This is a genomic window from Sphingopyxis sp. JAI108 (assembly GCF_013410105.1).
GTDB lineage: Bacteria > Pseudomonadota > Alphaproteobacteria > Sphingomonadales > Sphingomonadaceae > Sphingopyxis > Sphingopyxis chilensis.
In genome coordinates, this window is the sequence record NZ_JACCCJ010000001.1 from 450994 (window position 1) to 565398 (window position 114405).

The 114405-nt window shown below is 66.2% G+C and carries 103 protein-coding genes (2 of these 103 cut by a window edge); 54 read left to right on the forward strand and 49 right to left on the reverse strand.

Annotation, left to right across the window (positions count from 1 at the left end; translation table 11 throughout):
- Nucleotides 1-32: the end of a M2 family metallopeptidase gene (locus tag HDC29_RS02130; protein ID WP_179493917.1), read on the forward strand. It extends 1810 nt beyond the left edge of the window; the window shows 32 of its 1842 coding nt (coding positions 1811-1842); its start codon lies off the left edge, out of view; it ends in the stop codon at nt 30-32.
- A 55-nt stretch (nt 33-87) separates the two neighbouring features.
- Here HDC29_RS02130 and HDC29_RS02135 read toward each other — a convergent pair whose 3' ends face one another.
- Nucleotides 88-414: a helix-turn-helix transcriptional regulator gene (locus tag HDC29_RS02135; RefSeq protein WP_179493919.1), complete on the reverse strand. Its 327-nt coding sequence runs from the start codon at nt 412-414 to the stop codon at nt 88-90.
- Nucleotides 415-462: 48 nt separating this feature from the next.
- Here HDC29_RS02135 and HDC29_RS02140 point away from each other — a divergent pair, with 48 nt between their 5' ends.
- The gene (locus HDC29_RS02140; protein WP_179493921.1) at nt 463-945 is read left to right on the forward strand and encodes an SRPBCC family protein; all 483 of its coding nucleotides are present in this window, start codon (nt 463-465) and stop codon (nt 943-945) included.
- On the opposite strand, the gene HDC29_RS02145 is transcribed toward HDC29_RS02140, so the two are convergent.
- Nucleotides 946-1383, reverse strand: a complete 438-nt coding sequence (locus HDC29_RS02145) for a helix-turn-helix domain-containing protein (protein WP_218844282.1) — start codon at nt 1381-1383, stop codon at nt 946-948.
- A 73-nt stretch (nt 1384-1456) separates the two neighbouring features.
- On the opposite strand from HDC29_RS02145, the gene HDC29_RS02150 reads away from it, so the two are divergent.
- A complete protein-coding gene (locus tag HDC29_RS02150) occupies nt 1457-2260 on the forward strand; it encodes an SDR family oxidoreductase (RefSeq protein WP_179493925.1) in 804 nt (267 codons plus the stop codon).
- Nucleotides 2261-2383: 123 nt separating this feature from the next.
- Here the strand turns inward: HDC29_RS02150 and HDC29_RS02155 are convergent, their stop codons facing one another.
- The 3 genes from HDC29_RS02155 to HDC29_RS02165 form a co-directional block, all read right to left on the reverse strand.
- Nucleotides 2384-3157, reverse strand: a complete 774-nt coding sequence (locus HDC29_RS02155; protein WP_179493927.1) for an SDR family NAD(P)-dependent oxidoreductase — start codon at nt 3155-3157, stop codon at nt 2384-2386.
- A complete protein-coding gene (locus HDC29_RS02160; RefSeq protein ID WP_179493930.1) occupies nt 3154-4635 on the reverse strand; it encodes an AMP nucleosidase in 1482 nt (493 codons plus the stop codon). Before HDC29_RS02160 ends, HDC29_RS02155 begins: the two co-directional genes overlap by 4 nt.
- 185 nt (nt 4636-4820) lie before the next feature.
- Nucleotides 4821-5303 (reverse strand): peroxiredoxin, encoded by a 483-nt coding sequence (locus HDC29_RS02165; protein WP_179493932.1) that lies wholly within the window; start codon nt 5301-5303, stop codon nt 4821-4823.
- Nucleotides 5304-5437: 134 nt separating this feature from the next.
- Here HDC29_RS02165 and HDC29_RS02170 point away from each other — a divergent pair, with 134 nt between their 5' ends.
- Nucleotides 5438-6001 carry a YqgE/AlgH family protein gene (locus tag HDC29_RS02170; RefSeq protein ID WP_179493934.1) on the forward strand — a complete coding sequence of 188 codons (564 nt, stop codon included), beginning with the start codon at nt 5438-5440 and terminating at the stop codon, nt 5999-6001.
- Here the strand turns inward: HDC29_RS02170 and HDC29_RS02175 are convergent.
- Nucleotides 5998-6396, reverse strand: a complete 399-nt coding sequence (locus tag HDC29_RS02175) for a hypothetical protein (RefSeq protein ID WP_179493936.1) — start codon at nt 6394-6396, stop codon at nt 5998-6000. The two genes, HDC29_RS02170 and HDC29_RS02175, sit on opposite strands and share 4 nt — an antisense overlap.
- Nucleotides 6397-6789: 393 nt before the next feature.
- Between HDC29_RS02175 and ahcY the strand changes: the two genes are divergently transcribed.
- The 8 genes from ahcY to trxA all read left to right on the forward strand — a co-directional run bounded on the left by ahcY (nt 6790) and on the right by trxA (nt 19883).
- On the forward strand, nt 6790-8205 hold the full coding sequence (ahcY, locus tag HDC29_RS02180; protein ID WP_179493938.1) for an adenosylhomocysteinase: 1416 nt from the start codon (nt 6790-6792) through the stop codon (nt 8203-8205).
- Between the two features lie 204 nt (nt 8206-8409).
- Nucleotides 8410-10773, forward strand: coding sequence for a PAS domain-containing sensor histidine kinase (locus HDC29_RS02185; protein WP_179493940.1), 2364 nt, complete (start codon nt 8410-8412; stop codon nt 10771-10773).
- Nucleotides 10770-11222, forward strand: a complete 453-nt coding sequence (gene tsaE / locus HDC29_RS02190; RefSeq protein ID WP_179493942.1) for a tRNA (adenosine(37)-N6)-threonylcarbamoyltransferase complex ATPase subunit type 1 TsaE — start codon at nt 10770-10772, stop codon at nt 11220-11222. Before HDC29_RS02185 ends, tsaE begins: the two co-directional genes overlap by 4 nt.
- Entirely contained in the window at nt 11219-12202 is a 984-nt protein-coding gene (locus HDC29_RS02195; RefSeq protein WP_179493944.1) for an aminoglycoside phosphotransferase family protein, read from the forward strand. The genes tsaE and HDC29_RS02195 overlap by 4 nt, the downstream gene beginning before the upstream one ends.
- The gene (locus tag HDC29_RS02200) at nt 12181-12918 is read left to right on the forward strand and encodes a nucleotidyltransferase family protein (RefSeq protein WP_179493946.1); all 738 of its coding nucleotides are present in this window, start codon (nt 12181-12183) and stop codon (nt 12916-12918) included. Before HDC29_RS02195 ends, HDC29_RS02200 begins: the two co-directional genes overlap by 22 nt.
- Before the next feature lie 54 nt (nt 12919-12972).
- Nucleotides 12973-15993 carry a double-strand break repair protein AddB gene (addB, locus tag HDC29_RS02205; RefSeq protein WP_179493948.1) on the forward strand — a complete coding sequence of 1007 codons (3021 nt, stop codon included), beginning with the start codon at nt 12973-12975 and terminating at the stop codon, nt 15991-15993.
- The gene (gene addA, locus HDC29_RS02210; RefSeq protein ID WP_179493950.1) at nt 15990-19529 is read left to right on the forward strand and encodes a double-strand break repair helicase AddA; all 3540 of its coding nucleotides are present in this window, start codon (nt 15990-15992) and stop codon (nt 19527-19529) included. Before addB ends, addA begins: the two co-directional genes overlap by 4 nt.
- A gap of 33 nt (nt 19530-19562) precedes the next feature.
- Nucleotides 19563-19883, forward strand: a complete 321-nt coding sequence (gene trxA / locus HDC29_RS02215) for a thioredoxin TrxA (protein WP_179493952.1) — start codon at nt 19563-19565, stop codon at nt 19881-19883.
- A gap of 70 nt (nt 19884-19953) precedes the next feature.
- On the opposite strand, the gene HDC29_RS02220 is transcribed toward trxA, so the two are convergent.
- From HDC29_RS02220 to HDC29_RS02255, 8 genes are read right to left on the reverse strand one after another with little or no spacing between them, the layout of a single operon-like run.
- A complete protein-coding gene (locus HDC29_RS02220; RefSeq protein ID WP_179493954.1) occupies nt 19954-21627 on the reverse strand; it encodes a GMC family oxidoreductase in 1674 nt (557 codons plus the stop codon).
- A 20-nt stretch (nt 21628-21647) separates the two neighbouring features.
- Nucleotides 21648-22487 (reverse strand): sugar phosphate isomerase/epimerase, encoded by an 840-nt coding sequence (locus HDC29_RS02225; RefSeq protein WP_179493956.1) that lies wholly within the window; start codon nt 22485-22487, stop codon nt 21648-21650.
- Nucleotides 22484-23044: a gluconate 2-dehydrogenase subunit 3 family protein gene (locus HDC29_RS02230; protein ID WP_179493958.1), complete on the reverse strand. Its 561-nt coding sequence runs from the start codon at nt 23042-23044 to the stop codon at nt 22484-22486. Before HDC29_RS02230 ends, HDC29_RS02225 begins: the two co-directional genes overlap by 4 nt.
- Nucleotides 23041-23868: a DUF1080 domain-containing protein gene (locus HDC29_RS02235; protein ID WP_326913770.1), complete on the reverse strand. Its 828-nt coding sequence runs from the start codon at nt 23866-23868 to the stop codon at nt 23041-23043. Before HDC29_RS02235 ends, HDC29_RS02230 begins: the two co-directional genes overlap by 4 nt.
- A gap of 11 nt (nt 23869-23879) precedes the next feature.
- Nucleotides 23880-24791 (reverse strand): hydroxypyruvate isomerase family protein, encoded by a 912-nt coding sequence (locus HDC29_RS02240; RefSeq protein WP_179493962.1) that lies wholly within the window; start codon nt 24789-24791, stop codon nt 23880-23882.
- Nucleotides 24788-26086 (reverse strand): sugar MFS transporter, encoded by a 1299-nt coding sequence (locus HDC29_RS02245; protein WP_179493964.1) that lies wholly within the window; start codon nt 26084-26086, stop codon nt 24788-24790. The genes HDC29_RS02240 and HDC29_RS02245 overlap by 4 nt, the downstream gene beginning before the upstream one ends.
- A gap of 43 nt (nt 26087-26129) precedes the next feature.
- Nucleotides 26130-27173 (reverse strand): sugar phosphate isomerase/epimerase, encoded by a 1044-nt coding sequence (locus tag HDC29_RS02250; RefSeq protein WP_179493966.1) that lies wholly within the window; start codon nt 27171-27173, stop codon nt 26130-26132.
- A 27-nt stretch (nt 27174-27200) separates the two neighbouring features.
- The gene (locus HDC29_RS02255; RefSeq protein ID WP_179493968.1) at nt 27201-27593 is read right to left on the reverse strand and encodes a cytochrome c family protein; all 393 of its coding nucleotides are present in this window, start codon (nt 27591-27593) and stop codon (nt 27201-27203) included.
- Between the two features lie 95 nt (nt 27594-27688).
- Here HDC29_RS02255 and HDC29_RS02260 point away from each other — a divergent pair, with 95 nt between their 5' ends.
- Entirely contained in the window at nt 27689-28852 is a 1164-nt protein-coding gene (locus HDC29_RS02260; protein WP_179493970.1) for a Gfo/Idh/MocA family protein, read from the forward strand.
- 12 nt (nt 28853-28864) lie between these two features.
- Here HDC29_RS02260 and argJ read toward each other — a convergent pair whose 3' ends face one another.
- The 6 genes from argJ to HDC29_RS02290 all read right to left on the reverse strand — a co-directional run bounded on the left by argJ (nt 28865) and on the right by HDC29_RS02290 (nt 35938).
- Complete coding sequence (gene argJ / locus HDC29_RS02265; protein WP_179493972.1) at nt 28865-30091, reverse strand: bifunctional glutamate N-acetyltransferase/amino-acid acetyltransferase ArgJ; 1227 nt, start codon at nt 30089-30091, stop codon at nt 28865-28867.
- 196 nt (nt 30092-30287) lie between these two features.
- Nucleotides 30288-31721 (reverse strand): aldehyde dehydrogenase family protein, encoded by a 1434-nt coding sequence (locus tag HDC29_RS02270; RefSeq protein ID WP_179493974.1) that lies wholly within the window; start codon nt 31719-31721, stop codon nt 30288-30290.
- A 95-nt stretch (nt 31722-31816) separates the two neighbouring features.
- Entirely contained in the window at nt 31817-33118 is a 1302-nt protein-coding gene (locus tag HDC29_RS02275; protein ID WP_179497151.1) for a M20/M25/M40 family metallo-hydrolase, read from the reverse strand.
- Nucleotides 33119-33184: 66 nt separating this feature from the next.
- A complete protein-coding gene (locus HDC29_RS02280; protein WP_179493976.1) occupies nt 33185-33796 on the reverse strand; it encodes a flavodoxin family protein in 612 nt (203 codons plus the stop codon).
- A gap of 52 nt (nt 33797-33848) precedes the next feature.
- Nucleotides 33849-35324, reverse strand: coding sequence for a sorbosone dehydrogenase family protein (locus tag HDC29_RS02285; RefSeq protein ID WP_179493978.1), 1476 nt, complete (start codon nt 35322-35324; stop codon nt 33849-33851).
- A gap of 95 nt (nt 35325-35419) precedes the next feature.
- Nucleotides 35420-35938: an SRPBCC family protein gene (locus HDC29_RS02290; RefSeq protein ID WP_179493980.1), complete on the reverse strand. Its 519-nt coding sequence runs from the start codon at nt 35936-35938 to the stop codon at nt 35420-35422.
- A gap of 138 nt (nt 35939-36076) precedes the next feature.
- Between HDC29_RS02290 and HDC29_RS02295 the strand changes: the two genes are divergently transcribed.
- Complete coding sequence (locus HDC29_RS02295) at nt 36077-36283, forward strand: helix-turn-helix transcriptional regulator (protein ID WP_179493982.1); 207 nt, start codon at nt 36077-36079, stop codon at nt 36281-36283.
- A gap of 1 nt (nt 36284) precedes the next feature.
- Nucleotides 36285-36938, forward strand: a complete 654-nt coding sequence (locus HDC29_RS02300; protein ID WP_179493984.1) for a hypothetical protein — start codon at nt 36285-36287, stop codon at nt 36936-36938.
- 85 nt (nt 36939-37023) lie between these two features.
- On the opposite strand, the gene glnA is transcribed toward HDC29_RS02300, so the two are convergent.
- From glnA to HDC29_RS02335, 7 genes are all read right to left on the reverse strand, one after another.
- Nucleotides 37024-38436, reverse strand: a complete 1413-nt coding sequence (gene glnA, locus HDC29_RS02305; protein ID WP_179493986.1) for a type I glutamate--ammonia ligase — start codon at nt 38434-38436, stop codon at nt 37024-37026.
- A gap of 71 nt (nt 38437-38507) precedes the next feature.
- On the reverse strand, nt 38508-38846 hold the full coding sequence (locus HDC29_RS02310; RefSeq protein WP_011540464.1) for a P-II family nitrogen regulator: 339 nt from the start codon (nt 38844-38846) through the stop codon (nt 38508-38510).
- A gap of 280 nt (nt 38847-39126) precedes the next feature.
- Complete coding sequence (locus tag HDC29_RS02315; protein WP_179493988.1) at nt 39127-41313, reverse strand: PQQ-dependent dehydrogenase, methanol/ethanol family; 2187 nt, start codon at nt 41311-41313, stop codon at nt 39127-39129.
- Nucleotides 41314-41521: 208 nt separating this feature from the next.
- Nucleotides 41522-42361 (reverse strand): type I methionyl aminopeptidase, encoded by an 840-nt coding sequence (gene map / locus HDC29_RS02320; protein WP_179493990.1) that lies wholly within the window; start codon nt 42359-42361, stop codon nt 41522-41524.
- A gap of 76 nt (nt 42362-42437) precedes the next feature.
- Nucleotides 42438-44777 (reverse strand): ATP-dependent Clp protease ATP-binding subunit ClpA, encoded by a 2340-nt coding sequence (gene clpA, locus HDC29_RS02325; RefSeq protein ID WP_179493992.1) that lies wholly within the window; start codon nt 44775-44777, stop codon nt 42438-42440.
- 383 nt (nt 44778-45160) lie between these two features.
- Nucleotides 45161-45370 carry a hypothetical protein gene (locus HDC29_RS02330; protein ID WP_179493994.1) on the reverse strand — a complete coding sequence of 70 codons (210 nt, stop codon included), beginning with the start codon at nt 45368-45370 and terminating at the stop codon, nt 45161-45163.
- A 78-nt stretch (nt 45371-45448) separates the two neighbouring features.
- A complete protein-coding gene (locus HDC29_RS02335) occupies nt 45449-45703 on the reverse strand; it encodes a hypothetical protein (protein WP_179493996.1) in 255 nt (84 codons plus the stop codon).
- 109 nt (nt 45704-45812) lie between these two features.
- Between HDC29_RS02335 and HDC29_RS02340 the strand changes: the two genes are divergently transcribed.
- A complete protein-coding gene (locus HDC29_RS02340) occupies nt 45813-47285 on the forward strand; it encodes a helicase HerA domain-containing protein (protein ID WP_179493998.1) in 1473 nt (490 codons plus the stop codon).
- A 48-nt stretch (nt 47286-47333) separates the two neighbouring features.
- On the opposite strand, the gene HDC29_RS02345 is transcribed toward HDC29_RS02340, so the two are convergent.
- Nucleotides 47334-47531: a DUF1192 domain-containing protein gene (locus HDC29_RS02345; RefSeq protein WP_179494000.1), complete on the reverse strand. Its 198-nt coding sequence runs from the start codon at nt 47529-47531 to the stop codon at nt 47334-47336.
- A 91-nt stretch (nt 47532-47622) separates the two neighbouring features.
- Here HDC29_RS02345 and HDC29_RS02350 point away from each other — a divergent pair, with 91 nt between their 5' ends.
- Both HDC29_RS02350 and HDC29_RS02355 read left to right on the forward strand, forming a co-directional pair.
- Nucleotides 47623-48648 carry an NAD(P)H-quinone oxidoreductase gene (locus tag HDC29_RS02350; RefSeq protein WP_179494002.1) on the forward strand — a complete coding sequence of 342 codons (1026 nt, stop codon included), beginning with the start codon at nt 47623-47625 and terminating at the stop codon, nt 48646-48648.
- A 71-nt stretch (nt 48649-48719) separates the two neighbouring features.
- Nucleotides 48720-49286, forward strand: a complete 567-nt coding sequence (locus tag HDC29_RS02355) for a hypothetical protein (RefSeq protein ID WP_179494004.1) — start codon at nt 48720-48722, stop codon at nt 49284-49286.
- 13 nt (nt 49287-49299) lie between these two features.
- Here HDC29_RS02355 and HDC29_RS02360 read toward each other — a convergent pair whose 3' ends face one another.
- Nucleotides 49300-50031 carry an FMN-dependent NADH-azoreductase gene (locus HDC29_RS02360; protein WP_179494007.1) on the reverse strand — a complete coding sequence of 244 codons (732 nt, stop codon included), beginning with the start codon at nt 50029-50031 and terminating at the stop codon, nt 49300-49302.
- A 105-nt stretch (nt 50032-50136) separates the two neighbouring features.
- Here HDC29_RS02360 and HDC29_RS02365 point away from each other — a divergent pair, with 105 nt between their 5' ends.
- The 4 genes from HDC29_RS02365 to HDC29_RS02380 all read left to right on the forward strand — a co-directional run bounded on the left by HDC29_RS02365 (nt 50137) and on the right by HDC29_RS02380 (nt 53836).
- Nucleotides 50137-51057 (forward strand): LysR substrate-binding domain-containing protein, encoded by a 921-nt coding sequence (locus tag HDC29_RS02365; protein ID WP_257018004.1) that lies wholly within the window; start codon nt 50137-50139, stop codon nt 51055-51057.
- Nucleotides 51058-51161: 104 nt separating this feature from the next.
- Nucleotides 51162-51800 carry a DUF1013 domain-containing protein gene (locus tag HDC29_RS02370; protein WP_179497153.1) on the forward strand — a complete coding sequence of 213 codons (639 nt, stop codon included), beginning with the start codon at nt 51162-51164 and terminating at the stop codon, nt 51798-51800.
- 3 nt (nt 51801-51803) lie between these two features.
- Nucleotides 51804-52928 carry an MBL fold metallo-hydrolase gene (locus tag HDC29_RS02375; RefSeq protein WP_179494010.1) on the forward strand — a complete coding sequence of 375 codons (1125 nt, stop codon included), beginning with the start codon at nt 51804-51806 and terminating at the stop codon, nt 52926-52928.
- A gap of 146 nt (nt 52929-53074) precedes the next feature.
- Nucleotides 53075-53836, forward strand: a complete 762-nt coding sequence (locus tag HDC29_RS02380; protein WP_179494012.1) for a hypothetical protein — start codon at nt 53075-53077, stop codon at nt 53834-53836.
- 23 nt (nt 53837-53859) lie between these two features.
- Here HDC29_RS02380 and HDC29_RS02385 read toward each other — a convergent pair whose 3' ends face one another.
- Nucleotides 53860-54135: a hypothetical protein gene (locus HDC29_RS02385; protein WP_179494014.1), complete on the reverse strand. Its 276-nt coding sequence runs from the start codon at nt 54133-54135 to the stop codon at nt 53860-53862.
- A gap of 133 nt (nt 54136-54268) precedes the next feature.
- Here HDC29_RS02385 and HDC29_RS02390 point away from each other — a divergent pair, with 133 nt between their 5' ends.
- Nucleotides 54269-55462: a DUF481 domain-containing protein gene (locus HDC29_RS02390; RefSeq protein WP_326913754.1), complete on the forward strand. Its 1194-nt coding sequence runs from the start codon at nt 54269-54271 to the stop codon at nt 55460-55462.
- Here the strand turns inward: HDC29_RS02390 and HDC29_RS02395 are convergent.
- The 7 genes from HDC29_RS02395 to HDC29_RS02425 all read right to left on the reverse strand — a co-directional run bounded on the left by HDC29_RS02395 (nt 55459) and on the right by HDC29_RS02425 (nt 62841).
- A complete protein-coding gene (locus HDC29_RS02395; protein WP_179494016.1) occupies nt 55459-55914 on the reverse strand; it encodes a VOC family protein in 456 nt (151 codons plus the stop codon). The two genes, HDC29_RS02390 and HDC29_RS02395, sit on opposite strands and share 4 nt — an antisense overlap.
- A gap of 10 nt (nt 55915-55924) precedes the next feature.
- Complete coding sequence (locus HDC29_RS02400) at nt 55925-57460, reverse strand: M20/M25/M40 family metallo-hydrolase (RefSeq protein ID WP_179494018.1); 1536 nt, start codon at nt 57458-57460, stop codon at nt 55925-55927.
- Between the two features lie 116 nt (nt 57461-57576).
- Nucleotides 57577-59100 (reverse strand): fumarate hydratase, encoded by a 1524-nt coding sequence (locus tag HDC29_RS02405; protein WP_179494020.1) that lies wholly within the window; start codon nt 59098-59100, stop codon nt 57577-57579.
- Nucleotides 59101-59170: 70 nt separating this feature from the next.
- Nucleotides 59171-60007 carry a hypothetical protein gene (locus HDC29_RS02410; RefSeq protein ID WP_179494022.1) on the reverse strand — a complete coding sequence of 279 codons (837 nt, stop codon included), beginning with the start codon at nt 60005-60007 and terminating at the stop codon, nt 59171-59173.
- A gap of 34 nt (nt 60008-60041) precedes the next feature.
- Entirely contained in the window at nt 60042-60506 is a 465-nt protein-coding gene (locus HDC29_RS02415) for a Fur family transcriptional regulator (RefSeq protein ID WP_179494024.1), read from the reverse strand.
- 100 nt (nt 60507-60606) lie between these two features.
- Nucleotides 60607-61041 (reverse strand): MerC domain-containing protein, encoded by a 435-nt coding sequence (locus HDC29_RS02420; protein WP_179494026.1) that lies wholly within the window; start codon nt 61039-61041, stop codon nt 60607-60609.
- Between the two features lie 129 nt (nt 61042-61170).
- Complete coding sequence (locus tag HDC29_RS02425) at nt 61171-62841, reverse strand: AMP-binding protein (protein WP_179494028.1); 1671 nt, start codon at nt 62839-62841, stop codon at nt 61171-61173.
- Nucleotides 62842-62978: 137 nt separating this feature from the next.
- On the opposite strand from HDC29_RS02425, the gene HDC29_RS02430 reads away from it, so the two are divergent.
- From HDC29_RS02430 to HDC29_RS02455, 6 genes are all read left to right on the forward strand, one after another.
- Entirely contained in the window at nt 62979-63515 is a 537-nt protein-coding gene (locus tag HDC29_RS02430; RefSeq protein WP_179494030.1) for a hypothetical protein, read from the forward strand.
- Between the two features lie 47 nt (nt 63516-63562).
- A complete protein-coding gene (gene pabB / locus HDC29_RS02435) occupies nt 63563-65395 on the forward strand; it encodes an aminodeoxychorismate synthase component I (protein ID WP_179494032.1) in 1833 nt (610 codons plus the stop codon).
- A 128-nt stretch (nt 65396-65523) separates the two neighbouring features.
- Nucleotides 65524-66735, forward strand: coding sequence for a pyridoxal phosphate-dependent aminotransferase (locus tag HDC29_RS02440; RefSeq protein ID WP_179494034.1), 1212 nt, complete (start codon nt 65524-65526; stop codon nt 66733-66735).
- Between the two features lie 328 nt (nt 66736-67063).
- The gene (gene msrA / locus HDC29_RS02445) at nt 67064-67753 is read left to right on the forward strand and encodes a peptide-methionine (S)-S-oxide reductase MsrA (RefSeq protein WP_179494036.1); all 690 of its coding nucleotides are present in this window, start codon (nt 67064-67066) and stop codon (nt 67751-67753) included.
- A gap of 152 nt (nt 67754-67905) precedes the next feature.
- Nucleotides 67906-69069, forward strand: a complete 1164-nt coding sequence (bla, locus tag HDC29_RS02450) for a class A beta-lactamase (RefSeq protein WP_179494038.1) — start codon at nt 67906-67908, stop codon at nt 69067-69069.
- A 6-nt stretch (nt 69070-69075) separates the two neighbouring features.
- Nucleotides 69076-69381, forward strand: a complete 306-nt coding sequence (locus HDC29_RS02455) for a hypothetical protein (protein WP_179494040.1) — start codon at nt 69076-69078, stop codon at nt 69379-69381.
- Between the two features lie 3 nt (nt 69382-69384).
- Here HDC29_RS02455 and HDC29_RS19380 read toward each other — a convergent pair whose 3' ends face one another.
- The gene (locus HDC29_RS19380) at nt 69385-70506 is read right to left on the reverse strand and encodes a M23 family metallopeptidase (RefSeq protein ID WP_179494042.1); all 1122 of its coding nucleotides are present in this window, start codon (nt 70504-70506) and stop codon (nt 69385-69387) included.
- Nucleotides 70507-70696: 190 nt separating this feature from the next.
- On the opposite strand from HDC29_RS19380, the gene sucC reads away from it, so the two are divergent.
- From sucC to HDC29_RS02505, 9 genes are all read left to right on the forward strand, one after another.
- The gene (sucC, locus tag HDC29_RS02465) at nt 70697-71905 is read left to right on the forward strand and encodes an ADP-forming succinate--CoA ligase subunit beta (RefSeq protein ID WP_179494044.1); all 1209 of its coding nucleotides are present in this window, start codon (nt 70697-70699) and stop codon (nt 71903-71905) included.
- 232 nt (nt 71906-72137) lie between these two features.
- Nucleotides 72138-72887: an electron transfer flavoprotein subunit beta/FixA family protein gene (locus tag HDC29_RS02470; protein ID WP_179494046.1), complete on the forward strand. Its 750-nt coding sequence runs from the start codon at nt 72138-72140 to the stop codon at nt 72885-72887.
- The gene (locus HDC29_RS02475) at nt 72884-73813 is read left to right on the forward strand and encodes an electron transfer flavoprotein subunit alpha/FixB family protein (RefSeq protein ID WP_179494048.1); all 930 of its coding nucleotides are present in this window, start codon (nt 72884-72886) and stop codon (nt 73811-73813) included. Before HDC29_RS02470 ends, HDC29_RS02475 begins: the two co-directional genes overlap by 4 nt.
- A gap of 33 nt (nt 73814-73846) precedes the next feature.
- The gene (locus HDC29_RS02480; RefSeq protein ID WP_373562744.1) at nt 73847-75202 is read left to right on the forward strand and encodes a DUF389 domain-containing protein; all 1356 of its coding nucleotides are present in this window, start codon (nt 73847-73849) and stop codon (nt 75200-75202) included.
- A 93-nt stretch (nt 75203-75295) separates the two neighbouring features.
- Entirely contained in the window at nt 75296-76576 is a 1281-nt protein-coding gene (locus HDC29_RS02485) for a serine hydrolase (RefSeq protein ID WP_179494052.1), read from the forward strand.
- 53 nt (nt 76577-76629) lie between these two features.
- On the forward strand, nt 76630-77622 hold the full coding sequence (locus tag HDC29_RS02490) for a cupin-like domain-containing protein (RefSeq protein WP_179494054.1): 993 nt from the start codon (nt 76630-76632) through the stop codon (nt 77620-77622).
- 71 nt (nt 77623-77693) lie between these two features.
- On the forward strand, nt 77694-78566 hold the full coding sequence (locus HDC29_RS02495; protein ID WP_179494056.1) for an energy transducer TonB: 873 nt from the start codon (nt 77694-77696) through the stop codon (nt 78564-78566).
- A 68-nt stretch (nt 78567-78634) separates the two neighbouring features.
- A complete protein-coding gene (locus HDC29_RS02500) occupies nt 78635-79966 on the forward strand; it encodes a phosphotransferase family protein (RefSeq protein WP_179494058.1) in 1332 nt (443 codons plus the stop codon).
- A gap of 20 nt (nt 79967-79986) precedes the next feature.
- The gene (locus tag HDC29_RS02505) at nt 79987-81276 is read left to right on the forward strand and encodes an acyl-CoA dehydrogenase family protein (RefSeq protein ID WP_179494060.1); all 1290 of its coding nucleotides are present in this window, start codon (nt 79987-79989) and stop codon (nt 81274-81276) included.
- A 114-nt stretch (nt 81277-81390) separates the two neighbouring features.
- On the opposite strand, the gene HDC29_RS02510 is transcribed toward HDC29_RS02505, so the two are convergent.
- A complete protein-coding gene (locus HDC29_RS02510) occupies nt 81391-81702 on the reverse strand; it encodes an alkylphosphonate utilization protein (RefSeq protein ID WP_179497157.1) in 312 nt (103 codons plus the stop codon).
- A 4-nt stretch (nt 81703-81706) separates the two neighbouring features.
- On the reverse strand, nt 81707-82456 hold the full coding sequence (locus HDC29_RS02515; protein ID WP_179494061.1) for a class I SAM-dependent methyltransferase: 750 nt from the start codon (nt 82454-82456) through the stop codon (nt 81707-81709).
- A gap of 123 nt (nt 82457-82579) precedes the next feature.
- Between HDC29_RS02515 and HDC29_RS02520 the strand changes: the two genes are divergently transcribed.
- On the forward strand, nt 82580-84319 hold the full coding sequence (locus HDC29_RS02520) for an amidohydrolase family protein (protein WP_179494063.1): 1740 nt from the start codon (nt 82580-82582) through the stop codon (nt 84317-84319).
- A complete protein-coding gene (locus HDC29_RS02525; RefSeq protein WP_179497159.1) occupies nt 84319-85326 on the forward strand; it encodes an NAD(P)-dependent alcohol dehydrogenase in 1008 nt (335 codons plus the stop codon). Before HDC29_RS02520 ends, HDC29_RS02525 begins: the two co-directional genes overlap by 1 nt.
- Before the next feature lie 9 nt (nt 85327-85335).
- On the opposite strand, the gene HDC29_RS02530 is transcribed toward HDC29_RS02525, so the two are convergent.
- Nucleotides 85336-86688, reverse strand: a complete 1353-nt coding sequence (locus tag HDC29_RS02530) for a hypothetical protein (protein ID WP_179494065.1) — start codon at nt 86686-86688, stop codon at nt 85336-85338.
- 8 nt (nt 86689-86696) lie between these two features.
- The gene (gene nhaA / locus HDC29_RS02535) at nt 86697-87971 is read right to left on the reverse strand and encodes a Na+/H+ antiporter NhaA (RefSeq protein WP_179494067.1); all 1275 of its coding nucleotides are present in this window, start codon (nt 87969-87971) and stop codon (nt 86697-86699) included.
- 137 nt (nt 87972-88108) lie between these two features.
- Between nhaA and HDC29_RS02540 the strand changes: the two genes are divergently transcribed.
- The 5 genes from HDC29_RS02540 to HDC29_RS02560 all read left to right on the forward strand — a co-directional run bounded on the left by HDC29_RS02540 (nt 88109) and on the right by HDC29_RS02560 (nt 94264).
- Nucleotides 88109-89533 carry a glycosyl transferase family protein gene (locus HDC29_RS02540; protein WP_179494069.1) on the forward strand — a complete coding sequence of 475 codons (1425 nt, stop codon included), beginning with the start codon at nt 88109-88111 and terminating at the stop codon, nt 89531-89533.
- Complete coding sequence (locus HDC29_RS02545; RefSeq protein WP_179494071.1) at nt 89530-90669, forward strand: hypothetical protein; 1140 nt, start codon at nt 89530-89532, stop codon at nt 90667-90669. Before HDC29_RS02540 ends, HDC29_RS02545 begins: the two co-directional genes overlap by 4 nt.
- A gap of 106 nt (nt 90670-90775) precedes the next feature.
- A complete protein-coding gene (locus tag HDC29_RS02550; protein WP_179494073.1) occupies nt 90776-91684 on the forward strand; it encodes a sulfite exporter TauE/SafE family protein in 909 nt (302 codons plus the stop codon).
- Nucleotides 91681-92454, forward strand: coding sequence for a TIGR02186 family protein (locus tag HDC29_RS02555; protein WP_179494075.1), 774 nt, complete (start codon nt 91681-91683; stop codon nt 92452-92454). The genes HDC29_RS02550 and HDC29_RS02555 overlap by 4 nt, the downstream gene beginning before the upstream one ends.
- A 220-nt stretch (nt 92455-92674) precedes the next feature.
- A complete protein-coding gene (locus HDC29_RS02560) occupies nt 92675-94264 on the forward strand; it encodes an ATP-binding protein (protein ID WP_257018183.1) in 1590 nt (529 codons plus the stop codon).
- A 38-nt stretch (nt 94265-94302) separates the two neighbouring features.
- Here HDC29_RS02560 and HDC29_RS02565 read toward each other — a convergent pair whose 3' ends face one another.
- The 4 genes from HDC29_RS02565 to purD all read right to left on the reverse strand — a co-directional run bounded on the left by HDC29_RS02565 (nt 94303) and on the right by purD (nt 98253).
- Nucleotides 94303-94689 carry a VOC family protein gene (locus HDC29_RS02565; RefSeq protein WP_179494079.1) on the reverse strand — a complete coding sequence of 129 codons (387 nt, stop codon included), beginning with the start codon at nt 94687-94689 and terminating at the stop codon, nt 94303-94305.
- A 42-nt stretch (nt 94690-94731) separates the two neighbouring features.
- Entirely contained in the window at nt 94732-95853 is a 1122-nt protein-coding gene (locus HDC29_RS02570) for a cell wall hydrolase (protein WP_179494081.1), read from the reverse strand.
- Nucleotides 95854-96105: 252 nt separating this feature from the next.
- Nucleotides 96106-96879, reverse strand: a complete 774-nt coding sequence (locus HDC29_RS02575; protein WP_179494083.1) for a hypothetical protein — start codon at nt 96877-96879, stop codon at nt 96106-96108.
- Nucleotides 96880-96975: 96 nt separating this feature from the next.
- A complete protein-coding gene (gene purD, locus HDC29_RS02580; protein ID WP_179494085.1) occupies nt 96976-98253 on the reverse strand; it encodes a phosphoribosylamine--glycine ligase in 1278 nt (425 codons plus the stop codon).
- Between purD and xseA the strand changes: the two genes are divergently transcribed.
- From xseA to HDC29_RS02600, 4 genes are all read left to right on the forward strand, one after another.
- Entirely contained in the window at nt 98252-99682 is a 1431-nt protein-coding gene (xseA, locus tag HDC29_RS02585; RefSeq protein ID WP_179494087.1) for an exodeoxyribonuclease VII large subunit, read from the forward strand. The two genes, purD and xseA, sit on opposite strands and share 2 nt — an antisense overlap.
- Nucleotides 99683-99767: 85 nt before the next feature.
- On the forward strand, nt 99768-99980 hold the full coding sequence (locus HDC29_RS02590) for a DUF2093 domain-containing protein (protein WP_179494089.1): 213 nt from the start codon (nt 99768-99770) through the stop codon (nt 99978-99980).
- Between the two features lie 47 nt (nt 99981-100027).
- Entirely contained in the window at nt 100028-100912 is an 885-nt protein-coding gene (locus tag HDC29_RS02595) for a M23 family metallopeptidase (protein WP_179494091.1), read from the forward strand.
- A 279-nt stretch (nt 100913-101191) separates the two neighbouring features.
- Nucleotides 101192-104278, forward strand: a complete 3087-nt coding sequence (locus HDC29_RS02600; RefSeq protein WP_373562745.1) for a TonB-dependent receptor domain-containing protein — start codon at nt 101192-101194, stop codon at nt 104276-104278.
- 242 nt (nt 104279-104520) lie between these two features.
- Here HDC29_RS02600 and HDC29_RS02605 read toward each other — a convergent pair whose 3' ends face one another.
- Nucleotides 104521-105546 carry a hypothetical protein gene (locus tag HDC29_RS02605; RefSeq protein ID WP_179494093.1) on the reverse strand — a complete coding sequence of 342 codons (1026 nt, stop codon included), beginning with the start codon at nt 105544-105546 and terminating at the stop codon, nt 104521-104523.
- A gap of 43 nt (nt 105547-105589) precedes the next feature.
- On the opposite strand from HDC29_RS02605, the gene HDC29_RS02610 reads away from it, so the two are divergent.
- The 4 genes from HDC29_RS02610 (at nt 105590) to HDC29_RS02625 (ending at nt 107924) form a co-directional block, all read left to right on the forward strand.
- Nucleotides 105590-106774: an aspartyl/asparaginyl beta-hydroxylase domain-containing protein gene (locus tag HDC29_RS02610; RefSeq protein WP_257018005.1), complete on the forward strand. Its 1185-nt coding sequence runs from the start codon at nt 105590-105592 to the stop codon at nt 106772-106774.
- A 107-nt stretch (nt 106775-106881) separates the two neighbouring features.
- Complete coding sequence (locus HDC29_RS02615) at nt 106882-107214, forward strand: hypothetical protein (RefSeq protein ID WP_179494097.1); 333 nt, start codon at nt 106882-106884, stop codon at nt 107212-107214.
- Nucleotides 107215-107269: 55 nt separating this feature from the next.
- Nucleotides 107270-107593, forward strand: a complete 324-nt coding sequence (locus HDC29_RS02620) for a hypothetical protein (protein WP_179494099.1) — start codon at nt 107270-107272, stop codon at nt 107591-107593.
- 19 nt (nt 107594-107612) lie between these two features.
- Nucleotides 107613-107924, forward strand: coding sequence for a hypothetical protein (locus HDC29_RS02625; protein WP_179494101.1), 312 nt, complete (start codon nt 107613-107615; stop codon nt 107922-107924).
- 32 nt (nt 107925-107956) lie between these two features.
- On the opposite strand, the gene clpB is transcribed toward HDC29_RS02625, so the two are convergent.
- The gene (clpB, locus tag HDC29_RS02630) at nt 107957-110536 is read right to left on the reverse strand and encodes an ATP-dependent chaperone ClpB (protein ID WP_179494103.1); all 2580 of its coding nucleotides are present in this window, start codon (nt 110534-110536) and stop codon (nt 107957-107959) included.
- A gap of 80 nt (nt 110537-110616) precedes the next feature.
- Nucleotides 110617-112191, reverse strand: coding sequence for a leucyl aminopeptidase (locus tag HDC29_RS02635; RefSeq protein ID WP_257018006.1), 1575 nt, complete (start codon nt 112189-112191; stop codon nt 110617-110619).
- Nucleotides 112192-112341: 150 nt separating this feature from the next.
- Here HDC29_RS02635 and HDC29_RS02640 point away from each other — a divergent pair, with 150 nt between their 5' ends.
- Nucleotides 112342-114405, forward strand: partial view of an acylase gene (locus tag HDC29_RS02640; protein ID WP_179494107.1) — the 5' portion only. The gene runs 93 nt beyond the window's last position; 2064 of the gene's 2157 nt are visible here — the first part of the coding sequence; it begins with the start codon at nt 112342-112344; its stop codon lies off the right edge, out of view.

Genomic DNA, 114405 nt, shown 5'->3' on the forward strand with positions numbered 1-114405 from the left:
CGCAGAACAAGGGCAAGCCGCAGGGCTGGTAAGCCGGGCGTAGCAGCAGAAAGCAGAAAGACCGGGGTGGCGACGCCCCGGTCTTTTTCATTGTGCCTCGACCGACTGTTTGAAGCGCGCGAGTCGCGCCGTCGCCGCCGCGGCGTGCGGGCCGATCCAGCGGTCGTGGATGTCCTGGATCGGCATCGCGTTGAGATGGTTCCAGCGCTCGCGGCCGCGGCGTTCGGCGATGACGAGGCCGGCCTCCTCCAGCACTTTCAGATGCTGCATCACCGTGCAGCGGTCGATGTCGGCGAAATGGCGGCACAGCGCACCCGTGGTCAGCGGCTGGTCCTTCAGATCGTCGAGAATCTGACGCCGGACGGGCGAGGCGAGCGCCTTGAAGGTTGTGTCGAACTGGTCGTGAATTGACATGTTATAGAAATATAACATAATGAAAGGCGACTCAAGTGGAGAGTGGATATGGAACTGAAATTCAGGGTCGCGGCGCGGATCGCGAAGCCGGTGCATGAGGTTTTCGAGGCGGTCGCCGACCCCGCGAAACTGTCGAATTACTTCACGACGGGTGGCGCCAAGGGGCGGCTCGAGACTGGCGCAACGGTCGAGTGGGATTTCCACGATTTCCCAGGCGCCTTCCCCGTCTATGTGATCGAGGTCGTCGCGGACGAGAAGATCGTGCTCGAATGGCAGGCAAGCGAGGGTGAGGCACATAATGTCGAGGGCAGCGAGCCGAAGGATGCCGACTATCGCACGCGCGTGACGATGACTTTCAAGGGATTGGACGACGGTCGCACGCTGATCGAGATCGCCGAGGAAGGCTGGCGCGAGAATCAGGGCGCGCTCAGTGCCTCCTACGGCAATTGCCAGGGCTGGTCGCAGATGCTCTGCGCGCTGAAGGCGTGGACCGAGTATGGGATCAACCTGCGCGAGGGCATGTACAAGTAGCTACTCCGGCAGTTCGAAACGCAGCGGGCGCGAACCGATCGGGGCGCCGGTGTTGGCATCGACCACCACCGGCCGAACCACCTTGCCCGTCGCGGCGTCGAGGTGGCGGCTGAGCGCGCCCGCGCCATTATATTTGCGCCCCCATGCGCCGATCGCCAGCAGGATCGGCAGGAAATCGCGCCCCGCGTCGGTGAGCAGATATTCGTCGCGCGGCGGGCGCTGGCTGTAGCGGCTTTTCTCGATCAGGCCCGCATCGGTGAGCGCGGCTAGGCGCCGCGACAATATATTCGGCGCGATGCTCAGGCTGGTGCGGAGCTGCTCGTAACGCGTCAGTCCGCGCTCGATATCGCGCAAAATCAGCATGCTCCAGCGGTCGCCGACGCGCATCAGCCCGCGGTCGATGGGGCAGGTGCCCAAAATTTCTTTTTCGTCGGTCATTGAAGTCATATGAGGTAGTAACTATCATTTTGCAAGTGACCCGTTCCCGGGCCGCCTGCAAGGAGCATGTAAGATGACTATCCCCACTGGAACGGCCCTCATCACGGGCGCTTCGACCGGCCTTGGCGCCGTCTATGCCGACCGCCTCGCCAAGCGCGGCCACGACCTGATCCTCGTCGCACGCAACGGTGCGCAGATGGAGGAACTCGCCGCGAAGCTGCGCGCCGATGCCGGCGTGACGGTCGATGTGATCGCCGCCGATCTGACCAACAGCGACGACGTTAGCCGCATCGAACAGCGGTTGGCGGACGACGCGAGCATCACATTGTTCGTCAATAATGCCGGCATGTCGCTGAACGGCGGCACGCTGGAGAATAGCGCCGCCGACATCGAGCGCATCATCGCGCTCAACATCACCGCCGCGGCGCGGCTCGCGATCGCCGCGGGCAAGGCGTTCGGCGCGCGCGGCAAGGGCGCGATCGTCAATATCGCCTCGGTTCTCGCGCTTGCTCCCGAGATGTACGAGGGCGTGTACAGCGGATCGAAGGCATTCCTGCTGAACCTCAGCCTCGCGATCGCTAACAGCGTCCGCGAACAGGGCGTTGTCGTACAGGCGGTGCTGCCCGGCGCGACGCGTACCGAAATCTGGGAACGTTCGGGCAAGGACATCGACGCCTTCCCCGCCGAGATGGTGATGGACGCTAGCGATCTGGTCGATGCGGCCCTGCTCGGGCTCGATCGCGGCGAGGAGGTGACGATCCCACCGCTCGCCGACGAAAGCCAGTGGAGGGATTATCAGGCGGCGCGGCTCGCGATGGGACCGGGGTTGTCGCGGCGCGATGTGGCCGGTCGTTATCGGGCCAGCGAAGCCGTTTGACCGTCATGTGCCCCGGCGAAAGGCGGGGGCCAGAAAGCTTACGCTAACCTGGCATATTTCCGCACTGGGCCCCGGCTTTCGCCGGGGTGCACGACCGGCAGCTCACCACCTCAAGCCCGCCATTCACGCATTCCGCGCCATCAGCCCGCCATCGACCGGGATCACGGCTCCGGTGATATAGCTCGCCGCCGGCAACACGAGACTCAGCGTCACATGCGCGACTTCCTCGGGCTCGCCATAGCGACGGAGTGCGGTGCGGCGCCGCGCGAAGACGGCTTTGTCTTCATCGGGCACCTTGTCGGTCATGCCGGTGCGGATCGGGCCGGGGCAGATGCAGTTGACCGTGATCCCCGCTTTGCCGAGATCGACCGCGAGGCCGCGCGTCAGTCCGACCACGCCCGACTTGGCGGCGACATAAGGCGTATCGCCCGGCGTCGCCCCAAGGCCTTCGGTCGAGGCGATGTTGACGATGCGCGCGGCGTCGCTCTGGCGAAGCCAGGGCAGCGCGGCGCGGACCATGCGCTGATGCGCGGTCAGCATCACGGCGATCGCGCGGTGCCAGATCGCTTCATATTCGTCCTCGGCATCGAGCGGGCAAAAGCTCGAGACTCCGGCATTGTTGATCAGGATGTCGATGCCGCCGAAGCTTGCCGCGATATCGGCGACGACGCGCTTGATCGCGTCGCCGTCGGTGACGTCGAGCGCGAAGGCCTGGGCGCCCGCGCCGGCTTCGGCCACAACCGCTTCGCAGGCGGCGAGGTCGAGATCGGTGACCGCGACCTTCGCGCCTTCGCTCGCAAGGAGCAGCGCGGTCGCGCGGCCCATGCCGCTCGCTGCGCCGGTGACGATCGCGACGCGGCCGGCGACCGAGCGCGAGCGATCGGGCGCGCGTGTCACCTGAACGGCGGTTCGTTGAACGCGCGCAATTTGCGGCTGTGGAGCTTGGCGCCTTCGTCGCGCATCGTCTCGCACGCGCGAATGCCGATCTGGAGATGCGCGGCGATCGCTTCTTCATAGAAGCGGTTCGCCTGTCCGGGCAGCTTGAGTTCGCCGTGGAGCGGCTTGTCGCTGACGCAGAGCAGGGTGCCATAGGGGACGCGGAAGCGATAACCCTGCGCGGCGATCGTCGCCGATTCCATATCGATGCCGATCGCGCGCGATTGCGAGAAGCGCAGCGCGCTGTCGGTGTAGCGCAGTTCCCAATTTCGGTCGTCGGTGGTGACGACGGTGCCGGTACGCATGCGCTTCTTGAGGTCGGCGCCGCTGGTGCCCGAAACCGATTCGGCGGCGGTCGCCAGCGCGACCTGCACTTCGGCGATCGGCGGGATCGGAATTTCAACCGGCAGGACCGCGTCGAGGATATGGTCGTCGCGGAGATATGCGTGCGCGAGCACATAGTCGCCGATGCGCTGGCTCGGGCGCAACCCGCCGCAGTGGCCGATCATCAGCCAGGCCTCGGGCCGCAGCACCGCCAGATGGTCGCAGATCGTCTTGGCGTTCGACGGGCCGACGCCGATGTTGACGAGCGTGATGCCGCCGCCGCCCTCCGCGATCAAATGATAGGCGGGCATCTGGTGCCGCCGCCACGCGCTGTCGGCGACAAGCGCGCTGGCGTTGACGCCCGGCTGGTCGACATAAAGGCCCGCCGCGCCCGCGAGCGCGGTGTAGCGGCCCTGCCCAACCTGCGATCCCGCCCAAGCGACGAATTCGTCGACATAACGGTGATAGTTGGTGAACAGGATATAGCGCTGAAAATGCTCGGGCGCGGTGCCGGTGTAGTGGCGGAGGCGCGCGAGGCTGAAATCGGTGCGGAGCGCATCGAACAGCGCGAGCGGCTGCGACGCCGTGGGGTCGGCGCCGAACAGGCCGTCGGCGAGTTCGTCGCCGATGTCGGCGAGCTCGGTGGTCGGGAAATGGCGCGCGAGTTCGAGCGGGGTGACCCCGCCCATGTCCGAGCCGTCGCTGGCGTCGAGCACATAGGGGAAGGGGATCTGCTGTCCCGTGCGCGTCACCTCGAGCGTGATGTCGTAGTGGCGCGCGAGGAGCATGAGCTGGTCGCGCAGATAGTCGGCGAAAAGGTCGGGGCGCGTGACCGTGGTTTCGAAGACGCCCGCGCGTTCGAAGCGGCCGAAGGAGAGATTATGGCCCTTCTGCCCTTCGCGCTGTTCGCCGGTGGTAGTCAGGCGGATCGCCGGATAGTCGAACAGGCCCTTCGCCGCGGCGTTGGCCGGCGGCAGCGTGCGGTCGCGGACATAGGCGGCGATGGCGGATTTGAGATTGGAAACCGAGGTGCGGAACTTGTCCTGAAGCTCGGCGATGATCCCTTCGACGAGGGCGGTGGGATCGGTGGTTTCTTGCGATGAGCTGGATGTCATCGCGTCGCTGTTGCACGAAATTGTGACAAAAGGGAAGGGGGTGGACGCCGTCGCGGCCTCTCCCGCTCGTCATCCCGGACTTGATCCGGGATCTATCGATCGAGGCTGGCTGAACGGGCCCCGGACCAAGTCGCGGGGACGAAGAGTGGAGGGGCAGCGCGCCATCGCGCCACCCCTCCCGATCTTCAGAGCTGCTCCAGCATATGGTCGGCGCTCGACACCTTGAATTCGCCGGGGGCTTCGACGTTGAGCTGTTCGACGACGCCGTCGTTGACGATCATCGAGAAGCGCTGACCGCGCTGGCCCATGCCGAACGCCTTGCCGTCCATGGTCAGGCCCACGGCTTCGGCGAAATCGCCATTACCGTCGGCGAGCATCGTGACGCTGTTGCCGGCATCGGCGCTCTTGCTCCACGCGCCCATGACAAAGGCGTCGTTGACCGCTGTGCAGACGATTTCGTCGACGCCTTTCGCTTTCAATTCATCGGCCTTGTCGACGAAGCCGGGCAGGTGCTTGGCCGAGCAGGTGGGCGTGAAAGCGCCGGGCACCGAGAAGAGCGCGACCTTGCGGCCCTTGAAATAATCGGCGGTGTTGACCTGTTCGGGGCCGTTTTCGGTGACCTTTACGAAGGTCGCGTCGGGGAGCTTGTCTCCGGTCTGGATCGTCATGGTCGGCATCCTTTCGCTTTGACGGGGAGTTTTGGTGGCGGTGACATCGGGTGCGCCCGTCACCAAGTCAAGCGCGGCCGGCGATTTGATCGAAAAGCTGGACCGCATCGCCGCAAGGGAGCATGGTAACGCCCATGGACACAGACCCCACCTGGTTCACCGGCCAGCTGTTGCTGGCGCTGCCGGGGATCGGCGATCCCCGTTTCGAGCATTCGGTGATCGCGATGATCAGCCATGACGAGGACGGCGCGATGGGGATCGGCGTCGGCGAGCCGATCAACGGCATGACCGTCGGCGCGGTGCTCGACCAGCTCGAGATCGACCATGAAGAGCCGCTCGACCAGCCGGTCTTCCTCGGCGGGCCCGTCGAACCGTCGCGCGGCTTCGTCCTTCACAGCCGCGACTGGGGCGGGCAGGAGGCGGTGCAGGTCGGCGATCGCTGGATGGTATCGAGTTCGCACGACATATTGCGTGCGATCGGTGAAGGGCGTGGCCCGTCGCGCTGGCTGGTGGCGCTCGGCTATGCGGGATGGTCGCCGGGGCAGCTCGAGGGCGAGCTGGTGCGCCATGGTTGGCACGTCACCCCCGGCAGCGACGGCCTGTTGTTCGAAACGCCGCCCGCCGAACGATGGCAGGCGGCGTTTGCCGAAGCGGGAGTGGACGCCCGCCTGTTGACGACCGAAGGCGGGGAAGCCTAGCGCGCGAGCGCGAGAAGCGGCTTGCCCTGATTGAGGTTTGCGAGCGCGGTGCGCGCGGCCCAGCGCGAGTCCATATAGCGACCGCTGGCGAGCTCGAGATCGTAGCGGATCGGGCTGGCGATCGCGGCATCGTAGGCCGCCGCGGCGTCGGTGGTGCGGCCCAGACGAGCATAAGCGGTGCCGAGATTGATCAGTCGCGACGGGTCGCGGGCGTCGAGCGTCGTTTCGCCGGTCAGCTTGTCGACCGCGGCCTCATTCTCGCCGGCCTTGAGCTCGGCGAAGGCAACCGGCAGTACATCCGAATCGGCCTGGGGCGCGGTGACGACGACGATCGATTGCGCCGCAGCGGGGCTCGCGAAGGCGAGGGCAACGAGCGGCAGCAGAAATTTTTTCATCCTTGTATCTCCCCGAAAACTTGAAGTGATTTTCTCGCGCATCCGGAAAATTGTCAATATTTTCGGGACTTTGTAACACTGGTGTCACAAAGTCGAATTATGCTTGTCGTAAGCCGCATTATAAGTCCGGTTTTTCAGAATCTTGGCTTTTGCGACTCCGTGTCACAATTGGGTCCGCCCGATTGTCACAATTGACGCACGCAAAATTTATTTTTGCGGCCGGTGCGTTTTTGCGCCGCCGATTCGCATGTTCGCGCAAGCCGATGAGGCGTGCTGCGGATGTGATATAAAGAAAAGTTTATATTTGATCGGGCGCGCCGTTTCGGCTAGGGCGCGCAAGAAAATTTCGTGGCCGCTCGCCTGCGGTCGATATGCCAATATGGAGAATTCGCCGTGGCCACTCTCGCCGCCGACACCCGCGATTATGTCGTTGCCGACATCGGTCTCGCCGATTTCGGGCGCAAGGAAATCAACATCGCCGAGACCGAAATGCCGGGCCTGATGGCGCTGCGCGCCGAATATGGTGCCGCGCAGCCGCTGAAGGGCGCGCGCATCACCGGCTCGCTGCACATGACGATCCAGACCGCGGTGCTGATCGAGACGCTGACCGCGCTTGGCGCCGAAGTGCGCTGGGCGACGTGCAACATCTTCTCGACGCAGGACCATGCCGCCGCCGCGATCGCCGCGACGGGCGTGCCGGTGTTCGCGGTGAAGGGCGAGAGCCTGGCCGATTATTGGGACTATGTCGGCCGCATTTTCGACTGGGGTGTGGAAGATGGCACGACGTGCAACCTGATCCTCGACGATGGCGGCGACGCGACGATGTTCGCGCTGTGGGGCGCGAAGCTCGAAGCCGGCGAGACGATGCCCGCGCCGGAGAATGAGGAAGAGATCGAGATGCAGCGCGCGCTGAAGGCGTTCGTTGAGGCCAACCCCGGCTACCTGACCAAGACGGTCAAGGCGATCAAGGGCGTGTCGGAAGAAACGACGACCGGCGTCCACCGCCTGTACCACATCGCGAAGAAGGGCGAGCTGCCCTTCCCCGCGATCAACGTCAACGACAGCGTCACCAAGTCGAAGTTCGACAATCTTTATGGCTGCAAGGAATCGCTGGTCGACGCGATCCGTCGCGGCACCGACGTGATGCTCGCGGGCAAGGTCGCGACCGTCGCCGGCTTCGGCGATGTCGGCAAGGGCTCGGCGCAGTCGCTCCGCAACGGCGGCGCGCGCGTTCTCGTCACCGAAATCGACCCGATCTGTGCATTGCAGGCAGCGATGGAGGGCTTCGAGGTCGTTACGATGGACGAGGCCGTCAAGCGTTCGGACATCTTCGTCACCGCGACCGGCAACGCCGACGTCATCACCGCCGAACATATGGCGGCGATGAAGAATATGGCGATCGTCTGCAACATCGGCCACTTCGACAGCGAGATCCAGATCGCGGCACTCGCCAATTACAAGTGGACCGAAGTCAAGCCGCAGGTCGACCTGGTCGAATTCCCCGACGGCAAGCAGATCATCATCCTGTCGAAGGGCCGCCTGGTAAACCTCGGCAACGCCACGGGCCACCCGTCGTTCGTGATGTCGGCGAGCTTCACCAACCAGACGCTGGCGCAGATCGAGCTGTGGACGCGCAGCGAGCAGTATCAGAACGACGTTTACGTCCTGCCCAAGCATCTCGACGAAAAGGTCGCGGCGCTGCACCTCGAAAAGCTCGGCGTGAAGCTGAGCCAGCTCAGCCAGAAGCAGGCGGATTATATCGGCGTGCCGGTCGAGGGACCGTTCAAGCCCGACCATTATCGCTATTGATCCCATTCCGACATCCCGGCCTTTGCCGGGATGTCGATGGTGGACGGGGACTTCGGTCTTCGAACGAAAACTGTGGACGGCGCGCCCATCGGATGATGCGGCGCGCCGATCCGCGCTGACATGCGATTGAAACATGACTCCATCGCCTTTAGGGCAGGCGATCATGCGCGCGGGACATCCGGACAAACGAGGACTTGAGGCGGGATGAGCGGCACGCTTTCCCCGACCTTGCTGTTCGCGCTCGGCCTGTTCGCGGCGCTGTGGTTGCTCGCCGGATTGTGGGCGACGCTGCGCGGCATCGCGATGCAGCGGCGATCGGCGTTCGTCGCCGGGCAGGCCGAACGACTCGCGAGCCTCGTCGACGCGTCGCCGCAGCTTCCCGTGATCGTCCGCGCCGACTGGCGGATCGAGGCGAGCGAGCGGCTCGGCCGCTGGCTGGGCCTCGAACGCGGGCCACGCAATTTCGACGAATTGCGCGGGCTCGGCAGCGGGCTCGACGCGCAGGCGCACGACGCGCTGCGCCAGGCGATCATCGGCGCGCAGCGCGGCGCGAAACCCTTTGTGTTGAGCCTGAAGCCCGACGGCAGCCAGCGCACGATCATCGTCCATGGCGCCGCCGCGCCGCAGGCGGTCGGCGGGGCGGGCAGCGTGCTGCTGTGGCTGAGCGACGCGACCGACGGGCAGCAGGCGCTCGCCCACGCGCGGCAAGAGCGCGACGAGGCGATGGCGGCGTTCGAGGCGCTGTCGGGGCTGATCGAGGCCGCGCCCTTCCCGATGTGGTTCCGCGACACCGACCTGTCGCTTGCACTCGTCAACGGCGCTTATGTGCGCGCGGTCGAGGCCAAGGGCGCCGCGGCAGTGATCGACGGCGGCATCGAGCTGTGCGAAACCGTCGCGGGGGTGAGCGCCGCCGACGCCGCCGACGCCGCGCGCGCCGCCGGGTCCGCGCAGATGCGGACGATCCCGGTGACGATCGAGGGCGAGCGGCGGATCATGCGCGTCGTCGACGTGCCGCTGGCGCCCGAGGGTGGGCGGGTGATCGGCGTTGCGGGCTATGCGATCGACATCCAGGAACTCGAAACCGAGCGCGGCGCGCACCGCCGCTTCGTCGATACACAGCGCGAGCTGCTCGACCGGTTGTCGGCCGCGGTCGCGCAATTCGGACCCGACCAGGGCCTCAATTTTGCCAACCTGCCGTTCCGCCGCCTGTTCGGGATCGAGGCCGACGACGTCGCCGAGGCGCTGCCCTTCGCGCGCCTGCTCGACGCCTGGCGCGAACTGGGGCGGACGCCCGAGGTGCGCAACTATCCCGAATGGCGGCAGGCGCATGTCGACTGGTTCGCGCAGCCCGAGGCGAGCGAGGAGGACTGGCTGCTGCGCGACGGCACGCATCTTCACGTCGTTGCCCAGCCGACCCCCGACGGCGGGCTGCTGCTGATCGCCGAGGACAAGACCGAGCAGGTGCAGCTGGCGGGTGCGCGCGACACGTTGCTGCGCGTGCGCACCGCGACCTTCGACAATCTGTTCGAGGCGGTCGCGGTCTTCGCGCCCGACGGGCGGCTGCATTTGTGGAACCAGCGTTTCCGCCGCCTATGGGGAATCGACGAGCCGACGCTCGCGGCACATCCGCGCGTCGACGCGCTGATGAGCGGGCTTGCCGACCGGCTCGCGAAACCGAACCAGATCAGCATCGTGCAGGAGGTTATCCGCGCGGCAACATTGGAGCGGCAACAGCGCGTCGGCGAGGTCCGCTTCGCCGACGGGCGTCATTTCGACTTCGCGTCGATCCCCTTGCCCGACGGCAATGCGCTGCTCATCATGCTCGACATCACCGCGAGCCGGAAGATGGAAGGCGCGCTGCGCGAACGCAACGAAGCGCTCGAGGCGGCCGACAAGGCCAAGACCGCCTTCCTGTCGCGCATGAGCTATGAACTGCGCACGCCGCTCACCTCGATCGGCGGCTTCGGTGAGATGCTCCAGGCGGGCTATGCCGGCAAGCTCGGCGACCAGCAGCGTGCCTATATCGATGCGATCATGGATTCGGTCGGTGTGCTCGGCCGCCAGATCGACAATGTGCTCGACCTCGCGCAGGGCGAGGCGGGGACGCTCGCGATCGAGCGCGCGCCGGTCGATATCCGCGTGCTGCTTGAGGACGCGCTCGCCGACGCGAAGGGCTTTGCCGATAGCGAGAAGGTCGAGCTGGTCGGCAATATCTCGGCGGACCTTGGCACGATCGAAGGCGACGCGCCGCGGCTGTCGCGGCTCGTCGCGGGGCTGCTCGACAATGCGGTGCGCTTTACCGCGCCGTCGCGCAAATCGGGCGCGCGCGTGCTGCTCCACGCCGACGGCGACGCGCGCGGCGTCGACATCATCGTGTCCGACAATGGTCCGGGGATGCCCGAAGCCGCGGCGGCGGTCGCCAAGGGGCAGCGCGCGGGCACCGCGACTGGCGGCATCGGCCTGGCGCTTGCGCGCCAGCTCGTCGCGGCGCACGGCGGGACGATGGAAGTGGTGAGCGAAGAGGGGCAGGGCACGCTCGTGCGGATCAGCCTGCCGCGCGGCGCATGACAGGGTTTTCCTTGCGCTACGACCTCGACGAAGCCGAGCGCATCGGCGCCACGATCGGGGCGGCGCTGACGGCGGGCGACGTCGTGCTGCTGTCGGGGGACCTTGGCGCGGGCAAGACGACGCTGGCGCGCGCGATGCTGAAGGCGCGCGGGCTGGCGGGCGAGGCGCCGAGCCCGACCTTTGCGATCGTCCAGCCCTATGCACCGCCCGAAGTGGACTTGCCCATCGCGCATGTCGACCTGTACCGGATCGAGGGCGCGGACGAGCTGATCGAACTGGGGCTCGACGACTATCTCTACGACGGGGCGTTGCTGATCGAATGGCCCGAGCGGCTGGGGAGCGAAAGCTGGCCGGGGGCGCTGAACCTCCGGATTTCGGGCGAGGGCGACGCGCGCGTCTTGACAGCCGATGTGCCGGCGGCTTGGGGAGCAAGATGGCCGCTCCGATGATTCCGCCCGCTCATGCGCCCGCCTTTCTCGCCGCGCATGGCTGGGGCGATGCCCAGATATTGCCGCTCGCGGGGGACGCCTCCTTCCGCCGCTATTTCCGGGTCGTCGATCAGGGCCGGCAGGCGGTGCTGATGGACGCGCCGCCGCCGCACGAAGACCCGCGCCCCTTCATCGCGGTTGCGGAATTCCTCTGCGAACAGGGGCTCAACGCGCCGACGATCCTCGCGCGCGATCTGGAGCGGGGCCTGCTGCTGATCGAGGATTTCGGCGACGTGCGTCTGCGCGAAACGGTCGACGAACAGCTCAACAAGGAGGCCGGATATTATGCGGGGGTGACCGACCTGCTCGTCCACCTTCACGCGCGGCCGCCGATGGAGGGGTTGCCCGTACACGGGATCGAGCAGTGGCTCGACGAGGTCATGCTGTTCACCGACTGGTATTGCCCGGCGTTCGATATTCCGGCCGACCGCGATGCGTTTCGCGCGGCGTGGGCCGAGGTGCTGACGCCGGTCGAGCAGGACGGCCTGCCGCGCGTCACCGTGCTGCGCGATTTTCATGCCGAGAATATCATGCTGGTCGAGGGACAGCAGGGGATCGCGCATTACGGCTTGCTCGATTTCCAGGACGCGCTCGTCGGCCACCCGGCCTATGATCTCGCTTCGGTGCTCGAAGATGCGCGGCGCGATGTAAGCCCGCCGGTCGAGGCGGCGATGCTCGCGCGCTACCAGGCGGTGACGGGGCGCGACATCGAGCGCGCCTATTGGGCGCTCGCCGCGCAGCGCAACACGCGCATCCTGGGCGTTTTCGTCCGGCTGTGGAAACGCGACGACAAGCCGCATTACAAGAGTTTCCAGCCGCGCATGTGGGGGTTGCTCGAACGCGATCTCGCGCATCCGGCGCTTGTCCCGGTTCGGCAATGGTTCGACGCCAATGTTCCCGCTTCGAAACGCGCGGCGATATGGAAGGCGATGGCGACGTGACGGTGAAGATCGAAAGCGCGATGGTGATGGCCGCGGGGCTCGGCAAGCGGATGCGCCCGCTGACCGCGACGCGCCCCAAGCCGCTCGTCCGCGTCGCGGGCAAGGCGCTGATCGACCATAGCCTCGACCGGATCGAGGCGGCGGGCGTCGAGCATGTCGTCGTCAACGTCCATTATCTCGCCGACGCGCTCGAAGCGCATCTGGCGGCGCAGAAGCGCAGCTTCAGCATCGCCATTTCGGACGAGCGCGACCTGCTTCTCGAAACCGGTGGCGGCATGGTCAAGGCGCTGCCGCAGCTTACCGGCGACCCGATCCTGATCGTCAACAGCGACAATATCTGGACCGACGGGCCGCAGGACAGCATCCGTCACCTCGCGCGCCACTGGGACGGCGAGCGGATGGACGCGTTGCTGCTCGTGATCCGGCAGGCGAGTGCGACGGGGCATGGCGGACGCGGTGATTTCCATATGGACGGCGACGGCAAGCTGTCGCGCCGCAAACCGGGGCGGATCGCGCCCTTTGTCTACACCGGCATCCAGCTCATCTCGCCGCGCCTGCTCGCCGACGCGCCCGATGGGGCGTTTTCGACGAATATATTATGGGACCGCGCAATCGCGGCGGGGCGACTTTATGGGTTGTCGCATATGGGGCAGTGGTTCGACGTCGGCAGCCCGGCGAGCATCGCGCCGACCGAAGCGGCGTTGAGTGAGGTTTGACCGCCTTATTTCGTCATTGCTTCGCTGCGCTCGCAATGACGCAGTTTGAATCCGATGGCTGACGCCAAACCCACCGTCTTTTCCATCCCCGTCCAGCGGGCCTTTGCCGATGCGCTCGCGGCGGGGCTGATCGACCGCTATGCCGACGGCGCGCTGGGGCTTGCGCAAGGCTTGATCGTGCTGCCGAGCAACCGTGCGCGGAGTGCGGTACAGGCGGCGTTTGTGCGCGCGGGCGGCACGGGGCTGTTGATGCCGCGGCTCGTCGTGATCGGCGACGCCGACCTCGACGAAAGCGTCGCGCTCGCGCTCGACCCGATCGACGAGAGCGATGCGATTCCGCCCGCGATCGATGCGCTGAGGCGCCGGCTGATGCTGGCGGCGCTGATCGAGAGATATAATCCCGCGGGCGAGGAGCCGATCACCGGCGCCGCGGCGTTCCAGCTCGCTGAGGGGCTGGGGCGGGTGATCGACCAGCTGCATTATGAGGAGGTCGCTCCCGCGCGGCTCGCCGATATCGAAAACGCGCTCGGCGATCTCGCGGGGCATTGGCAGGCGTCGTGGCGGCGGCTGTCGCTGCTCGTCGACCAATGGCCGGCGATGCTCGCGGCGACGGGGCATATCGACCGCGCCGACCGCCGCAACCGGCTGCTCGATCGGGTGAGCAAAGGGTGGCGGGTGGCGCCGCCCGCGCGTTTCGTCGTCGCGGCGGGTGTGACCACCGCCGCGCCCGCGATCGCGCGGCTGCTGCGCACCGTCGCCGACCTGACGGGCGGCATGGTGGTGCTGCCGGGGCTTGACCTTGGCATGGCTGGCGAAGAGTGGGAGGCATTGGGGCCGGTGAAAGCCGACCCCGATAAACCCGGAGAGCGCCCGCTCGAAACGCATCCGCAATATCATCTGAAATTGCTGCTCGGCCGCATGGGCGTGTCGCGCGACGAGGTGCAATCATGGGACGCCGCGTCGCCGTTCGACGGCCCCGACGCGCGCTCGCCCTTCACCTCGCTGCTCTTCGCGCCCTCCGCCTTCACGGCGCGCTGGCAGCAAGCCGGCGACCTGAGCCCCGGCATCGCCGGGGTCAGAGCGGCGGTGTTCGCCGACGACGGGCAGGAGGCGCAGGGGATCGCGCTGATGATGCGCCATGCGCTCGAAACGCCGACGCGCACCGCGGGGCTGGTCACCCCCGACCGCGCGCTCGCGACCCGCGTCGCGGCGGCGCTTGCGCGCTGGGACATTTCGGTCGACGACAGCGCGGGGCAGCCGCTGGGCCAGGCGCCGCCGGGTGCGCTGCTGCTCGCGCTGACGGAATTCGCGGCGGCGTTCGATCCGGTGCGATTGATCGCGCTTCTCGGGCATCCGCTGGTGCGCGCGGGCGAAGCGCGGCTCGGTTGGCTCGACCAGGTGCGGCGGCTCGACCTCGTGCTGCGCGGGCCCGGTCTGGTTCCGGGCTGGGGCGGCGTGACGGCGCGGATTGCCGAGCGTGCCGCCGATCCCAAAGCGCGCGGCTATGCTGAGGCGCAAGCCATCGCCGATTGGTGGGCGGATGTTGCGACGGGACTCAGCGCGGCGCTCGCGCCCTTCACAGCCGGCGTTCCCGCACCGCCCACGGTGCTGCTCGATGCGTTGCAGGCGGCGCTTGGCTGGTTGACCGGTGACGCCGTGTGGACCGGCCATGCCGGGCGCGCGCTGTCCGAATTGTTCGACCGCTGGACGCTGGCGAGGGGCGCCGGCCCGGCGCTCGTCGCGCCTGCCGACTTCCCCGCGATGCTCGCCGACCTGCTGTCGGGCGAGAGTGTCCGGCCACCCTATGGCGGCCACCCCCGCCTGTTCATCTGGGGCCTGCTCGAAGCGCGGTTGCAGCGCGCCGATGTGATGATCCTCGGCGGGCTCGACGAAGGGCGCTGGCCGCAGCAGCAAAGCCCCGATCCATGGCTCGCGCCCGGCATCCGCCGGATGCTCGGGCTGGCGGCGCCCGAGCGCCAGCAGGGCGCGGCGGCGCATGATTTCGCGGGCGCCTTCGCGGCGCGCGAAGTGGTGGTGACGCGCGCAATGCGCAGCGGCGGCGACCCCGCGGTGGCGTCGCGCTTCTGGCTGCGGCTCGCCGCGCTCGCGGGGGAATTGCCCGAGGCACGGCTGGACGGCACGAGCGTCACCGCGCTCGCAGCCGCGCTCGACGTGCCGCCGGGCGCAAGCGAACCGGCCGACAGGCCGCGCCCGGCGCCGCCGCTCGCCGCGCGGCCGACCCGGATCAGCGTCACCGGGGTCGATCAGCTCGCGCGCGATCCCTTTGCCTTTTATGCGGCCAAGATTTTGCGGCTGAGCGAACTCGATCCGTTGAGCAGCGGTCCCGATGCGAAATGGTTCGGTATCCGCGTCCATAAATTCCTGCAGGACTGGCAGACGGCGGGGCTGACCGAAGCCGCGTTCGACGCCGAGCTGGCGGCGCTGCGATCCGACCCGGCGCTCGATTCGCTTGCGCGTGCTTTTTGGTTGCCGAGGATCGAGCCGTCGCTGCGCTGGGCGGCGGAGCGCGTCTGGGCAGAGAGGGTGGAGGGGCGTGAGCCGATTGCTACCGAGGCGACCGGGGTGCACGAGATGGAGGGTATCCGCCTGACCGGAAAGGCGGACCGCATTGATAGATTGAAGGACGGCAGCCTCGCGGTCGTCGATTACAAGACCGGGGCGGCTCCGAGCGGCAGCGCAGCGTTCGACGGGCTCGATAACCAGCTTGGCCTGCTCGGCTTGCTCGCCGAAATGGGGGAGGTCGAGGGCGTTTCTGCGGGGTCGATCAATTCCCTCGAATATTGGAGCCTTAAGGCGGACCGCGCCAAGGGCACCAACGGCAGTGTTGCGCCAACGCACGGGGGGCGTCGCAAACTCAAAACAGCCGAGGATGCAGTCGCCCGCGCCTATGACGCCTTCGCCGAACTCACCGCCGCTTATTTGCTAGGTGACGGGTTTTTCGCACCCGGGGACAGCGCCAAGCGTTATGCCGATTTCGACCAGTTGATGCGTCGCGACGAATGGTTCGGGCGCGGTGACGCCGACGATCGCGCGGACGAGGAGCGGCCGATATGATCGACCCCGACAAGCTTCTGAAAATGCTCGATCCGGGACAGCGCGCGGCGGCGCGGCCGGGCGACCATGTCTGGCTGGGCGCGTCGGCGGGAACGGGCAAGACGCAGGTGCTGTCGGCCCGCGTGCTGCGCCTGATGCTGGAGGGCGTGTCGCCCGAGGCGATCCTGTGCATCACCTTTACCAAGGCGGGCGCTGCCGAAATGGCGCACCGCATTCACGAGCGGCTGGCGATGTGGGTGCGGATGGACGATGGCGACCTGCGCGCCGAGCTTCAGGCATTGGGGCTCGACCTCGACCTGATCGGCTATGATCGCGGCGTCCCGACGCTGATGCAGCGCGCGCGATCCCTGTTCGCGACGGTGATCGACAGCCCCGGGGGCGCCGTTCGCGTCCAGACGATCCACAGCTTTTGCCAGACCCTGCTCGCGAGTTTCCCGCTCGAGGCCCGGATACTGCCGGGGTTTCGCGCGCTCGAGGATGGCGAGGCGGGGGCGTTGCAGCGCGAAGTTCTGGGCAAGTTGCTGGCGCAGCCGGGCGCCGACGGCGATCTGATGCGCGGCATCGCCGCGATGCTGTCGCGGCGGCTGGGTCAGGATGCCGCTATCGCCTTCCTCGCCCGCTGCGCGAGCTGTTTCACCGCGGCGAATAGCCCGCGCCTGGCGCCCAAGGCGCACGATTTGCGGACCGAGCTTGGCCTGCCGCATGGCGATCCGGTGAAATGGCAGGCGGCGGCGCTGGCGGGCGGCGCGATCGCCGATGGTGACATTGCCGCGGTCGCCCTCAGCGGGCGCGATTGGGGGACGAAAACGGGCGAGGCGCGCGCGGCGATCATGGACGACTGGTCGCGCGCCGATGCGGGCGGCCGCGCCGCGATGCTGGCCGCTTTGCGCGGCTGCTTCCTGACCGGGACCGGCGATATGCGCGCCGATTATGTGAAGGACAAGGGCGGCATGCGCGGTTGCCTGAGCGCCGCCGAACGCATCGTTGCCGCGACGGGCGAGTTGCTGGCGACCGCCACCGCGATGCAGGTTGCCGACGATCTGGCGGCGGCTTGGGATCTGGGCAGCCGCTTCGCCGAAGCCTATGCGCTCGCCAAGCGCGAGAAAGGCTATGCCGATTTCGACGATCTGATCAGCATCGCCGGCCACCTGCTCGCCATCGGCGATTTCGGCGAGTGGGTGCGCTTCAAGCTCGACCAGCGCACCGACCATATATTGGTCGACGAGGCGCAGGACACCAATGCCCGGCAGTGGGCGATCATCCTGTCGCTGGCGGCGGAATTTTTCGCGGGGCTCGGCGCCAAGGACGATCGGGTGCGTACGATGTTTTCCGTCGGCGACCGCAAGCAGGCGATCTTCGGCTTTCAGGGCACCGAACCCGCGGCGTTCGAGGCGGCGCGGTTCCGCTTTGGCGAGCGGGCCATCGCGGGCGGCAGGCCGTTCGAGGATGTCGACCTCGACACCAATTACCGATCGAGCCCCGCGGTCCTCGACGTCGTCGATGCATGGATCGCGGCGGGTGCGCCCGAATTGATGGGGCTGGCGAGCGACGAGCCCCCGCACATTCCCGCCGACTTCAACCAGGATCGCGCGGGCCGCGTCGAATTGTGGGAGCCATTGCCGGTCGGCAAGGCGATCGATGCCGGTGCGGACGATGGCGAGAGTGACGGCGAGGGCGACGAAGGCGAAGACGGCGCAGGACCCGGCGACTCTTCGGTGGCGGCGAGCGATCCCGCCAGCCTGCGCCTGTCGCGCGCGATCGCCGACGAGGTCCAGGACTGGATCGAACATGGCAAGGACGGCCGGAGCGTCGCGCCGGGCGATATATTGATCCTTGTCCGCCGCCGCCGTGATCTTGCGGCGCGGATCGTCGCGCGCCTGCAATCGCGGCACGTGCCGGTCGCGGGGGTCGACCGCTTTTCGCTGACCCAATCGCTCGCGGTGCAGGACCTGCTCGCGGCGATGCGCTTTGCAGTCCAGCCGCTCGACGACCTTAACCTTGCGAACTTGCTAGTCTCGCCGCTGCTCGGCTGGACGCAGGACGATCTGTTCCTTTTCGCCCATCGCCGGAAGGGCCGCGCCCTGTGGGAAGAATTGCGCGCCCGCGAAGGCGAAGCCCCGCCCGAAACGATGGCAGCGCTGCGCGGATGGCTCGGCATGGCCGACTTCACTACGCCCTTTCGCTTCCTCGACGCCTTGCTGTCGGGGCCGCTCGACGGGCGCCGCAAGCTCTATCGCCGGCTGGGGCGCGAGGCACGCGATCCGATCGATGAACTGCTCGGACAGGCGCTCGCCTTCGAACGGCAGGAGGCGCCCTCGCTGCTCGGCTTCCTGGCGCACATCGCCGCCAGCACGGCCGATATCAAGCGCCAGAGCGAAGCGCGCAGCGATGTCGTGCGGGTGATGACCGTGCACGGGTCGAAGGGGCTGCAGGCGCCGATCGTCATCCTCGCCGACGCCACCGACGATCCGCGGCCACGGCGGCTGAGCTTCGACCTGTCGATGGGGGAGTGGGAGAAATTGCCGGTGTTCGCGCTCGGCAAGGAGGAACGCCACGGCGCTATCGCCAAGGCCTATGACGACAAGGACGCGGCCGAGCGGCAGGAGCATTGGCGACTGCTCTATGTCGCGATGACGCGCGCCGAGGAATTGCTGGTCGTGACGGGTATCACCAAGACCGCCGATCGCAGCCTGCCCGAGCATAATTGGCACAGCGCGGTCGAAGCGGTGATGGCCGATATGGGCGCCGACTGGCAGGATGCGGGGCCGCGCTGGGGCCGCAAGCGCGTCCACGCGGTGCAGCCGAAGAAATGGGCGCGTCTGTCGAAGGACAAGGCACGGCAGGCACCGGCACCGGTCGCGGTGCCGCACTGGGCGACGAAACCCGCCCCCGAGGAAGCGCGCCCGCCGCGCCCGCTCGCGCCGTCGGCGCTGGGCGAAGACGATGTCGCCTCGCCGCCGCAGGGGGGCGATCGCGCGGCGGCGGTCGAGCGCGGGCTGTTACTCCATGCGCTGTTCGAACGGCTGCCGCCGGTGGCGTCCGCGCGGAGGCGTATCGCGGCCGGGCATTGGCTGAAAGGGCAGGCGGCGGCGCTCGACGATGCCGCGCGCGCGGCGGCGGTCGACGAGGTGCTTGCGGTGCTCGACGATCCGGCGCACGCGGCGCTGTTCGGACCGGGGAGCCTTGCCGAAGTGCCGCTATCGGCCGTCGTCGATGGCGTCGTCGTCGCGGGGATCGTCGATAGGCTGCTCGTCACCGATGACGCGGTGACGGTGGTCGATTACAAGACCGGGCGCCATGTGCCGGCCAGCGCTGCCGACGTCGCGCCTGCCTATCTGCGGCAGATGGCCGCCTATCGCGATGCGCTGGCGGCGATATTTCCGCGGCGCCGCATCGAGGCGGCCTTGCTTTATACCGCGGCGCCGCAGCTGATCCGCCTTTCCGACGCCTTGCTCGACGCGCACAAGCCGGGCTTGCGCGCAACCAAGGCGAATTTGCCGGGTTCAGCCCTTGAGCCCGACGCGCCGACGCCTTAGCTTGAGGACAACAGAGTTTCAGGAGTTCTGACTATGGGTACCAAAGCGATTACCGACGCGAGCTTTCAGGCCGACGTCATCGACAGCGACACCCCCGTGCTCGTTGATTTCTGGGCCGAATGGTGTGGCCCGTGCAAGATGATCGGCCCGGCACTCGAGGAAATTTCGGACGAACTGGCCGGCAAGGTGGTGATCGCCAAGCTCAACATCGACGACCATCCCGACGCGCCGAGCAAATATGGCGTGCGCGGTATCCCGACGATGATCCTGTTCAAAAACGGCGAGATCGCCGACACCAAGGTCGGCGCGGCGCCGAAGAGCGCACTCAAGGGCTGGCTCGAAGGCGCGCTTTAAGGGCCGATCCTTCTTTCCTGAATCGTCATCGCGGCCTGCGCCGGGATGACGATCGGGACAGGAAGGATTGCTAGATCGCGCCCGCCTCGAGCTGCTTCACGGCGTAATCGGCGGCGCGCGCGGTCAGCGCCATGAAGGTGAGCGACGGGTTTACGCACGAGATCGAGGCCATCTGCGCGCCGTCGGTGACGAACAGATTGGCGGCATCATGCGCCTGGCCCCATTTGTTGAGGACCGACCGGCGCGGGTCGGCCGCCATGCGCGCGCCGCCCATTTCATGGATGGCGTCGCCGGGCACATGCTCGCTGCGTCCGCTGGTGACGTTGGTGAGGCCGGCCCGGCGCAGCATCGCCTCGCCTTCGCTGCGCGCGTCGTCCATCATGCGGATCTCATTCTCGCGGAAGGTGACGTCGAAGCGCATCAGCGGGATGCCGAAGCGATCGACCTTGTCGGCGTGCAGGCTGACGCGATTATCCTCGTAGGGCAGGCATTCGCCGAACGCGCCCATGCCGAATTTCCAGGGGCCATAACCGCGCATGCCGTGCTTCATCGACGCGCCGAAGCCCTTGGGCGGCAACGGATCGCGCCGCGCGCTGCCCTGATAGCCATAGCCGCGCTTGAAGCCGATCCCTTCCTCGCCGCCGACGTTGCGGAAGCGCGGGACATAGACGCCGCCGGGGCGGCGGCCATATTCGATATAATCGGTCATGCCCGGAATGTCGCCCGAGATGCCGACGCGAAAGATATGGTCCATCACATAGCGGCCCAAAGTCCCGCTCGCGTCGAAATGGCTCTTGGCCGTTCCCGGAATGCGCGAGTTCATCAAGATCTGGGTCGAAGCCATCGCCGAGGCGCAGAGGAAGACGAGGCGCGCCGGTATCACTTCCGCCTGCCTGGTCTTCGCATCGACCACGCGCACCCCGGTGACTTTCTTCGTCTTCGGATCATATTCGAGGTTGGAGACGACGGCGTCGGAGCGCAGCGTCAGCCGCCCGGTCGCGCGCGCTGCGGGCAGGGTGACCGCCTGCGTCGAGAAATAGGCGCCGAAGGAGCAGCCGCGCCCGCACTGGTTGCGGAACTGGCATTTGCTGCGCCCCTGGTCCTCCTTGTCCTCGGTCATGTTCGACAGGCGGGTGTTGATCAGCTTGCGCCCCGGCGACGTCGCCTCGAGCCGTTCCTTCACCCATTTTTCGGCGACGTTCATCTGGATCGGCGGTTGAAAGGCGCTGTCGGGTAGCTGCGGCAGATTTTCGCGCGATCCCGACACGCCGATATAATTTTCGACATAATCGTACCAGGGCGCGAGGTCGTCATAGCGGATCGGCCAGTCGATCCCGACATCCTCGCGCTTGTTCGCCTCGAAATCCTCAGGGCTCCAGCGGAAGCTCCAGCGCCCCCAGATCAGCGACTTGCCGCCGACCGCGCCGGGCCGGATCCAGTAGAATTTCTCGCCCTCGCCATAGGCATAGGGATTGACCCGGTCGTTGTTGTAGAATTTCCGGTTCGACGGAGAGACATAGCCATGCTTGGCGATAAAATAGTCGCTGTCCATCAGCGCCTTGGGCATCATGTCGCGCGCCGGGACCTCATAGGCCGGCTTACCGTCATAATCATAATCGCCATGCTCGACCATCACCCCGCGGTCGAGCATCAGCACCTTCAGGCCCTTCTCGGTCAATTCCTTCGCGGCCCATCCGCCGCTCACTCCGGAACCGATGACGATTGCATCGAACTGGTCGGTCATATCTTATCCTCGAATATCGGTTATGCGCGGAGGCGGCTGAGCGTGGTGAAGCTGGTCCGGATGTCGGGCAGATAGGGCGCCGGCGACTGATCATTCTCGACATAGAAATGCCGGACGCCGGCGACGGCATTGAGCGTGAAGATGTCGGCGAAATCGATCACGCCCTTGCCCACGCTGGTCATCTTGCCGTCGATGGTGCGATCCTTGACGTGATAGGCGTAGATGCGGCCGGGCAGACGCCGGATGATCGCCTTCGGATCCTCGCCCGCGGCGATGGCCCAGAACAGGTCGAGCTCGAGCCCGACGAGCGCCGGGTCGGCATCGGCGATCAGCGTGTCGAACAGGCTGACGCCGTCCGGCTTCACGGTGAACTCGAAATCATGATTGTGATAGGCGAAGCCCAGCCCGACCTTCTTGAGCCGCTCGGCATAGCGGTTGAAATCGGCGACGGCGGCCTTCCAGCCCTCTGCATTGCGGTGCGTGTCGGCCATATAAGGGACGATCAGCGTGTCGGCGCCCAACGCCTTGGTCATCGCGACCGCGCCGTCGAAATCGCTCGCGAGCGCTTCATACCCGACATGGATCGAGGGCGAGGTCAGCCCAAGCCGGTCCATCGTCTTGCGGAGCGCGGCATGGTCCATCTTGTCGTAACCGCCGCCGCCATATTCCACCTCGCGATAACCGATAGCCGCCACTTTCTCGAGCGTCCCCATCGGGTCGTTCGCGAAGAGTTCGCGCACCGTATAGAGCTGGATGCCGATGGGTTTTGCCTTGAGGCCCTTCGCCATCAGCGGTCCCGCTGCGAACGTCGTTGCCAAGGCCGCGCCGCCCGCCATCCATTGCCGCCTGCCGATCATCATGACGAAAACACCTTCTTGATCTCGGAATAGGGATAGGCACCGTCGTAGCGCCCGGGGACGGGCAGATATTCACGCTCCTGCGTGATGCCGACCTCCGACGTGAAATAGCCGGTGAGCACGAGCTGGCGGAACTTGTCGAAAAAGTCGGCGCCGCCGGCGATCTTGTCTTCCATCGCCAGCGTAAGCAGCGCGTCCTGCTGCGCCGGCATCGCCTTGTCGGCCGCGACCTTGTATTCGGTGCGGCTCTGCACCTCGATCGCGTCGAGCCCGGCGAGGATCGGTTTGCGCTCGTCGGGGCTGGCCCAGTCGGCGAGCAGCTTTTCGATAAATTCGGGAACGCCGGCCGCGATCGCGCCGGGCGTGTCGGTGGTCGGCATCACCCGCTCGCTGAGCGCGGTCATCAGTGCGCGCTGCTGTGCGCTGAACACGGGCGACGAGGGCGGACCGCTACTGATCGGCGTCACCTGCACGGCGGCCGCGCGCGCGATCGGTGCGAACAGGCTGGCGCCGAACATCGCGACCATGCCGGCGAGCGCGTCTCTGCGATCGATGATCATTTCACCTCGCCTTCGAAGTCATAGCTCGCCGCGGCTTCGGGAAGCGGGCGCACCCAGATGTTGCGGAAAGAGACCGGGGAATGATGGTCCTGGAGCTGGATCGGCGCGGCGTTGCCGTGCGCCTCATATTCGGCAACCTTGCGCCAGACCGTGCTGCCGAGCCACGGCTGGCGGTTCTGCACGAGCACGCCGTTGAGGAAGGCGGTGACATAGGCCGGGCGCAGCAATTTGCCGTCGGGCCCGAAGCGCGGGCGCTCGAAGACGATGTCATAGCTCTGCCACTCACCCGGCGGCCGCGAGGGGTTCACCAGTGGCGGCTTCCACGCATAGATCGCGCCGACGGTGCCGTCGGCGTAGGTCGGGTTCTGGTATCCGTCGAGGATCTGGAGTTCGTAGCGCTGCATGAACCAGATGCCGCTGTTGCCGCGATCCTGCGATGTCTTGGCGGGCGGATTGGGTGAGGCGAATTCGAGGTGGAGCTGGACGTCGCCAAAGCTTTGCTTGCTGACCAGCGCATTCTCGCCGCCGCCGTCGGCGCGCGGCACCGACGTCGCCGCGCCGTTCCTGACGATCCACGGCGTCGCCTGCGCCTGCCACGCATCGAGCGATTGGCCGTCGAACAATATGATGGCGTCCGAGGGCGGGGCGCCCGGAACATCGCCCGGCGTCACCACCGTCGGATGCGGACGGTCGGAATCGTGCACGCGCCATTCCCCGCCGGGCAGCATCGGCGTGTCCTTGAACCCCGGCTTCTCCTGCGCGGTGGCGGGATTGCCCGCCGCCACGGCGGCCGCGATGGCCGCGCCCCATGCGAAACGCTTCACTTGCTTCTCCCTCATGCCGCGTCGATCGCGCGATAGGCGGCGATCAGCCGCTCTTCGCCCGCGCGACCTTCGACCGAATTGCCATGTTCCATGCCGATCACGCCCGCGAAATTCTTCGCGCGGAGCCAGCGGACGATATTGCGATAATTGATCTCGCCGCTTCCGGGCTCGTTGCGCCCCGGATTGTCGCCAAACTGGATATAGCCGATCTCGTCCCAGCAGGTGTCGAGCGTGTTGATCAGATTCCCGGCCTGGATCTGCTCGTGATAGAGGTCCGCGAGTATCTTGATCGCCGGGCTGTCGACGGCGCGTGCGACGGCATAGCCCTGCGGCACCGTCGACATGAAGACGCCGGGATGATTCACCAGCGTATTGAGCGGCTCCATCACCATGACAAGGCCATGCGGTTCATAGATTTCGGCCGCGCGGCGCAGCACGTCGATCACGCGCGCGGTCTGGATGTCGACCGGCAGCTTGCGGTCCATGAAGCCGGTGACGATCGTCATATGCCGGGCATTCAGCCGCTTTGCGACATCGACCGAAGCCCGGATATCGGCGAGGAAGCGTGTGCGGTCGCCATCGTCGTTGCCGCCCAATAGCGGTCGGAAATCGCCCCAACGCGGCATGCTGGCGACGAACACGCCCATCGTCATGCCACGCTGATCGAGCGCGCGCGCCATCGCACTCTGGTCGGCGATGGAACGCGTGGCGGCTTCATTATCTTCCCACGCGGTGAAGCCCTGATCGGCAGCAAAAGCGATCTGTTCGAGGCGGTTGCCCCTGCTCTTGAAGCTGCCTTCGTGCGGGGCGTATTTCAGCGAAAATCGGGACGCACCGGATGACGTCGCGCCGTTCGCGGCCGTCGCGGCGCCGACCGCCGCGACGGCCGCGCCCGCGAGCACGGTCCGGCGCGACAGGTTCATGCCGCCTCGCCCGCGAGCGCCGCGCGCGACTTGCCGCGTTCGCGCAGCCAGATGAAGCCGAACACGGCGAGGAGGATGAGCGGAAGGATCGCGAGCCGCTGGAAGGACAGCGACGCCGCCGCGTCCTCGACCGCCAGCTTGGCGGCACCGGTCAACCGCGCGAAGGCCTCGGGACCTCCGGCGAACTCGACCTTCGCCCGGTCGAACATCGCGCCGAGTTGCGGCAGCACGAAGAAGCTGGCGAGCGCGCCCGCCGATCCGACGAGCCCCATCGCCCACGAACCGCCGCGCGGATAGCGTTCGGCGACCGAGGCGAGCATCGTCGGCCACATCACGCAGACGCCGAGGCCCCAGACGGTCGAGGCGAGGATCGCCGCGACCGGTGACTGCGCCTGGCTCAGCATGAACAGGCCGATCGCCGCGAGCAGGCTCGACACCCAGAGCAGCCCCGGATTCGAGATTTTATTGGCGAGGCGCCCCGCGAAATGGCGGAAGACGAACATCAGCGCGTTGACATAGACGAGCAGGAGGATGCCGCGCATGCCGACGCGGTTCGACAGGGCGACGTCGATCCACTGCCCCGGCGCCAGCTCGGATGCCGCGGTCAGGAACATTGCGCCGAACCAGATAAAGAAGCTCGGGCGGCGAAACACCTCGCCCATCATCTCGCCGAAGCTGACGCCGCTTTGCTCACGCAGCGGCGGCGGGAAGGTCGTCGTCGCGGCGATGATCACGGTCACGGCGGCGGGGATCATCACCAGCGCCATGATCCCCTGCCACGGCAGCGCCGCCGACAGGAAGAAGCCGGCGAGGCCGCCGACGATGATGCCACCGGGAAACCAGGCATGCAGCACGTTGAGCCGGTGGGTCGTATCGTCGGGATAGAGCTGCGCGGTCAACGGATTGATCGCGGCCTCGGTCAACCCCCAGCCGATACCGCTGAGCAGCATGCCCGTCCATACGAGCCAGTAGATCGTCATGCCGGTCGCGACATGGCCCGCGGTGACGATCATCAAAGGGCCGAGGATGAAGCATAGCCCGGCGCCGGCGAGACACCGCTTCATCCCGATCTGGTCGAGCAGCGCGCTCGCGACGAACAGCGTGATCGCAAAGCTGAGGAAGGCGGCGCCGAGCGCGGCGGCGACCAGTTCGCCGGCCTGTAGCGGCGCGATCGGGTCGATCCATTCGGTCTTGAGCCCGCTGGCGATCGCGCCGCGGATCGCGAGGCTCGCCGCGGCGGTGAACAGCGCGAGCACGCCCAGCCAGAACAATCGTCCCTTGTGCAATGTCGTCATCCTGCGTCCCCTTTTATTATCGTTTATTTTTGTTTTTGCTTCGTCAGGTGAGCCCCAGCATCGTTCGGTTGAGCGCCGGATCGCTGCCGCCCGCGAAATCGTCGAACGCCTTGTCGGCCTTGCGGATCATGTGCGCGGCGATGAAGGGCGCGCCTTCGCGCGCGCCGTCTTCGGGATGTTTCAGGCAGCATTCCCATTCGAGCACCGCCCAGCCGGCGTAGCCGTACTGCGTCAGCTTGGAGAAAATGCCGCCGAAATCGACCTGGCCGTCGCCCAGCGAACGGAAGCGGCCAGGGCGATCGACCCAGTCCTGAAAGCCGCCATAGACGCCCGAGCGGCCGGTCGGGTTGAGTTCCGCATCCTTGACGTGGAACATGCGGATCCGCTCGTGATAAATGTCGATGAACTGGAGATAATCGAGCGCCTGCAGCACATAATGGCTGGGATCGTAGAGGATGTTGGCGCGCGGATGATTGTCGACGCCCGCGAGGAAGCGTTCGAAGGTGATGCCGTCGTGCAGATCCTCGCCGGGATGGATTTCATAGGCGAGGTCGATGCCCTGATCGTCGAAGGCGTCGAGGATCGGCCGCCAACGCTTCGCGAGTTCGCCGAACGCCTCCTCGACCAGCCCGGCAGGACGCTGGGGCCAGGGGTAGAGATAGGGCCAAGCAAGCGCGCCCGAAAAGGTCGCATGGGCATCGAGGCCCAGCCGCCGGCTTGCCTTGGCGGCAAGGCGAAGCTGCTCGACCGCCCATTTCTGCCGCTCGGTGGGTTTGCCCTTTACCGCATCGGGCGCGAAGGCGTCGAATTGGGCGTCATAGGCGGGGTGCACCGCGACCAGTTGGCCCTGCAGGTGGGTTGACAGCTCGGTGATCTCGACCCCCGCTTCGCGGCAGGTTCCAGCAAGCTCGTCGCAATAATCCTGGCTTTCGGCCGCCGTGGCGAGATCGATGCAGCGACTGTCCCAGGTCGGGATCTGGACGCCGACATAGCCCGCGTCCGCCATCCAGCGCGCCGCCGAGGGCAAGCTGTCGAACGGCGCGGCGTCGCCCATGAACTGCGCGAGGAAAACAGCCGGACCCTTCATGCGATAGCCTTTCGCGTCACGTGCCGGTCACTTGGCGGTTGCGGTCTTGAGATAGGCGATCAACGCCGCGCGGCGCGCCGGATCGGCCACTTTGACGACCATGCGCGTGCCGGGCACCTTCTTGGTCGGCGCGGCGAGATATTCGTCGAGCGACTTTTCATCCCAGCGAATCTTAGAGGCCTTGAGCGCCGGGCTATAGTTGAACCCGGCGACCGAGCCGGCCTGCCGGCCCATCAGGCCATGCAGATTGGGCCCCATCACGCTCTTGCCACCCGCCTCGAGCGTGTGGCAGGCCTTGCACGCGGCGAAAGCCTGCGCGCCCGCCCCTTGGGCCGGCCCGGCATACGCTATGGGCGATGGCATGATCATTGCGGCAGCCAATATTGCACCCGCCAGTGGCAGGGCGAACAGAAATTTCATTATCCTCTCCCGTCTGGAAACAGCCGGTGCGATGATGTAACCGTTTGAAAGCGAATAAGGCAAACAATTTTACGAATTCTGGCAGAGGGAATGCGATGAACGGTCGGTCGAAAATTCGCTATGGCATGGTGGGTGGCGGCGAGGGTGCTTTCATCGGTGCGGTGCACCGTATGGCCGCCGCGCTCGATAGCGAATATGAATTGGTATGCGGTGCGCTCAGCACCGACGCCGACCGCAACCGGCGGAGCGCCGAAACGCTGGGACTCGATCCGGGCCGCGCCTATGCGACCTTCGACACATTGCTCGCCGCGGAAGCAAGGTTTCCCTTGGGCGAGCGGATGGAAGCGCTGGCGATCGTCACGCCGAACCATCTCCACGCCCCGATGGCGATCGCCGCGCTCGACGCGGGTTTCCACGTCCTGTCCGAAAAGCCGATGGCGCTGGATCTTGCGGAGGCGAAGGCGATCGGCGCGGCCGTCGCGCGCAGCGGCAAGCTCTATGGCCTCGCCTTCACCTATAGCGGCTATCCACTGATCGAAGAGGCGCGGGCGCGCGTCGCACGCGGCGATTTCGGTGCGATCCGGCTGGTGCAGGTCGAATATTCGCAAGGCTGGCTCAGCCGGCCGATCGACGCGGATGGCAACAAGCAGGCCGAATGGCGCACCGATCCGGCGCGCGCGGGCCTCGGCGGCTGCCTCGGCGACATCGGGACGCACGCTTTCCAACTCGCCGAGCATGTCTCGGGTCTTGCGGTCGAGTCGCTGAGCGCCGAGCTGACGACGCAGGTTCCGGGTCGCCGCCTCGACGACGATGTGGCGGCGCTGTTGCGCTTTGAAGGCGGCGCGCGCGGGGTGCTGAAGGCCAGCCAGGTCGCCGCGGGCGACGAAAACGGCTTGCGGCTGCGTATTCATGGCGAGGAAGGCGGCCTCGAATGGTCGCAAATGGAACCGAACAGCCTGACGTTGCGCTGGCTCGACCGGCCGACCGAGGTGATCCGCGCCGGCGGGCCGGGTCTCGGTCCCTCGGCAATGGCGCGGCTGCGCATCCCGGCGGGGCACCCCGAGGGCTATATCGAGGCGTTCGCCAACCTCTATCGCAGCTTCGGCCGCACCCTGCGCGCTGGCGCCGCGACGCCGCCGCCGCGCGGCGCCGCCGACTGGTTTCCCGGAATCGCCGACGGCCTGCGGACGATGGCCTTCGTCGAAGCGGTGGTCGAGAATGCGTCGGGTGAGGCGAAGTGGACTTCACTCGCCGGCTGACGGAGAAGGACGTCAGCTCCGGTAGTCGGCGTTGATGCTGATATAGCCGTGCGTCAGGTCGCAGGTCCAGACGGTCGCGCGGCCTTCGCCGAGACCAAGGTCGGCACCGACACGGATATCCTGACCTTTCAGATGCGCCGCGACGGGCGCTTCGTCGTAACCGTCGATGGGCAGGCCGTCCTTGGCGACCCAATGATCGCCGAAGCGGATGGCGAGCCGGTCGCGGTCGGCGGGTTCGCCCGCCTTGCCCACCGCCATCACGACGCGGCCCCAGTTGGCATCCTCGCCCGCGATCGCGGTTTTCACGAGCGGTGAATTGGCGATGGCGAGCGCGACGCGCTTCGCACTCTCGTCACTGACCGCGCCGGTCACCTGCACCTCGATGAATTTCGACGCACCCTCGCCGTCGCGCACGACCTGATGCGCGAGGTCGAGCGCGACGTCGCGGATCGCCGCATAAAGCGCGTCGGCGCCCGGGTCATCGCGGGTGGTGAGTGTGGAATTGCCCGCCTGTCCGGTGGCGAAGAGCAGCACAGTGTCGCTGGTCGAGGTGTCGCTGTCGACGGTGATGCTGTTGAAGCTGCCCCCCGTCGCCTCGCTGAGCATGTCCTGCAGCAGCGCGGGCGCGACCGCGGCGTCGGTGAAGATATAGCCGAGCATGGTCGCCATGTCGGGCGCGATCATCCCCGATCCCTTGACGATGCCTGCGACGTGGATGGTCCGGTCGCCGATTATCGCGCTCGCCGCCGAGCCTTTCGCGAAGGTGTCGGTAGTGCAAATGGTTTCGGCGGCGGCTTCCCAAGAGCAGGGCTCGGCAGTCAGCGCGGCCTCGACGCCCGCGCGCGCCTTGTCCTTCGGCAGCGGGACGCCGATGACGCCGGTCGAACTGACGAAGACTTCACGCGCGTCGCAGCCGAGATGCCCGGCGACCTGTTCCATGATCTGCTCGACCGCTTCGCGGCCGCGATAGCCGGTGAAGGCATTGCTGTTGCCCGCGTTGACGATCAGCGCGCGGCCGTTGCCGCCCTTCACCTGTTCGCGGCCAAGCTCGACTTCGGACGAGCAGCAGACATTGCGCGTGAACACGCCCGCGACGGTCGTGCCGGGCACGAGCTCGACATAGGTGAGGTCGCAGCGGTCCCAATTCTTGTAGCGCGCGCGCGCGACGCGGCGCGTGACCCCGGCGATGTCGGGCAAGTCGGGGAAAGCGGCGGGAGCGAGCGGGGAGCGGGTGGTCATGGGGCGCGTGTAGCTTTCCCGAGGACAAAGAAAAACCCCTCCGCGCGAGGGAGGGGTCTTATCCTCCCTGTCGCGAAGCGATGGGGAGGTGGCGGTCGCGAAGCGACTGACGGAGGGGCATTGGCGCAGCCCCTCCACCACTCGCTTCGCGAGCGGTCCCCCTCCCCACGGCTTCGCCGCAGGGAGGATTTATGATTTACCCCGGAATGCCGCTGATCGACTTCACTTCCATGAAGTCCTTCAGCCCGAACACCCCGCCTTCGCGGCCGTTGCCCGACGCCTTGTAGCCGCCGAACGCCGCGCCCGGGCCCGGGCCCCACGCATTGACCGCGACCATGCCCGCGCGCAGCTTCGGCGCCACATCGGCCGCCTTGGCGGGATCGCCCGAGATTACCGCCGACAGGCCATATTCGGTGTCGTTGGCGATATCGACGGCTTCGTCGAGGTCGCCGTAAGCCATGATCGTCGCGACGGGGCCGAAGATTTCCTCATTGGCGATGCGCATGTCGCGGGTGACGCCCGAGAAGACCGTCGGCTTGATATAATAGCCGCGGTTGACATTCGACGGCAGGCCGGTGCCGCCCGTCTCGAGCGTCGCGCCTTCGTCGATTGCCGACTGAATCAGACCCTGGATCTTGTCGAACTGCGCTTTGTTGACGACGGGGCCGATATGGCCGCCTTCGCTCATCGGGTCGCCAACCTGGGTGCCGTCGAACATCGCCTTGATGACGCCGACCGCTTCGGCTTCGCGCTCTTTTTGAACGAGGATGCGCGTCGGCGCGATGCAACTCTGGCCGGTGTTGACCAGCACGCCCTGCACCGTCGGCGGCAGCACGGCGGCGAAATCGGCGTCGGGCAGGACGATGTTCGGCGATTTGCCGCCGAGCTCCTGATGAACTCGCTTGACTGTGTCGGCCGCCGCCTTGGCGACGAGGATGCCGGCGCGGGTCGAGCCGGTGAAGCTCACCATCTCGATGCCGGGGTGCGCGCTGATCGCGTTGCCGACGGTCGGGCCGTCGCCCTGGACGAGGTTGAAGACGCCCGCGGGAACGCCTGCGGCCTCAAGGATTTCAGCGAAGATCACCGCGTTGCCGGGGCATTCTTCGGAAGGCTTGAGGATCATCGTGTTGCCTGCGGCTAGTGCCGGGGCGACCTTGAGCGCGATCTGGTTGAGCGGCCAGTTCCACGGCGTGATCATGCCGACGACGCCGATCGGTTCATAGGCGATCATACCCGCAGCATATTTTTCGGTGAAGCTGAAATCCTTGAGCGCGGCGATCGTGCCCAGGAAGCCGCCGATGCCGGCGCCGACCTGCGCCGTGCCCGCGAAGCTGACCGGGGCGCCCATTTCGCTCGCCATCGATTTGGCCAGGTCGGGTGCGCGCTTTTTATATTCCTCGACGATGCGGTTTAAAAGATCGAGCCGCTCCTCGCGCGTCGTCTGCGAAAAGCTCTTGAAGGCTTCTTTCGCGGCAGCGACGGCGTCGTCGACGTCGGCCGCAGTACCGAGCACGACGGTCGAAGCCGCTTCCTCGGTTGCGGGGTTGATCACGTCGTGGAGCTTGCCGCCCTTCGAATCGACCCATTGGCCGCCGATGTAATTCTGCTTGAGGTGCGTTTCGGTGCTCATGTGCTGTCTCCCATCGGCGGTGAATCCGTCTCGGATTGCTACCTAATCACTGTGGCGGATGAATCAAGCAAAGGCCAACTGCCAATTGCGACAGCTCAGCGCTTTTCAGCGGAAAGTCGTGACATCAATATGGCGGCGCGCGTCGCCTGGCGCGCGATGCTGGGAATATCGACCGTCTCCTCGGGCCCGTGGTCGCCGGTGGAATAGGCGCCGAGTCCTGCGAGGCTGTCGACGTGCGGCGCGACGAAGCTGATGTCGGCGGCGCCGCGCTTGAGCGGATCGAGCGCCGCCATTTCGGCGAGGCCGAGGTCGCGGTTGACGGCGTTGAGTCGCGTCAGCAGCGCGCGATTGCCGTCGGTCGGCGCCATCGCCGGATAGCCGCCGGGGTCGAAGGCGAGGGTCGCGCCGGCGCCCGGAGCATGATCGGCGACGATCGCCGCCATCTTCGCCTTCACGCGCGCCGCCTGTTCGGCCGAAAGCGTGCGCAGGTCGCCGCGCGCGATCGCGGTCGCGGCGATGATGTTGGTCTTGCCGTTGGCGCTCGCGCGGATCTTGCCTTCGTCGAGCGACACCTGCTCGCCCCCCGCGACCAGCCCGACATTGAAGGTCAGGTTGGGCTCGGGCAGCTCGGTGCGAAAGCGGTGGATGATGCGCGCGAGTTCATAGATCGCCCCGTCGCCGGCATCGGCGCTGAAAATCCCGGAGCTGTGTCCCGTCTTGCCCGTCGCGGTGACCTGCCAGCTTTCGGACGACCGGCGCGCGATCGAACTCATGTCCGCGCCGTTATCGCGGACGAGGCCTTCAAATCCGAGCGCGACATCGACGCGCTTGCCGGCCGCGATCAGGTCGGCGCGCGCCGCATCGAGCGGATCGCCGGTGTCCTCCTCGTCGCCCGTCATGTGGAATTCGATGTTCGCGTCCTTCAGCGTGCCCGCCTTGTGCATCGCGCGCAGCGCCGCGACGACGACGACCATTCCGCCCTTGTCGTCGCCGACACCCGGACCCTTGGCCTTGTCGCCCATGCGCTCGAAGCGCTGGAAGGGCGAGTCGGGTTCGAACACCGTGTCGAGGTGCGCGATCAGCAGCAGGCGCTTGGTATCGGGCTTGCCGACATGCGTCGCGATCAGGTGGCCGGCGCGGCCGGTATCGCGCATCGGTTTCCATTCGACCTTGAAACCCAGCGGTTCGAGTTCGGCGCGCATCATCGCCCCGACCTTCTCGACCCCCTCGAGGTTGAGCGAGCCGCTGTTCTGGTTGACCAGTTTTTCGAGCAGCGCGAGGCTGCGATCGCCTTCGGCCTCGACCGTTTTTGCCATACCGCTTTCGGTTTGACTGAGCTTCGCATGTGCGGCGGGCGCGAGCGCGAGTTGAAGGGCGATGAGCGCGGCAAGCGGCATTGATTTCATGGAAGACTCCTCCTGATGCCTCCCTTCTGCCGCCTCCGACCACCCGCCGCAACCTCGTCAGCCGGGATAGGGCGACTGCTTCAGCAATCGCGCGAGATGCGCGGCGTTGGCGGCGACCATCTTCGCGGTTTCGGTGACTTTGCGCGGCCGGTGTTCGAGGTCCTTGAAATCGGTTGATCCCATCGCCTCGCCGACCCAATAGCAGGCCGCGACCGCAGGGATCGTCCAGCCGACATCGTTCAGCGCCTGGAATATCTGCGACGAGACATGGTGCGCGCCATCCTCGTTGCCGACGATCGCGGCAACCGCGACCTTGGAGTAACTTGGCATCCGCGCCTTGTCGTCGGTTTCGGACAGGAAGGCGTCCATTCGCTCCATGACCAGCTTGGCTACGCTCGACGGCTGGCCCATCCAGATCGGCGTGCCAAAGATCAATATGTCGGCGGCGAGGATGCGCTCGCGGATCTGCGGCCAGTCGTCGTCCGGACCCTCGTTCGACCTTACGCCCCATCTGACGCGGTGCGCGGCGATCCGGATCGGGTCGGCGACCGTCACGCCTTGCGCTTCGAAATGTTCGGCGAGCACCGCGATCATCGCGTCGGTCGAGCTTTTGCGCCCGCCGGACGAGAGCGAGCAATTGATGGCGGTGGCGGTAAGGGGGGCGGCCATGATGGCTCCTTCGCGGGTTACGTCCCCCGCAAAGGAAGCCGCGGCGGCGCGCTCAGGTTCCTTGCTGCACCATGAAAATATCGCCGCCGAGGCTGACGAGGAACAGATTGCCCGCGCTGTCCTCGCCAAAGGAGGCAATCGAGTTCAGCGTCCCCGCATCAGGCGCGAAATCCTCGTTCCGCCGCGCGAAACGCGACGACGCGAGCGTCTGCCCGGGGACGAGGCCGGAGAAGGGTACCGTCCAGATATTGTCCGAGACGAAGTCGGCGAAGACATATTGACCCTGCAGCGAGGCTACCGGGCCGCGATAGACATAACCGCCGGTAACCGAGTTGCCCTGCCGCGGGCCGTCGCCGTGACCATATTCGGCGACCGGATCGGTCAGGCCGCCGGGGATGGTACCGGTATAGGGCTGGGATCCTTCCTTGAAACGCCAGCCGAAATTGAGCCCGGGTTGGCTGGTCGTCACCATATCGATTTCTTCGACCGCACCCTGTCCGACGTCACCGATGATCAGTGTCGATCCGGAGAAGGAAAAACGGAACGGATTGCGCAGGCCGAGCGCGAAGACATAAGGATCGCCGCCGCCCGCCAGATAGGGATTGCCCGGGGCAGGCGTGAAAAAGGTCGGCGAAGCGCCGGCATAGGGGTCGGCGACCACCCTGATCCGCAATATCTTGCCGAGCCGCGAATTGGGGTTCTGGGCGTTGTTGCCGGGATCGCCTGCGCCGCCGCCGTCGCCTACTCCGACGTAGAGAAAGCCGTCGGGGCCAAAGGCCATCGCGCCGCCATTATGGTTGTTCGCCCCGGGATGCGGAATCGAAAGCGTGGCCAGCAGCCGCGGCGTGGCGCCAAAACCATATTCGCGAATCTCGATGTCGCCGGCCGCATTGGTGCAATAGATCATGAAGCGATCGGAATTCGCGGGATCGGGCAATAGCGCCATGCCGAGCAGGCCGCGCTCGCCATCGGTCGACAGATTGCCGATCGTGAAGAGCAGCGTCTTCGCTCCGGTCGAGGGGGTCAGGCGATAGACGGCCCCGGCCTTTTCCAGCACATAGACGTCGCTGCTGCCCGGGATGCCGAGGAGGAAGGTCGGCTGATCAAAGCCGGTGCCGACGCGCTGGACCGATATGCCCTCCTTCGAATTGGTCACCGAGACATTGACCGTCTGGGTGATACTCGCTCGGCCGTCGCTGACGCCGATCCGCACCGAATAGACATTGTCGCCGTCGGCATCGCCCGGAAGGTCATAGTCGGGGGCGGGGTCGAAGCGCAGCGCACCGGCGGCGGTGATCGAAAAGCGCGCCGCGTCGGCGCCGCCGTCGATAGCGAAGGTCAGCGCGTCGCCGTCGGGATCGGTGGCCGCTGCCTGATAGGCGGCAATGCTGTTTTCGGCGATGCTCGCGGTCTGGAGTGACGTGAATTCCGGCGGGGCATTCGGCCCGGGAGGCGTTCCGCCATCGCTCCCTCCGCCACCGCAGCCGGTCAGGAGCAGCGGGGCAAGGAAAAAGACGCATATCCGCATGATCCAGAACCCCTTTTTGCGATTTTGGTCGCGGCAAGGTGGCATGTGCGAACGGTCGGCGCAACCGCGCTGTCCGGAATTATCGGGAAAGCGCGTCAGGCCGCCTCGTCGACCTCTTCGAAATCGTCGAGCTTGCCCAGCGCGTCGCGGGCGATCCGCTTGAGCGCGGATCGATTGACCTGAAGCCCTTTCGCACCGTCGCCCGTCAGCTCGTCGATGGCGAACGCCACCCGGGTCCGGTCGGGCGCCAGCTCCTCGAAAGTGAATTTGAGGCCGGTGCTGAGCGCACCATCGTCGACGCTGTAGATCAAATGCGCCTCGCGCGGGATTTCCATCGCGACGGCGATCTTAACCTTGTACGCATCAGGCCTTTCGTCGGGGACCAGCTTTTCGAACCCGGGTTCGCCCTTTTCGGCGACGAGTTCGTAGAGCCGCGTCGATCCGCCGTTGGTGACGAGCGGCAGCCCCGCGAAGGCGCCATCGTCGCCGAACATTTTGGCGAACACTTCTTCGCGCGGCGCGGCGACGGTGCGCGTCTGGTTCACCAGTTCGATCATCTTGCCGCAGCCGGTGGCAAGCAAGGTCGCGGCAGCCAGAATCATGATACGCATCATCGAACATCCCCCTCGATCTCGTCCAGCTTTTAGCCGCGACCGCTTACCAAAGCGTAATCGCGGGGCGTGGGTGTAAAGAGTGTTTGACACCCTGAGGTGCTGGCTGTAAAGAATGTTTGACAGGCGAAAGGGCGTGCGTTGGAAAATCGGGTTCGCGAACATCGCGAGGGTGCGGGGTGGAGCCAGGGCGAACTGGCCCGTCGGCTCAGCGTGTCGCGCCAGACGATCAACGCGGTCGAAACCGACAAATATGACCCGAGCCTGCCGCTGGCCTTGCGGATGGCCGCCTTGTTCAAGGTGGACGTGCGTAAGCTGTTCATCGATCATTGGACTCCGGAGAGCTGATATGACGACGCAGGTTCCCGCCATTTCATGGCGCAAGATGGGGCTGCAGGCCTTGGCCGGCGCGGTCGCGGGCGCAGTCGCTATGATCGGGGCGATGCGGCTGCTGGAGGGGGAGGCGCTCGCCTGGCAGCCGTCGCAGATCATATTGGCGGGGATCGGGATGATCTATCTGCTGATGGGATTGTTCGTCGGAGTGGGAATCGCCGTTCCGGCTCGGGTCGGACAGCGGCTGCTCAACGTGGCCGATGCGGAAGAGCTCGTCGAGGAACGCGCGAGCATGAGCGGCAGCGCGCTGACCTGCATCGCGATTGGCGCGATCCTGACGCTCCTTGCCTATAGCACGGTCGAGGGCGCGACCACGCCGGTGACGGCGACGACGGCGTTCTGGATCATGCTGGCGTTGCTGGTGGCGGGCACGCTGGTCTCGATCGCGATGTGGCGCCGGTTCGACGAATTGTGGCGGCAACTGACGATCGACGCATCGGCGATCACGGGCAATATGTTGCTCGGCGTCTGCGTGATTTGGGGCGGAGCTGCCGCGGCAGGGCTGGCCCCCGCGCCGCATCCGCTCGACCTGATCTCGCTGGCCTTCGGATCCTTTCTGCTCGCCACCTTCATCGCGGCGGGACGCCGGGGCATGATGACGCCGCAATAGACGGTCCGCAAAAGGAGCGGGAAAGGAAAGGGCGCCCGGTTCCCCCGAACCGGGCGCCCTCCTTGGCGTCGCTGATCGCGTGCGATCAGGCGCTGTAGTACATGTCGAACTCGACCGGGCTCGGCGTCTGTTCGAAGTTGTAAACTTCGGCCCACTTGAGCTCGACATAGGCTTCGATCTGGTCCTTGCTGAACACGTCGCCCTTCAGCAGGAAGTCGTGGTCGGCCATCAGGCTGTCGAGCGCTTCGCGAAGCGAGCCGCAGACGGTCGGGACTTCGGCCAGTTCCTCGGGCGGCAGGTCGTACAGATTCTTGTCCATCGCGTCGCCGGGGTGGATCTTGTTCTGAATGCCGTCGAGGCCCGCCATCAGCAGCGCCGAATAGCAGAGATAGGGGTTCGCCATCGCGTCGGGGAAGCGGAATTCGACGCGCTTCGCCTTGGCGCCGGCGCCATAGGGGATGCGGCACGAGGCCGAACGGTTGCGGCTCGAATAGGCGAGCAGCACCGGCGCTTCGAAGCCGGGGACGAGGCGCTTGTAGCTGTTCGTCGTCGGGTTGGTGAAGGCGTTCAGCGCCTTGGCGTGCTTGATGACACCGCCGATGAAATAGAGGCACATGTCCGAAAGGCCGGCATAGCCGTTGCCCGCGAAGAGCGGCTTGCCCTTTTCCCAGATCGAGATGTGGGTGTGCATGCCGCTGCCGTTATCGTCCTTGATCGGCTTCGGCATGAAGGTCGCGGTCTTGCCATAAGCATGCGCGACCTGGTGGACGACATATTTGTAGATCTGCATGCGGTCGGCGGTCTGCGTCAGCGTGCCGAAGGTCAGGCCGAGCTCGTGCTGCGCGGCGGCGACTTCATGGTGGTGCTTGTCGCAGGGCAGGCCCATTTCGAGCATGGTCGAGACCATCTCGGCGCGGATGTCGACGGCGCTGTCGACCGGCGCGACGGGGAAGTAACCGCCCTTCGCGCGCGGGCGGTGGCCGAGGTTGCCGCCTTCATAGCTGCGACCGGTGTTGGTCGGCAGTTCGATATCGTCGATCTCGAAGCCCGACTTGTTATAGCCGGTTTCGAAACGGACGTCGTCGAACATGAAGAATTCGGCTTCGGGGCCGACATAGACGGTGTCGCCGACGCCGGTCGAGGCGACATAGGCCTCGGCGCGCTTCGCCGTCGTGCGCGGGTCGCGGGCATAGCCTTCGCCGGTCGACGGTTCGACGATGTCGCAGAAGATGACCAGCATCGGGGTGGCCGAGAAGGGATCGTCATACACGGCGTCGAGATCGGGCATCAGGATCATGTCCGACTCGTTGATCGCCTTCCAGCCTTCGATCGACGAACCGTCGAACATCAGGCCATCTTCGAGCGCGTCCTCGTCGATCACGCCGGCGCACATCGTCAGGTGCTGCCACTTGCCCTTCGGATCGGTGAAGCGCAGATCGACCCACTCAATGTCGTTTTCCTTGATCCGGGCAATGATATCCTTGGGCTTCGTAGCCATGGTCTGAACTTCCTTCTTGCGATGATGACCGGCTCTGCCGGTTTAGTTGAACAGGTTGGGGAGCGGCGGGTTTAGAGCGCGTCCTCATTGCGTTCGCCGGTGCGGATGCGCAGCGCGGTCTCGACCGGAATGACGAAGATCTTGCCGTCGCCGATGCGGCCGGTCTGCGCGGCGGCGGCGATCGCTTCGACGACGCGTTCGGCCATACCGTCCTCGACGATGACCTCCAGCTTCACCTTGGGCAGGAAGTCGACGACATATTCGGCGCCGCGATAAAGTTCGGTGTGGCCCTTCTGCCGGCCGAAGCCCTTGGCCTCGGTAACGGTGATGCCGCTGACACCGACTTCGTGCAGCGCTTCCTTTACCTCGTCGAGCTTGAACGGCTTGATGATCGCCTCAATCTTCTTCACGCTTTTCTTCCCCCATTGGGTAATTCGCATCGCCCGCAATCAAAGCCGGATCAGGCCCGCCTGGTCCGGTTCGCGACCCGTGAGTCGCTGCGAGGCCCCGTCATGTTGCACCAATCAAGAGCCGTGCCAATTGGCGAATCGCAAGCTTTCGGTAAGATTTGTGACAGGAAATTGCGCCATTGCCCAAGTGGTGAGCAATTGGCGGATCGGGGTGCCCAAAAAAGTGGCAGATCGCCTTTTGATCCTCCCCATCGCTTCGCGACAGGGAGGATTTGGAAGTTCACCGCCCCATCGGCGCCGAGGCGTCGGGCAGGTTCGCTTTCGTCCAGTTCGACCGGTCGATGACATAGGCGCGAAGCGCCTCGGCATCGGCGGGCGTCAGCACCTTGGCGAAACTCACCATGCCGCGATCCTTGAGCGCGCCGTCGATGATCACCGACTTCCACGCATCGGCGTTGGCGAGCGTGCCCGAGACGCGGAGGTCGGGGGTGAAGCCATTGCCGATCGCGCTGTCGCCATGGCAGACGATGCAATAGCGTCCGAAATGCGCCTTGCCTGCCGCGATTTGCGCCGGCGTGCCGAACTGCGGGGGCGGATTCCACGCGAGCGTCGTCGTTGCCGGCGGAGCGGGGAGCTTCACCGTGCCGCCGATCTTCATCACGACGAGGCGCGGGATGTTGGGAACCTTGCGCGTCACGCCGCCCGCGACCCCGGCGACGAGCGGGAAGGCACCGCCCTTGCTCGTCTGGAAGGCGACATATTGGACGCCGCCGGCGCGGTAGGTCGATGGCGCGCTGACGATTCCCGACTGCATGTCGAGGTCGAGCAGCTGCTTGCCGGTGTCGGCGGCATAGGCGCGGAAACGCCCGGTGCTCGTGCCCTGGAAGACGAGGTTGCCTGCGGTCGTCATGGTGCCGCCGTTCCACGCCGCGGGATGATCGACGGCCCAGGCGACCTTGCCGGTGCGCGGATCGAAGGCGACGAGGCGCCCGGTGGTCGCGGCGACCGCGGCGCGATATGCGGCCTTGTCGTCGGGCATCATCGTGCCCGTCAGCGAGGTGCCGATATTGAACCCCACGACCTTGCGCCGGTCGAGCTCGTTCATGTCAGCCAGATAGCCCTGCGGAATCTGCTGCGCCGGAATGTAGACGAGCCCTGTCGCCGGGTTGAAGCTCATCGGGTGCCAGTTGTGCGCGCCGAGTGCGCCGGGGATCGCGATGAAAGGCTTGCCCGTCTTGTAGAAGCGCGCCTCGGGATTTTCGATCGGCCGGCCTGTCGTCAGGTCATATCCGCTCGCCCAGTTGATCCCGTCGACGAAGGGCTTGGCGTCGATCAACGTGCCGGTGGCGCGGTCGATCGTGAAGAAGAAGCCGTTCTTCGGCGCGTGGTACAGCACCTTGACCGGCTTCCCGTTCACCGCCTGCTCCGCGAGGATGATCGGCTGGGTCGCGGTATAGTCCCACGTCTCGCCGGGCGTTTCCTGATAATGCCATTTATACGCGCCGGTGCTGGCATCGACCGCGACGATTGACGACAGGAACCAGTTGTCGCCCTCGCCGTTCGATCGCGTCCCATGGTTCCACGGATTGCCGTTGCCGACCCCCAGATAGACCTGGTCGAGATCCTTGTCGTAAACGATCGCGTCCCACACGGTGCCGCCGCCGCCCGAGGTCTGCCACTCGCCCGTGTCGGACCAAGTGGCGTTGCCCTTGGTGGCGAAAATGTCGTCGGAGGCGGCGCCGTCCTTCGCCTTCGTCGGGTTGGGTGCGGTGTAGAAGCGCCACCGCTCCTTGCCGGTGTCCGCGTCATAGGCGGTGACATAGCCGCGCACGCCGAATTCGGCGCCGCCGTTGCCGATCAGCACCATGTCCTTCACGACGCGCGGCGCGCCGGTGATGGTGTAAGGTTTCGACGTATCGAAGGTCTGCGTCGACCAGAGCTCCTTGCCGGTCTTCTTGTCGAGCGCGATCAGCCGCCCGTCGAGCGCGCCGACGAAGAGCTTGTCGCCCCAGACGGCAACGCCGCGGTTGACGACGTCGCAGCACGCCGAAACCGCGCGCTCGCCGGGGACTTTGGGGTCGAATTTCCATAGCGGTTTGCCTGTCGCGGCGTCCCAGGCGCTGACTTTCGACCAGGCGTGGGTTACATACATCACGCCGTCGACGACCACGGGCGTCGCTTCCTGCCCGCGCGCATCGTCGAGGTCGGCGGTCCACGCGATGCCGAGGGTGCCGACATTCTGGTCGTTGATATCGGTCAGTGGGCTGAAGCGCTGCTCGTCGTAGCTGTAACCGATAGCGCCCCAATCGTCGCCGTTGCCGCCGGTCTTGAGCAGGGTCTCGCTGGCCCTTTCGGCTTCGTCGAGCGCGCCTCCGCCCGAGGCGCTCTCATTCTTGGACGCGTTGCATGAAGCCAATGCCAGTGCCGCGCAGCCCAGCAGCGCGGTCGTCCAGACCCGTTTCGCCATCTCGCTCTCCCTGTACGCCTATCGTTGACGTTAACGTCAAGACTGCGCCGGAAGGGGCGTGGGTGCAAGGGGAATATGAGGGGCGCGGATGGGGCTCTCCCATCGTCACCCCGGACTTGATCCGGGGTCCACGCGGGCCGGTACCGCGCTGGAAGTCATGGATCCCGGATCAAGTCCGGGATGGCGAAATGGGAATCACTAATACCGATCAGGCCCAAGGCGGGGCGTTCAGACCCGTCGGGCTCGCCGTGAAAATCTCGCAGCCGTCCTCGGTGATCCCGATGCTGTGCTCGAACTGCGCCGATAGCGAGCGATCGCGCGTCACCGCAGTCCAGCCGTCATTGAGCATCTTCACGGCATATTTGCCGGTGTTGATCATCGGCTCGATCGTGAAGAACATGCCGGGGCGAAGCTCGGGCCCGGTGCCGGGGCGGCCGGCGTGGACGACTTCGGGGGCGTCGTGGAACATCTGCCCCAGCCCGTGACCGCAGAAATCGCGGACGACCGAATAGCGGTGGCGCTCGGCATGGGTCTGGATCGCATGCGCGACGTCGCCCATGCGGTTGCCGGGCTTCGCCTGCTCGATCCCGAGCATCAGGCATTCGTAAGTCACTTCGACGAGCCGCTTCGCCTTGATCGGGACATCGCCGACCAGATACATGCGGCTGGTGTCGCCGTGCCAGCCGTCGACGATGCTGGTCACGTCGATGTTGACGATATCGCCCTCGCGCAGCGGCTTGTCGTCGGGGATGCCGTGGCAGACGACATGGTTGATGCTGGTGCAGCAGCTGTGCGTGAAGCCGCGATAGCCCAAAGTCGCGGGGATGCCGCCGCCGTCGAGCATCATCGTGCGGACGAGGTCGTCGATCGCGGCGGTGGTCACGCCCGGCTGGACGAAGGGGACGAGCGCGTCGAGGATTTCGGCCGACAGCCGCCCCGCCTTGCGCATACCGTCAAAGCCCGCCGCGTCGTGGAGCTTGATCGTGCCATCGCGCACGGGGGTGGGCGAGTCGGCGTCGGCGGTGGTTACGGAGACATAGTCGTACATGGGGATGATATAGGCGATGTGGCGCCGGATTGCGAGGGGAGTAAGCCCCTCCCGCAAGCGGGAGGGGCCGCAGGTGTTACTCCGCCGCCTTCTTCGCCTTGTCGGCCTTCGGTTTGCCCTTGCCGGCCTTGGGCGCGGCGGGGGTGATTTCGAAGGCGAGCGGATTGCCGACATGGGCGTCTTCGCCGGTCTTCATCTTCACCTTGACCTCGCCGCCATGGACGAGCTTGCCGAAGAGCAGTTCCTCGGCGAGCGGCTGCTTGATCTTTTCCTGGATCAAACGGCCCATCGGGCGCGCGCCATACAGCTTGTCATAGCCCTTGCCGGTCAGCCATTCGCGCGCCGCATCGTCGAGCTGGATATGGACGTTGCGGTCGGCAAGCTGCAGCTCGAGTTCGAGGATGAACTTGTCGACGACGCGCGCGACCACTTCGGGCGGCAGGTAGCCGAACGGGACGATCGCATCGAGGCGGTTGCGGAATTCGGGGGTGAACATGCGCTTCACCGCCTCTTCCTGCACATCCTCGCGCGTCGACTGGCCGAAGCCGATCGATTCGCGCGCCATGTCGCTGGCGCCCGCATTGGTCGTCATGATCAGGATGACGTTGCGGAAGTCGACCGTCTTGCCGTGATGATCGGTCAGGCGGCCGTTGTCCATCACCTGCAAGAGGATGTTGAACAGGTCGGGATGCGCCTTTTCGATCTCGTCGAGCAGCAGCACGCAATGCGGGTTCTGGTCGATCGCATCGGTGAGCAGGCCGCCCTGATCATAACCGACATAGCCCGGCGGCGCACCGATCAGGCGGCTGACCGAGTGGCGTTCCATATATTCGCTCATGTCGAAACGCTGGAGCGGGATGCCCATGATCGACGCGAGCTGCTTCGCAACCTCGGTCTTGCCGACGCCGGTCGGGCCGCTGAACAGATAGTTGCCGATCGGCTTTTCGGGATCGCGCAGGCCCGCGCGGCTCAGCTTGATCGCCGACGACAGCACCTCGATCGCGGTGTTCTGGCCAAAGACGACGCGCTTCAGGTCGGTTTCGAGGCTGGCGAGCGTCGCCTTGTCGTCGGTCGACACCGACTTGGGCGGGATGCGCGCCATCGTCGCGATCACGGCCTCGATCTCCTTGGCGGTGATCGTCTTCTTGCGCTTCGACGGGGCAACAAGCATCTGCATCGCGCCGACCTCGTCGATCACGTCGATCGCCTTGTCGGGCAATTTGCGATCATTGATATAGCGCGCCGACAGGTCGACCGCGGCATTGATCGCGTCGGGGGTGTAGCGCACCTGGTGATGCGCCTCGAACGCGCTGCGCAGCCCGGCGAGGATTTTCTTGGTGTCCTCCAGCGTCGGTTCGACCACGTCGATCTTCTGGAAGCGGCGCAGCAGCGCGCGGTCCTTTTCGAAATGGTTGCGGAACTCCTTGTACGTCGTCGAGCCGATGCAGCGGATCACCCCGCCCGACAGCGCGGGCTTGAGCAGGTTCGATGCGTCCATCGCACCGCCGCTCGTCGCGCCCGCACCGATGACGGTGTGGATTTCGTCGATGAACAGGATCGCGTGCGGCAGCCCTTCGAGCTCGGTCACGACCTGTTTCAGCCGTTCCTCGAAGTCGCCGCGATAGCGCGTTCCCGCGAGCAGCGCGCCCATGTCGAGCGAATAGATGACCGCAGGCAGCAGCACCTCGGGCACGTCGCCCTCGATGATCTTGCGCGCGAGGCCCTCGGCTATCGCGGTCTTGCCGACGCCGGGATCGCCGACATAGAGCGGGTTGTTCTTCGACCGGCGGCAGAGGATCTGGATCGTGCGATCGACCTCGGCATTGCGGCCGATCAGCGGGTCGACCTTGCCGATCTTCGCCTTTTCGTTGAGGTTGACGGTGAACTGATCGAGCGCGGTTTCCTTCTTGGATTTGCCGCCCTCCTTTTCCTTTGCCTCTTCCTTTTCCTCGGGCTCGGCCTGCGGCGAGGGCTTGCCGCCCTTGCCGACGCCGTGGCTGAGATAGGAAACCGCGTCGAGGCGCGTCAGATCCTGCTGCTGCAGGAAATAGACGGCATAGCTTTCGCGTTCGGAGAAGAGCGCGACGAGGACGTTGGCGCCCGTCACTTCATCCTTGCCCGACGACTGGACGTGCAGGATCGCGCGCTGGACGACGCGCTGGAAGCCCGACGTGGGCGACGGATCGCTGTGCCCCTCGACCTTCAGGCTGTCGAGTTCGGTGTCGAGATAATGGACGACCGCCGATTGCAGGTCGTCGAGCGCAACGCCGCAGGCGCGCATCACTTCGGCGGCATGATCGTCGTCGATCAGCGCGAAGAGCAGATGCTCGAGCGTCGCATATTCGTGATGGCGCTCGGAAGCGGCCTTCAACGCATTGTGTAGAGTCTTTTCGAGGCTTTCCGAAAAGGACGGCATGGTCTTCATCTCCTTGCGGGGACCAGGCCGGGGAGAGCGGCCCCCTTAGAAATGCAACGTGGCGATGCCGCCGCCCCACCGCAAGGGAAAAGCGGATGGCTTTGTGAAATTACGATGACGGAGTTGTGATGTGGTTAACGGGGCGTTGGCGAACGGGATCGCGCTCGCGCAATTTTATTCCGAAGTTGTCAAAGTTCATATTCCCCTCCGGTAAAATGATACCCGTGGCGGGTTCCGGCAAGGCGAGGTTGCATTTCGGAAAAGGATGGACGCCGGCATGATGGCAGCGAGGTTATGCTGGCAGGATAATGTAGGACAGCGATTTTTTGCCCGCGCTGAACAGCGGCTATGGGGTGGAGAGTGGACATAAGCCCCAGATACAATCAGCGACCCTTCGCATCGTCGAAGTTAACTGAAGGGCCGAGGGTCTTTTCACGGTGCTTAAGCAGCGCGCCAATTCCCCAGCAACTGATCATTGTGCCCGTCACCCAGAAAGCTGCCTGATCCAAATCATTTACAACTTCAAAATGAACCAAGCCCAGCGACAAGAACATTCCTGCCAGAAATAATTCCGCTCGCTCGAGAAAATTCATCTGCGACGCTCCACCAATGTTTCGCGAAGTATGTCAGATCGCGCATACGGCCGCAATTGGTCGAAAGCCGTCGTCATCTTACCCCGCTCGGTCGACCATATCCATGAAGTCGCGCGCTGTGTTTCGCTCCTCTTCATCCTTGAACGCGATATCGAGGTCGGGCGCGACGCCGAGCATGTACATCAGCGCCCACAGCGCGAAGCGGCGGCCGGGGTTGGTTTCGAGGCCGAAATCGACGCGCATGCGTTCGGTGCCCGCAGCATGCGCTTGGGGGTGGATCGCCGCGATGTCGGCGGTGCCGAAGTAGCGGCGGAGCAGGTCGTCGAAATCCATGCCACGCTTTCGGCCGGTTCGTGCCGCTTGGCAAGGTCGCGCGACAGAATCCGCCGACCCGAAACCCGCCCGGTTGTCTTTGCCCGAGCGCCCCGATAGGGCGGCGTCCGTGAAGACCAGCATCGACATCGGGACCGACACTGCGGGGCAGGGCGTGCGCATCGACGTGCAGGAACTGCTCGCGACGCGGCTGCTTGTCCAGGGCAATTCGGGGTCGGGCAAGTCGCATCTCCTCCGCCGTATCCTCGAGGAAAGCGCCGCGCTGGTGCAGCAGATCGTGATCGATCCCGAGGGCGATTTCGTCACCCTTGCCGATGCCTATACCCATGTCGTGATCAACGGCGGCGACTATAACGAGCGCGAGATCGCGGCGATGGGCGCGCGCATCCGCGAACATCGTGCGTCGATCATTCTCAGTCTGGAGTCGCTCGACATCGAGGCGCAGATGACCTGCGCCGCGGCGTTCCTCAATGCGCTGTTCGATGCGCCGCGCGAGCATTGGTTTCCCGCGCTGGTCGTGGTCGACGAGGCGCAGATGTTCGCGCCGAGCGTCGCGGGCGATGTGTCCGATACCGTGCGCCGCGCGAGCCTTGGCGCGATGACCAATTTGATGTGCCGGGGGCGTAAACGTGGTTTGGCCGGGGCGATCGCGACGCAGCGGTTGGCGAAGCTCGCCAAGAATGTCGCCGCCGAGGCGAGCAATTTCCTGATGGGGCGCACCTTCCTCGACATCGACATGGCGCGCGCCGCCGACCTGCTCGGCATGGAGCGGCGGCAGGCCGAGGCGATCCGCGACCTCGAACGCGGACATTTCCTGGGGCTCGGCCCCGCGATCTCCCGCCGGCCGATCGCGGTGCGGATCGGTGCGACGCAGACATCGACGCGCCTCGGCACGCACGGCCTGATGCCGCTGCCGCAAGCGGACGGCGACGATATGCGCTCGATGCTGTTCACCGAGCTGGAGGCGCCCGCGGCGCCGCGCGTCTTTGCGCCCGAACCCGAACCGGTGGCGGCGAGCGAGGTCCTGCAGCGGATCGCGGCGAGCGAAGGGCTGCACGAGGATGTCGATGCGCCGCCGGTGCTCGATATTCTCGAGGCGGTCGAGGAGGCCGAGCAGAGCGACGCGGTGGTGATCGCGACGCTCGAAGAGATGTTGTCCGACCCCGACTGCGCCTTTCAGCCCGAATCCTTCCTCTATCAGGATTTTTCGGTGCGCTGCCGGATGCAGAAGCTGAAGAAGGTGCCGCTCGACCTTGCCGCCTTTCGCCGCCGCTTCGCGCTTGCCAAGGGCGGGGTGTTCGATCCGTCCGAGCCGCGCTGGCGCGAGGCGCTGATCGTCGCCGACCGGCTGCCGCACGACATGTTCGCCCCCTTCCTCCAGATCGCGCGCGCCGCGATGGATGGCGAACCCTGCCCCGACGATGACGTCCTTGGCCGCGCCTATGGCAGCCGCTCGCCCGGACGCATCCGGCGGCTGGTCGAATATATGGAAAAGCAGGGGGTGATCGTCGTGCGCGCCGATTTCGGCGGGCGGCGCTCGATCGGTATTCCTGAGTTGGGGCTCAGCACCGAGGCGGAGTAAGACGATCCAGGGCAAATGGATAAGGGGAGCGTGCATCGGGCGTGCGCGCTAACCCTTTTTGAACAGCGCCTCCGCCGCGGCTTTCTGACTCGTCGCGGCGCTACGGTGCGCCTTCACACGTTCGATCTCGGCTTCGAGGATTTCGATGCGCTCGCCCAGTTCGTCGACCGACAGCGGGTCGAGCGGCTGTTTGATCAGCGCCGCCAGAACATCGTCGCGGCGGCGGGGAAGGTCGTCATCGTCCATGGCGTATCCTCCTGGTCCCTAACGTCAATATCGGCGCGCGACTGTTGACCCGTGTCGCCGCACTGTCAATAAGGCGGGGCAGGGGTGCGGAATGACGGACCAGTGGGGGAATGAAGTGACCAGCGTGCCAGCAGAAATGACCGCCATCGCCATCAGCGCGCCGGGCGGGCCCGAAGTCTTGCGACCGACGGTACGGCCCGTGCCGCAGCCGGGGCCGGGCGAGGTGTTGATCCGCGTTGCCGCGGCGGGGGTGAACCGCCCCGACGTATTGCAGCGGATGGGATTCTATCCGCCGCCGCCGGGTGCGTCGGACCTGCCGGGGCTGGAAATCGCGGGGACGATCGCCGCGGTCGGGCCGGGGGGCGATCCCGAGCTTTTGGGTCAGGCGGTGTGTGCGCTCGTCGCGGGTGGCGGCTATGCCGAATATTGCACCGCGCCGGTGGGCAGCTGCCTGCCCGTGCCGAAGGGTTTTTCGATGCAGGAGGCAGCCGCGCTGCCCGAAACCATCTTCACCGTCTGGCACAATCTGTTCGAGCGCGCCTATGTGCGCGAGGGCGAGACGGTGCTGGTCCACGGCGGCACGAGCGGGATCGGGACGACCGCGATCGGGCTTTGCAAATTGTTCGACATCAAGGTGATCGTGACCTGCGGCAGCGCGGAGAAATGCGCCGCCGCGACCGCGCTCGGCGCCGATCTCGCGGTGGATTATTCGAGCGAGGACTATGTCGAGGCGGTGAAGGCCTTCACCGCTGGCCGCGGCGTCGACGTCGTGCTCGACATGGTCGGCGGCGACTATGTGCCGCGCAACATCGAATGCCTCGCCGACGACGGCCGCCATGTGACGATCGCCTTTCAGCGCGGCGCGAAGGTCGAGATCGATATTTCGCAGGTGATGCGCCGCCGGCTGACGATGACCGGATCGACGCTGCGCGCGCGCAGCGCCGAGTTCAAGGCGCTGCTCGCCGACGAAATCCACTGCACGCTCTGGCCGCGCCTCTCCGAAGGCGGGTGGAAGCCCGCGATGGACCAGGCCTTCCCGCTCGCCGAGGCCGCCGCCGCGCATATGCGGATGCAGGCGGGCGCGCATGTGGGGAAGATCGTGCTCATGGTGGGATGAGCCGAGGGAACGGCTTGCCATTTTCGGCGGTTAGGGAATCGGGGGGCAATCAAAAAGGACGATCTCTCCCGATGAATATGCGTAACCTGTTCCTTCCCGCCACCGCGCTCGCGCTTGCCCTGGCGGCCTGTTCGCAGCCTGCCGAAAGCGATAAAAACGCCACCGCCTCCTATGACGGCGAGGTCGCGCCCGATGGCAAGACGGCCGAGACGGCCCCGCCCGCGATCAAGCCGACCGACGTGCCGACGCGCGGCGGCGACGGTTCACCGATCGAGCTCGCCGCGCTGACCGAGGCCGATGTCGGCGGCGCGAAGCTCAAGGGCGAGCTCGCGTGCAGCTTCGCCGCCGAAGAGGGCGCAGAGCCGATCCTGCTTGCGCAGGGCGACGTCGCGTCGCAGGAGCCGTCGCGCGGGATCGTGAAGGTCGGCGATACGATCGAGACGATTTCGGCCAATGGCGGGTTCGACGCGATGGCGAAGGGCACCAAATTCTTCGGCAAGGGACTTGAACTGCGCGTCGCGCTCGTCGGCCCGGCCGCGGGCGGGGGCGAATCGCCGCCGCGTCCCGCGACGCTGACCGCCGACCGTGCCGATGGCGCGCAGCGCGTCTTCGCCGGACTGTGGCAGTGCGGTCCATAGGAGCCGAGCGGAATCACCGCGCAGCGGAGAGCGGTCGGGCGGACAAGCGCTCGTCCCGCTCGCCGATTAACCGGTCCACCAGCGCGTCAACGGCGCTTTCCGCGGCGGCGATCGATCGAGCGAGGCGTTCGTCGGCGAATTCGTCAAACTCGATCGCGATCGAACTGGCGTCGCGAAGCCCGATGTAGGCGAGGGGCGCTTTCAGGCCTGCCTCGACGAAATTGACGTCCGCCTGACGCCCGCCGGGGTCATATCCGTAATCGCCGCGCGCGCCGAGGATGACCGCCCGTTTTCCCGAAGGAAGCATCGGCCAATAGGGTTCTCCCTCGCGTTTCCGGTCAAAACCGAAGGTGACGCCGACGCGTACGATATTGTCGAGCCAGGCCTTCAGCGGCGCGGGCATACCGAAATTATACATGGGCGCCCCGACGACGACGATATCCGCCGCCATCAGTTCGGCGACCAGCCGGTCGCTTTCGGCCAGCCGGGCGTGCTGTGCGTCGCTGCGCTTTTCGGGTGGGGCGAAGGCGGCGGCGATCCATTCGGCATCGACGTGCGACGGGGGGACGGCCCCGACGTCGCGGTAGACGATCCGATCCTGCGGCCGCGCATGCGACCATCGGCGCACGAAGCGCGCGCTGAGCCGCCGGCTGTGCGAGCCGTGCCGGTCCTGACCCGAAAGGCCCGGCCGGGCGCTGGAATCGATGTGGAGTATGCTAAGCGCCGAGGCTTGCGGGATGCTCATGGGATAATCCAGTTCATTTGTTTTGATGACTGGATGTAAATACTCCTCTATAAACTGAGGCGTCGAGCGCGAATATCTCAGCCAATGGATCGATTTTCCTCATCTATGACACGAAACCGGAAACTCCCACCCCTTGGCGCATTGCGCGCGTTCGAAGCTGCGGCGCGCCATCTCAGTTTTCGAAGGGCCGCGGACGAGCTGGCGGTGACGCCCACGGCGATCAGCCATCAGATACGGCTGCTGGAGGATGTGCTGGGCCTTGCGCTGTTCACTCGTCAGGTGCGGCAGGTCGCGCTGACCGAAGCGGGCGAGCGGCTCTATCCGATTTTGCGCGACGGCTTCGACATGTTCGACCGGGCGCTTGCCGATCTTGTGCCAGCGCCGCGGCGGGCGGCGGTGACATTGACCGCGACGATCCAGTTCACCGCGCGCAGGCTCCTGCCTGCGCTCGGCTCGTTTCGCGAACGCTTTCCCGATTTCGACCTGCGGCTGCATTCCTCCAACGAGCCGGTCGATCTGGCCGCGGGGCTGGCCGATGTGGCGGTTCGTTATGGCTCCGGTCCTTTTGACGGGCTGGTCGGCCGACCGCTTTTTTCCGAACGCTTCGGACCGCTTTGCAGCCCGAAGCTGGGCGTGTCCGGACCGCAAGACCTGATGCGCGCTACCTTGCTGCATGTCGAATGGCGCCAGCCCGCCAACGCGTCCGACTGGCGGCGATGGGCGCGGCTGGCCGGGATGGACGGGCTGGCCGTCGACGACGGGCCGCGTTTCAGTTCGGACGATCATGCCCTGCAGGCTGCGGTCGCGGGGCATGGCGTCGCAATCGGCAGCCTGATCCTTGCCCGGCCCGAGATCGAGGCGGGGCTGCTCGTCCACCCCTTCGGCCCGGTCATCGAAGGCGAGAGCTATCACATGCTCGCGACGCCGGCCAACATGGCCTGTGCCGACGTGCGGGCAGTTTGCGCCTGGCTCGTCGAATCGGTCGCAGGCTTCGCTGCCGACGAGCACCCCTTGCCCGCAACCTAAAACAGGTCTACATCAGCCGCCGAACGGCCGCCCTGCGAGGGGCGGCCCTTATTATTTCCGCTTGGAGACTTTCCGTCATGGCCAATGCCGACGCCACCCCCCTGATGCCGCACGCGACCGCCGCCTGGCTGGTCGACAACACCGGCCTGACCTTTGTCCAGATCGCCGAATATTGCGGCATCCACATCCTCGAGGTTCAGGCGATTGCCGACGAGACCGCCGCGACCAAATATACCGGCCGCGACCCCGTCCGCGCGCACGAACTGTCGATGGAAGAAATCGAGAAGGGTCAGAAGGACCCCAATTACAAGCTCAAGATGAGCAAGCAGGCGCAGGACACGATCCGCCGTACCCGCGGTCCGCGCTATACGCCCGTCAGCAAGCGGCAGGACAAGCCCGACGGCATCGCGTGGATCCTGAAGAATCATCCCGAAGTGTCCGACGGCGCGATCGGCAAGCTGATCGGCACGACGCGCAACACGATCGGCGCGATCCGCGACCGCAGCCACTGGAACAGCGCGAACATCGTGCCGAAGGACCCGGTGACGCTCGGCCTCTGTTCGCAGCGCGAACTCGATGCGCTCGTCGCCAAGGCGGCGAAGAAGGCCGGCATCAAGGCGCCCGAGGACAACCGGTTCGAGGGCGACCGCGAAGCGTTGCTCGAGGAACTGCGCGCCGAACGCACGGCCGCGAACGAAGCGCGCGCCGCCGAGGAAGCCAGCGAAGCCGATAGCGAAGCCTGAGGCATGGCGGGGGGCGACGAGGACCATATCCCGGCGGCCAGCGGCTCGCCGGATGCCTCGCTGACCCAGGACGACAGCTTCACCGCGACCAGCCACGCCGGCCTAACCTATCCGTGGGGCGAGGCGGCGCCCGGTGCAGGCGAGACGATCCGCATCGCGGACGGGATCAGCTGGGCGCGCATTCCGATGCCGGGGTCGCTTGGCCATATCAACAGCTGGCTTCTCGACGACCATGACGGGATCGCCGTCGTCGATACCGGCATCTGCCTGACGATGTGCTCCGACGCGTGGAAGGCGCTCTATGCCGGCGCGCTCAAGGATCGGCGCATCACGCGCGTCATCGGCACGCACCTGCATCCCGACCATATCGGCCTTGCCGGCTGGATCGCGAAGAAACAGGGCGTGAAACTGTGGATGACGCGCGGCGAGATGCTGACCGCGCGCGCGATCATTGCCGATTCGTCCGATACCGCGCCCGACGAGGTGCTGGCGCAGTCGCGCGCCGCGGGCTGGGACGAGGCCGCCGTCGAGGCGCAGCGGGCGCGGGGCTGGAACATGTTCCAGCGGATGATCTTTGCGCTGCCGCGCTCCTATGTGCGGATCACCGATGGCGAAACGCTCGACATGAGTGCCCACCGGTGGCGGGTCGTCACCGGATCGGGGCACAGCCCCGAACATGCCTGCCTGTGGAACGAGAAAGAGGGCGTGCTGGTGTCGGGCGATCAGGTGTTGCCGCGCATCAGTTCGAACGTCTCGGTCAACATCACCGAGCCAGACGCCGACCCGCTCGGCGAATGGCTCGCCTCGATCGACAAATTGCTCGCAACCGTGCCCGCCGACGTTATCACCTGCCCCGCGCACGGCGAGCCCTTCAAGGGACTGCACGTCCGCCTGATGGCGCTGCGCGACGAGCACCGGATGCGGCTCTACAACCTCGCCGAAGCGGCGGCGAAGGCGCCGATGCGCGTCGTCGACAGTTTCCCCCTGCTGTTCAACCGTCCGATCGGCGAGCATAATCAGGGGCTGGCGACCGGCGAGGCGTTCGCGCATCTGAAACGGCTGGAGGTCGAAGGCCGGGTGCGGCGCGAGGATCGCGACGGCGTGTGGTGGTATCACGGGGTCGCATGAGCTGTTGACCGGATATCAGCGATCGCATCGGGCCGCCGTTTTGTTTGCCGGATGACGCTCGCGCTTGTCAAAGGCCGGACGCCGCCCTATCCCCCGCGAGAACCAGCCCGGCGCCTTGTCGACCGGCGCGCACCGCTACCAAAAGATTGCTTCAGCTGAGCTCCGTTCCAGCCACTCCCTACGTCGAACAGCTCCGCATCGGGACGGGGTATCGCGCGCTCGCCATAAGCCTGGCCGTTCTGATCCCGGCCTTCCTGCTGTTCCTGCTGCTCTCCTTTGGCTTCGAAGAACCGCCCGACGTCCGGGAAGAAAGCATCAGCGTGGTGAGCATCGAGGCCACCGAGATTTCGGAAGACGCACCCGAACCGCAACCCGCGCCGGCCGAGGCGCGACCGGCGTCGCAGCAGCCCGCTATCGAGGAACCGGCGCCGGAGCCGGCGGAGCCGCAGCCCCAGCCGGTCGCCGAACCCAAGGTCACGCCGATAATTCCGACGCCGAGCGCGCCTGTACAGCCCGCGCCTCCCCGCGCTGCCGCGCGTCCGGTCTATGGGCCGCCCGATACGGGGGGCTCCTCCGCCTTTCGCGATACGGAGCGGGTGGGGACGGCTCCCAACGGCGAACCGCTCTATGCCGCGGCCTGGTATCGCGAGCCGAGAGATGACGAATTGCGCGGCTATCTGTCCACCGCGAGCGGGCCTGGCTGGGGGCTGATCGCCTGCCGCACGGCCCCCGATTTTCGCGTCGAGGACTGCGTCGGGCTCGACGAATATCCGAACGGATCGCAGATCACTCGCGCGGTGCTCGCCGCGGCGTGGGCGTTCAGGGTGCGGCCCCCGCGGCTTGGCGGACGACCCTTGGTCGGCGCCTGGGTCAGGATCCGGATCGATTATGGCAGGGGGCGGCGCTGAGCGGCGCAAGCGCCGCGCTCCGTCTATCGCGGCCTTTGCATGATCCAGCTGAACGCCATCGCGTTGAAGATCGTATAGAGGCCATAGAGCATCAACGCCGCGAACCAGTTTCGCGTCGCGATCGCCATCGCACCGACGAGCAGCAGGAATTCGAAAATATAGGTGATGTTCGGCCCGACCCTGTCCGCGAGCGGCTTCACCATCTGCTGGATCAGTGGATCGTCGCTTTCCATGAAAGCGCGGTGCATCGCGAAATTGCCGATTCCGGCGCAGAAGATGGCGATGATGGCAATCAGCATAGGTTTGCAGATGGGGCACGCGGGGTGGAAATGCCAGAAACTTTCGGGTTATAGGAGCGCGTCGTTTGCGCTCCGGCCCCGCGCCAACGATCGAACGAACCCGGCTTCCGCCCCCGCAAGAAGGACGTTTTCGGTGACAGCTCTCCCCCGTCTGGCCGCGCTTTGCCTGCCTCTCTCGCTTGCCGTTCCGGCGGCGCAGGCGTCGCAGGAAACCGTCGATCCGCAGCAGGGCCCGCTCCTCGTCGATCCGCTGCTTGTCGACCCGATCGTGGCGAACCCGCTTCCAACGGTGCTCGTGCCGCTCGATCCGCCGCTGCCCGATGCGGTGCGCGCGATGATCGACGCCGCCTTCGCGAGCGGCAACAACGACGATGTCGAAGCGGTGGTCAGATTCGCCCGACAGACCCATCCGTCCAACATCGGCGAAATCGACGCGCTGCTCGCATATTACCGCAGCGGTCATCCGCCGGAGGCCCCCTTCGACCCGGTACGCAACATGCTCGCCGCCGCGATGGCGAGCGGCAGGGATGCCGATGTCGAGGCGGTCGCGAAGCTTGCCAAGGCGACCACGCCGGAGGACGCCGCGGAAATCGAGGAACAGGTCGTTGCCTATCGCGCCGAACGGCAGCGCTTGAAGGACGAGGCGGCAGCCGCCGCCAGGGCGAAACTGGCGGCGTCCAAATTCTGGGAGAATTGGAAAGGCGAGGGGCAGATCGGCGCGTCGCACAGCAGCGGCAATACGAACTCGGCCGGCCTCAGCGCCGGCCTCTCGCTGGCGCGGCAGGGGATCGATTGGCTCCACAAGCTGCGCGCGCAGGCCGATTACCAGCGCACGAACGGCAAGACCTCGGTCGAACGCTATCTGACCGAGATCGAGCCGCAATACCGGATCAATGAGCGTACCTTCGCCTATGGCCTCGGCCGTTGGGAGCATGACCGGATCCTGGGATATAACACGCGCTGGAACCTGTCGGGCGGGCTCGGCTACAAGGTGATCGACAACAAGAAGATGACGCTGAGCCTGAAAGGCGGGCCGGCGTTTCGCCAGACCGACTTCGTCGATGGCGGCAACGACACCGAACTCACCGCGCTCGCCGGGCTCGATTTCGGCTGGCAATTGTCGCCGACGCTGCGGCTGACGCAGGTCGCATCGACGATCATCGGCGAAGCCAATGGTTCGACCAGTTCGCAGACCGCGCTCAACGCCAAGCTGACCGGCGCGCTGTCGGCGCGCATCGCCTATTCGGCGCAGATCGACACCAGCCCGCCGCCGGGCATCGAAAGCGTCGATACGCAGACGCGGTTCACGCTGGTCTACGGTTTCTAGTCGAACGCGTTCGCGCCGCCGATCTGCTCGCCCTCCGCCAGCAGGCCGGCGCCGGGGACATGGTTGAATTCGATGCGGATGCCGTCGGGATCCTCGAACAGCACCGAATAATAGCCGGGCGCCCACGGCTCCTCCTGCGGCGCGTGGACGATATGAATATCGTCGCGATCCGTCAGGAAGGTGTGGACGCGGTCGATCGCGGCGCGGTCGCGCATGCGAAAACAGGCATGGTGCAACCCCGGGGCGCCCTGATCGAAGCGCTTGTCGGCGTTTTCGGGACTGCCGGTGCGGATGCCGATCGCGGTGCGCCCGCCGACGCCATAGAGCATATGTTCGCTGTCGAGTACGAGCTTGAGTTCGAGGTGGCCGATCATGTCGCGCCAGAAGGCGGTCGATCGCGCGAAATCGCCCGCGGTCAGGATGACATGCGCGACGCCGTTGAGGTCGCTCATCTGCCCATCCCTATTTGATTGCCGCCAGCACGTAGAGGAATTCGGCAAAGCCCATCGTCGCGTCGACCAGCCCCGCGACCTTGGGATTGGTCGAATCGATCAGGAAATATTCGTCGGGGGCGTGCGCGCCCGAGCCGTGGCCGATGCCGAAATGCGCCGCGGGGATCGACACCGGCGGCGCGGTGAAGGTGGCGCCGGGCCAACTGCCCGCCATGCGCGGGTTGATGCTCGTCGCGACGCCGAGCTTCTTGTAGGTCGCGAGCTCCGAGCGGACGAGGCGGCTGTCCTCGGCGACCTCGGTCGGGTCGTAACCGCCCGACACATTGACCTCGACGTCGGCGAAGCCATGCTTGTCGAGATGCGCGCGGAGTTTCTTCTCGGCCTCGGCGCGCGTCTGGTTGGGGACGAGGCGGAGGTCGAGTTTCGCGACCGCCTTGCCCGGCAGCACGGTCTTGCCGCCGGGGCCGGTGTAGCCCGCGACGAGTCCTTCGATATTGACCGTGGGTTCCTGCGCGAGGCGGGTGAGTGCGTCGGGGTAGGAGAGATTGTCGATCCAGTGGGTGATGCCGAGCGCCTGTTTCTGCGCGGCTTCGTCGCCCGCCTTTGCAGCCTCGCGGATCAGCGATTTTTCGCGTTCGGTGAGTGGGCGGACATTTTCGTACCAGCCCTCGATCGCGGGCTTGTTGCCATCGGAGGTGACGAGCGTCTGGAGCGCCTGCACCAGCCGCCAGGCGGGCGAATCGACCATGGCTTTGAGGCTCGAATGGACGTCGCCCTTCGGACCGCGGCCCCATTTCTCGCCGCTCGCGACGAGTTCGAGTTCGATGATGCCTTTCGAGCCCAGATTGACCGTGACGTTGCCGGTTTTGCCCTGCGAGGCGAAGGGAATGAAGATGCCCTCGCACTTCTTGAGCGCGGCGAGGATGTTGGGCTTGGTCGCGATCTGGCGAAAGTGCGGTGAGCCAATCTCTTCCTCGCCCTCGCAGACGAGCACGATGTTGACGGGGAGCTTGCGCCCCGCTGCGCGGATCGCGTGGAGCGCGGCGAGGAAGGTCGCCTCGGGCCCCTTCTGGTTCACTGCGCCGCGGCCCATGATCGCTTGCCCGAAACCGGGGCGCTCGACCATCTTGCCCTCGAGCGGCGGCGACGACCATTCGGCGGGGTCGAACTGCTTGACGTCATACATGAAATAGATGCCGAGCGTGCGCGGTGCGCCGACGTCGATCGTGCCGAACACGCCGGGGTGGCCGTCGGTCGGCACGATTTCGACATTGGTGAAGCCCGCGTCCTTCGCGAGCTCGGCCATATAGGCCGCACCCTCGGCCATGCTGCGGTTCTCGGCGGCGATCGAGGGGAGGGCGATCCAGTCGCGGATGCGCTTGATCGAGGCGTCCTTGCCGGCTTCGGCGGCTTTGCGGATATCGGCCATGGTCCCCGACTGCGCCCAGAGCGGGACGGGCTGCATGAAGGCGGCGCCCGCCCCGAGCATCGCGGTGCCGCGAATCATGTCGCGGCGGTTCAGCTTGTCGACGTTACGGAAATCCATGCTGCGTCCCCTGCCTGCTTCGTATGCGAAGCAATGTGCCGGATCGGCAGCGAAACGCAAGCGTGTGTCCGGAACTTGCCGTTACGATTCTGGAGGACGGCGGAGGAGGAGGAAGCTCACGCCTTCTCCAGCAACCCTTCGTCCTTGATCCGCTTCTGCCACAGCATCGGCGCGTTGACGTGGACGTTCTGGCCTTTGCTGTCGACCGCGACGGTGACGGGGAAATCGCTGACCTCGAATTCGTAGATCGCTTCCATGCCAAGGTCGGCGAAGCCGACGACCTGGCTGCCTTTAATCGCGCGCGACACGAGATAGGCGGCGCCGCCGACCGCCATCAGATAGGCGCTCTTGTGCTTGGCGATCGATTGCGTCGCGGCGGGGCCGCGTTCGGCTTTGCCGACGCAGGCGAGCAGGCCCTGACCCAGCATCATGTCCATGAATTTGTCCATGCGCGTCGCGGTCGTCGGGCCCGCGGGGCCGACGATTTCCTCGCCGACCGGATCGACCGGGCCGACATAATAGATCACGCGGTCGCGGAAGGTGACGGGCAGCTCCTCGCCCTTGGCGAGCATGTCGGCGATGCGCTTGTGCGCGGCGTCGCGGCCGGTGAGCATCTTGCCGTTGAGCAAAAGCCGGTCGCCCTGTTTCCAGCTCGCGACGACTTCGGGGGTGAGATTGTCGAGATCGACGCGGATTGCGGCCGTGTCGGGCTGCCAGTCGATCTGCGGATAGTCCGCGAGCACCGGCGGTTCGAGGAAGGCGGGGCCGCTGCCGTCGAGCGTAACGTGGGCATGGCGCGTCGCGGCGCAGTTCGGGATCATCGCGACGGGCTTCGACGCGGCGTGGGTCGGCCAGTCGGCGATCTTGACGTCGAGCACGGTCGCGAGGCCGCCGAGGCCCTGCGCGCCGATGCCGAGCGCGTTGACCTTTTCATAGAGCTCGATGCGCAATTCCTCGGTCGGGCTCGCCGGCCCGCGCGCGAGCAGCTCGGTCATGTCGATCGGGTCCATCAGCGATTGTTTGGCGAGCAGCATCGCCTTTTCGGCGGTGCCGCCGATGCCGATACCGAGCATGCCGGGCGGGCACCAGCCGGCGCCCATCTGCGGCACCATTTCGAGCACCCAGTCGACGATGCTGTCGGACGGGTTCATCATCTTGAACTTCGACTTATTCTCGCTGCCGCCGCCCTTTGCAGCGACGTCGATGTGGACTTTTGCGCCGGGGACCATCTCGACGTTGAGCACCGAGGGCGTGTTGTCCTTCGTATTGACGCGGCTGAATGCGGGGTCGGCGAGGATCGAGGCGCGCAGCTTGTTTTCGGGGTGGAGATAGGCCTTGCGCACGCCCTCATCGACCACCTGCTGCAGGCTGCGCGGGCTGTCGAGGCGGCAGTCCATGCCCCATTTGATGAAGACGGTGACGATGCCGGTGTCCTGGCAGATCGGGCGGTGCCCCTCGGCGCACATGCGGCTGTTCGACAATATCTGCGCCATCGCGTCCTTCGCGGCCGGCGACACTTCGCGTTCATAGGCGGCGCCGAGCGCGCGGATATAGTCCATCGGGTGGAAATAGCTGATGTACTGGAGTGCGTCGGCGATCGTTTCGATGAGGTCGTCTTCGCGGATGATCACGGTGTTCATGTGCAGCCCTTCGCCCTTTTTCAGGATTCGCGGGCTTCCCTAGACCCGCATCGCCGGAGTGGGAAGGGGCTCAGGTGCGGCGGCGGCCGAAGACGCGCCGGGCGGGCGGGGCGGCGTCGGGGGTAGCGGGGGCGGGCGCGGCTTCGCTCCAGTCGGCGAGAGGGCGTTTGTGCGCCAACGCCCGCCAACTCCCCGCCACGGCGAGCGCGAGCAGCAGCAGCCAGCCGGCCGCAGCCGAGGGGATCAGGGCCCAGGCGAAGGCGGCGGGGGTGATGATCGCCATGACGGTCGGGATCGCCGCGAGGATCGCGAGCGTGCCGAACAGCGCCCACCAGCGCCCGAGGCGCGTGGCCGCCGCGCCGATCATGACGTTGGTCGCCGCAAGCAGCAGGAACTTGGCGGCGACCGGATAGGGAAGGCTCGCCATCGCGGGCGAATAGTCGCCGAGCGTGAAGGCCGCCTGGATGTCGAGGAGCAGCCAGTTCTCCCATGCGTCGCAGAGCGCCGCCGCGACGGGCAGCAAGCTGGTGGCAAGGAGCGCGCGCAGCCGAAGCTCGCGCCACAGCGCGAAGCAGCCGCTGGCTAGAAAGCCCGCGTAGAGCAGCATGTAGAGATAGTCGCCTTCGTTGCCCGCGCGCATCGCGGCGAGGCGCGTCACCTGCTGCGGGTCGGTGAAGAAGCCGAAGATCGCTTCGAGGTCGCTCTGGCTGCCCGCGAATTCGAACGCGAGCACCGGCGAACCATAGCCCGGCGCGATGTCATGCCCCGTTTGCGGGAAAACCTGCCCCAGATAGAAGCCGAAGAGCAGCGTTGCGATCCCGAAGGCCAGCGCCCAGGCCCAGGCACGCGTCGGCGCGGGCGGGCGCGTCCGCTGTTCCTCGATCCAATGCTGAAGCCCCCCAGCCACCCTCTAAATGTCCGGTGGAGCGCGGCGGCTCACCTTATTGGCACTCGGCGCATTTGCCGCGCACCTCGATCACGGGGCGCTCGGCGGCGAAGCCGGTTGCGTTCGCGGCGGCGCGGACGCCGGTCGACAATTTGTCGTCGTCGACATGCACCGCGCTGCCGCACGTATCGCAGATCAGGAAGATGCAGTCGTGGAGGCAGCCCGGATGGCTGTTCGCGACGAAGGCGTTGGCGCTTTCGACGCGGCGGACGAGGTTGTTCGCGACGAACAGGTCGAGGATGCGATAGACGCTGTTCGGCGCGACGCGCTTGCCGCGCTTCTGCGAGACGATGTCGGCGATTTCATAGGCGCTCGCCGGCTTGCCGATTTCGGCGACCGCGTCGAAAATCTCGGCGCGCATGTCGGTCCAGGCTTCGCCCGCGCCCTCGAGCGCGGTCTGCGCCGCCCTGGCGAGCGAGGCGCCGCTGGCCTCGACGTGCGGATGATCATGCTTGCCCATTGGCGTTTCCTCAGGCGTGGGAAATCCCGCGCTAACCAGGATGTAATGTAGGCTGTTTGCGCAGCGCCCGCAAGTTGCGGACATCTCCGATGCGGTGGGATCAGTGCCGCGCGCGGCGGTTGAGGTCGTGACCCAGCGCGACGACCGCAACGCCGATCATCGTCGCGATCACTTCGCTGCCGTCGTGCGGCCGCGACAGCGCGCCCGCCATCATGCCGAGCCCGAAGCTGCCGACCGCGAAGGGCATCATATAGCCGTGGCTGAGCACGCCCGAGACCAGCGTGATGAGCGCGAAGCCGATCGCGATGATCAGTCCGATCTCGTGGAACAGGTGATTGTCGAGAAACACCCCGCCGACCGAGGCGATCGAGGCGAAGAAAATGGTCGTTGCAAGGCAGTGGACGAGGCAGAGCCCCGACAGGCCCATCGCCAGCTGATCGCCCGAAAGCGAGGTCAGCGGCCGCGAATCGCGCGCAGCCCTTACCAGCGCGCCGAGGCGCGTCAGGGCAGGGGCAGGGCTGGCGACATGGGTCACCCGATTCTCCATTGGGGCAATTGCGATGCTGGATATGGCATAACATGACAGAGGTTACAATGTCTCATTGTCATTGTAATAAACTTTAGACCGTCACCCCTGCGAAGGCGGGGTAGCGATAGAGGCCGTTCACCGGCTCCCCTCCTCCGCCCGCAATGCCTTGCGGTCGAGCTTGCCGATCATCGTCTTGGGCAGGTTCAGTCGCACCTCGACCGCGTTCACCCGCTCATGCTTGCCGAGCTTGGGGTTGAGCCACGCGGCGAGCGCTTCGCCGCTGACGTCGAAGCCCTCCTCGAGCGTCACAAAAGCCTTCGGCGCCTCGCCGCGATAGGCGTCGGGGACGCCGAGGACGATCGCTTCCTTGACCGCCGGATGTTCATAAAGATGCGCCTCGATCACGCTGGGGTATACCTTGAACCCGCCGACCGCGATCATGTCCTTCAGCCGGTCGACGATGCGGATATAGCCACCATCCTCGACCACGGCGACGTCGCCGGTGCGTAGCCAGCCATCGTCGGTGAAGCTGTCCTTGTCTGCCTCGGGGCGGTTCCAGTATCCCTGCATGATCTGCGGGCCCTTGACGGCGAGCTCGCCGGGCTCGCCGTCGGGCGCATCCCTTGACGGGTCTTCCTTGTCGAGCAGGCGGATCTGCGTTGCGGGGATCGGCTGGCCGATCGTGCCGGCGCGCACCGGCCCCTCATAGGGATTGGTCGCGACGACGCCCGAACTTTCGGTGAGGCCATAGCCTTCGACGAGCGCGGCGCCGGTGGCGGCGACGAATTTCTCACGCAGCTCGGCGGGCATCGGTGCGCCGCCCGAGATACAGATGCGCAAGCTGGAGAAGTCGGTCCTCGCGAGGTCGGGATGATCGAGCAGCGCCTGATACATCGTCGGCACGCCGGGCAGCGCGGTCGTCTTCGTTCGCGTAATCGCCTGGAGCGCCTGTTTTGCATCGAAGCGCGGCAGCATCGTGATCGTGCCGCCGTTGAGCACGGTGCGGTTGAGCACGCAGGTGTTCGCGAAGACGTGGAAGAAGGGGAGGACGCCGAGGATGCGGTCCTCGGCTTCATGGTCGGGGTCGATGGCATTCACCTGCCGCGCGTTGGCGGTAAGATTCTGGTGCGTCAGCTTGGCGCCTTTCGGCGTCCCGGTCGTGCCGCCGGTATATTGGATCAGCGCGATGTCCTTTTCGGGGTCGATCGTGACCGGATCGGGCTTGCCGTCGTTGTCGGTGAGCGCCGAGAAGCGGATGATGCGCGGGTCGGCGGGCAACGCTGCGACCTCGCTGCGCTTGAACAGGCGATAGAGAACCGACTTCGCCGTGGGGAGCCCGCCGGCGACCGATCCGACGACGAGCTGCTTGAGGCTCGACCCGTCGAGCACCTCGAGCGCGGTGGGCAGCAGCGCCGCGGCGCTGATCGTGAACAGCGTGTCGGTGCCCGAATCCTCGACCTGCGCCTCGAGTTCGGCGACGGTGTAGAGGGGCGAGAAATTGACCACCGTCGCGCCGGCAGCGAGCGCGCCATAATAGGCCGCGACATAATGGGGGACGTTGGGCAGGAAGAGGCCGACGCGGCTGCCCTTGCCGATCCCGCGCTGTTGCAGCCCGCGCGCGACGCGCGCCGCGCCGCGTGCGACCTCGGCATAGCCGAACTGGCGCCCCATGAAGTCGAGCATCGGGGCATCGCAGCGCCGCGCGACGCTGGCGGCCAGCATGTCGGGGAGCGACAGCGGCGCGAAGGCCTGATCCCAGTCGGTGGGGTGATTATAGCCGGTCGACCAGGAAAAATGGCTGTCCATGGGGTGATGGAATCCTCTCGATATGCGCGGGGTTCCTTACACTAGGGTCAGTAAGCGGTGATTTGCAACCGGGCTCGCTTGCGGCGCGCAGTCGGGGCGGCTAGGCAGCGCATATCGTTCTCGCCAGGGGTTTTGCCATGCTGCAGCTGTCATCGCGTGTCGCCGCGCCGCTCGTCCTTCTCGCCGGCGCGCTCGCCGCCCCGGTCGCCGCGAAGGACAAGTTGCCCTCTGAGCCTCCGGCGCAGATCCAGGAACTTTACGCGTGCCGCGACATCGCCGACCCGGCGGCGCGGCTCGCCTGTTTCGACCGCGAAGTCGGCGAATTGTCGAGTGCCGACCAGGCGCGCGAGATCACCTTCACCGATCGCGAGACTGCCAAGAAGGCGCGGCGCGGGCTGTTCGGTTTTTCCTTCCCCAAGCTCGGCGGGATTTTCGGCGGCGACGAGGATGAGGTCAAGGAAATCGAAACGACGATCCGTTCGGTGAGCATGGACCGCTCGGGCAAATATACGCTGGCGATGGAAGATGACGCGGTGTGGACGCAGATCGACACGACGCGGCTGCCACGCCAGCCCAAGGCAGGCCAGAAGGTCAAGATCAAGGTCGCGACGATGGGCAGCTATTTCGCGTCGATCGAGGGCGGTCGCACCATCCGCATGAAACGCGACCGCTGATCGCGGGCGCGCGGTCGGTATCGTGACATAGCGATGACGATACAGCGATGACGGGCGGCGAGGCGATCCCGCTTCCGGGGCCGGGCTGCCCGCCCTTTGTACTGCTCGACGATGCGCGCGCCGAGGGTGCCGCGGCGGCGCGGATGTTCGCCGAGCCCGTCGACGTTTTGACGGCGCGGACGGCGGCCGACGTTCCGGCGTTGCTGTCCGCGCTCGAAGCCGCGCAGACGCGCGGGCTGCATGCCGCGGGCTATCTGTCATACGAGGCGGGAAAGGCGCTCGCGCCCGCGTGGCGCGGGGCGGTCGATGCCGAAACGGGCGACATGCCGCTCGGCTGGTTCGGCCTGTTCGAAAAGGTCACGCGCATCGCTGCCGACCGGATCCCCGGCCTGCTTCCTGATCCGGCATCGGCATGGACCGGCAAGCCGCGGCCGCGCGTTGCGCGCACCGAGTATCTGGCGGCGATCGAGGCGGTGCTGGAGTTGATCCGGGCGGGCGATATCTATCAGGCGAATTACACATTTCGCGCCGACGTGCCGCTATACGGCAACCCGCTTGCTGTGCATGCGCGGCTAAGGCACGCGGCGCGCGCGGGTTATGGCGGGGTGATCTGGACGGGCGATCGGGCGATCGTCTCGCACTCGCCCGAACTCTTTTTCGCGCTGCGCGATGGGCGGGTGATGGCGCGGCCGATGAAGGGAACCGCGGCGCGGCTTGCCGATCCGGAAGCCGACGCGGCGGCCGCGCGCGACCTTGCCGACGACCCCAAGCAGCGCGCCGAAAATCTGATGATCGTCGACCTGATCCGCAACGACCTGTCGCGCGTGGCGGTGCCCGGATCGGTCGCGGTGCCCGACCTGTTCCGCGTCGAAAGCTTTCCGACGATCCACCAGCTCGTCTCCGATGTCAGCGCCGAACTGCCCGCGGGGGTGGGCGCGGTCGACGTGCTGCGCGCCGCCTTTCCCTGCGGATCGATCACGGGGGCGCCCAAGGTGCGCGCGATGGAAATCATCGACGAGCTCGAGGCCGGGCCGCGCGGGCTTTACACAGGGTCGATCGGCTTTATCGAGCCGGACGGCGACGCGGCGTTCAATGTCGCGATCCGCACGCTCGTCTTTCCGCAAGGCGGGTTGCATGGCGGGCCGGCTTGCGCCACGCTGGGGCTCGGTTCTGGAATCGTCGCCGACAGCCAAGCAGCTGAAGAATGGCGCGAATGTCTGGCCAAGGGGGAATTTGTGGTTGCAGCGGGCGAAAGCTTCGACCTGATCGAAACGATGCTTTTCGATCCCGTCGAGGGCATCCAGCGGCTCGAGGGGCATCTCGGGCGGATGAAGGCGAGCGCCGAAGTTCTGGGCTTCGCCTTCGACCGGCATGGTGCGCGCAACAGCCTGCAATCGGCGACCTTCCGCCTGCGCAGCGCCGCGCGGGTGCGGATGCGGCTCGCGCCGTCGGGGGCGCTCGCGGTCGAGGTGTCGCCGCTGCCACGCCTCGCCGAATTGCCGGTGCCCGTCGCGGTGCGCCCCGCGCCGATGGCGGCCGGCGACTTCCGCGTGACGCACAAGACCAGCCTGCGGGCCTCCTATGACAGCCTGCGTCACGAGAGCGGCGCGGCCGAGGTCGTCTTCATCGACGAGCCGGGTTTCGTTACCGAAGGCAGCTGGAGCAACATCTTCGTCGAGCGCGATGGCCAGTTGCTCACCCCGCCGCTGGCATTGGGGCTGCTCCCCGGTGTGCTGCGCGCCGAACTGATCGACAAGGGCCGCGCGGTCGAATCGCACCTGCGGCTCGCCGATCTGGAAAGCGGCTTCTTCATCGGCAACAGTTTGCGCGGCCTCGTGCCCGCGCGGCTCGCGGACGCCGAGGCATCCGGGATAGGCTGACCTGCCCGCCGCATAGGTAAATTATCAAGCAGCGCGCTTGCGAATATCGGCCGGAGGCTTTAGGCGCGGCCCCGCGCAATTTCCTGTCCTTTTGCAGCCCGACCGCGCAAGCCACGGAAGATATCGTCATGTCGCTGAAGCCCCATGTCTCCGCCGCTCTGAACCGCATCCAGCCCTCGGCGACGCTCGCGATGACCGCGCGCGTGTCGGCGCTGAAAGCGTCGGGCGTCGATGTCATCGGCCTGAGCGCGGGCGAGCCCGATTTCGATACCCCCGATTTCGTCAAGGAAGCGGCGATCGAGGCGATCCGCAACGGGCAGACCAAATATACGCTCGTCGACGGCACGGTGGCGCTGAAGGAAGCGATCCGGGGCAAATTTCGCCGCGACAACGGGCTCGACTTCGGGCTCGACCAGATTTCGGTCAACGTCGGCGGCAAGCACACTTTGTTCAACGCGCTCGTCGCGACCGTTGATCCGGGCGACGAGGTGATCATTCCCGCGCCCTATTGGGTGAGCTATCCCGACATCGTCGCGTTCGCGGGCGGCACGCCGGTGATCGTCGAGGGCACCGCGGCGCAGAATTACAAGATCACACCGGCGCAGCTCGACGCCGCGATCACGCCGAAGACGCGCTGGGTGATGTTCAATTCGCCGTCGAACCCGTCGGGCGCCGCCTATTCGGGCGAGGAGCTCGATGCGCTCGGCGAAGTGATCCGCCGCCATCCGCATGTGATGGTGATGACCGACGATATGTATGAGCATGTCTGGTACGCCGATTTCGAATTCACGACCTTCGCGCAGCGCTGCCCTGACCTGATCGACCGCATCCTGACGGTGAACGGCTGTTCGAAGGCCTATGCGATGACCGGCTGGCGGATCGGCTATGCGGGCGGGCCAGCGTGGATCATCAAGGCGATGGGCAAGCTGCAGTCGCAGTCAACGTCGAACCCTTGTTCGATCGCGCAGGCCGCCGCCGCCGCCGCTCTCGGCGGGCCGCAGCAGTTCCTCGACGACCGCAACGCCGCGTTCCGGAAGCGCCGCGACATGGTCGTCGCGATGCTCAACGACGCGCCGGGGCTGAGCTGCCCCGTCCCCGACGGCGCCTTCTATGTCTATCCCGACGCGTCGGGGTGCATCGGCAAGAAGACGCCCGCGGGGCAGGTGATCGACAGCGACGAGGCGCTGATCGACTATTTCCTCGATTCGGCGCGCGTGGCGGCGGTGCATGGCGGCGCGTTCGGGCTGTCGCCCGCGTTCCGCGTCTCCTATGCGACGTCCGAAGCGGTGCTCAAGGAAGCGTGCGTGCGCATCCAGCAGGCGTGCGCCGCGCTGAGCTAAGCGCCTGTTTACCGCTGCATAGGAATTTTATACCGATCGGTCTTGTAATGCCGGCGGACGGGCCTATTTGAACCTGAACGACGGTTAAGCGCCCGGTTCACCCGATGGTAAGTCATCTCGGTTAGAGTGACTCCCATCACTGACGGATGGCAGGGGCGCGTCATATCGCCGGTGTAACCAGGGCGGCTTCGGCCGCGAACAAGATAATATGACACGAGGCCCCTATGCTCTCCATGCTCCGCTCCGACTGGTTCTTGACCATGCTCGCCGGCTTCGCGATTGGCGCGACCTACATCGTGCTCAATCAGCCGGCGCTTCCGATCCCGGCATGACCCCGCTGCGACGCGCGCTGCCCCTCCGCGCCGTCGCGGCGCTGGCGGCGGGCGCGATCGTCGCGCAATGCGCGCCAGCGCAAGCCGAAAGCGTGGTCAAGCTGCCCGCCGCGACCATTGATCCGGCGGTCAAGGCGCAGCGCGCGACCGCGGTGCTTGCGGGCGGCTGTTTCTGGGGCGTCGAAGGCGTCTTTTCCAACGTCAAGGGCGTGATTTCGGTCGAATCGGGCTATCATGGCGGCAGCGCCGCAACGGCGCGATATGAACGGACCCACGACGGCAAGTCGGGCCATGCCGAGGCCGTCCGCATCGTCTATGACCCGTCGCAGGTCAGCTATGGCACTTTGCTCCGCATCCTCTTTTCCGTGGTCGCCGACCCCACGCTGAAAAACCGGCAGGGCCCCGACGTCGGCTCGCAATATCGCGCCGCGATCGTGCCGATGGACGCGGTCCAGCGGCGTGTCGCGACCGCCTATATGGCGCAGATCGGCCGCGGCAAATATTTCGCGAAGCCGGTCGTCGTGCCGGTCGAAACCTACAGGCGCTTCTATCGCGCCGAGGCGAACCACCAGGATTTCATGCGCCGCAATCCGCGCAACGGCTATATCCTGCGCTGGGATGCCCCCAAGCTCGCGGCGCTGAAGCGGCTTTATCCGGACAAGGTTCGCGCGACGCCCGCGCCCTGACGCTGGGTAAAAATCCCGCCGGTTCCCGCGATTGGTCGCGGCGAAAGAATCGTTCACCGCAAAACGCTGGCCCGTCCTGCGCGCCTGCGTGACGTGGGGACATGTCCGCGAGGGGTCGGGACAAGATATAAAGTCGCAGGTGCGGGGTTTGAATGAAGTTTAGATTATCCGGCAGGCCGCTCCTCGCTGTGACGATGGGGGCCGCGGTTCTGGCAGGTTGTGTTAGCAGCGTCGCAATCGTGCCGCAGCCACGCGCGCAGCAGCAACAGCAACAGCAGCAACCGGGGGCGGTGCGCGGTCCGGCGGGTTCGGTCACGGTGCCGATCGGCGAGCCGGTCCGCTCAGCGATGCCGCGCCCCGCGGGCCCGATCGACCCCGGTTTCCGCCGCGCTCCCGCCGGTCTCGACAACCGTATTTTCGAATTGTGGCGCGCCTTCCCCGGCAAGACCGGCATCGCGGTACAGCGCATCGACGGTGAGTGGTCGCTCTCGCAGCGCGGCGACCAGCTGTTTCCGCAGCAAAGCGTATCGAAGCTGTGGGTCGCGCTGACCGTGCTCGACGCGGTCGACCAGGGGCGCCTGACGCTCGACCAGCGCGTCCAGATCGGCCCCGAGGATCTGACGCTGTTCCATCAGCCGCTCGCGGCGCGGGTCCAGTCGCAGGGCTCGGTGACGATGAGCGTCCGCGAGCTTATCGAAACCGCGATCACGCATAGCGACAATACCGCGAACGACAGCCTGCTGCGCACCGTCGGCGGTCCCGACGCGGTGCGCGCGTTCATCGAAAAGAAGGATCTGGGTTCGATCCGTTTCGGCCCCGGCGAACGCCTGCTGCAGGCGGGAACGGCGGGGCTCAAGTGGCAGCAGGCCTATTCGGTCGGGCGGGCTTTCTATCAGGCGCGTGCGGCGCTTCCCGATGCGACGCGGCTCGCGGCGCGCAACGCCTATCTCGCCAATCCGCCCGACGGCGCGAGCCCCGAGGCGATCGCAAGCGCGCTGACCCGGCTCGCGCGCGGAACCTTGCTGTCGCCCGATTCGACCGAATATCTTCTGGGCGTGATGAGCCGGACCAGAAGCGGCCCGCGGCGATTGAAGGCCGGCCTACCCGCCGGCTGGAAATTCCTGCACAAGACCGGAACGGGGCAGGACTACAAGGGCTCGACCGCCGGCTATAACGACATCGGTATCGCGACCGCGCCCGACGGCACCCGCTATGCGATCGTCGTGCTGCTCGGCGACACCAGCGCCTCGGTCCCGGCGCGCATGGCGCTGATGCAGGCGGTCTCGGGCGCCGTCGCCGATTATCACGGAAGATAAGGCGCGGTGAGGCGCGTTCTTTTGCCGGTGCTGATATTGTCGCTCGCCGGCTGCGCAACCCCCGAGACGCGGCTGCGCAACGGCCTCCAGAATGCCGGCCTGTCGAAGGCGATGTCGGCGTGCATGGCCGAACGCATGGTCGACCGCCTTTCGCTGCTCCAGCTGCGGCGCCTCGCCGCGCTCGGCAGCCTCAAGGACCGGCGCGTCGCCGACCTGACGCTCGACCAGTTCTTCCGCAAGGTTCGCGCGCTCAAGGATCCCGAGATCCTTGCCGTTTCGACCAGTTCTGCCGCGGTCTGCGCGCTGCGCTAGACGTCAGTCGCCCGGAAAGCGGACGACGAGGTTCGGCGGCGGGAAACTGTCGCGGACGATTTCCGGACGATCGGCGGGCGGCCATGCCTCGCGGCGGGAAAAGCTGTCGATCGCCGGATATTGGCCCAGCCGCGTGAGGGATCGGAAAACATAGGGCTGACCCTCGGCGCCGAGGATCGATGGACGGTCGGCCAGATGGAAATGCAGGTGCGGCGCGCTCGCCTGCCCGGTGAAGCCGAGGAAGCCGATGACCTCGCCCGCCTTGACGCGGTCGCCGACGGCGACCGGCGCGCCTTGTTTCAGATGTTCATAGGTCGCGATGCGCCCGCCGCCGATGTCGAGCATGACATAATTGCCACTGGCGTCGGCGATGCCCGGATTCGTCCGGCCCTTGATGGCTGACGGATCGGCGACATCGTCGCGCACCGCGACGATCGTGCCGTCGGCGACCGCGAGCACTTCGGCGCCGAAACCATAATGGTCCGCGGGGATGTCGGCGTCCCCCGCCGATAATTTCCCGCTCGCATCGACCTTCATGAAGTCGATCGCGAAGCGGCCGGGCAGCATCGCCGACCCTTCGGTGGCGTAAAAGACGCGGCGGTGTCCGCGTTCCATCCCGGGCTCATAGACGGCGACCCACGGCCCGCCGCGCAGCGGGGGCGACAGGCGGGGCAGGGGAGCGGTTTCGGGCGTCGCGGCGCCACCCCAAACGGTGAAGCCGCCGCCGTCGCTGGCAAGCGTCAGGCTGTGCGAGATCGGACCGCGGCGCTGCCCATCGGCAAATGGCGCGTTGATATAAAGGACCGCGCGGCGGCCGGCAGGGATCGTTCGTGCTTCGGCGTCGGCAGGCCCGACGAGCGCAAAGGTTCCGGCCAACGCGTCGGCGTTATAGGTTTTGAGCGGCGCGCCCTCGTCGCCAAGCCTGATCGCCAGCTCGTCCAGCCGGAGGGGCGCGCTCGAAAAATTGGTCAGATGGAGTTCGTAGGCCAGCTGATCGGCGGCGCCGACGCGCACGATATTCGGGGATTGCGCAATATGGATATCGAGCGACTGGTTCACCTGAGCCGTCGCCGCCTTCGAACCGGCGACGATCGCCAACGCCAAAACAAGACGCTTTATCCGCACCTTCGCCTCCCTCGTCCCGACGGACCCTGCGGCGCGAATATCAGCTTGCGCTCCGGGCGTCATCCGGAAGACGGAACAGCCCGCCGAAAGCCTTGGCTTGCGGCCCGCTAGGGGTAGAATTGCCGTAGAACTTGTGCTTAGGCGGCGCCGATCATCTCCCCTTCCAGAGTCGAAAGGCCCGGCAGACCTCATGAACATCCACGAATATCAGGCGAAAGAACTGCTCGCGAAATTTGGCGTCGCCGTGCCCAAGGGCATCGCCGCGATGAGCGTCGAAGAGGCCGTCGCGGCGGCGAAGCAGCTCCCGGGGCCGCTCTATGTCGTGAAGTCGCAGATCCACGCCGGCGGCCGCGGCAAGGGCAAGTTCAAGGAACTCGGTCCCGATGCGAAGGGCGGCGTCCGCCTCGCCAAAAGCCTCGAGGAGGTCGAAGCGCACGCCAAGGACATGCTCGGCAACACGCTGGTGACGATCCAGACAGGCGAAGCCGGCAAGCAGGTCAACCGCCTCTACATCACCGACGGCGCCGACATCAAAAAGGAATATTATCTCGCGCTGCTCGTCGATCGCGCCACCAGCCGCATCGCGGTGGTCGCCTCGACCGAAGGCGGGATGGACATCGAAACCGTCGCGCACAACACGCCCGACAAGATCCACACGATCGTCATCGATCCGGCCACCGGGCTGATGCCGCACCACGGCCGCAGCGTCGCCGCGGCGCTCGAACTCGAGGGCGATCTGGCCAAGCAGGCGGCGAAGGTCCTTGCCGGCCTCTACAACGCCTTCATCGCGACCGATGCCGAGCAGATCGAGATCAACCCGCTTGCCGTTTGCGAAGGCGCGAACGGCGACGAACTGCTCGTGCTCGACGCGAAGCTCGGCTTCGACGGCAATGCGATGTTCCGCCACAAGGATATCGCCGAGCTGCGCGACCTGACCGAGGAAGACCCGGCCGAGGTCGAGGCGTCGGAATATGACCTCGCCTATATCAAGCTCGACGGCAACATCGGCTGCATGGTGAACGGTGCAGGGTTGGCGATGGCGACGATGGACATCATCAAATTGAATGGCGCCTTCCCTGCGAACTTCCTCGACGTCGGCGGCGGCGCCAGCAAGGAAAAGGTCACCGCAGCGTTCAAGATCATCCTGAAGGACCCGGCGGTCGAGGGCATCCTCGTCAACATCTTCGGCGGCATCATGAAGTGCGACATCATCGCCGAGGGCATCGTCGCCGCGGCGAAGGAAGTAAATCTGTCTGTTCCGCTCGTCGTCCGCCTCGAAGGCACCAACGTCCAGCAGGGCAAGGATATCCTCGCCAATTCGGGCCTGCCGATCGTCGCGGCCAACGATCTGGGCGACGCGGCCAAGAAGATCGTCGCCGAGGTTGCCAAGGCGGCGTGATAACGAAACTTCCTCTCCCCTTGGGGAGAGGATTAGGAAGACTTGGTCCGTCAGGACCTGGCCGGACTTGGTGAGAGCCTGCGACGTTTCACACCCTCACCCAGCTTCGACCAGCCAGCAAGCTGGCAAGTCTGCGCAACCCTCTCCCCCGAGGGGAGAGGGTCAAGGTTGACGTTTACGTAAACGCCAATTATGGCGCAGTGCACAATTTGCTGAGAGGAGCTTTGAGCCCATGAAAATCCTCGTCCCCGTCAAGCGGGTGCTCGATTATAACGTCAAACCGCGGGTCAAGGCCGACGGCACGGGCGTTGACCTCGCCAATGTGAAAATGTCGATGAACCCGTTCGACGAGATCGGCGTCGAAGAAGCGATTCGCCTGAAGGAAAAGGGCGTCGCGACCGAAGTCGTCGCCGTTTCCGTCGGCCCGGCGAAGGCGACCGAAACGCTGCGCACGGCGCTCGCGATGGGCGCCGACCGTGCGATCCTCGTCCAGACCGACGATGAGGTCGAACCGCTCGCGCTCGCGAAGATCTTCAAGGCGATTGCCGATGCCGAAGCGCCGGGCCTTGTCATCCTCGGCAAGCAGGCGATCGATGGCGACAACAACCAGACCGGCCAGATGCTCGCCGCGCTGACGGGCTGGGCGCAGGGCACCTTCGCTAGCGCCGTGAACGTCGAAGGCGACCATGTTTCGGTTACCCGCGAAGTCGACGGCGGCCTCGAGACGGTGAAGCTCAAGCTTCCCGCGATCGTCACCACCGATCTTCGCCTGAACGAGCCGCGCTACGCCTCGCTGCCGAACATCATGAAGGCGAAATCGAAGCCGCTCGATACCAAGACCCCCGCCGATTACGGCGTCGACACGGCGCCGCGCGTCAAGACGGTCAAGGTTTCGGAGCCGCCCGTCCGCTCGGCCGGCGTCAAGGTCGCCGATGTCGATGAACTGGTTGCCAAGCTGAAAGCGCTGGGAGTGCACTCATGAAAACTCTGGTTTGGGTCGAACATGACGGCAAGGCCGTCAAGGACGCCACGCTCGCGGTGGTTACGGCCGCGTCGAAACTCGGCGAGGTTCATCTGCTCGTCGCCGGTTCGGGCGTCGATGGCGTCGCCAAGGAAGCCGCGCAGATCGCGGGCGTTGGCAAAGTGCATGTCGCCGACAACGCCGCTTTCGGTCACAACCTGCCCGAAAATATCGCGCCGCTCGTCGCCGAGATGATGGGATCGCACGACGCCTTCCTCGCGCCCGCGACGACCACCGGCAAGAATATCGCGCCGCGCGTCGCGGCGCTGCTCGACGTGATGCAGATTTCGGAAATTCTGTCGGTCGAGGGTCCGAAGACCTTCACCCGGCCGATCTACGCCGGCAACGCGATCGCGACCGTCGAATCGTCGGATGCGAAGCTCGTCCTCACCGTCCGCGGCACCGCGTTCGAAAAAGCAGCGACCTCGGGCGGTTCGGGCACCGTTGAAGCCGTCGGCGCGGGCAGCGATGCCGGCATCTCGAGCTTCGTCGGCGCCGAAATCGCCAAGCAGGATCGCCCCGAGCTCACCTCGGCGAAGATCATCGTGTCGGGCGGCCGCGCGCTGGGTTCGAGCGAGAAATATGAAGAAGTCATCGTCCCGCTCGCCGACAAGCTCGGCGCTGCGCTCGGTGCTTCGCGCGCCGCGGTCGACGCGGGCTACGTCCCCAACGACTATCAGGTCGGCCAGACGGGCAAGATTGTCGCGCCGGAGGTCTATTTCGCGATCGGCATCTCGGGCGCGATCCAGCACCTTGCCGGCATGAAGGATTCGAAGACGATCGTCGCGATCAACAAGGATGAGGATGCGCCGATCTTTCAGGTCGCCGATTTCGGCCTCGTCGCTGACCTGTTCAGCGCCGTCCCCGAACTGACCGGCAAGATCTAACCGTCCGCCCATATGGCCGGAAATCATCCCGGAGTGCCCGGACTCGGCGACGCACCGTTCAACGCCGGTGGTCGCCGGTCCGCGCGCCCGGGAGCCGGACGCAACGTCGACGACGACGACGGCAATGACAGCGGCGGCGACGATGTCCACGGCCGCGCACTCGTCCTCGCTAGCGTCGCGCGCGATGCGCGGCTCAACCAGAAATTCCTGCTGCTGATCACGCTTTCGGCGGCGATCGCGACGCTGGGCCTGCTTCAGGGATCGGCGGCGGTCGTCATCGGCGCAATGCTCGTGTCGCCGCTGCTCGGTCCGATCATGGGCGTTGGCTTCGGCCTCGCGACGCTCGAGAGCAATTTGATCAAGCGGTCGCTGGTGACGATGGCGGCGGGGATGGCGGTCGCGATAATCGTCGCGATGCTGATCATCTGGCTGTCGCCGATCAACGACGTCACCCCCGAACTGCGCGCACGGACACAGCCGACATTGCTCGACCTCGGCGTCGCGGTGGTCGGCGGCATCGCCGGCGTCTATGCGATCATGCGCAAGCTGTCGGGGGTGATGGTCGGCGTTGCGATCGCGACCGCGCTCGTCCCGCCGCTTTCGACGATCGGTTTCGGCCTCGCGACCGGGCGCTTCGATTTCGCGCTCGGTTCGGCGTTGCTGTTCCTCACCAACACGCTCGCGATTGCCTTTGCCGCGACGATTGTCGCGCGTCTCAACCGTTTCGGCCCGTCGCTGACGGCCCAGCATACCGCGATGCAGGTGCTGGGGATCATCGTGACGCTGGGCATCCTGTCGATCCCGCTCGCGCTTTCGCTCAACAGCATCGTCCGCGAGATCGGCGCGCGCAACGCGGTGCAGACCGAGCTCGACCGGCTGCTCGACCCCAGCGACCGCGTCGACAGCCTGAATGTGCGGATGGATGGCGAAGACGTTTCGGTCGACGGTGTCGTGCTGGTCGATCAATATGCCGCCCAGCTCAATCCCGATCTGGCGCGGCAGGTGCAACGAAAATTGAAGCGTTCGGTACGGGTCAATATCGTCCAGCTCCGGCAACAGACCAATGCCGCGGCGCAGGTCGAGGAACAGCTCAACCGCCGCGTCACGACGCTCGAACAGCGCGAGGGCGACAGCCGCAACATCATCGCCGGTCTCACCGTCGGCGAACTGGTGCCGCGCGAGCGGGTGCTGGTCGATGCACAGGCGCGCCGCGTCGTCGTCCAGCGCGACCGCGAGGCCGAGGGCGAGCAGGTCGCCGCCGCGATCGACCGCATCATGGCGTCGGTGCAGGCGAACCATCCGCAATGGCTGATCCAGAATGGCGCGTTGACCGTTGCGGAAGCGCCCGTTGCGGAAGGCTCCGCCGCCGAAGCTCCCACCGCCGAATAGGCGTCCGCAGACCTATTCGGGTTGACCTGTCGCGCCCGATCGCATGGGATGCCCGGTGATCGGCAGCGAAAGGCGGGACAGGGGAGAGGCGATATGCGCGGCAAGCGACTGGCACTGGCGATGATGATGGCGGGCGCGGGATCGGCGGCGATCGCCTTGCCGCTACAGGCCCAGACCGTGCCCGCCGAAACGATCCGGATCGACGGAAAGCGGATCGACGCCGCGCTGGAGGCGATGATCGCCGACGGCCGCGCCGCGGGCACGTCGGCGCTGATCTGGCAGGATGGGCGCGAGGTTTATTTCGGCGCGGCGGGCATGGCCGACCGCGCGGCGAAGCGCCCGATGCGCCGCGACACGATCGCGCAAATCTATTCGATGACCAAGCCGGTGACCGGCGTCGCGCTGATGCAGCTTTGGGAGGCGGGCAAGTTCCGGCTCGACGATCCGCTCGCGAAATATCTCCCCGAATATGCGGACATGCGCGTCTATGCGGGCAAGGATGCGGCGGGCCAGCCGCGCTATGTCCCCGCCGGGCGGCCGATCAGCGTGCGCGACGTCCTGCGCCATACCGCGGGCTTCGCCTATGGCGCCGGGCCGACGCCGGTGCACGACGCCTATGTCGCCGCCGACCCGCTCGCGCTGACCGTCCCGCTTGCCGAGGCGAGCAGGCGCCTCGCGACGGTGCCGCTGCTCTTCCAACCGGGGACGCAGTGGGAATATAGCATCGCGGTCGACGTGCAGGCGGCACTCGTCGAGAAACTGTCGGGCCAGCCCTTCGCCGATTATGTGCGCGCGCATATTTTCGAACCGCTCGGAATGAGGGAGACCGCCTGGCGCCAGCCCGACGCGCGGCTCGCGCGCTTCGCGGCGATGAATGTGAAGAAGGACGGCAAGCTCGTCCAGCAAGCGGCGGCGGAAGCGCAGGCGCTGAATTTCAAGGACCATGCGCTGACGCCGGGCGGCTTCGGCCTGGCCTCCACCCTCGACGATTATCAGCGTTTCGCGCGCATGTTGCTGAACCGGGGCAGCCTCGACGGCGTGCGCATCCTCAAGCCTTCGACCGTGAAACTGATGGCGACCGACCAACTCGACCCGGCGATTACCGAACGCGCATGGTTGCCGGGCAAGGGCGCGGTCGGCTTTGGCTTCGATTTCGCGGTCCGCAAATCTCCGCCGCAAACCGCCGGGGAGAATCGCGGCGCGACGGGGGAATATTTTTGGGACGGCATGGCCTCGACGCTCTTCTGGGTCGATCCGGCGAACCGGCTGACCGCCGTATTCTTCGTCCAGACCATCCCCTATGACGGCACGCTGCACCGCGATTTCCGCGCGGCTGTTTACGGGCCGGACTATAAAGGGCCGGCAGGCGACTAGATCGTCATATATCGGTCATCGACAGGCGCTTGAGCGGGTTCGAGGAGTTTTCGATGTCGCACCCCGACAAACGCGCCCTGCTTGCCGAAGGCCTTGCGGCCGGTGACGATGACGTCGCGCTTCACGCGCGGCTCGTCGGTGCGGGCGTATCGGCGGCGGCGGCGAAATATGAAATCGACCGGCTGGCCAAGGACCCGATGGCGGCGATGCTGCGGCGTCAGTCGGCGCGCATGGCGAAACAGGGTTGGCTGTTCGCCAACCTGCAACGCCTGGCGTTCGAGGCCGACGGCGGCTTTGCGCTCGATACGCTCGACCGGCCCGACGCCGACTTCTTCTATCGCCATTATTATGAGCCGAACCGGCCCGCCAAGCTGACCGGGATCGTCGATCACTGGCCTGCGCTGACGTGCTGGTCGCTCGACCATTTCGCGCGCGTCGCGGGCGATGCCGCGGTCGAAGCGCAGGTCGAACGCGAGCGCGATCCCGATTATGAGCTGGCGAAGGACGATCATCGCCGTCTCGTGCGCTTCGGCGAGTTGATCGACTGGCTGCGGAGGGACGAAGCGAGCAACGACATCTATCTCACCGCCTATAACAGCGGCACCAACGCCGCGGCGCTGGGCAAGCTGTGGGACGATCTCGCGCCGATCGAACTGCTCGACGCGGCGCGGCCGCGCGACGGTTTTTTCTGGCTGGGCCCACGCGGCACGCTCACGCCGTGGCACCACGATCTCACCAACAATCTGCTGGTGCAGGTGATGGGACGAAAGCGCGTGCGCATGGCGCCGCCCTGGGCCTTCGCGCGGATGAAGAACAGCCATCACTGTTTTTCCGACTGGGGCAATGCGCCGCTTTCCGCCGGTTTCGGCGACGCCGGCGCGCCGCCCGTCCTCGAGACGATCATCGCCCCCGGCGAGGGCATATTCCTGCCCGTCGGCTGGTGGCACCAGGTCGAAGCGCTCGACCTCTCCGCCAGCATGAGCTTCACCAGCTTTCGCCGGCCCAATGCGCATGTCGAGGATTATGTGTCTTATGGCAGGCTCTAGCTTGCGACTGCATCGGCTGCTTGCGCGTCGCGAATCCGCGACTTAAGCTCTGCGGCATGGGACGCAGGGGGTTGCCGATTTTGATCGGGCTGGCATGGCTCGCCGCGACGGGCGCCGCGCAGGCTGCCGGCGATGTGGTCGAGCTGGCGCCGACCACGCCCTGGAATGTCCATTATGCCGACGATTATTGCCGGCTTGCGCGTATCTTCGGCGACGACAAGCAGAAGATCATTTTCTCGATCGAGCAGGATGCGCCGGGCGACGGCTTTCGCATGACGCTGACGGGACAGATGATGGACGGGCCAGCGCGTCAGGGAAAGGCGAGCATCAGGTTCGGGGTGATGCCCGAGCAGAAAATCATGTTCTTTCCGGGGACGGTCGGAGAGGGGCAGCCCGCCTGGATCTTTGGCGATTCGGTCCGGTTGAAGCCTTTTTCGGCCGAAGAAATCGCATCCGAGGAAGATTATGGCATCAGGTCCGAGCCGATCACCGAGGCCGAAGAGGCGGCGGTGACCAGCGTGACGATCGGCTGGCCGCTTCGCGACCCGGTGCGCCTCAAGACCGGTCCGATGAAGGCGGCGTTCGCGGCGATGCGCAGTTGCACCGACGAGTTGCTCGACCATTGGGGTATCGATGTCGCGCGGCATCGCGAGCTTTCGCGTTGGGCAATGCCGATCGGCAACCCGGCGAAATGGCTGCAAAGCGAAGACTATCCGCGTGCCATGCTTGCCAAGTCGCAGCCGGGTATCGTGCGCTTCCGCCTGTCGGTCGGTACCGACGGGAAGCCGACCGCATGTCATATTCAGCGGTCGACGAATAGCGAAGGCTTCGATGATGCGGTGTGCAAGGGGGTGATGCGCCGGGCACGCTTCGAGCCGGCACTCGACAAGGACGGCCAGCCGCTCGCCTCCTATTATGTCAATGCGGTCCGATTTCAATTCTGACCTAGGAGGTACCCGCGCCGGCACGAAAACGGCTTGCGGTCGTCAAAAATACTTAGCATCATTAAGTAATGACCGATCTCTCCGAAACGCTCTCCGCCGTCATGTCCCGCATCGCGGGGCCGGGCGACCTGTCGGGTTTGTCGCGCCTGTCGGGCGGCGCGAATATGGAAAGCTGGGCCTTCGATTGGGCTGGTGAAGGCTATGTTCTGCGCCGCGCGCCCTCGGCCGAATATATGGCGGACCGCCCGTTCGGCCACGCCGACGAGGCGGCGCTGGTGCAGGCGGCTTTCGACGCGGGGGTGAAGGCGCCCGAGGTGGTCGGCGTGCTTGAGGCGGGCGACGCGCTCGGCACGGGTTATGTCATGCGGCGCGTGATCGGTGACGTGTCGCCGGCGGCGATACTCGCGGCTCCGCCGGGATCGCTGCTCGGCGATCTCGGGCGCGAGCTGGCGCGGATCCACGCCATCCCGATGGCGGCGGTGCCCGATGCGATTCCTGTGATGGATACGGGCGCGGCGCTGGCGGAACTCAAGGCGCGCTTTCTCGCCTATGGCGGCGACCGGCCGGTGATCGCGCTGGCGATCAAATGGTGCGAGGATCATCTTCCCGCGCCCGTGGCGCCGGTGCTGGTCCACGGCGATTACCGGATGGGCAATGTGATGGTCGACGGCCATGGCCTTGCCGCGGTGCTCGATTGGGAGCTGGCGCACCGGGGCGACGCGCATGAGGATCTGGCGTTCGGCTGCATGAGCGTATGGCGCTTTGGCCGGCTCGACAAGCCGGCGTTCGGGGTGGGGAGCCTCGACGAATATTTTGCGGCCTATGAGGCGGCGGGGGGCGTGAAAGTGGACAGGGGCCGCTTCCGTTTCTGGCTGCTCTACCGCACGCTCTGGTGGGCGCTGGGGTGCCTTCAGATGGGACAGGCTTGGCGGAGCGGCGCGGACAGGACGGTCGAGCGCGTCGTCGTCGGGCGGCGGACGGCCGAGCAGGAGCTCGACCTGGTGCGGCTGCTCGAGGAAGAAGCCCCCGAAAGCGAGCGCGAAAGGGCCCTGCCGCCGCCGCCGGACAAGGCGCGCGCGCCGAACGGCGAGCCGACGAACGGCGAGATGGTGCAGGCGGTGCGCGACTGGATCGAGGGGGCGATCAAGCCCGTATCGCAAGGCCATGCGAAGTTCGAGGCGGTGGTGGCAATGAATGCACTCGGTATCGTGCTGCGCGACCTCGAAGCCGGGACACGCGCCGAGGACAGGGGGCTTGCCGAAGCCTTGCTGGCGGGGACCAGGACGCTCGCCGAGCCGGGATTGCTGGCGAAGCTGCGGCGCGATGTGCTCGACAAATGCGCGGTCGACAGCCCCAAATATGCGCCGCTCGCGGCGGCGCGCGCCGGCTGGCGCGGATAAGATAGATCAGGGAGAGAGACATGGACTTTGCGATGCCCGCCGATTTGCAGGCGTATCTGGACGAACTCGACGCGTTTATCGAGGCCGAGATCAGGCCGATCGAGCTGGCGGACGACAATATCCGCTTCTTCGACCATCGCCGCGAACATGCGCGCACCGACTGGGACAATCAGGGGTTGCCGCGCCACGAATGGGAAGAGCTGTTGAGGTCGGCCACCCGCAAAGCCGATGCGGCGGGGCACTGGCGTTTCTCCGCGCCCAAGAAATATGGCGGCAAGGACGGCTCGAACCTGTGGATGGCGGTGATCCGCGAACATTTCGCCGCGAAGGGCCTGGGCCTCCACAACGACCTCCAGAACGAACACAGCATCGTCGGCAATTTCCCCTTCGTCGAGATGTTCGAACAGTTCGCGACCAGCGAGGAGCAGAAGCAGGAATTCATCCTCGGGGGGTTCGAGGGCAAGCGTCGCACGGCCTTCGGTCTGACCGAGCCCGATCATGGCAGCGATGCGACGCATATGGAGACGCGCGCGGTGCGCGAGACGCGGGACGGCGTCGATGGCTGGCGGATCGACGGCGCCAAGATGTGGACGACCGGGATGCACGTCGCGACGCACTGTGCGACCTTTTGCCGCACCAGCGGGAACGACGGCGATGCGAAGGGGATCACCTGCCTGCTCGTCCCGAACCCGTCACCGGGGCTGGTGATCGAGGAATATCTCTGGACCTTCAACATGCCGACCGACCATCCGCGCGTCAGCTTCACCGATGTGTGGGTGCCCGACAGCGCGCGGCTCGGCCCCGAAGGCGGCGCCCTCGCGATCGCGCAGAGCTTCGTCCACCAGAACCGCATCCGTCAGGCGGCGTCATCGCTGGGTGCCGCGGTCTTCTGCATTGAAGAGTCGGTGAAATATGCGCGGCAGCGCAAGCCGTTCGGCGAGGCGCTGGCGAAGAACCAGGCGATCCAGTTCCCCCTCGTCGAGCTGGCGACGCAGGCCGAGATGCTGCGCCTGCTGATCCGCAAGACCGCCTGGGACATGGACAATACCCCGCACAAGGAGGTCGAGCGCACGCTCTCCGACAAGGTCAGCATGTGCAACTATTGGGCGAACCGCCTTGTCTGCGAAGCCGCCGACCGCGCGATGCAGGTCCACGGCGGCATCGGCTATTCGCGCCACAAGCCGTTCGAGCATATCTATCGCCACCACCGCCGATACCGGATCACCGAAGGGGCGGAGGAAATTCAGATGCGCAAGGTGGCGGCTTATCTGTTCGGCTATCTGGGGCCCCGGAAGGGGATGTTGGGGTAGCCTGAAAGACTCGCCATTGCGGGCGAAGCGAAGCAATCCAGGGCGGTTACCACGCACTCTGGATTGCCGCGTCGCTACGCTCCTCGCAATGACGATCGTCCAAGGATGCGAACCCTACCGCTTCCTTACAAACTCCGCGCGCAGCACCAGCCCCTTGATGCCCTCATGGCGGCAGTCGATCTCCTGGTCGTCGCCGGTCAGGCGGATCGACTTGATCACGGTGCCGACTTTCAGCGTCTGCCCCGCGCCTTTGACGTTGAGATCCTTGACCAGCACCACCGAATCGCCGTCGGCGAGCAGATTGCCCACCGCGTCGCGGACCTCGGGCCCCGCCGCTGCAGCCGCCGCGCGGTCGCGCGCCTCGCTCGCCGACAACCATTCGCCGCTCGCCTCGTCATAGACATAGTCCTCGTCGTCGCTGGTCATCATATCATCCCGGTTTGCGGAAGCGCAGCGCGAACTGGTCGGTCTTGCCGCGGATTTCCTTGTCGAAGACATTGGCGCTACGCGGATCGTCGGGGCGGCGATAGAGGTCGTTTTCGGCTTCGAGCTTGAAGCCCGCGCCGGTCAGCGCGGCAACGACCGCATCCTTGTCGATCCGGTGCAGGCTGTCGGACAAGGCCGTGCCGCTGCCGTCGGCGGCGCTATGGTCGACGACGACCAAAGTGCCGCCGGGTTTGAGCGCCGCGAACAAGGCCGCGCTCGCCATGGCGCCGGTGCCTTCGGGGAAGGGCTTCAGATAGAGGTCGTGGAAATTCTGCACGGTGATGATCGTGTCGAGCGGTTCGGGAAAGGCGGGCGCCGCGAAGGGTCCGGCGACGGCATCGACATTGGCATAGGCGGCGTCGACCGCCGCCTGATCGTCGCCATATTGTTTCTTGAAGGCGATGAATTCGGCGGGCTGGAAGCCATAGACCTTGCCCGCCGGACCGACCGCGGCGGCGAGCAGGCGTGTGACATAGCCGCCGCCCATGACGAAATCGCCGACCTTTTCTCCCGGCGCGATCTCGGCGAACGCGAGCAGTTCGGCGGGCTTGCGCGCGGCGTCGCGTGTCCGGTCGTCGGCGGGGCGCGCGGGATCGGCGAGCGCGGCGCGATAGTCGGGGGCAGCCGCCTCCTTGGCAGCGAGCGGGGTCGCCGAGACGGCGAGCAGCAGGGCGAGGGTAAGCGGACGGATCATGGCATCGACTCCCTTTGGTGTATCGCGCCAGTATAACAGCATCGCGCCACCTGCGCCCGCTTATTTGCATCTCGCGATTTTGATGATAGGTTTTTCTGTGAAACTAAAAATCGGGAGACGGACATGCATGATCTGGTGATTCGCGGCGGCACCGTCGTCGATGGTTCGGGCGGCGCGCCCTTCGTTGCCGACGTCGCGGTCGATGGCGACCGCATCGTCGCGGTGGGCGAAAATCTGGGGCCCGCGCGCGAGGAAATCGACGCCAGCGGCAAGATCGTCACCCCCGGCTTCGTCGACGTCCACACCCATTATGACGGGCAGGCGACGTGGGACGCCGAAATGGCGCCGTCGAGCTGGCACGGCGTCACCACCGTCGTGATGGGCAATTGCGGCGTCGGTTTCGCGCCCGCCAAGCCCGACCGCCACGAATGGCTGATTTCGCTGATGGAAGGCGTCGAGGATATTCCGGGCACCGCGCTCGCCGAGGGCATGACGTGGGATTGGGAGACCTTCCCCGAATATATGGATGCGCTCGAAAAGCTGCCGCGCACCGTCGATGTCGCGTGCCACGTTCCGCACGGCGCGGTGCGCGCCTATGTGCTCGGCGATCGCGAGAAACCCGGCGCCGTCCCGACCGACGAAGATATCGCCGAAATGTCGCGCATCGTCGAGGAAGGCGTGCGCGCGGGCGCGCTCGGTTTCTCGACCAGCCGCACGGTGCTCCACAAGTCGATCGACGGCGAGCTCGTCCCCGGCACCACCGCGACGGCGGAGGAGCTGATCGCGATCGGCCGTGCGATGGGCCGCGTCGGTTATGGCGTGTTCGAAATGGCGAGCGACCTGAAACGCGAGTGGAACGAGTTTCAGTGGATGGGCGACCTCAGCCGCGAAACCGGGTTGCCGGTGACCTTCGCTGCGCTCCAGTCGATCGCCAAGGAACTGCCGCTGGAAGAGCAGATCGAGGAGATGCGGCGCCAGAATGCGACCGGCGCCAACATCGTCGCGCAGATCGCGCTGCGCGGCAACGGCATCATCATGGCGTGGCAGGGGACGGTACACCCGTTCCGTTTCAAACCCGCGTGGAACGAGATCATCGATCTGCCGTGGGATCAGCAACTCGCGAAGCTGAAAGACCCGGCGTTCAAGGCGCGGATGATCGAAGAGGAGAATGTCTGGCCCGAAAGCGACATTATCGACTTCCTGAAAATCGTCGCGCTCGGCTGGCCGGTGCAGTTCGAGATGGACCCCGACTTCAATTACGAGCCGAAGATGGACGAAAGCATCATGGCGCGCGCCACCGCCGCCGGGGTCAGCCCGTCTGAATATGCCTATGACCTGCTGATGAAGGACGAGGGCAAGGGCTTCATCTATTTCCCGATCTTGAACTACCGCGACGGCAACCTCAACTTCCTCGAGGATCTGCAAGCCGCCGACGACACGGTGAACAGCCTGTCCGACGGCGGCGCGCATTGCGGGACGATCTGCGACGCGGCGTCGCCGACCTTCATGCTCCAGCATTGGGTGCGCGACCGCGCAGGCAAGCGCATCGCGCTCGAACATGCGGTAAAACGCCAGTGCCGCGACACCGCCTTGCTCTATGGGCTCGAAGATCGCGGCGTCCTCGCGCCAGGCTATCTCGCCGATCTCAACGTCATCGATATGGACGCGATCAAGCTCGGCAAGCCGTGGCTCGCGTTCGACTTGCCCGCGGGCGGCAAGCGCCTGCTGCAAAAGGCCGATGGCTATGTCGCGACGATCAAGTCGGGCGAAGTCACGTTCCGCGATGGCGCGATGCAGGGGCCAACCCCCGGCGGCGTTATCCGCGGCCCGCAACGTGTCGAAATGGCGATGGCGGCGGAATGATGCGCGGCGTCCGGCTGCACGCCCCCGCTTCGCTCGACAATCTGCGGCTCACCGATCTGGCCGATCCCGGCGATCCGGGGCCGGGAGAGATCCGCGTTCGCTTGGCCGCATCGTCGCTCAACTTCCACGACTATGCCGTGGTGACGGGCATGATCCCCGCTGCTGACGGTCGTATCCCGATGTCCGACGGAGCCGGGACGGTCGAGGCGGTCGGCGACGGGGTGACGCAGTTCAAGCCGGGCGACACCGTCGTCTCGACCTTCTTCCCCGACTGGATCGACGGCGCGCCGCCCGCGACCGCGTTTCGCGGCGTGCCGGGCGACGGCATCGACGGCTATGCGCGCGAGATTGTCGTGACGCCCGAGCACTGGTTCACCGGGGCGCCGACAGGCTATTCGGCGGCCGAAGCCGCGACCTTGACCTGCGCCGGGCTGACGGCGTGGCGCGCCTTGTTCGTCGATGGCCGCACACGACCGGGCTCGACCGTGCTGGTGCAGGGCAGCGGCGGCGTGTCGGTGTTCGCCTTGCAATTCGCGAAGGCCGCCGGCGCGCGGGTGATTGCGACGAGTTCTTCCGATGCCAAGCTCGAACGGTTGAAGGCGCTCGGTGCCGACGAGCTGGTCAATTACAAGGAGGTGCCCGCCTGGGGCGCGAAGGCGCTCGAGCTGACCGGAGGAGCCGGGGTCGATACCGTCGTCGAGATCGGTGGCGCCGGCACCCTCGACCAGTCGATGGTCGCGGCGCGCGTCGGCGGGCATGTCGCGCTGATCGGCGTGCTCGCGGGGTTCGCGGGCCCCGTCCAGACCGCGCTGTTGATGGCGAAGAATCTGCGCGTGCAGGGCCTCACCGTCGGCAGCCGCCAGCAACAGCTCGATATGATCGCGGGCGTCGAGACGAATGGCATCCGGCCCATTATCAGCGACCATTTCCCGCTCGAGAAGCTCGCCGACGCCTTCCGGCACCAGGCCGCGAACGCGCATTTCGGCAAGATTGTTGTCGATATCTGATCCGGGGTTTTAGCGCGCCAGCAGGTCCGAAGGCAGCGTCGGTTCGCTGACGATCCGCTCCATGCGCCGCCACATCTCGTCGCGGCTTGGATTGCCGCGCTCGACCCAGGCGCGGACCATCGTCTCGCCGAGGCCGTAGTTGATGACATAGCTGCGATACTGGTCGGTGAAGCGCACCGACTGTTCGGCACGCTCGCGCGAGACGAGCAGATATTTCTGCGTCAGCAGGGTCGCGGTGGTGCGGTCGATTTCGCCGTCGAGATATTGCTGCGCGATCGTCAGCCGCGCGCCCGACGCGCGCTTGATCGCTTTCAGCAGCTGCCAATAGCGGTCGTCCGCCGGCACCGCGATCTCGGCGATCGGCATCAATATGTCGCGCTCGGTATCGGCCTTGCTGCTCGCGGGAAAGGCGAGGTCGATGCCGTAATTGGCGCTGCCTTCGGCGATCAGGCTCTGCGGGCTGTAGAGCGGGTAGACGCTGAATTCGGTCCAGCCGCGCGCTTTGACCAGCTTTTCTTCGAGCTTCATGTTGAGGAGGTGGTGCCCCGGATAGCCCTCGTGGCATCCGAGATCGAGCGCGCGCGACAGGCGGATCGGCAGGTCGGTGTTGACCTGGATCAGGCTGTGATAGCCGCCGTGGTAATAATTATAGCCGCTCCAGCTCTTGTCGGTGACGAATTCGAGACGGAAGCTCTCGCCCTCGGGCATCGCGATATGCGCCATGCTGCGCCCGCGGCAGCGCGCGATCGCGGTGTCGAAGGTCTTTTGCAGCCGGTCCTTCGGGATGGTGAAACCGTCGAGATAGGCCTCGACGCGGTCGGCGAGCGCGCCTTCGCCGGGGACCAGTTTTTCGATCCTGGCGAGTTCGGTGTCGTAGCTGGCGAGCGGCTTGAGCTGCGGGCGCACGCCGAACAATCGCTCGGCTTCGTCGGCGAAGGCGAAGCGCGTGCCCTGCATCATCATCAATCGCGTCTCGGCGGCGCGAAGCTGGGCGCGGAGGAAGGCCGCGCGGCGTTTCGCGAGCGGGTCGGAGATACGCCGCGCGGCGATATCGACCTCCGCCATCAGGGCGCGCGTCGCCGCGAGCAGCGCGGCCTTGTCACGCGGCGCCGCCTCGGCCGCCTTTTGCAGTTCGGGCGGGCCGTAATAGGCGTCGATATAGCCCGGCTCATGCGTCCCGATTTCGAGGCTGAGGCGCAGGTAAGAGGCGGCGATTTCATCGAGCGCTTTCGTCGAGGCCGCGGCGCGGCGCACGTCGAGCGTCGCGACGCCGGGTGTGGCGGCCGTTTGCTTCGTAGCCGTCGCGGCGCAGCCCGACAGGACCGCGGCGGCAATCAGTGACAGGAAAATCGGCTTGTGCATGTCCTGGCCTAGCCCTGGCCTTCGGACGTGTCGCGGACGTCGCCGTCGGCGGCGATTTCTCCGTTCGAGGCGCTTTCGACCGCGCTATGCTGCGGATGAAGCGGGGCGAAGCGCAGGACGGCAAAGCCCACGAGCGCGGCCACCAGCGATCCCATCAGAATGCCGATCTTCGCTTCCTCGACGAGCAGCGTGTCGCCGGGAAAGGCCAGCCCGCCGATGAACAGGCTCATCGTGAAGCCGATCCCGCACAGCATTGCAACGCCATAGACCTGCAGCCATGTCGCGCCGCGCAGCCTTCCCGCGATGCCGAGTTTGACCGAAAGCCAGACGCTGCCGAAAATGCCGACTTGCTTGCCGAGGAACAGGCCTGCAGCGATGCCGAGCGGCAAGGGCGCGAAAATCTGGTCGATCCCGAGCCCTCGAATATCGACCCCGGCGTTGGCGAAGCCGAACAAAGGCACGATCGCGAAGGCCACCCAGGGGTGCAGCGCATGTTCGAGCCGGTGCAGCGGCGACGTTCGGCTGTCGGGTGCGCCCGGGGTGCGCTCGAACGGAATCGCCATCGCGGCGAGTACGCCCGCGATCGTCGCATGGACGCCCGACAGCAGCATCGCATACCAGAGAAGGAGGAACATCAGCAGGTAGAGGATGAGGCTCTTCACCCCCGAACGGTTCATCACGAACATGAGGGCGAGGATCGCCGCCGCGGCGCCGAGCGCGGCCATGTTGATCTCGGCCGTGTAAAAAAGCGCGATGATCGCGACCGCGCCCATGTCGTCGACGATCGCGACGGTGACGAGGAACAGCTTGAGCGACGTCGGCGCGCGCTTGCCGAGCAGCGCGAGCACCCCCATCGCAAAAGCGATGTCGGTCGCCGCCGGGATCGCCCAACCCTGCGCCAGCCCCGGCTCTTTTCCGGCGAAAAGCATGTAGAGCGCGGCTGGCACCGCCATACCGGCCGCCGCAGCGATGAACGGCAACCGCCGCCGGTCCCAGCTCGCCAGCCGCCCATCAACGAACTCGCGCTTGATCTCCAGCCCGACGAGCAGGAAAAACACCGCCATCAACCCGTCGTTGATCCACAGGTGAACGGTCATCGGGCCGAGCTTGTCGGTGAGTACCGGGCCGGTCACCGCGTGAATCGCGTGCTCATACGTCTCGGCGAATGCCGAATTGGCGACAATCATCGCCAAAATGGCGGCGAAAATGAGCAGCATGCCGCCGGCACTCTCGCTCTCCAGAAAATCACGCAATGCAGAACGGGGCGGAAAACTGCGAGTCATGGGTAAGCTATTTCCTTATTTCGTCAGTCAGTTTGACAATAACCGGCGGAATGGCGCCGACTTTACAAACCGTCTCCATTCACTAGCACTATAGGTACGGATGACATTAGGTCATCGGGGGGCGCGGGGCTAGCATATTGGGGCTGTCGACCGCATGGCTGGAATGGCTGGTGTTCGGCGCCGGTCATGAACTGATGCTGTTCGCATCGGTGGGAATATTGCTGATCGGGCTCGACGATCTGCTGTTCGACGCCTTGTGGCTGGCGACGCGCCGCCGTGACCCGGCGCCGGCGCCCGATGCCCCGCCAATCGACGGACGCTTTGCGATCTTCGTGCCGGCGTGGGACGAAGCCGAAGTGCTTCCGGCGATGCTGCATCGGACTATGGCGGCGTGGCAAGGGGAGGATTTCCGGCTTTATGTCGGCTGCTACCCCAACGACGCCGCGACGCTGTTCGCCGTGTCGCCGCTGGTCGCGCGCGACCGGCGGCTGCGGTTGGTGATCGGCAGCCGCGAGGGGCCGACGACCAAGGGCGACAATCTCAACCGGCTCTGGGCGGCGCTTGGCGAGGACGAACGCGCCGAGGGCATGCGCTTCGCCGCGATCGTCCTTCACGATGCCGAGGACCATGTGCATCCCGACGAGCTTCAGCTCTATCGCCGCCATCTTGGCGAGCATGCCATGGTGCAAATCCCCGTCATGCCCTTGATCGCGCACAAGGAACGCTGGATCGGCGGTCATTATGCGGACGAATTTGCCGAGGCGCATGGCAAGGAGCTGGCCGTTCGCTCGAGCCTTGGCCTGCCGTTGCCGTCGGCGGGCGTCGGTTGCGCGCTGACGCGAAGCGCACTGGCGCTGTTGGCGATCGAACGCGGCGGCGAGCCGTTTCGCTGCGACAGCCTGACCGAAGATTATGAGATCGGCATGTTGATCGGCACCTATGGCCTCGGAACGCGTTTCATCGACACGGCCGGGCCGGCGGGCGATAGGATCGTCTCGCGGGGTGCCTTTCCCGGCGAAATCGAAAAGGCGGTGCGGCAGAAATCGCGCTGGATTGCGGGAATCGCGCTCGCCGGATGGGATCACCTCGGCTGGCCGGGTTCGCGGCGCAAGGTGCCCGGCCTTCCCGCAGGTCGCGCGTGGCTCGCGCGCTGGATGCTGTGGCGCGATCGGCGTGCGCCGCTGGCCTCGCTCATTCTCCTCCCCGCTTATGCGGGGGCCGTCGTGGCGCTACTGGGTGTGGCGGGGCGGCTGGTTCTGGGCTGGGATGCGATCCTTCTGGGTGACGGCTTGCGGCTGCTCCTGACCTTCAACCTGTTGCTGCTCTGCTGGCGGCTTGGAATGCGCGGGCATTTCACCGCGCGATGGTATGGCCCCGGCGAGGCGATGGCTGCGATACCGCGCGCCTTTTTCTCGAATGTGGTCGCGATTCTTGCCGCACGGCGCGCCATCATCCTTTACTGGCGGATGCTGCGATCGGGCGAGGTGGTGTGGGACAAGACCGACCATCCCCGAAGCGAGCCGGTGCATGAGGAGGTTCTGGCGCGGCGGGTGGCACGATGATGGCGCGCCGCGTCGATGCGCCCCGCGGCGCCCCGCCGCTGCGCTTCCTGTTGCTGTGCGTCGGTGGCTGGACCGCTCTCAGGATCATGATGGTCTGGAATCCCGCCATGTCGGTGCCGCGAGATGCCATGCCCGCGCGCTGGGCTCCGCCTTCGCCCTTCGCGGAGGGAGGCCGCCTTCCCGAACGTCCGGCGCCCTCCGTCGGTGCGCTTGGCGTGGCTGCAATGCCGGGGCGCGCGTCCGCGAGCGCGGATTTGGCCGTGCGGCCTTCGTTTGCGGCAGAGTTCGAGGCGGCCGGAGAGCCTCCCGCAGACGACCTTGGTGCGGATCGCCACAGCCTTCGCTTCGCGTTGATGGCGCGCTTGCTGCCGCCGCGGCCGGGCGGCGTCGTCCGCTCGGCGGTCGGTTCGCACGAAACGCAATGGTTTCCGTTTTCGCCCGCCGCGCGCGCCGATCCGGGGCAGGGGGAGCCATTCTGGATCCGGCGGCAGCTTTCGGGTTGGTCGCTCGGCGGCTGGCTCTATTTGCGCGACGGGTCGGGGGGTACCCCGGACGCGCTCGGCGCCGCGAGCCAGCTCGGCGGTAGCCAGGCCCGCCTTCGGCTCGCCTATGGTTTCGGCGAAACCGGCCGCGTGCGCGCCTATGGCCGCGCCACGGTCGCGGTGCAGCGTCCCGCGCAGCGCGAGGTCGCATTCGGCCTCGCGCTCGCGCCGCTTGCAAATCTGCCGGTCGATGTGGCTATCGAGCAGCGCGTTGCCGCGGGAAGGGAGGGGCGTAGCGCGCTTGCCGTGATGGCTGGCGGCGGGGTGTCCGACGTTGCTTTACCCGCCGGGTTCCGGCTCGACGCTTATGCGCAGGCGGGCGTCGTCGGGGCGCGGCGGCGTGACGGCTTTGCCGACGGCGCGATCCTTGTCGACCGCCGGCTCGGAGCGGGCGAAACCTCGTTGCGGCTCGGCGCGCTCGCAGCGGGCGCGGTGCAGCCCGGCGCGGCGCGCGTCGATGTCGGGCCGCGGCTGACGCTGCGCCTGCCCGATGTCGGCGAAGGCAGCCGCATCGCGCTCGACTGGCGCCAGCGCGTCGCGGGCGATGCGCGCCCCGAAAGCGGTCTGGCGTTGACCCTCGCCGCCGACTTCTGATCGTGAAAAAATAGCCGTCGCGGCCGATTCCCCGTGCCGCAAAAATGGTCTAGTGTCCGCGGAATCGCCGCCGTTCCGGTATCGTCGATACGCATTTGGGGCCTTCGTGGATCTTTATCTTCCAGTCGCCAATCTCTCGGTCAATGCGCTGGTCATCATCCTGCTGGGCGGCGGGGTGGGGTTCCTGTCGGGCATGTTCGGCGTCGGCGGCGGCTTCCTGACGACGCCGCTGCTTATCTTCTATGGCATTCCGCCCACGGTCGCGGCGGCGTCGGCCGCGACGCAGGTGACCGGCGCCAGCGTGTCGGGCGCGCTCGCGCATCTCGAACGCGGCGGGGTCGACCTGCGCATGGGGGCGGTGCTCGTAGCCGGCGGCCTGCTCGGCTCGCTGGTCGGCGCGGGATTGTTCGAACTGCTCACGGCGTGGGGCCAGATCGATACGGTGATCAACATCCTCTATGTCGTCCTGCTCGGCTCGGTCGGTGGGATCATGGCGCGCGAAGCTTTGGGCGCGCTGCGCACCATGCGCGCCGGGCTGCCCGCGCCCGCGCGCAAGCGGCGCCACCACCCGATGGTCGCGAACCTGCCGCTGCGTTGGCGCTTCTATCGCTCGGGCCTCTATATCTCGCCGCTTGCGCCGCTGATCCTCGGCATGGTGGTCGGCATATTGACGATGCTGCTCGGCGTCGGCGGCGGCTTCATCATGGTGCCCGCGATGATCTTCCTGCTCGGCATGGGAACGCAGGTCGTCGTCGGCACGTCGCTGTTCCAGATATTGTTCGTGACGATCGCGACGACGATGGTCCACGCGCTAACGACGGGGGCGGTCGATATCGTGCTCGCCGGGCTGCTGCTGCTCGGCAGCGTCACCGGCGCGCAGATCGGCGCGCGCTTCGCGCAGCGGGTGAAGCCCGAATATCTGCGCATGGCGCTCGCGGTCATCGTGCTCCTTGTCGCGGCGCGGATGGCGGTCGATCTCTTCATCCGCCCCGACGAAATCTACACGGTGCAATGACCGCTGCACGCGCCCTGATCCTCGCATTCGCACTGGCGCTGCTCCCGGCGACCGCGGCGGGCGCCGCCGACCCGCGGCTCGTCCCCGACGTGTCGAGCCGCGCGATCGACATCCAGTACAGCTTCACGGGCGAGGAACTGCTGCTGTTCGGCGCGATCCTCTATCCGGGGCAGCGCCTGCCCGACGACCGCGCCGATATCGTCGTCGTTCTCAAGGGCCCGGTGCGGCCGATAGTGCTGCGCGAAAAGCGCCGCGTCGCGGGAATATGGGTCAATGCCAGCAGCATCCGCCTGCGCACTTCGCCGAGCTTTTACGCGATCGGATCGTCGCGCCCGATCGACAAGTTGGTCGATGAACGGACCGCAGCGATTTTCGAGCTCGGCCTTGCCAATCTGTCGATGTCGCCGACCCAATTTTCCGAGGCAAAGACGCTCGAGCGGTTCGAGGCGGGACTCATCGACCTCTATCGCCGCGCGGGCCTCTTCGTCGAAAACCCCGCTGCGGTCGAAATTACCGAAGGCGTGCTCTATCGCGCGCGCATCCCCGTGCCCGCCCGCGTTCCGGTGGGGACCTATCGCGCCGAAACCTATCTGATCAGCCGCGGCCGCGTGCTTGCGGTTGCATCGCGCGACGTCCAGATCCGCAAGGCCGGGTTCGAACGCTTCGTGGCGCTCGCGGCGGAGCGCCACGGCTTTCTTTACGGCCTGTCCGCGGTGCTGTTGTCGCTGGTGCTCGGCTACGCCGCTTCGGCGATTTTCCGCCGCCGCTAGCCCCGTTCTCGTCAGCCGCTTTTCGCCCAAAGTTCACGGCCTATTTACCCTCGTCTGCGATAGGGCGAGCCGGGACCACAATAGGCGGGGCGGATATATGGACATGCAAGGTGGCGGATTCGGCGCCGGGGATCTGACAGCGGCACAGCACGTCCGCCTGGCGGGCGGCGGCGTGGCGGCGCCGGTCGCGCCGGTGACCAACCATCATCGCGACGACCTGATGATCGGCGAAGTCGTCGATATTTCGGGCTCGGCTTCGCGCATCCTGCTCGATTCGGCGATCATCGGCAAATTGGCGGCGTCGAACGATGCGGCGGTGGCAATGGCGGGCCAGGTCGGGGCGCAGGTCAAGGTCCGCGTCGGCAACATCTGGTTGATCGCGAGCATCCGCGACCAGCAACTCGACACGCGCGGCGAGGGCCTGATCGTCGCGACGATCGACTTCCTCGGCGAAGGCGAAGAGGAAAAAATCACCGGGCGCATCCACAATTTCCGGCGCGGCGTCACCCGCTATCCGATTCCGGGCAGCCAGGTCTTCGCGGCGACCAGCGCCGACCTCAAGCAGATATACGCCGCCGACGAGCGCGCGCACGTCGAGATCGGCACCGTCTATCCGACCAAGGATATTCGCGGCTCGCTTTATGTCGATGCGATGCTCGGCAAGCATTTCGCGCTGCTCGGATCGACCGGTACGGGCAAGTCGACGAGTGCGGCGCTGATCCTCCACAAGATTTGCGAGCTCGCCCCGCAGGGGCATATCGTGATGATCGACCCGCACGGTGAATATTCGGCCGCCTTCAAGGGCACCGGCGCGCTTTTCGACGTCGACAATCTCGCCATGCCCTATTGGCTGATGAATTTCGAGGAGCATTGCGAAGTCTTCGTCACCGCCGAAGGGCGTGACCGCCAGGCCGATTGCGACGTGCTCGCGCGCTGCCTGCTGCAGGCGCGCACCAAGAACCGGCTCGCCGAAGGCATGACCAAGATCACGGTCGACTCGCCGATTCCCTACCTGCTTTCCGACCTGCTCAACATCCTCACCAACGAAATGGGCAAGCTCGACAAGGCGACCTCGTCGGCGCCCTTCATGCGTATCAAGGGCAAGATCGAGGAAATGCGCGCCGACCCGCGCTATAATTTCATGTTCTCGGGCATGCTCGTCGCCGACACGATGGCGAATTTCCTTGGCAAGATATTCCGCCTGCCGTCGGACGGCCGCCCGATCTCGATCATCGACGTGTCGGGCGTGCCCTCCGACATCACCGGCGTCGTCGTCGCGGTGCTGTCGCGCCTGACCTTCGACTATGCGATCTGGTCGCGCGGCGAGCCGCAGCGTCCGATCCTGCTCGTCTGCGAGGAAGCGCACCGCTACATCCCGTCGAAAGACGTCGGGACGGGGCAGGCGGTCCGCAAGATCCTCGAGCGGATCGCAAAAGAAGGCCGCAAATATGGCGTGTCGCTGGGCCTGATCACCCAGCGTCCGTCGGATCTGGCCGAAGGCGTGCTGTCGCAGTGCGGCACGATCATCTCGATGCGTCTCAACAACGAGCGCGACCAGCATTTCGTGAAAGCCGCGATGCCCGAGGGCGCGCGCGGCTTCATCGATTCGATCCCGGCGCTGCGCAACCGCGAATGCATCATCTGCGGCGAAGGCGTGTCGATCCCGATCCGCGTGCATCTCGACACGCTCGAGGAAGAAAAGCGGCCGGCGTCGAGCGATCCGCTCTTTTCGAAGCTATGGCGCGAGACGGGCGGCGAGGCCGAAATCCTCGAGCGCGTCGTCAAGCGCTGGCGCAGCCAGGGCAGATAGGGACCATTGTCACCCCGGCCTCCGCCGGGATGACGATGTCAGCTTTTCGGGGGCTCCCAAAGCTCGATCGGATTGCCGTCGGGATCGTGGACGCGCGCGAAGCGGCCGATCGCGGGGTCATCCCATTCGTCCTTCGTGATGATTTCCTCGCCCGCCTCGCGAAACGGCGCCAGCACGGCGTCGAGGTCGTCGACGCGCAGGTTGATCATGAACTGGCGATCGGCGGCGAAATAATCGGTGTCAGCCTTGAAGGGCGCAAAGACCAGCGGACCGGCGGCGACGTTCCAGACCCACTGGTTCGGCGGCACGCTGTCGTCGGCGCTGCATCCGCCGCCGACGCCGAGCCGCTCGCGATACCAAAGGGCGAGTGCTTCGGGCGCGCGCGCCCGGAAAAACAGTCCGCCGATGCCTTTGACATGCCCCATCCTGGCCTCCCATGCTGATACGCGAAGCCTAGGCCGAAAATATCAGTCTTTCCACTCTCCGCTCTTGCTGAATTCCTCGCGGATCTGGCCCGACTGGTTGAGCCGCGGGTCGGTATAGGTCGGCGCTGCGGCAGGCGGCGGCGCAACTGTTGCCGGGGACGTCATCGCGCCGGGCAGCGGCGCCGGGGCGACATCGGGCAGCGACGCGGCGGGGCCGGCGAGCATCGGCGCGGGCCCGGCACCGGGGGCGAGGCCCTGGTCCTTGAGGATCGCCAGTTGCTGCGCAAGAGGGAGGTAGGGGCCCGGAACCGGCTCGCGGCCCGGATAGGGCGCGCGAAACGCATCGGGCATACCCCAGCGGCCGCGCCAACGGTGAAAGATATGAGCGCCGACGATGTTGGTCATCACCAGGCTCTTGCCCCAGCGCGGCCAGATCGCTTGCGTGTGATAATGCGTTGCGAGCCCGACCTTGGGGAAGACGGTGCCGCCGAGCGCCGCCGACGCGACCCGACTCGCACGCAGCCAGTTGCGCCGTTCGGGCGCGCGCGCCATCGCGCCGTCGCAGCTGAAGGTGAATTGGCACACGCCCGCTCGCTGCGATCCCTGAAAGACGACGCCGCATACCGTGTTGGGAAAGCTTGGATGGCGGACGCGGTTGATCACCGTCTGCGCGACGCCGCGCATTCCGTCGTCGGTCTCGGACGCGGCCTCGTAATAGATGGCGGCGGTCAGGCAATAATGCGCGCGCTCGCGGTCGAGCGCCGTAACCCCGCGAAAGACATAGGGTTTGGCGGGCGGCCCGACGAAGGCTTCCTCGCGCAGCAGTGCGGGGTCGGCGGGAGGCATCGCGGTTGCGTCGCCGTAACCCACGCTCGCCGGGTCGGGCAGAGTCGGATCGATTTTCAGCGCCGTCCGATAGTCTTCGGCGTTCATGATCGCCCAGCGTTCGGGGTCATAAGCCTTGAAATCGAGCGGTACCGACACGCTGTAGGGGCCGAAGACGGCTGGCGCGCGAAGCTGTCCGCTCGACAGGAGGAGGGCGAGACAGGCGACCGCGACCACCCCGACGATCCCCGCCCAAAAGAAACGCCCCGGCCCCGCCGGTTTTTCCGGCACCGGGTCGCGCCACGTCGAACGGGCGGTCAAGGACAGTTCGGGCTTCATGGGTGCATCGAATTTCCGTCGGCGCTTCGCGCGCGATTCGCGCGGAGCAGGCCAGCCCGCCTTATACGCTGAAACGCCAATAAATTGTTTCAACGCAAATCGGTGGTCCGTTCGGGGATGGGAGGCTGCCCTGCCCCTTAGCCGTTTTCGGTCATCCCGGGCTTGGACCCGGGCACGCCGGCCCTTGCATGAAAAGACAGATCAGGCTCCGCCTCACGCCTGGGCGACAAATGGGCGGAGCGGTCGGCCTTCTCAGAGCTCGCCGCCGAGCGCGCCATATTTGGCTTCGAAGCCGGCCTTGTCGCCGCGCGCCAGATAGCCCGCCTGGTCGACGATATTGTCGCGCGTGATGCGGCCCTGGAAGGCGCCGAGCTCGGCGTCCACCCGCGCGACGTCAGCCTCGGTCCAGTCGGCGATCTGCTGGAAGCTGGTGACGCCGAGCCCGTTCAGCAGCACGACGAGCTTGGGGCCGACGCCCTTCAGCAGTTGCAGATTGTCGGCCGTAGTTTTTGCCGCCTTGGGCGCGGGTTTCGCCGCGGCCGGGGGCGGAACGGTCGGTTCCTCCGGGATCGGGGCGGCTTCGGCCGGCGCCGGTTTTGCAGCCGCCTTTTTCGCCGCAGGTTTGGCCGCCGCCTTTGCCGCAGGCTCGGCAGGGGCTTTTGCCATGGGTTGCTTGGTCGCGGCTTTTTTTGCGGCGGCTTTCGGTTTGGCCGTGGGCTTGGGGGCCGCTTCGGCGATGGTCGCGGGCGCGGGAACAGGCTCGGGCGGCGTTGCCTTCGCAACGGGCGCGGGCGGCGGCGCGGGGGCGACGGGCTGGGGTTTGGGCTCGATCGGCTTGAAGCGCGCGGGTTCGGCGGCGATGATGTCGGGCTTCGCCGGTTCGAGCGGTTTGGCGGGCTTCGTCGGTTCCACGGCCGGCGGCGCAATTTCGGCAGGCTTCGAGCGTCCGAACAGCAACCACAAAAGCACGACGGCAACGACAAGGCCGACGACCGCGATAATCCAGTTTTCCTGAAGCCAGGTCATGATCTTCTCCGCTTGTGACTTTTGTCCAGCCTATTCCGCGTTTTCGCGCACGTCCACCCTTGTCACCCGCCTCGCGGGCTGCCTCGCGCCAGCCCCTTAGCGCGCCTCGCGCGCGATCTCTCTCCAACCAATGTCGCGGCGGCAGAAGCCGCTGGGGAAGTCGAGCTTGTCGACCGCGGCATAGGCGTGCGCCTGCGCTTCGGTCACGCTCTTGCCGGTGGCGGTCACGTTGAGGACGCGGCCGCCGGCGGCGACGAGGGTGCGATCGTCGCGCGCCGTTCCCGCGTGAAAGACACGCACGCCGCCCGCCTCTGCATCGGCGATGCCGCGAATCGCGCCGCCCTTTTCGGGGGTCGCCGGATAGCCCTTCGCCGCCATCACGACGGTGAGTGCATAGTCGTGCGAAAAGGCCGGGGCTTCGGCGCCGGCGAGCGCGCCGGTCGCAGCGGCGTGGAGCAGCGCCGCGAAATCGCCCTTGAAGCGCATCATCAGCACCTGGCACTCGGGGTCGCCGAACCGGCAATTATATTCGATCAGCTTGGGCCCTTCGCCCGTGAGCATCAGCCCGGCGAAGAGCACGCCGACATAGGGCGTGCCCTCCGCGGCGAGCGTCGCCACCGTCGGCCGGATGATGCGGTCCATGACCGCGGCCTCGAGGTCTGCGGTGAGGACGGGCGCGGGGCTGTAGGCGCCCATGCCGCCGGTGTTCGGTCCCACATCGCCGTCGCCAACGCGCTTGTGATCCTGCGCGCTGCCGAAAGCGATGACGTCGGTACCGTCGGAAAGGGCGAAGAAGCTCGCTTCCTCGCCGGTCATAAATTCCTCGATCACCACCTCGGCGCCCGCGCTGCCGAAGGCGCCGTCGAACATATCCTCGATCGCAGCTTCGGCGTCTTCGCGCGTTTCGGCGATGATCACGCCCTTGCCCGCCGCGAGTCCGTCAGCCTTGATCACGACGGGGATCGAAAAACCTTCGAGCACCGCGAGCGCCTCATCCGCGCTGGTGCAGCGGACATAGGCAGCGGTCGGGATGTGGGCGCGTGCGCAGAGATCCTTGGTGAAGCCCTTGGAACCCTCGAGCCGGGCGGCGGCGGCCGAGGGACCGAACGCCGGGATGCCGATGGCGCGCAGCCGGTCGGCGAGGCCCGCGACGAGCGGCGCTTCGGGGCCGACGACGACGAGGTCGATCGCATGCGCCTTCACAAAGGCGACCAGCCCGTCGAGATCGTCGGCGGCCACGGGCACGCATTCGGCGTAAAGCTCGATTCCCGGGTTGCCCGGTGCGGCATAGAGCTTGGCGCAGCTTGGCGATTGTGCCAACTGCCAGCTCAGCGCATGTTCGCGGCCCCCCGATCCGACCAGCAGGATATTCATGTCTGTCCCTTTTCCCGATACGGCGTCCGACGATGGCACCGACGCGCGGCTGTTAGCCGAGGCGACGCCGGGGGACAATGCGCCTGCCTTATCCGTCAGCCAATTGTCGGCGGCGATCAAGCGCACGGTCGAGGACGGCTTCGCGCGCGTGCGCGTGCGAGGTGAATTGTCGGGGGCAAAGCGCGCGGCGTCCGGGCATTTCTATGCGGCGCTGAAGGATGACAATGCGCTGATCGACATGGTGATGTGGAAGGGGCAGGCGGGGCGGCTGGCGTTCCGGCCCGAGGACGGGATCGAGGTGATCGCGACGGGCAAGCTCACCACCTATCCGGGGCGCTCCAAATATCAGCTCGTCGTCGATACGCTCGAAGTGGCGGGCGAAGGCGCACTGATGCTGCTGTTCGAAAAGCTCAAGGCGCGGCTCGGCGCCGAGGGACTGTTCGACCGCGAGCGAAAATATGACCAGCTGCCCTATCTGCCGCGCACGATCGGGGTCGTGACCTCGCCGACCGGCGCGGTGATCCGCGATATCCTGCACCGGCTGGCCGACCGCTGCCCAACGCATGTGATCGTGTGGCCGGTGCTGGTGCAGGGCGACGGCGCGGCAGCGCAGGTCGCGGGTGCGATCCGCGGCTTCGACGCCATCGAGCCTGGCGGGGCGGTGCCGCGTCCCGATCTGGTCATCGTCGCGCGCGGCGGCGGGTCGATCGAGGATCTGTGGGCGTTCAACGAAGAGGTCGTCGTGCGTGCGATCGCCGATTGCCGCATCCCGACGATCAGCGCGGTGGGGCACGAGACTGACGTGACGCTGGCCGATTATGCCGCCGACGTCCGCGCGCCGACCCCGACTGCGGCGGCCGAGATGGCGGTGCCGGTGCGCGCCGAGTTGCAGGCGCAGCTCGCGACGTGGAACGGCCGTATCATCGGCGCCGCGAACCGCCATCATCGGCTTGCGGACGAAAGGCTGACGGCCCTCGCGCGCCACCTGCCGAAGCGCGAGGCGCTTTACGCGCCGCAGCGCCAGCGGCTCGACGACGCGGGCGATCGCCTCGACCGTAGCCAGCGCCACCGGCTGGCCGTGATTTCGGAGCGGCTGGCGACGCGCGGCGCGGCGCTGCGCCCCGCGCTGCTCGCGCGGCGCTGGGACCGCGACCGCGCGCTGCTCGAAGGGCTGGGGCGGCTGCTGACCTCGCTCGACCCCCGCGCGCTGCTCTCGCGCGGCTATGCAATGGTGCGCGACAGCAGCGGCGCGATCGTCGCGACGGCGGGCAAGGCAAGGGACGCCGGGCGTCTGCGGCTGCAGTTCGCCGACGGCGACGTGCCTGTGCATGTGGCGGGGAGCGACGAACCTCCGCCGCCCGCCGCGCCGAAGCCCGCGCGCAAGCCGTCCGCCGCCGGGCCGGGCCGGGGGCAGGGCGAGCTGTTCTGAATCCGTTCGAAGGGCAGGGGGTGGCCGCGCGAGACGATGCTGTTATAGTCGCGCCAATGCCTTGCCGCCTTATGGATAGAGAATCATGTTGATCGCCAGCCGCAACCGCCTTGCCCGCCTCCAATATGGGCCGAACGGCTTTCGCATCCTTTCGCCGGGCGACCATGTGCTGTGCGCGGTGACCGGCGCCCCGATCGGGCTCGACGAGCTGCGCTATTGGTCGGTCGCGCGGCAGGAGCCTTATGCGAGCGCCGCGCTGTCGGTGCAGGCCGCGCTGGACTCCGCGCGCGGGGCATGAGGCCGGCAAAGGCGGATTGGCTTCGATACGGGGCGGCGCTTGCGCTGATGACCGTGTTTGCCGGCTGTGTGCCGTCGACCGATGCCGATACGGGAACGAAGCCCGCGCCACCGCCGTCGGTCCAGCCCGTTCCCCCGCCCCCGCCCGCTCCGCCGTCCCCGCCGGTGCGCGCCGATTTCGCATTGCAGGGTATCGCCGAGCAGGGTGCGGTGATGGTCGGGCAGGCGCCGGGCGGCACGCGCACGCTGACCTTCGATGGCAAGGCGATCCCGCTCGCCACCGACGGCCGCTTCCTGATCGCCTTCGATCGCGACGCCCCTGCCGAGGCCCGGCTCGTCGCGACGCTCGCCGACGGGCGCGAGGTCGTGCGGCCGATTGCCGTCGCGCCGGGTAGCTGGCGAATCGAGCATATCAACGCGCCGTATCGCGGCGGCGCGAGAAGCAACGCCGAATTCCAGCGCCGCCGTCCCGCCGAACTCGCCGCGATCGCGGCAGCGCGCGACAGGCAGGTCGCGTCCGACGGCTGGCGGCAGGCGTTCCGCTGGCCGGTGACCGGGCGGTTGTCGGGCTTCTTCGGCTCGCAGCGCGTCTATCAGGGCAAACCTGGCAGCTATCATAGCGGGACCGACGTCGCGGTGCCCGAAGGAACGCCCTTCGTGGCGCCCGCCGACGGCGTTGTCGTACTCGCCGCGACCGCACCCTTCACGCTCGAGGGCAATCTGTTGATCGTCGATCATGGCATGGGGCTATCCAGCGCTTTCCTCCATTGCCAGCGGCTCGACGTGAAGGTCGGCGACCGCGTCGTCCAGGGCCAGCGGCTCGGCACGGTGGGCCGGACCGGGCGCGCGACGGGACCGCATATGCACTGGGGCCTCAAATGGCGCGACGCGCGCCTCGATCCGGGCAAGCTGGCGGGACCGGTCGGCGGCTAGCTTCGCGATCGGGGCGTCGCCACGGCGTTCGCATTTCGTAACCATTGAAACAAAATGTCGCGAATGACGCGATGCAGCATATTGTATTTCGTGGCTTTCCGAGTTTGTTGCAAATACGTCACAATGCGCCGCGAAACGCCCCTTTGCGCCGGGAATTCCCTTTACTCCACATGAACGAAGTTTCATCCCGCACCCTATCGGGGCATCTGCGCGTCGGCTTTCTGTCGCCGCGCCGGGGGTCCGGGTAATTTCAATCCACCAGTAGCAAGGGACTGCACTGTGAAGAAAACCCACTATTCCAAGCTGAAGCTGGGTGCTGCGCCGCTCGTGATGAGCGTCGCCCTGGTTTCGGCTCCTGCCTATGCGCAGGACGCAGCCGTCGAGGGCGCGGCACCGGGCGAGGAAATCGTCGTCACCGGTACGCTGATCCGCAACCCCAACCTCGAACAGTCGACGCCGGTCAACGTGACGACCGCCGACACGATCGAGCTCAAGCAGTCGAACGTCGCTGAAGAAGTTCTGCGCGAACTGCCCGGCGTGGTCGCCAACATCGGTTCGGCGGTCAACAACGGCAACGGCGGCGCTTCGTACGTCGACCTTCGCGGTCTCGGCTCGACCCGTAACATCGTCCTGCTGAACGGCAACCGCGTCGCTCCGTCGGACGTCAACGGCCGCGTCGACCTCAACAACATCCCGCTCGCGCTGATCGAGCGCGTCGACGCGCTGACCGGCGCGGCGGTGACCACCTATGGTGCCGACGCCATCACCGGCGTCGTCAACTTCATCACCAAGCGCGATTTCGCCGGTCTGGAAGTCACCGCTTCGGAGCAGCTGACCGAACAGGGCGACGGCAACATCTTCCGCGTCGACGCCACGATCGGCGCCAACTTCGACGACGGCCGCGGCAACGCGGTGCTGAGCGTCGGTTACCAGCAGGCCGACGCCGTCTATCAGGGCGCGCGTCCCTTCTCGAACAACACGCTCGACAGCTATTCGAACACCTTCATCGGTTCGGGTACGTCGGTGCCGTCGCGCTTCTCGGGCACCCGCCCGCTCGGCCCCGACGGCCTGCCGATCACCGATCCCGACACCGCCAACAATGGCGTGTTCCAGATCGATCCGGAGACGGGCACGGCGGTTCCGACCTTCGCGACCTATAACTTCAACCCGTTCAACATCTTCCAGACCCCGTTCGAACGCTTCAACATCTATGGCCAGGCCAATTACGAAGTTTCGGACGCGATCGAAGTCTATACGCGCGGCATGTTCTCGAAGCAGACCGTGTCGACGATCATCGCGCCGTCGGGTTCGTTCGGCGGCGCCGTGACGATCAACCTCAACAACCCGTTCCTGCCCGCGAACCTGCGTAACCAGTTCTGCGGTTTCAACACGACGCAGGCGGACGGCACCTACACGCCGCTCTTCTCGCAGGCCGAGTGCGACGCCGCGGCGACCGCGGTGGACGAGGATGATCCGAACTATCGCACCGTTACGACCGCGCTGTCGCGTCGTACCCCCGAAGTCGGTCCGCGTATCAGCGACTATCAGACGACCTTCTTCGACTATCGCGTCGGCGCCCGCGGCGGCATCACCGACACGATCGACTGGAGCGTCGAGGGCGCGTACGGCGAATCGGAAAATATCCAGACGATTCAGGGCTACACCCTGCAGTCGCGCTGGCGCGAAGCCGCGCTGACGAATGACGGCGTGACCTGCTCGAGCGGCAACACCGATTGCGTTCCCGTCGATCTGTTCGGCCCCGAAGGTTCGATCACGCCCGAAATGGCCGATTACCTTCAGGAAAACAGCACCTCGGTCAACCGCACCTCGCTGGCGCAGGTTCGCGCGATCGTCTCGGGCGACCTCGGCTTCGCTTCGCCGATGGCGGTGCAGCCGATCGGCTTCGCGCTCGGCGGCGAATATCGCAGCTACAAGGCGCAGCAGCAGTCGGATCTCCTCGCCAAGACGGCGGGCGAACTCGGCGGCGCCGGCGGTGCGGCCCCCGACATCGACGGTGCGTATGACGTGTATGAGGCTTATGCCGAAATCGTCGCGCCGCTGATCGAGGACAAGCCTTTCTTCGAAAGCCTGACCCTCGAAGCCGGTATCCGCTATTCGGATTACAGCATCCGCGGTGCCGGTGGCTACGACACCTGGACCTGGAAAGCCGGCGGTAGCTGGGAACCGGGCGCGGGCGTCAAGTTCCGCGGCAATTACAGCCGCGCGGTTCGCGCGCCGAACATCGGTGAACTGTTCACGCCGACCTCGACGGTGCTGACCAACCTCGGTATCGATCCCTGCGCGGGCGCGGCTCCGACCACCAACGCCAACCTTCGCGCGATCTGTATCGCACAGGGTGCTCCGGCCGGTACCATCGGTGTCATCACCAATCCGACTGCGGCTCAGGCGAACATCACCGCTGGTGGTAACCTGAACCTGCAGCCCGAAAAGGCCGATACCTGGACGCTCGGCGTGGTGTTCCAGCCGGACTTCCTGCCGCGTTTCAACCTGTCGCTTGATTACTACAACATCAAGATCAACGACGTGTTGGGCACGCCGCTTCCGGGTGACATCATCGCGGCCTGCTTCGACAACATCACGGCGGCGAGCGCGAGCGACCCGGCCTGTACGTCGATCCGCCGCAACCCGATCACCGGCGGTCTCGACGGCGATCCGGCGACCACCCCGGGCCTGTTCGGTCTGACCAACAACCTCGGCCGCCTGTACACGGATGGTTTCGACCTTCTGATGAACTACAACACCGATGTTGGTTTCGCGAACCTCGCCTGGTCGTTTGTCGGCAACTGGACGCGTCATTCGAAGTTCAACGCCAACGTTGCCAGCCCGGATTCGCTCAACCGCGAATGCGTCGGCTACTACAGCGTGAACTGCTCGTTCACCGGCTCGATCCAGCCGGAGTTCCAGTTCTCGAACCGCTTCACGTTGGGCTTCGACGCCGTGGACGTCTCGCTGCTGTGGCGCTGGCAGGACGCTGTGTCGTTCGAACCGGCGCAGCTTGCGGCTGACCGGGCTGCGGCGGATGCTGCGAACCGTGACGGCGACGGCGTTCTGCTCCCGATCGACGATCAGGGCTGCCCCGACTTCGACGGTGCCGATCCGGGCGCCTGCGTCGTCGATCCGCAGTTCCGCAAGATCAAGGCGCAGCATTATTTCGACCTGACGGCACGTTTCAATGTCAGCGAGAATCTGGTGTTCACCGCGACCGTGCAGAACCTGCTCGACAACAAGCCGCCGATCGTCGGCAACTCGATCGGTTCGACCACCTACAACAGCGGCAACACCTTCCCGTCGACCTACGACGCGCTGGGCCGCCGTTACGCGGTGTCGGCGAAGCTGAAGTTCTAGTCGCTTCACGCTTCGACCAAGAATTGGGGGCGGACAGCAATGTCCGCCCCTTTTTCTATGCGGATGGTGCGGCTGTTTGACGACCGCTTTGGGGTGGTTATCGGCCGTTCGTGCACCCCGGCGAAAGCCGGGGCCCCAGTGCGGAAATATGCCAGGTTAGCGCCATCTTTCTGGACCCCGGCTTTCGCCGGGGCACACATCTCTATCGGCCGCTTCCGGCCGAAACCGCCCTTTCCGGGGTGTCAGCGCACCGGAAGCGCCACGGGAAGCGTCAGCGGAATAGCCGCCTGACCGGCGACGGCCTCGGCCCATCCGACGACCTGTGAAATTTCCTCGCCATAGGCGGCCTCGGCGGCGGCGAGGTCGCGTTGCCTTTCGCCTTCTGCGAAAGCAGCGCCCGACTTGCTGTTGCGCCCGAGTGCCGGATGGCCGGCGATCGCGGTGCGGTCGCCCGCGAGATGCAGATGATCCATCGCCGCCGCGACCGTCGCGACGGGATCGCGTGTCAATGTCTCGCTGTCGAGCGATGCGATCCGCGCGGGGGCCCAGTCGAGCAGCGCGGCGAAGGCCTGTTGCTGCGCGAGCCAGCCGACCGCCGCGACCTGCAGGTCCGACTGGCGGAAATAATCGCGCGGTTCGAAACCCAGCTCGACAAAGCCGTCGGCGAGATAGGATTCGAGCAATTCGCGGCACCACAGCCGGCACCACATACCCTTGCGCGCGACCGACAAAAGGAAGGCGCGGAGCGGCGCGTAGAGCAGGATCGCGCGTGCTTCCGGCCGCAGCATCAACGCCCCGCGGGCGAGCGGGTTGAAGATGTTCGACGGTTTGACGACCATCGCCTCGCCGGGCGCGAAGCCGCGCCCGAGCATCGCGAGCGCGCCGTCCATCACGCGGCCATGATCGCGGGGCGCCGCGCCGCGGCGGCGCCAGCCGATCATGTCGTTGAGCAGCACGGGCTCCGACAGGCTGGCGGCGACACCCGGCTGGTCGAGTGCGTGGGTCAGCATCGTCGAGGCGCAATAGGCCGAGTGAAAGATGAAATGGAGCGGTGCGGGTGGGGCGCCCATCGCGCCGAGGCAATCGCTCCGACGCAAAATCACCGGGGCCTCCTCCTCGCCCAGATGCGCGTCGATCAGGAACGGGACCGAAGCGCGCGCGGCGCGCGCGACGCGGCGAAAATGGAAGGCGTCGTGCCCCGGGTCATAACGATGCGCGAGCCATTCGGCATCATCGACAATGGCGGACACGGACGGTGCGGCGGTCATCAATCGACCTTGCCGACTGGCCCCGTCGATGGCAAGCACGGGCATGACCAGCACACCTCCTCCCGCCTCGGCCGTCGAGGCGAACCGGCTCGGCATCGCGGCTCTGCAGAGCGGCGACAATGAAGCCGCCGCGCGCCATTTCGGCGCGGCGATCGCGGCCGATCCGCATTCGGGCGCCTTGCAGCGCAACCTTGGCTCGGCATGGCGTGCGCTCGGCGACGATGCCCGTGAACTTGAGGCGCTCGACGCCGCGCTCGCGATCGATCGCCGCGACCTGATGGCATGGATCCGCAAGGGCGAACGCCACGAGGCGCGCGGTGAAATGGGTGCGGCGCTCGCCGCGTGGAGCGCCGCAATCGCGCTCGGCGCGCAACTCGACCCGGTGCCGCCGCCGCTCGCGCCATTGCTTGCGCATGGCCGCGACTTCGTCGCGGGGGCGACCGATACGATGTTCGCCGCGGCATCGGATGCTTTCGGGGACATGCGCGGCGACCTGACCGAGGCGGAGGCACGCCGCGGCGAGGCCTTCATCGCGAGCACGCTCGGCCGCCGGCGGATCTACCGGAACGAATGCGCGGGTGTCTATTATCCCTTCCTGCCTGCGGACGAATTCTTCGACCGCGGGCATTTCCCCTGGTTCGGGGAAATCGAGGCGCAAACCCCGGCGATCCGCGCCGAATTGCAGGCGCTGCTCGACGACCCGGGCGAGGCGCTGCGCCCCTATGTGCGGATGGAGGCGGGCTCGCCCGAAACCATCTGGTCGGGTCTCGACAACAGGCTCGACTGGGGCGCCTGTTTCCTGTGGGAATATGGCGCGCCGAACCAGCCGGTGCTCGACCGCTGTCCCGCGACCGCTGCCGCGCTCGCGGCGGTTCCGGGGGTGCATATCCCCGGGCGCGCGCCGAGCGCCTTTTTCTCGATGCTGAAACCGCACACGCGCATCCCCCCGCACACCGGCGTCACCAACACGCGCGCGATCGTCCATCTGCCGCTGATCGTCCCGCCCGGTTGCGGCTTTCGCGTCGGGGGCGAAACGCGCGAGTGGAAGGAAGGCACCGCCTTCGCCTTCGACGACACGATCGAGCATGAGGCGTGGAACGACAGCGACGAGCTGCGCGCGGTGCTGATCTTCGACGTCTGGAACCCGCATATGACCGCCGGCGACCGCGAGTTGCTGCTGCGCTATTTCGCGTCGGCCGATGCATCGGGTTATGCCGTGCCGCGCTAGGCGGCAGCCGTTTGATTGTGGCCGAGATTCAGCTTTGCGAAAGCCGCGAGCGCAAATATGATATGTGCCATGAGGCTGCGGGCCGTGCCCGTGGTAGGAGGAAACGCATGAACCGGATTGTCCCTGCTCTTGTCGCCGCCGCGCTGCTGGCCGCGCCCGGCGCGTTCGCCGCCGAAAGCGCTGCGCCCCCCGATCGCGCGCCGCCGCCCAAGGCGCCGTCGGCGATGACCCCGACCGAGATCAAGGCGCATAATGAGGGGCTGGCACAAACCCACCCTTATTATATCAAATGCCGCAAGACGCTCGAAATCGGGTCGCTCGTGAAGAAGAATCGCGTTTGCTACACCAATGAAAAGTGGAAGGAAGTGACCGCGCAGGGCAACCAGAACGCGCGCGACACCGCCGAAGCGATGGTGGGCAAGGGCGTGAACTCGAACTGATCGGTCATCGGGGCGAAAAGGGAGGACTATGCGGGCGCTGGCAATAAGCGTTGCAATGATCGCCGCCACACCGGCGAGCGCAGGTGAGGGCGAGCCGCGCCTCGCGCGCGCGCCGTCGGACATGTCGGGGGCAGAGATCGACGCCTATAACGAAGGGCGGATGGCGAGCGATCCCGACTATATCCGTTGCCGCCGGATCGAGCAGGTGGGCTCGCTCGTCAAGAAGCTGCGCGTCTGCAACACCAACGCCGAATGGAAGCGGATCGTCGACAAGGGCAATCAGGACGCGCGCGATTCGATGGAAACGCTCGCGCGCGGGTGGAGCGTGTCGCAGGAGCCGCAGGATCAGTTGATGCGGGCGCCCGACCGGCCGCAATGAACGGAAGGATGTCTCTCCCATGCTGAATATCTTGACCGCACTGGCGCTCGCCGCTGCCCCGGCTACGGCGGAGGCCGAAAACCGCCGCGCGCTCGACAAGGCGCCGTCGGCGATGACCAATGCCGAGATCAGGGCCTTCAACGAAGGGCTGGCGATGACCCATCCCGACTATATCAAATGCCGCAAGATCGAGGAGAGCGGCTCGTGGGTCAAAAAGGCGCGTGTGTGCCGCACCAACGAGCAATGGAAGCAGGCATGGGCGCAGGGCAACCAGAATGCGCGCGACACCGCCGAGGCGATGACGCGCGCACCCGTCAATCACAGCAATTGATCCGCGCCGTTCCGGGTGCGGGCTGACCAGGCTCAGGCCGGGGTCAGCACCAGCGCGCCGTCGCCTTCGTCGGCCGTGATCGTCGATCCGTCCTTGACCTCGCCCTTCAGGATCAGGTCGGCGAGCGGGTCCTGCAGATATTTCTGCACCGCGCGCTTCAGCGGCCGCGCGCCATAGACGGGATCGTAGCCGACCCGGCCGAGCCACGCGCGCGCGGCGTCGCTGAGGTCGAGCGTCACCTTGCGGTCGGCGAGCAGCTTCTGGACGCGCGCGACCTGGATATCGACGATACCCGCCATATGCTGCTGCGCGAGCCGGTTGAAGAGCACGATCTCGTCGAGCCGGTTCAAAAACTCGGGCCGGAAATGCGCGCGCACCACCTCCATCACCGCGGGCTCGGCCTGCTCGACCGGTGCGTCGTCGGGAAGCGCCGCGATCGCCTGGCTGCCGAGGTTCGACGTGAGGATGATCAGCGTGTTGGTGAAGTCGACCGTGCGGCCCTGTCCGTCGGTCAGCCGCCCGTCGTCGAGCACCTGGAGCAGGATGTTGAAGACGTCGGCGTGGGCCTTTTCAACCTCGTCGAAGAGGACGACCTGATAGGGCCGGCGGCGCACCGCTTCGGTCAGCGTGCCGCCTTCTTCATAGCCGACATAGCCCGGCGGTGCGCCTACGAGGCGCGCGACGCTGTGCTTTTCCATGAATTCGGACATGTCGATGCGGACCATCGCATTGTCGTCGTCGAACAGGAAGCGCGCGAGCGCCTTGGTGAGTTCGGTCTTGCCGACCCCCGTGGGCCCGAGGAAGAGGAAGCTGCCGAGCGGGCGGTTCGGATCCTGCAGCCCCGCGCGCGCGCGGCGAACGGCGGTGGAGACGGCGCGTACCGCCTCGTCCTGGCCGATCACGCGCTTCGCCAGCGTCTCTTCCATGCCGAGCAATTTCTCGCGCTCGCCTTCCATCATCCGGTCGACGGGGATGCCGGTCCATTTGCTCACGACGGCGGCGATATCGTCGGCGGTGACCTCCTCGCGCAGCATGGCATTGCCGGCGATCGCCTGCGCTTCCTCCAGCTGCCTTTCGAGCCCGGGGATCGTGCCGTAGGATAGCTCGCCCGCCTTGGCGAGATCGCCGGCGCGCTGCGCCTGCTCGAGCTGGCTGCGCGCGGCGTCGAGCTCTTCCTTGATTTTCGCCTCGGCGTGGATCTTGTCCTTCTCCGCCTGCCACCGCTGCGTGACTTCGGCCGACTGTTGTTCGAGGTTCGCGAGCTCGGCCTGAAGCGCGGCGAGCCGGTCCTTCGACGCGGCATCGCTTTCCTTGCCGAGCGCCGATTCCTCGATCTTCATCTGGATGATACGGCGGTCGAGGCTCTCGATCTCCTCGGGTTTCGATTCGACCTCCATGCGGATGCGGCTCGCGGCCTCGTCCATCAGGTCGATCGCCTTGTCGGGCAGGAAACGGTCGGAGATATAGCGGTTCGATAGCGTCGCCGCAGCGACGATCGCGCCGTCGGTGATCCGCACGCCATGGTGCAGTTCATATTTCTCCTTGATCCCGCGCAGGATCGAGATCGAATCCTCGACCGTCGGTTCGCCGACGAAAACGGGCTGGAAACGCCGCTGGAGCGCGGGGTCCTTTTCGACATGCTTGCGATATTCGTCGAGCGTCGTCGCGCCGATGCAATGCAGTTCGCCGCGTGCCAATGCGGGCTTCAGGAGGTTCGAGGCGTCCATCGCGCCCTCGCCCTTGCCCGCGCCGACGAGCGTGTGCATCTCATCTATAAAGAGGATGATCTCGCCCTCGGCGGCCTTCACATCATCGAGCACGCCCTTCAGCCGCTCCTCGAACTCGCCGCGATATTTGGCGCCCGCGATCAGCGCGCCCATGTCGAGCGCGAGCAGGCGACGATCCTTCAAACTGTCGGGCACGTCGCCGTTGACGATGCGCAGCGCCAGCCCCTCGGCGATCGCGGTCTTGCCGACGCCGGGCTCGCCGATGAGGACGGGGTTGTTCTTGGTCCGGCGCGCGAGGATTTGCACCGTGCGGCGGATTTCCTCGTCGCGGCCGATGACGGGGTCGAGTTTGCCCTCGCGCGCGACTTCGGTGAGGTCGCGCGCGAATTTCTGAAGCGCGTCGTAGCGATCCTCGGCCGATGCCGTGTCGGCGGTACGACCGCCGGTCAGCTTGGCGATCGCGGCGTTCAGCGCCTCGGGCTTCACGCCCGCGTCGACGAACACCTTGCCGACTGGCGTGCTGGGCGTGAGCGCCATCGCGAGCAGAATGTTCTGGACGGCGACATATTCGCTCCCTGCTTTCGCGGCGACCTGTTCGGCCTGGTCGAGCAGGCGAACGGCGTCGTTGTCGAGGCCCGGGGTTTGCTGGGCGCCGGATCCCGACACCGCCGGAACCTTGGCAAGCAACGCGTCGATGCCTTGCACCGCGCGTGCGGTGTCGCCGCCGCTGTTCGCGATCAGGCCGGCGGCCATGCCCTGATTGTCTTCGAGCAACGCTTTCGCGATGTGCTCGGGCGAAATCCGCTGATGGTTCATGCGGATCGCGATCGTCTGCGCCGCCTGCAGAAAGCCTTTGGCGCGGTCGGTAAATTTTTCGAGGTTCATTCAGAAAGCCCCTTTCTCACGGAGCAAGATAGTGTTGCAATTTGGCAACACAAGGGGCCTTCCGAGGTTCCGCAAAAACTCTATTCCTCGCCGCGCGCGAGCTGGTCGAGCAGGCGCACGCCGAAGCCGCTCATGCCCTTCGGAACGAGCGAGGTCGCCTTGTCGGCCTGATTAACCCCCGCGATGTCGAGGTGCGCCCACGGCGTTGTTTCATCGACGAAAAAGCCGATGACATGCGCACCGAGGCTCGCGCCCGGTCCCTGGCTCGGAGCGATATTGCGGATGTCGGCGACGTCCGATTTCAGCTTTTCGGCATAATTTTTATGAAGCGGCATCCGCCAGAGTTCCTCGCCGCTCGCGGTGCCAGCGGCGAGCAAGGCGTCGGCGAGCTTTTCGTCGCGCGCGAAGAGCCCGGCATATTGGTCGTCGAGCGCGCTGACGATCGCGCCGGTGAGCGTTGCGATATTGACGATCGCGCGCGGTTTGTAAGCCTTGGCGACATATTCATTGGCGTCGGCGAGGACGAGACGTCCTTCGGCGTCGGCGTTGAGCATCTCGATCGTCTTGCCCGACATGGTGCGCGTGATGTCTCCGGGTCGCTGAGCATTGCCGTCGGGCATATTTTCGGCGAGCGCGGCGACGGCGACGACGTGCACCGGCGCCTGCGACCTGGCGAGCGACAGCGCGGCGCCGATGACCGAGGCGGCGCCCGACATGTCGCCCTTCATATCCCACATGCCGTTTCCGGGTTTCAGCGAAATCCCGCCGGAATCGAAGGTGATGCCCTTGCCGACGAAGGCAAGGGGCGCGTCGGGCGCGCCCGCGCCGCGATAACGCACCGCCAGCAGCCGCGATCCCCGCGGGCTGCCTTGTCCGACGCCGACGAGCGTGCCCATGCCGAGTTTTCGCATCGCGGCTTCGTCGAGCACCTCGATGCTCACGCCCGGGGTCGCGGCAAAGGCCTCGCGCACGCGCGCGACGAAGCTTTCGGGATAGATGACGTTGGCGGGCTCGTTCGCGAGGTCGCGCGACAGGCGGACGCCGTCGGCAAGCGGTTTCCAGCGGCTCGTGAAGGCGGCCTCGGCGGCGTCGGGATCGGCGCTGACGAACGTCGCCGCGCCCGTTGGCGGCGTCTTTTTGTCGACGGTCTTGTACCGATCGAAACGGTACTGGCCGAGCGCGAAGCCATAGGCGACGTCGGCGGCGGACAGGTCGCCATAGGCCCCCGCGATCGTCACCGGATGCCCTTCGCTCCTGAGTTCCTGTGCCGCCTTGCCGCCCGCTTCGGCCAGCGCGAGCGACGAAGGGGTGGTGCCCGCGCCGACGAGCAGGATGCGCGGGTGCGCGCCGATACCGCGCAGCGACAGCGTCGCCCCCGCCTTGCCGTCGAAACTCGCCGCCGTGGCCGCTGCGGCGACGGCCTGACGCTCGGCCGCGCTCAACGCGACGCCGTCGAGCGGCGGCAAGGTGGCGTCGGTCATCACGACGACAAGCGCCGCGCCCGCAGGCGCGTTGGCGGCAAAGCCGATCGCGCGTTCGGCGCTGTTCGCGGCGGTGGCGGGGACGACGCCAGATCCGGTGATATCTTGTGCCATCGCGGAGGGCGCGAGCGCGAGCGACAGGCAGGCGGAAAGGAGCAGGTGTTTCATACGCATCGTTCGATATTCCCCGTTGTTCAATGACCTGCATCCTGCATAGCGGCGCACCGCCGACCCGCAAATCCGCCTCGACGAACGACAGCCGCTTGCCATCGGACGACATGGCCGCCACAGATGCGCGCGGACCGGCCACGAAGAGGATCAACGATGCTGCGACGGATTTTTCTGGGCTTCTTGGCTCTGGTCGTCGTTGCCGCCGTATCGCTCGCTTTCTGGGAACCGCTGACCGCCGAAGCGCCCCCGCCGCCCACTTTCAAGCCCGCCGACGTTCGTATCGCGCGCGACAAGTTCGGGGTGCCGCATATCTTCGGCAAGACGGACGCCGACGTCGCCTATGGCGTCGCCTATGCCCATGCCGAGGATGATTTTTCGACGCTGCAGGAGGTGCTCGCGATGACGCGCGGGCGCGCCGGCGCGATGCTCGGCGAGGATGGGGCGAAGATCGACTATGCCGAGGCGCTGCTGGACGTGCGCGCGACGGCGCGGCGCGACTGGCCGCGGCTTCCCGATGATGTGAAAAAGCTTTTCACGGCCTATGCCGCGGGGCTCAACCATTATGCCGACAAGCATCCGGACGAGGTGCGGCTGTCCGGGCTGTTCCCGGTGACCGGCGAGGATGTCGTCGCGGGTTTCGTGCTGCGTTCGCCTTTCTTCTTCGGGCTCGATTCGGTGCTCGGTTCGCTCGTCGAAGGAGCCGAGATCGGACGCGAGGGCGGACCGGCGCTCGACAAATCGGGCAAGCTCGTCCCGCGCGAACTGACGCCGGTCGGCACCGACCCGGCCGACAATGGATCGAACGGCATGGCGGTCGCGCCGGCCAGATCGTCCGACGGTGCGACGCGGCTCGTCTCGAACTCGCACCAGCCGTGGACCGGCGGCGTCGCCTGGTACGAACTGGTCGTCCATTCCGAAGAGGGCTGGGACTTCGCCGGCGCGAACTTTCCCGGTTCGCCTTATCCCTTCCTCGGCCACAATAAATATCTCGGCTGGACCAACACGGTGAACCGGCCTGACCTGATCGACGTCTACAAGCTGACCCTCGACGACAGCGGGGAAAACTACCGTTTCGACGGAGCGTGGCGCCCGCTCGAGGAAAAGCGCATCTGGCTGAAGGTCAAGGTCGGCCCGTTCGTGCTGCCCGTGCCGCGCACCATTTATCGGTCGGTCCACGGGCCGGTGGTCAAGAATGAAAAGGGCGCCTTCGCGATCCGCTACGCGGGGATCGACCAGGCGAATATGGTCACCCAATATTACCGGCTGAACAAGGCGAAGGATTTTGCCGAATGGCGCGCGGCGATGGCGGGGCAGGGCGTGCCCGCGACCAATTTCATCTACGCCGATGCAAAGGGCAATATCGGGCTTTTCTATAATGCGATGTTCCCCGACCGGCCGGCCGGATATAATTGGCGCGGCGTGCTGCCCGGCGACACGTCGGCCGATCTCTGGACCAAGACGCTGCCGTTCGACCGCGTTCCGGCGCTCGTCAATCCGCGCTCGGGCTATGTGATGAACGCGAACAACACGCCGTGGGTCGCGGCGGGGCCGGGCGACGAACTCGATGCCGCCGCTTTCTCGCCCCTGCTCGGGATCGAGGACGATATGACCAATCGCGCGACGCGGTTGATCGAGCTGTTCGAGGCGTCGGGTCCGATCGACGAGGCGCGGCTCAAGGCGATCAAATATGACACCGCCTATTCGCAAACCGGCTATGCGAAGGCGTGGATGGACCGGCTGCTCGCGCTCGATACGAAGGGCGATCCGGCGCTCGCGCGGGCGCAGGGGCTGCTGCGGGCATGGGACTGGAACCTCGACGGCCGGGGCAAGGGCGACGCACTGGCGCTGATGGTGCTGCGGCCCGCGAACGGCCGCCATTACCAGCGCCGCGCCGCGCCCGACCCGCGGACCGTCCTCAAGGAAACCGTCGCGCATCTGCAGGATCATTTCGGCGGGCTCGATCCGAAACTCGGCACCGTGCTGCGCCTCCGCCACGGCGAAGGATCGAACCGCGTCGACCTGCCGCTCGACGGCGGCAACGACACGGTGCGCGCCTCGACCTTGTGGGACGCGGAGCCCGACGGGCGGCTGAAGGTGCGCCACGGCGACAGCTTCATCATGTTCGTGACATGGGACAGGAGCGGCCGGGTGCAGTCCGAATCGATCCAGCCCTTCGGTGCGGCGACGACGCGCCCCGGCAGTCCGCATTACAATGAC

Bases quoted from the DNA above. Each gene is read 5' to 3' on its own strand.
- tsaE (WP_179493942.1), top strand. From the start codon at position 10,770: ATGACAGGGTTTTCCTTGCGCTACGACCTCGACGAAGCCGAGCGCATC.
- HDC29_RS02280 (WP_179493976.1), bottom strand. From the start codon at position 33,796: ATGGCCGCCCCCCTTACCGCCACCGCCATCAATTGCTCGCTCTCGTCC.
- HDC29_RS02330 (WP_179493994.1), bottom strand. From the start codon at position 45,370: ATGAATTTTCTCGAGCGAGCGGAATTATTTCTGGCAGGAATGTTCTTG.
- HDC29_RS02375 (WP_179494010.1), top strand. From the start codon at position 51,804: ATGGCGGGGGGCGACGAGGACCATATCCCGGCGGCCAGCGGCTCGCCG.
- HDC29_RS02300 (WP_179493984.1), top strand. From the start codon at position 36,285: ATGACGACGCAGGTTCCCGCCATTTCATGGCGCAAGATGGGGCTGCAG.
- HDC29_RS02590 (WP_179494089.1), top strand. From the start codon at position 99,768: ATGTTGATCGCCAGCCGCAACCGCCTTGCCCGCCTCCAATATGGGCCG.
- HDC29_RS02485 (WP_179494052.1), top strand. From the start codon at position 75,296: ATGCGCGGCAAGCGACTGGCACTGGCGATGATGATGGCGGGCGCGGGA.
- HDC29_RS02595 (WP_179494091.1), top strand. From the start codon at position 100,028: ATGACCGTGTTTGCCGGCTGTGTGCCGTCGACCGATGCCGATACGGGA.
- HDC29_RS02615 (WP_179494097.1), top strand. From the start codon at position 106,882: ATGAACCGGATTGTCCCTGCTCTTGTCGCCGCCGCGCTGCTGGCCGCG.
- HDC29_RS02430 (WP_179494030.1), top strand. From the start codon at position 62,979: ATGCTGCAGCTGTCATCGCGTGTCGCCGCGCCGCTCGTCCTTCTCGCC.
- HDC29_RS02510 (WP_179497157.1), bottom strand. From the start codon at position 81,702: ATGACCAGCGACGACGAGGACTATGTCTATGACGAGGCGAGCGGCGAA.
- HDC29_RS02505 (WP_179494060.1), top strand. From the start codon at position 79,987: ATGGACTTTGCGATGCCCGCCGATTTGCAGGCGTATCTGGACGAACTC.
- HDC29_RS02560 (WP_257018183.1), top strand. From the start codon at position 92,675: ATGATCGGCGAAGTCGTCGATATTTCGGGCTCGGCTTCGCGCATCCTG.
- HDC29_RS02520 (WP_179494063.1), top strand. From the start codon at position 82,580: ATGCATGATCTGGTGATTCGCGGCGGCACCGTCGTCGATGGTTCGGGC.
- addB (WP_179493948.1), top strand. From the start codon at position 12,973: ATGGCTGACGCCAAACCCACCGTCTTTTCCATCCCCGTCCAGCGGGCC.
- HDC29_RS02315 (WP_179493988.1), bottom strand. From the start codon at position 41,313: ATGGCGAAACGGGTCTGGACGACCGCGCTGCTGGGCTGCGCGGCACTG.
- HDC29_RS02160 (WP_179493930.1), bottom strand. From the start codon at position 4,635: ATGACATCCAGCTCATCGCAAGAAACCACCGATCCCACCGCCCTCGTC.
- HDC29_RS02270 (WP_179493974.1), bottom strand. From the start codon at position 31,721: ATGAGCACCGAAACGCACCTCAAGCAGAATTACATCGGCGGCCAATGG.
- HDC29_RS02405 (WP_179494020.1), bottom strand. From the start codon at position 59,100: ATGAACACCGTGATCATCCGCGAAGACGACCTCATCGAAACGATCGCC.
- HDC29_RS02400 (WP_179494018.1), bottom strand. From the start codon at position 57,460: ATGGATTTCCGTAACGTCGACAAGCTGAACCGCCGCGACATGATTCGC.
- HDC29_RS02425 (WP_179494028.1), bottom strand. From the start codon at position 62,841: ATGGACAGCCATTTTTCCTGGTCGACCGGCTATAATCACCCCACCGAC.
- HDC29_RS02350 (WP_179494002.1), top strand. From the start codon at position 47,623: ATGACGGACCAGTGGGGGAATGAAGTGACCAGCGTGCCAGCAGAAATG.
- HDC29_RS02260 (WP_179493970.1), top strand. From the start codon at position 27,689: ATGAACGGTCGGTCGAAAATTCGCTATGGCATGGTGGGTGGCGGCGAG.
- HDC29_RS02170 (WP_179493934.1), top strand. From the start codon at position 5,438: ATGGACACAGACCCCACCTGGTTCACCGGCCAGCTGTTGCTGGCGCTG.
- HDC29_RS02415 (WP_179494024.1), bottom strand. From the start codon at position 60,506: ATGGGCAAGCATGATCATCCGCACGTCGAGGCCAGCGGCGCCTCGCTC.
- clpA (WP_179493992.1), bottom strand. From the start codon at position 44,777: ATGCCGTCCTTTTCGGAAAGCCTCGAAAAGACTCTACACAATGCGTTG.
- HDC29_RS02230 (WP_179493958.1), bottom strand. From the start codon at position 23,044: ATGATCATCGATCGCAGAGACGCGCTCGCCGGCATGGTCGCGATGTTC.
- HDC29_RS02490 (WP_179494054.1), top strand. From the start codon at position 76,630: ATGTCGCACCCCGACAAACGCGCCCTGCTTGCCGAAGGCCTTGCGGCC.
- nhaA (WP_179494067.1), bottom strand. From the start codon at position 87,971: ATGACTCGCAGTTTTCCGCCCCGTTCTGCATTGCGTGATTTTCTGGAG.
- HDC29_RS02220 (WP_179493954.1), bottom strand. From the start codon at position 21,627: ATGACCGACCAGTTCGATGCAATCGTCATCGGTTCCGGAGTGAGCGGC.
- HDC29_RS02255 (WP_179493968.1), bottom strand. From the start codon at position 27,593: ATGAAATTTCTGTTCGCCCTGCCACTGGCGGGTGCAATATTGGCTGCC.
- HDC29_RS02165 (WP_179493932.1), bottom strand. From the start codon at position 5,303: ATGACGATCCAGACCGGAGACAAGCTCCCCGACGCGACCTTCGTAAAG.
- HDC29_RS02200 (WP_179493946.1), top strand. From the start codon at position 12,181: ATGGAAGGCGATGGCGACGTGACGGTGAAGATCGAAAGCGCGATGGTG.
- HDC29_RS02625 (WP_179494101.1), top strand. From the start codon at position 107,613: ATGCTGAATATCTTGACCGCACTGGCGCTCGCCGCTGCCCCGGCTACG.
- HDC29_RS02285 (WP_179493978.1), bottom strand. From the start codon at position 35,324: ATGCGGATATGCGTCTTTTTCCTTGCCCCGCTGCTCCTGACCGGCTGC.
- HDC29_RS02140 (WP_179493921.1), top strand. From the start codon at position 463: ATGGAACTGAAATTCAGGGTCGCGGCGCGGATCGCGAAGCCGGTGCAT.
- HDC29_RS02385 (WP_179494014.1), bottom strand. From the start codon at position 54,135: ATGCTGATTGCCATCATCGCCATCTTCTGCGCCGGAATCGGCAATTTC.
- HDC29_RS02250 (WP_179493966.1), bottom strand. From the start codon at position 27,173: ATGAAGGGTCCGGCTGTTTTCCTCGCGCAGTTCATGGGCGACGCCGCG.
- HDC29_RS02185 (WP_179493940.1), top strand. From the start codon at position 8,410: ATGAGCGGCACGCTTTCCCCGACCTTGCTGTTCGCGCTCGGCCTGTTC.
- addA (WP_179493950.1), top strand. From the start codon at position 15,990: ATGATCGACCCCGACAAGCTTCTGAAAATGCTCGATCCGGGACAGCGC.
- glnA (WP_179493986.1), bottom strand. From the start codon at position 38,436: ATGGCTACGAAGCCCAAGGATATCATTGCCCGGATCAAGGAAAACGAC.
- msrA (WP_179494036.1), top strand. From the start codon at position 67,064: ATGACCCCGCTGCGACGCGCGCTGCCCCTCCGCGCCGTCGCGGCGCTG.
- HDC29_RS02515 (WP_179494061.1), bottom strand. From the start codon at position 82,456: ATGATCCGTCCGCTTACCCTCGCCCTGCTGCTCGCCGTCTCGGCGACC.
- pabB (WP_179494032.1), top strand. From the start codon at position 63,563: ATGACGGGCGGCGAGGCGATCCCGCTTCCGGGGCCGGGCTGCCCGCCC.
- HDC29_RS02175 (WP_179493936.1), bottom strand. From the start codon at position 6,396: ATGAAAAAATTTCTGCTGCCGCTCGTTGCCCTCGCCTTCGCGAGCCCC.
- HDC29_RS02275 (WP_179497151.1), bottom strand. From the start codon at position 33,118: ATGCCGCTTGCCGCGCTCATCGCCCTTCAACTCGCGCTCGCGCCCGCC.
- HDC29_RS02370 (WP_179497153.1), top strand. From the start codon at position 51,162: ATGCCGCACGCGACCGCCGCCTGGCTGGTCGACAACACCGGCCTGACC.
- HDC29_RS02150 (WP_179493925.1), top strand. From the start codon at position 1,457: ATGACTATCCCCACTGGAACGGCCCTCATCACGGGCGCTTCGACCGGC.
- bla (WP_179494038.1), top strand. From the start codon at position 67,906: ATGAAGTTTAGATTATCCGGCAGGCCGCTCCTCGCTGTGACGATGGGG.
- sucC (WP_179494044.1), top strand. From the start codon at position 70,697: ATGAACATCCACGAATATCAGGCGAAAGAACTGCTCGCGAAATTTGGC.
- xseA (WP_179494087.1), top strand. From the start codon at position 98,252: ATGTCTGTCCCTTTTCCCGATACGGCGTCCGACGATGGCACCGACGCG.
- argJ (WP_179493972.1), bottom strand. From the start codon at position 30,091: ATGACCACCCGCTCCCCGCTCGCTCCCGCCGCTTTCCCCGACTTGCCC.
- HDC29_RS02335 (WP_179493996.1), bottom strand. From the start codon at position 45,703: ATGGATTTCGACGACCTGCTCCGCCGCTACTTCGGCACCGCCGACATC.
- HDC29_RS02345 (WP_179494000.1), bottom strand. From the start codon at position 47,531: ATGGACGATGACGACCTTCCCCGCCGCCGCGACGATGTTCTGGCGGCG.
- HDC29_RS02555 (WP_179494075.1), top strand. From the start codon at position 91,681: ATGACCGCTGCACGCGCCCTGATCCTCGCATTCGCACTGGCGCTGCTC.
- HDC29_RS02135 (WP_179493919.1), bottom strand. From the start codon at position 414: ATGTCAATTCACGACCAGTTCGACACAACCTTCAAGGCGCTCGCCTCG.
- HDC29_RS02570 (WP_179494081.1), bottom strand. From the start codon at position 95,853: ATGAAGCCCGAACTGTCCTTGACCGCCCGTTCGACGTGGCGCGACCCG.
- trxA (WP_179493952.1), top strand. From the start codon at position 19,563: ATGGGTACCAAAGCGATTACCGACGCGAGCTTTCAGGCCGACGTCATC.
- clpB (WP_179494103.1), bottom strand. From the start codon at position 110,536: ATGAACCTCGAAAAATTTACCGACCGCGCCAAAGGCTTTCTGCAGGCG.
- HDC29_RS02545 (WP_179494071.1), top strand. From the start codon at position 89,530: ATGATGGCGCGCCGCGTCGATGCGCCCCGCGGCGCCCCGCCGCTGCGC.
- HDC29_RS02605 (WP_179494093.1), bottom strand. From the start codon at position 105,546: ATGACCGCCGCACCGTCCGTGTCCGCCATTGTCGATGATGCCGAATGG.
- HDC29_RS02355 (WP_179494004.1), top strand. From the start codon at position 48,720: ATGAATATGCGTAACCTGTTCCTTCCCGCCACCGCGCTCGCGCTTGCC.
- HDC29_RS02610 (WP_257018005.1), top strand. From the start codon at position 105,590: ATGACCAGCACACCTCCTCCCGCCTCGGCCGTCGAGGCGAACCGGCTC.
- HDC29_RS02290 (WP_179493980.1), bottom strand. From the start codon at position 35,938: ATGATGCGTATCATGATTCTGGCTGCCGCGACCTTGCTTGCCACCGGC.
- HDC29_RS02225 (WP_179493956.1), bottom strand. From the start codon at position 22,487: ATGATGATCGGCAGGCGGCAATGGATGGCGGGCGGCGCGGCCTTGGCA.
- HDC29_RS02365 (WP_257018004.1), top strand. From the start codon at position 50,137: ATGACACGAAACCGGAAACTCCCACCCCTTGGCGCATTGCGCGCGTTC.
- HDC29_RS02195 (WP_179493944.1), top strand. From the start codon at position 11,219: ATGATTCCGCCCGCTCATGCGCCCGCCTTTCTCGCCGCGCATGGCTGG.
- HDC29_RS02500 (WP_179494058.1), top strand. From the start codon at position 78,635: ATGACCGATCTCTCCGAAACGCTCTCCGCCGTCATGTCCCGCATCGCG.
- HDC29_RS02635 (WP_257018006.1), bottom strand. From the start codon at position 112,191: ATGCGTATGAAACACCTGCTCCTTTCCGCCTGCCTGTCGCTCGCGCTC.
- map (WP_179493990.1), bottom strand. From the start codon at position 42,361: ATGTACGACTATGTCTCCGTAACCACCGCCGACGCCGACTCGCCCACC.
- purD (WP_179494085.1), bottom strand. From the start codon at position 98,253: ATGAATATCCTGCTGGTCGGATCGGGGGGCCGCGAACATGCGCTGAGC.
- HDC29_RS02440 (WP_179494034.1), top strand. From the start codon at position 65,524: ATGTCGCTGAAGCCCCATGTCTCCGCCGCTCTGAACCGCATCCAGCCC.
- HDC29_RS02475 (WP_179494048.1), top strand. From the start codon at position 72,884: ATGAAAACTCTGGTTTGGGTCGAACATGACGGCAAGGCCGTCAAGGAC.
- HDC29_RS02245 (WP_179493964.1), bottom strand. From the start codon at position 26,086: ATGACGACATTGCACAAGGGACGATTGTTCTGGCTGGGCGTGCTCGCG.
- HDC29_RS02620 (WP_179494099.1), top strand. From the start codon at position 107,270: ATGATCGCCGCCACACCGGCGAGCGCAGGTGAGGGCGAGCCGCGCCTC.
- HDC29_RS02240 (WP_179493962.1), bottom strand. From the start codon at position 24,791: ATGAACCTGTCGCGCCGGACCGTGCTCGCGGGCGCGGCCGTCGCGGCG.
- HDC29_RS02575 (WP_179494083.1), bottom strand. From the start codon at position 96,879: ATGACCTGGCTTCAGGAAAACTGGATTATCGCGGTCGTCGGCCTTGTC.
- HDC29_RS02395 (WP_179494016.1), bottom strand. From the start codon at position 55,914: ATGAGCGACCTCAACGGCGTCGCGCATGTCATCCTGACCGCGGGCGAT.
- HDC29_RS02360 (WP_179494007.1), bottom strand. From the start codon at position 50,031: ATGAGCATCCCGCAAGCCTCGGCGCTTAGCATACTCCACATCGATTCC.
- HDC29_RS02470 (WP_179494046.1), top strand. From the start codon at position 72,138: ATGAAAATCCTCGTCCCCGTCAAGCGGGTGCTCGATTATAACGTCAAA.
- HDC29_RS02525 (WP_179497159.1), top strand. From the start codon at position 84,319: ATGCGCGGCGTCCGGCTGCACGCCCCCGCTTCGCTCGACAATCTGCGG.
- HDC29_RS02565 (WP_179494079.1), bottom strand. From the start codon at position 94,689: ATGGGGCATGTCAAAGGCATCGGCGGACTGTTTTTCCGGGCGCGCGCG.
- HDC29_RS02145 (WP_218844282.1), bottom strand. From the start codon at position 1,383: ATGACCGACGAAAAAGAAATTTTGGGCACCTGCCCCATCGACCGCGGG.
- HDC29_RS02530 (WP_179494065.1), bottom strand. From the start codon at position 86,688: ATGCACAAGCCGATTTTCCTGTCACTGATTGCCGCCGCGGTCCTGTCG.